Below are 115,343 nucleotides of genomic sequence, written 5' to 3' on the forward strand. Positions count from 1 at the left end.
CTGCACTAACTGTACCCTCAACTTTACCTGATCCGCTAATTCTCGCATCGCTACTTTTCAAATCACCAGTAACAATTCCGTAACCATTACATTCAAATTGGTCGCACTCAACGTTTCCATTAACAGTTCCTTTTCCATTTAGTTGCACTTTATGAAACTCTCCACCGTTTGATGAACCATATCCGTTTATAATTAAATTTTCTGTACGCATTATTTCTCCTCCACTACAACAGTTTAGTTTTTAATGCTTCGGTATATTTCATAATTGCTACACGTAAAACAATCTTTGTTCCCTTTTCAAAAATTAAATCCTCAACGCTTGATACTAAGAAGCATGTAGAAATCCCTAACTTCCGAATAATAAGTAAGTCACAATTTTTATGTTTAATCGCTTCATAATTTTCACGTAAAACTTGTAAAACCATTTTCCCTTCTTCTAAGCTAACGTCTCCTGATTGAAGAAGTTCTTCTAACACGTATACATAAAGAATATCTGCAAATTGAAAATCTGCCGTTTTGTTCGTTTGTTCTATAAAGAATTGTAAAACTGTTTCTGATGCAATACCCTTACGTAACAAATCATCTTTTGTTAAATGAATTTCTGTCACGCTCGGTGAGAACATATTTGCTAATTCATCAAGTGATAAATCCTCTTTCATCGTTTGGATTTTATCAATACGTTCTAATATCTTTTCTTTCGGAAAAAATGTTTCCTGGCCTGTGAACGTTGACTTCCGTACAAACCAATCTTCCGGTATTAAATTTTTTCTCTTCCACCTATATAACTGTCCGTATGAAATACCAGCTAGTTCTAATAAATCTTTTTTCGAAATTAAATCTGTACTCAACTGTATGTCACTCCTTCCTGATAACAATGTAACATAACACTGTTACGTTGTAAACGGACTTTTATAACAAGTAGCGTAACAATGTGTGAAACAAACCTGTCTTACATACAAAAAAGGTTCTTACACATATCTTTAAATGCGTAAGAACCTATATATATCAAGCTTTAAACCATATATCATAAAAATCAATCCAGCCTTGTGAATTAATCATTATATTTTGTATTTTTTCGTGTGAACTTACTCGCTGTTTATTGCGATATAAAGGAATGATATGCATTTCACGTAACAGTGTGTCCTCCATATCGCGTAACAGTGTCACCCGTTTCTCTAATTGATTTTCTGTAAAATAAGGCTGTAATACTTCGTTAAATTTTATATTGCTATGCTGATGAATAAAGCTGTTTTTTGTAAGAAACATATATAGTAAACTTTCTTCAATACGTTCACTAATTGTCGCACTATCATGTATTATATCAGCCTTTTGTATCGTACTTGCTTGCAATAACTCTTTTGTTTCAAGAAAAACGACTTCAATAGTGACGCCATACTTCGCACACTCTTTTTGTATCCAATATGAATCTTCAACATGATCTTGTTCTGTAAATGTATATAGTCGCAGTGTTTCATTACGGTAAGAGCTCTCTTTAATAAGAGTATATATGTCCTCATTTATATGTATAGTGCCACCCTTTGTTAGAACCAATTCTTCTGCTATTTCTCCGCGCGCTCCTTGCAATTCCTCGATAAGTGCATTGCTATGAATGATTTTATATAGAGCTTTCCGAAACATCGTGTTTTGCATAGGTCCTTCTTTTGCGGTATTTAATGTAATGTATGTTACATTCGACTCAAGTCTAGTTAGTTCTTTATGATGCTTTTCTATATTGTTATAGTGTGCTTTCGCTAAAATATCGCACGTATTTACGCTGTTCTCTACATTCCATAATTCAATTCGATCGAGAAATGGTCGCTCGCGAAAATATAAATCATTTGCTTCTAATACGAATACATCCTCATTCTTTTCACATAATCGAAACGGTCCAGTACCGATTAACCTTCCATCTCCATCTTCATTTACAATAGAACACTGTTCTGTACTTAAAGCATGTAAAAACAGCTTATTATCTGTAGATAAACGAATCTGCACAATGTAGTCATCAAGAATATGTAAACTTTCAACGTGCTGTAACATCCACGCATGCGGATTATTTTTCGCTTTCAAGAATCGTTTAAATGTATGTACAACGTCATAAGCAGTAAATTCTTTCCTGTTATGAAACTGAACACCTTTTCGTAAGTAGAAGGTCCATATATATTTCTGGTCATCATATTCCCAATAAAACGCAAGTCTTGGCTCTACACTGTTTGTATTTCCGTCTATATACACTAACGTGTCGTATATATGTTTTACCATATGACATTCCGAACGCATCGTAGCGTATACAGGATCTAATGCAATATCTAGATTCATTTGGACTTGCAAACGTAGCACATCTCTTCTCCCTTTAGATGTCCTTTCGACTTGATAACCGAATATCGAATCAATCCACGTTTGAAATTGCGTTTGAAGTGATGGAAAATACGAGCTATATCTTTCAATAAATGCACTTCCACTTTTTACGTCCCCTTGTTTCGTTATTTCTTTTCCTCTTTCTAAAATTAAAGAAAGTGGATGTTTTTGAAATAACAACTTTGAACGATTTCCTCTCCCTCGGCCTGGAAACCACATAATCCAATTAAATTCTTCTAATTTTTTTATGATTAATTTACTATTTCGCTCTGTACAAAATAAAGTTTCAGATATATTTTGTATTGTTATTTCTAATTGTTCTCCCTCTGCTCTCCCATTTCCATACTGGAGCCACAGGTGCATATATTGCTCCAAAATAATCATAAAACGCCCCCTAAAAGATGAAAAATCTTCCTCTTTCATTCTACCCTTTTTCATTTCTGGCTTCCATCTTATCATTTCAATATAGAAAGGAGGAAATAAAAATGAAGTATCTTTTAAAACGTTATAATAAGCCTATTCTCATTCGATTGTTCGGTGAATTGTTAGTCCGAACGACTGAATCGATGTTAGCTATCATTTTTATTGTTCACGTTAATAAAGCGTTAAATGGTAATGTCATCGTTACAATGCTTCTTTTCGGATTACAGCCTCTCGCTGATATTGTGTTTACATTAATCGCTGGGGGTGTAACAGATAAATACGGCCGAAAGAAAATAATGTTACTCGGATTACTTTTACAAGCTTTTGCCGTAAGCGGATTCGTTTTTGCTGAATCGGTCGCCTTTTTCGCCTTATTGTATGTAGTAAATGGTATTGGACGCTCTTTATATATTCCGGCACAGCGAGCACAAATCGCTGACTTAACGAAGGAAGAACAACAGGCAGAAATATTTGCTGTTCTGCATACTACGGGAGCAATCGGCTCTGTAATTGGCCCATTAATCGGCGCCTTTTTCTATACTAGTCACCCTGAGTATTTATTTATTTTGCAAGGTGTAGCCCTTACGCTATATGCTATTCTCGTTTGGACGCAACTTCCTGAAACAGCTCCACTCATGAAAAACGTTAATAAAACTAAAGAAGTATATTCGCCAAAACAATTTATTTCAAAGCATTACGCTGTGTTTGGACTTATGATTTCTACGCTACCGATTAGTTTTTTCTACGCCCAAACCGAATCAAATTATCGTATATTCGCCGAAAGTGTATTTCCAAATTTTCTATTTGTACTCGTGTTTATCTCAACTTGTAAAGCTGTCATGGAAGTGATTCTCCAAATTTCCCTTGTGAAATGGTCTGAACAGTTTTCTATGCCTAAAATCATTGTTATTTCCTATACTTGCTATACGTTAGCTGCGATTGGCTACGGTTATTCCACAACAATATGGTCATTATTCTTCACATTGCTCTTTTTAGTAATTGGGCAAAGTATAGCTTTGAATCACTTACTACGATTCGTTTCACAAATCGCTCCAAGTCATAGACGCGGATTATATTTTTCTATATACGGTATACATTGGGATATTTCAAGAACTTGCGGGCCTTTTGTAGGTGCATTGTTATTAAGTAAATTAAGTGGTAGTACTCTATTTTATATTTGTGCCTTCTTATTAATAATCGGTGGTATCATTCAAGCTTTTTTTGTTCAATCGTTAGAAAGAAACAAAACAAAAGAGCTGTCCCTATAGGAACAGCTCTTCATTTAACCTGCCATTTTATTAATACTATCCTCCGGTGAGAACACAGAAATATGATGTACTTTACCAGTCGATTTTGGAATTGCGAATTTCAATTCAAACTGGTCATTTACTTTATAAACATAAATTTTATCATTACCATTTTCTTTAACAGACGCTGGTTTTCCTAAAGCCTTTTCGATTTCTTGTAACGTAATCGATTTGAGCTCTGAATGGTAAGAGCGTACGTCAAAGACTTGTGATCCTTTATTAAAGCCAAATGCTACATTTTTACTTGTAAAAGTTGCATACATCCCGTTGCCTGCTTGATCAGTTTTATCTGCTTTTCCCCACTCTTTTTCTATTTCCTCGATGTCACCTGTATGTGCTGCATATGGTACGTTAGGTACTTTACCTTCTTTCGCTTGCTCAAATAAATCTTTTACATGGTTAATTGATTTTTGATTAAGCACTGTATTTTTCGTATTAGACTCCGTTGAAGGTTTTACCGAATCATGACCTTTTGGTTTTTCCACAGACTCTTTCTCTGTTTTTTGAGCGGTGTCCTCATTCTTTTTACCCGTTTCTGACGTTTCGCTCTTTTTTTCCGTACTATTTTCTGATGTTGAATTAGTTTGTTTCTTTTCCTCAGCGTTAGTACATGCGGTTAAAGCCGCTACACACGTTAAAGTTAGGAAAAATATAAGTACTTTCATATATACTTTCATCATTTTCAGCCTCCCTCTTCAACATATTCACTTTTGTAACCATTCCATTACACTACTCTTCAAATTATTTTTGGTCCAAAAAGTAAGTGCTTCGCTTTCCCCGAAAGTATTCACAATATACTCCATATACGATGTTCCTAAAAAATAACCGAGTCGATTGTATCCGAAATAGTTCCCTCCGGATAGACGGAACCATTCTTTCTCTTTTTCAACTGTCCATCCTTCAACATAATCCTGTAAAAAACGTTTCTTAATGCGCTCTTCAATTTCTTTATAATATTGTAACGATGAATCACCATTACTACTATATGAATAGTAAACGGACTCACTTAAACCTTTAACTATTAGTTGTGATCAATAGGTCGCGACCCCTTCACGATATAAACTTACCGGGGCATCATTCCATTCTGCTTTAGTCCAATCCATTCCACTCTCTTGTAATGCTACATTATGATATATATGTCCGATTTCATGAGCAACGATAACACGGAGGTGCTCCCTTACAGGAGATAATTTCTCAGCCGCAAAAAATATATCCCCAATAATCTCCCTTTCCACAAATGCATTAGAACCAAATCCACCTACAAATAGATGAAAAGTCAAATCTATATTACTACCAAATTGAATGCGATAGTCCTTACTAACTTCTTGAATAATTGATGGTAAAATTTCTGAAATAATACGAATGTCTTCTAGTTTTGCAGGATACTTTTCAATCGCACTAGAGAGACGTTCTTCTGTCTTAGGACAGTGAAACTTAAAATACTCTTCGAATGCCTCTGGGTGCATATCATAATATTTGTTCAAGTCATGTAATCCTATATCATTGCTTTCCAAAAGCTTTAAAAAGCTTGGAATTGTATTGTTAATCATCTTATTCATCTCCTTATTTACACCTTCTCTCCTTACTCGTTATATCCTTTTTCTATAACTTAAAATACACTGTCACAAAGGCTCCTTTAAATGCAAAAAACCAGCAGGGAGTGAATAATCATTCCCTGCTGGTTTAATATTTTTGGGGTTTCTGAAATTTAATCAAACCATTTTTCGCCGTCAGAAATCCATTAAAATTGCCTATTTATATAATTAAAAAAGCTGCCCTATTAAAGGACAGCTTCAAATATGTATTTTTACACTTCGATAGATTTACCGTCTTCAACGATATGGTAAAGTAAGTGCGCTAAATGATGAATTGGACCATTTTCTTCCTCTTCTTCATTTGTCTCACCTTGGAATTCAAGATCATTTAAGTATAGTGCTAAAAATTGATAGAACAATTTCAAATCAAATCCGTAGCAAGCACTTGGTTCTTCATGATCTCCTTCATATTGTAACATTAAGTATTGCTCATTTCCTTCTGTATCTTCAGCATCAAAGAATACGAAGAAACCAACGTTTGTATCTAAATCAAATAGATGACGAGTACCTTTTTCTGTTGCTTTCTCGAAGTCCTCTTCACTTAATTTATGTACTGTTGTTGCCTTTGCATTATCCTCTTGATGAAAATTTACTGTAAATGATTTCAATGCTGACACCTCCTGTTTGTATAACAGTAGCATAACAGATTAGACAACATAATACAAAGGGACTGCTTACAAATGTAAACAGTCCCCTGTATTCATTTCCGCATTGCACGGAATATAAAGCTTACGATGAAAATCAAAACAATCGCGCCTATTAAAGCCGGAACAATCGCATATCCGCCTATAACAGGTCCGAATTTACCAAGTAACGCTGTACCAAGCCAAGAACCGACAATACCAGCAATAATATTACCGATTACACCGCCAGGTACATCCTTCCCAGTAATTAAACTTGCAAACCATCCTAATATACCACCAACGATTAAAGACCAAATCATATCATTACCTCCTTTATTTTTGAACGATAAAAATTATAATCAGAAACAATTGCTTACCATTAGTTATGTTTCATTTTTCGTAAGTTATTCGTCTTATGAAAATCATTCAAATCTGCTCAACCTTTTAAGGACAATCTGGCTTCAATATTGTTCTCATAAATTCGTCTTTAAACGCTTGATAATTGAATTCAACGGCAATTCTTTGTATAGGACGATCATCAAACCTCGTCGGCTCAGCTATTTTTCTAAAATCTGCAACACTTTGACCTCTCGTTACATCATTTGTCGTACTTATCCAAACTGCTGATTTTTTATATTCAAAAATATCATCATTTATAAATGAAATGAACGGAAGTAAATCGTGAATCGGACTCCCACCAATACCTGGATATTCTTTTTTGTAAAAGTTCTCGTAATAAAAATCAATCATTGGCTTAATAAGTTTCGCTTGCCCTGTTCCTTCTTTATCAATAATATCGACCATTTCAGGGGTAATAAGAGCACGCTGCGTTACATTTAACGGATATATAGTAGCATTCTGCGCATATTTCATAACGATATTCGCGGCAATTGGATCGCCGTAAAAATTAGCTTCTGATACAGGTGTAACGTTTCCCGGAAATAGAAAAGCACCGCCCATTATATAATAAGAACATACTCGATTCATTAAATTGGGGTACAATAAAAATAATGTTGCAAGTGTTGTTAATCGTCCCGTCGCGACTATAATAACATCTTCTGGACAAGGCTCAATTAATTTAATCAATTCACAAAAATTTTCTCTGTCACAAATTCTCATTTTCGGTGGAATAATTGGACCTAAACCGTGCTCCCCATGAATTTCAGGGAAAAACAAAGGTTCTTCAGCTGTCATTGGTCTACTGGCACCTTCAATAATCTTCACTTTTGTAGCATAGTATCTTTCTAAAAAATAAACATTTTCCGTAACAATTTCTCTTGATACATTTCCGTACTCTGCAACGATACCGATAATATCTAATTTGCATGTTTTATTCGCATAAATTAACGTTACTGCATCATCAATACCAAAATCTCCGAAAAAGATTATTTTTTTATTAACTTTCCTCACCCCTCTTCAGCATAATCTACTATCATTATTATGCGAAAAAGACAAGGCGGTGAAACAGAGACAATTAAAAAAGCCGCCTATTTATTGGCGACTTCAATCTTTTTATAAGATAAATATGCTAGTACACTTTTGCTTGAATCATATTTCGGATTATTCCCTTTTCTCGGTTCTCTCATATGTGTTTTTTCAAACCCAGGAATGTCAGGCATTTTCTCTAAAAATTCAAGCATCTCTTCCTCAGTTCCCTCAATACGTACACGAATCATTATTACTATTCCTCAATTCTCATTTTCTCTGTACTAAGTATATCGTACATTAGAAAGACTGCAAGAAATTTATCTTTTTAATGTTGAACTTTTTTTACATACGAACAGTGCCATTTCAGTATAAAATGATTCTATTTTATTGTTTCCAAATTGAATTTTGAAAAATCCTTGCATTTCATTTGATGTTTTCATCATACACTCTGTTAACTTTACACGTTTTTGCATAGGAACATCCATCATATCGCACCACCAATCAAAATCGAACTTCTTGTCAAAAGTATGACATGACTGCATTTGCAAACCATGTTTTTCTAATAAAGTAATCCATTCTGTTTTTTTCAAAGCTCGTTCATGGCTTGGATCTCTCTTCTTTTCGATAAAGTTATAAAATGTATCAAACTCATTATTTTCTGGTGAAACGTTATCAATTAATATAAATAACCCATTATCTTCTAACGTTCGATTTACTTCAAAAATAAATTGCAAAGGATCAACAAAGTGATGTGCTGCAATTCGGCATGTAATTGTATCAAAGGATTCATCAGCAAATGGTAACCTTTCTGCATGTCCTGCTACAAATGATACATTTTCATGTCCGTTCCCTTCTATAAAACCTTTTGCTTTTTCTAACATTTTTTCTGTTAAATCAAGAGCGACTACCTCTTTGAACATTGGGGCTAACAAATTAGCAACATGTCCGCCACCAGTAGCAATATCAAGAAGACGAGTATTATGACGAGTTTCAACTTGCTGAACTACATATTGTAAATCCAGTCCTTTTGCATGAATTTTACTTTTCACATACTTCTCTGCATTACTACCAAATTGTTGTTTCACAAGTTCTTCTTTACTCACTTTTATCATCTTCTTTCTATAAAGTATTATATTTAATTTATAAGTTCTCTTTATATAATTTCAAATCCTCTTTTAGCTTAGTCTCGTCTCTTGTATTAGAGACCTTCTATCAAAAAAATTTAACTCTTTTATTTTTAAGCACAAAACAAAAAAAGTTATGGGTAATTATCCCACAACCCTACAAAGTATCTCTTATATTTGAGGATCTTCTTACACGTCTAAATAACTTAATCCCCCTGTAACTTCACAATAACTTCTACTTCGCTATTAGTAGCCTCTCTTGCATGCAATCCATATTGGTCCATGCCAATCCATATCCACCCAGGACTATCATAAAGAATATCTATGTTGAAATGCTTCAACTTAGTAAGCTCTGACCTAATAAATTTATCCCTACTAGCGATTTCCTTATCAAGCAAGCCATATTCTTTCCCATTTTCAAATAGCGCTATCATCTTTCCTGCAAGTGGATGTATACGAACAATAAAGTGATATTCTTTTTCATTTATATTCGCTACAATCGTACTAGAATCAGGTACATCACATCTAGAATTCGGCATATTCATATCGGTCATCTCCTTTATTGATTTCATTAATATCATAACAGATTAATATTTAGATATTATTAATATAATGTAAAAAATATAAAAGCTGACTTCCCTTTAGAAATCAGCTTTTATACATTGTTTATCTTTAAACTTTTTACAAATTTTATAATGTTTCTTTCTCTTCATCATTTCCGGAAACTAAATCTCCTAAAACATCCACCGTAACTTCAACTACAAATTCACAAATCCCTGCTACAACTTCTCCAATTACTTCCTCCATCTTTCTACCCCCTTGTTTTATGGAACCTATTTGTAGTATAGAAGATACTGGTTAATTTTAACTATCGGCAAAGGTGACAAAAACATTACAGATTTGTAAGCTGTTTCAATATTTTTTTGAATTTATACTTCTCCCCTTTGAAACTTTAAGTATTATTAACAACCAGATAGGTCATCATAATATAAAGTATTTAAGAATCCTAATTTAAAGGGGGCGTGTAAAATATACTACGTAAAATTAATTAAAGGTCAATCTTTCTATGCTTTTGATCAACGATTCTTAGTGTCTCATGAAGAAGAGGTTTCAGAAAAAATTTTTAATTACTTACGCCGGAATGAATTCTTCGAAGTACGTAAAGAAGAATATTCCGCCTAAAGTATGAAAAGCATCAAAAAACGACTCTCATAATTGGGTTTTTCTTGATGCTTTTATATTATCTCCCTTTATTCAACATTACTCCTCAATTCTCTTAAAATCTTATAGTATATGTCCAAGCTAATTCATCGTTACCTTCATATTTTAGTATATGAGGAGGTGACGAATATGACTCATATCATTGATTACCAAGCTACTCAACCTTTAAATAAAACCGGTGAAACAACTTTTGCAATTCCCCATTCCCCAGAAAAAGCAATTCTAGCAAATATTAAATTAAAAATTTCAAGAAGAGATGCACTTAATAATCGAGTAGAATTAATTGCTACAGTTGGGGTTGAAGGTATAACTGAGATTTCACAAGTTTTATTCCGAATTTTCCGTGACAATACAGAAATTTTCAACGCTCAAGTAGGGATTGAATCTACAGATTCTGAGCAATTTTACGCGCAAACATTTCAAGCTATAGATCAAAATGTTAGCTGCGGGACTCACGAATATTCATTAACTGTAGAAAACCTTACTAGTGGTGCAAGTGCAGACATTGTTGGTCCTCTGTCTTTTAGCGGTTTAGCTATTGGACAAGATCATAAGTGTTGCTAATTTAATCTATTTTGGTTTTTTGAGAAAAGTAAGACGTATTATCTGCGTTCTTACTTTTTTTATTTTCCCCACACTTACCTTCCCTTTGAATTTACTTGTGAATTTTTTGTATTTTTAGTTACCCATTGTATCACTTAATTCATCATTTTTTACAAATCAAAAAGATTGAAATCCATTAATGAAACACGTAATATAGACTCTGACTCTAAAAAAGTTCGTTAAAAATAATACATAAAATAAGGAGGTTTTATATACGAGTTTTTCATTTTAAAAGACAGAGAGGTTTTACATTATGTGGCGTAATAAAAATGTTTGGATTGTGTTAATTGGGGAGTTTATTGCCGGTCTAGGGTTATGGCTTGGTATTCTTGGTAATCTTGAATTTATGCAAAAATACGTCCCTTCTGATTTTATGAAATCCGTTATATTATTTATCGGACTGTTAGCTGGTGTTCTAGTCGGTCCAATGGCTGGGCGTGTTATTGATCAATATGAAAAAAAGAAAGTTCTTCTTTACGCTGGCTTCGGTCGTGTTATTAGTGTTATTTTCATGTTTTTCGCTATTCAATATGAAAGTATCGCTTTCATGATTGCATTTATGATTGTACTTCAAATTTCCGCAGCATTTTATTTCCCTGCATTACAATCTGTAATTCCACTCATCGTTAATGAACATGAGCTATTACAAATGAACGGTGTACATATGAATATTGGTACAATCGCTCGTATTGCAGGCACTTCACTAGGTGGCATTCTTTTAGTTGTAATGAGTTTACAGTATATGTATGCCTTCTCAATGGCAGCATACGCTTTATTATTCCTCTCAACTTTCTTCCTACAATTTGAAGATAAAAAATCTGCTACATCAAGTAAACAATCAGCTAAAGATAATAGTTTTATGGAAGTATTTCGTATTTTAAAAGGAATCCCTATTGCTTTTAAAGCACTTATATTAAGTATTATCCCTCTTTTATTTATAGCTGGATTCAATTTAATGGTTATTAACATTAGCGAAATGCAACATGACCCAACAATTAAAGGATTCATATATACAATTGAAGGTGTAGCGTTTATGTTAGGTGCATTCGTTATTAAACGTTTATCTGATCATTTCAAACCTGAAAAGTTACTATATTTCTTCGCATTTTGTACCGCTTTTGCACACCTTTCGTTGTTCTTTAGCGATATTAAATGGATGGCACTTGCCTCATTTGGTTTGTTTGGATTTAGTGTCGGCTGCTTCTTCCCTATTATGTCGACAATTTTCCAAACGAAAGTCGAAAAAAGCTATCACGGACGTCTCTTCTCATTCCGTAATATGTTTGAAAGAATTATGTTCCAAATTGTCTTACTCGGCACAGGCTTCTTCTTAGATACGATTGGATTACAGTATATGGTTCTAATTTTCGGAGTCATTTCATTGTTAATTATATTTATTTCCCTATCTAAACAGAAACGATTTGAAAAACAAACGTCGCAATCTGCAAATTTATAAAACTAATACTTCTTAAGAATGGATCCCGTATTTTACTGGGTCCATTCTTTTTGAATTTCAAGGATTAAAATCTATTCTCTTTATGTAGTTCAAATATTTAAAGGATTATCCCCTACTACTTTCGAATAAAATAAATTATAGATTTTTCAAAAAGGAGCTGTGGAAATGTCTGATGGCATCCAATTATTAATTACCCTTCTGTTTTCATTCATTATGTTTGGCGCCCTTAATTTTTTAGCCATTTCCCTATCCCAAAATAACTTTAAAAGAAGAATTGTTGCAGGTTTCTTATTTTTACTGTTAACTCCCATTATCTTTTTGACTACTACAGCATTCACCTCTATATTCGATAAAGGTGGATTTGGCGCAGCTAACCTAGCCTTTATTATTGTAAATATGTATGTTGTAAATGGAATTGTCATTCTTCTTTCCGCTTCATTTATCCTCAAAAGACATAACATAAGATAGACCATTAGGCATGAATCTGGCATTACACTAGATTCATGCCTTTTTATTTTGAAATCCCACCCTTCTCCAAATTTTTATGTGAAATTTATTAATTCTTTATAAAAATTTAAACTTTATTCATTACAATATTCCTATCGTATTCGCACGTTTATAAAAACTAATAAGAAAGGAGTACACAATGAAAAAGCTTCTATTTATTTTCCCTATATTAATCGTTCTACTTAGTGGATGTAGCAATAATGATATATACGGTTCTTGGGAAGTCATTGATAATAAAAAAGGTGAATGCCCTGTGTATTATAAATTTGAAACAGTTGTAAAAGAAGAAAAGAAAGAAAAGGTTGTTCACAATTTAGTGGAAATGCAAACAACAACTAAAAAAGAGGATTTATTTAAAGGATCGTTTGTTAAAAATTCTAACGTGTATCGTATTGATTATGGTAACTCGTTTACATCAGATCAATCTTTAAAAGTTGTCGATAATGAATTAAATGTATACTTTTTTACAACTGAAAAAACATGTACATATAAAAAAACAAACAATTAATCTTCATTTATAACGTAGAAAATATTTTCTACGTTATTTTTATATTCCCCCTTATTATCCTCCCTCTAAATTTGTCAATCATTTTAATTTTCATAAAAAAATGATAAAATGTAAACATGTGTTTTCAGAATAATTAAAAATACAGAAAGAAAACACTGTTTTTAGGAGGGGTTTTGATGACTTACACTTTAGCAACTAGAATGAAAGCATTCCAATCTTCTATATTTAGTGAATTAGGCGCCTATAAAAAAGAGAAAATTACAGCAGGTCATAAAATGATCGATTTAAGTATCGGGAATCCTGATATGCCTCCTGCTGATTTTGTGAGAGAAGAAATGGTACATACAGCAAGTGCAAAAGAAAGTTACGGATATACATTATCTGGTATTCAAGAATTTCACGAAGCTGTAACTGAATATTACAACAACACTCATAACGTTATTTTAAATGCCGATAAAGAAGTTTTATTATTAATGGGTTCACAAGACGGACTCGTTCATTTACCGATGGTTTTTGCAAATCCGGGAGATATTATATTAGTTCCTGATCCAGGATATACGGCTTATGAAACAGGAATTCAAATGGCCGGCGCAACATCTTACTACATGCCATTAAAGAAAGAAAATGATTTCTTACCTAACTTAGAAGTTATCCCTGAAGAAATTGCCAATAAAGCGAAGATGATGATTTTGAACTTCCCAGGGAATCCAGTTCCAGCAATGGCTCATGAAGATTTCTTTAAAGAGGTAATCGCATTCGCGAAAAAACATAATATTATCGTTGTCCATGATTTTGCTTATGCTGAATTTTATTTTGATGGCCAAAAGCCAATTAGCTTCTTATCTGTACCTGGCGCAAAAGAAGTTGGCGTTGAAATTAATTCTTTATCTAAAAGTTATAGTTTAGCTGGTAGCCGTATTGGTTATATGATTGGTAACGAAGAAATCGTCGGTGCGCTTACGCAATTTAAGTCTAATACAGATTACGGCGTGTTTTTACCAATTCAAAAAGCTGCATCCGCTGCATTGCGACACGGCGCTTCGTTTTGTGAGAAAAACCGTGGAATTTACCAAGAACGTAGAGATACTTTAGTAGATGGATTCCGCCAATTTGGTTGGAATGTCGATAAACCAGCTGGAAGTATGTTCGTTTGGGCTGAAATTCCGAAAGGATGGACCTCTTTAGAGTTCGCTTATGCACTTATGGATCGTGCGAATGTCGTTGTCACACCAGGTCATGCATTTGGTCCTCATGGCGAAGGTTTTGTTCGTATTGCACTCGTTCAAGATAAAAAAGTGTTACAACAAGTTGTTGAAAACATTAGAAATAGTGGTATTTTTTCTCTTGAAAAAGTAAATGAATTAGTTAAAAATTAATGATAACTCCCCTGCTTAACTGTAGCAGGGGTATTATTATTCCTGGAGGTACGATATGAATATTAAAGATACTCTTCCCCATCGCTATCCATTTTTAATGATCGATAAAATTACAAACGTTACAGAATCTCAATCAGCTACAGGATACAAACTGATCACAAATAACGAGTGGTTTATTAATAAAAATCAAAACTATATGCCTCATATGCTAATTGTAGAAGCACTGGCTCAACTTAGTGCTTTTGTAAGTACAGGTGAATCTGAAGGTCTTGGTTTCCTCTCCTCTTTAGATGGGGTGGAATTTCATGAAAATGCGTATCCCGGTGATAAACTTGACTTACATTATGAATTAACACGTAACAGACGAGGTTTTGTTCTTGGGAAAGGAATTGCCTCTGTAAACGGTCAATCAATCGTTACCATTGAAAAGCTATTAATATATCAAGCTGATTAAACAGATCACATAGTAAGGGGTAGGAAAATGCGGAATGTTGTTGGTATTGATGCTGGGGGAACATTAACAAAAATTGCTTACTTTAACGAAATGAACAAATTAGTTTTTAAAAAATTTTATTCATATGAACAAGAAAAAATTAAAGAATGGCTTCATAATAATAATTCAATTACACAATTATGCATTACAGGTGGTAAAGCTACACAGTTAGAACAACTCCTTTCAAGTTCATATAAAATAGTAGAATTAAACGAGTTTGAAGCTACTTTAGCAGGAGTACGATACATACTAAAAGAAGAAAAACGTGCTATAAACAACTTTGTATTAACAAATATCGGTACAGGTACTTCCATTCACTATGTTCACGACAAGCAATATGTTCGCGCTGGTGGAACTGGAGTTGGCGGTGGTACTATTATGGGTCTTTCAAAACTATTAACAAATATAGATCATTTTGAAGACGTGATTCCGCTTACGAAAATTGGTTCAAGAAACAGTCTAGATATTACAGTTGGAGATATTTATGGCGGGATTCTCTCCCCTCTTGATAATAACTTAACTGCTAGCAATTTCGGAAAAGCGACCATTACAGACTCAAATTATAGTAGTTCAGATATACTAGCTACCGTTCAAGGACTTGTCGGTGAAGTCGTCACAGCACTAAGCCTTCAATTCGCCGAAGCAAAAAACATTGACCATATCATTTACATCGGTTCTACTCTATGTAATAACGTACATCTTCAAAATATTATAAGTAGCTATACAGAATATCAAAACAAAATACCTGTCTTTTTACAAGACGGCGGTTATAGTGGTGCGATTGGTGCTTTACTTCATAGTTCGAAATAAAAAAGCTGACTTTTGTCAGCTTTTTTGCAATGGTACTTCAAATTCAATAATTGATTCTCCATTCTCACCAATTCGTTCCACACTAATTCTATCAATTACACAATTTAACTTCTCATGAAAACTAGGAATATCCTTCGCTATTTCAGCCGCTAACTCCGCGCTATCTTTTCTCCCAACTGTTACATGTGGTATGTATGGAATGTCTCTTTTCAAAAATCGTAATAAGGGGCCTGTATACAATTTATCATGTAGTTTTTCTATTTGTTCTTTTCCTTGCTCAATTTCTAAAAATAAATAGCCTCCTATACTAGTTACACCACTTGCAAACTTAATCTCAATTGTACCTATCCCTTTTGCTAGATTCGAAATATGTGATTTCAATTCATCATTTGAAATATTACCTTCAAAAGGAAATACAATTGTTATGTGGGGAGGAATTAAACCAAATAAAGGATCGTGTATTTCTCTAATACTTTCTATCTCATCAGTAGACATGTTAGTTAGAAAAAGTAAAATTGTACGCATTTTTATATCCCCCACTCTCCTCAATTTTTTATATTTATCATATTGCATGGTAGTTTGCACTTCAACAAGTTATTTCACTTACATAGAAAAATAAAAAACTTCTCAAATGAGAAGTTTTCATATTGCATGATTATTATTTTCCCGCCAAACTTTCCTGAATTTTATATAACAAGCAATTCTCCACGGAATAATATAAGACACCGCAACGACGTAAAATAATAAACCAATTATTTGCGGATCTAAGCCAACGATATATTGTCTTGAACTATATCTTAAAATAACAATTCCGATAAAAGTAATTAAAAAGGCAGCACTTTTTTTCGTATAAATGTTTCCGTCTTCTCTTCGCTCATAGTTTGTTAGAAATATAAGTGGGATTGCGAAAATCACCCCACTGGATGCTGCTATAGTCACTTGTAATATAGCTGGATGTACTGGACCAAAAAACAATAAAATACCCGGTGTTAAAAATAGTAATGGCCACAAAATACGTTTTCCCGTTCCCTTTATCGGCTTATACATAGAACGATATCGTCGCCAAAAAATTAGCAGTGCCACGCATAAAAAGACGGTTATTAGTGAAGAAGTATCTCCCATACAGTCTTCCTTCTCTCTTAAAGTATTTGTGCTTAAATCGTATCCTCAAAAGAAACTTTACGAATAAATAGAGCGCTAATTATAAAGTATATTAAAATAAGCACTATCGAAATTGATATAAAATTGGGTATATCAAGTAACGATTTACTATCAATAAATACCAATTCTTTCAAACCTACCTTACCATAAATTGTACTCGTCAACCCCAAGAAAAAAATCACACTAAAAGCAAAGCCTATCCAATTAAATCTTTTCTGAAAAATAGTTGTTAATTGAAATAAGCTAGCTAATAATAGATAGAACACGAACTGTGCAAAGAATTGTTCAATTGTATGTGCTCCTAAATTTATATGTTTCGTTTCATAAAATGTACCTTGTAAAAGCAAAACTTGTAGAAATGAAAAAATTACTGATTGTAATATGATAAAACATACTGAACCAATAAAGAATTGTAATCTAGTAACGCCAAATGAGACAACTGTACGAAATATGTCATCTTGAACAAGAAAAACACTTGCCACAATAAATATTGCAATTGCAATAGATGAATTATTGAAGATATCATGTAAAAATGCTACCTTTAGTCCCTTTATATCAGTTGCAGTTGTTGTCCATTTTATAAGTAATGCCACACACCAAAAGATAAGAATAGCCTTATAATGAAATTTCATATGTAACTTTAATTGTTTTAAAAGCATTTTCATTTCACCTCATTATCTGTTAGATAAATAAATAGTTTTTGCAGTGTTACTCTGCCTATTTCTAACCCTTCAGTTTCTATTAGCTCATAATCTCTAGCAGAAAGATCTCCCCATATCGCAGAAATCTCTTTATTCCCATACAACTCTTGTTTTACAACATTTTTCCCCATTAAAAAATTTGTCACTTTATCTTTATGTCCTGATATTATGTGTCCTTTTTCTAAAAAATCTTCCACAGAGGATTGAACAGCTAATGATCCTTCTTTTAATATGATTACATTTTCTATAACATGGGACACTTCCTCAACTAAATGTGTTGATAAGATGATTGTTCGTGGATATTCACTATAATCTTCCAATAATAATTCGTAAAACAACTCTCGATGTGCTGCATCTAAACCGGTAGTCGGCTCATCAAAAATAGTAATTGGTGCTCTACTAGCTAAACCTTTAATAATACCAACAATTGTTTGCATACCATGGGATAAATCATAATATTTTTCTTTTGCATTCAATTGAAATTTTTTAATAAGTTCCTCAGCATATTCTTGATCCCAATTTTCATAAAACATGTTACACAAATAAAAAACATCTTTTACCTTACTACTTAAATTAATGTTTTCTTTCACCTTTACGAAACAAATATTTCGCATCGCTTTACTATTTTCAAATACATTTTCACCAAATACAGATACGCTTCCACTACTTGAAATAATCTGACCTGCGAGTATGTTTAATAAAGTTGTTTTCCCCGCTCCGTTTCTTCCAAGCAAACCATATATTTTATGCTCTTCCAATGAAATAGTTACTTCGTTAACAGCTAATTTCTTTTTATATTTTTTAGACAAGTTTTTCGTTTCAAGTGCAATCATCCCTCTTTCCCCTCCTTCGTAATTTTGTGTATCATGTCCATCAATTCGTCTTTTGATATTTCTAGTACTTTTGCTTCTTCCCACACTTTAGGTAAATACTCAGTCATAAAAGTATTTTGTCTTTTTTTTAGTACGACTTCTTTTGCTCCCTTTGTAACAAACATCCCGATCCCTCTCTTTTTATATAAGATCCCCTCATCTACTAGTAGATTTACTCCTTTTGCAGCTGTAGCCGGATTAATTTGTAACATCTTCGCAAATTGATTTGTCGACGGGACTTGTTCTTCTTCAAGTAATATGTCTTTTAAAATATCAGATTCAATTGTTTCTGCAATTTGTATGTATATTAACTTATTTTGTTCTAGAGTAGGTTTCACGATTTCACCACCTTAGGTTCATAGGTTCATTACTTATGTAATTAACCATAGCACAACGTTATATTTTTTTCCATAATTTTCATCAAAAAAAAAAAAAGAATCATTCGATACTGAATGACTCTCTTTAAAAAATGTCCGTATTTTCAATCGTTAAATAACCATATCTTCCTCCATATCACTTAGATTCCCGCACAGGATGTTCATTAAAAAATTGCTTTCGAAAATCTTTATTATTAACTAGCTTTTCTATTTTTTCTTGATTACCGTAAAAGAAATTCATTACGATTCCCTTATTCCATATAAGATTATCCTTTGGTAAATCATTAAATTCTTTATACAGTATGGGTAAAAGTTCTTCTCTTTTTAATGCAAAACTTTGATTTTCAACCCGAAACTCATACCCTTTCGCATTCGGTACTAAAACTGCAAGATAAATAGCATTAAAGAGAAAGTTCTTTTTCATCGTATCCTTTTCGTCAAACCAATACGTCTCAATGATATCTTCTGTTAAGTTACCGTTCTTTTTCTCACCGTATTTCACCGCGATCTTCTCATTTTTCAAATTTATACTTTGAACTGTTTCACCACCAGGTAAGTTTGTAACAATCGCAATAACGTCGGAATTATTTCCAACGTATGTCCCCGTATATTTTTTAAAAGCCCCAGGTTCAATATGTGATATTTCTTTTATTTGCTCCCCATTAGAACAAGCAGTAACAACTAATAAAATTGTTAGCATAACACCTGCTATTCTATTCATATACTTCATTAGACACCCCCACGTTCTATTTATTATCCAATCCATACAATGTATCCTTTAAAAAGCCCTTTTAAATATACGCATTTTAATCAAAATTAAAAATTTTCACTTTTTATGTTTACAATTATCCATTAATTGTATATAATTACTAACGTAAGAAAAATATTCTAAAAGGAGGTCGAAGGAAATGATGAAATTACAATTACATGCTTTAACTTTAGCGTTAACTGCATCTGTGTTTTTCGGACAATTAAATATGAATTCGACCACCCTAATGGAGAATTAAAAATCGTACTTTATTTCTTTTAATTCATAAATTCGCCACAGGAGGTCGTATACTTTCCTGTGGCTTTTTCACGCCCAGCCATAGGAAAAAGATATCTTCCTGTGGCTTTTTTGTGCGATTTTTTAGTCTCATACATTATTTTTTAAAGAAAGGAGCAACATTCGATGACTATTAGCGTATTGTTTTTAAGTATTACGATTCAAAGAAATACACTTTCCAAAGCTGAAATTCTTCATAATGAGCAAATTACAAAAGCTATGAATGATGTTAAGGAGCGCCAAGTGCTTTATTGCGATCACCTGTAATTCCTTTTCGAAAGGAGGAATTCGTCCATGACTTTTCATATTTTCTTTTTTACGACAGCACTTCAGAAAAAAACGTTATCTGAAGCTGAAATCTTTCGTAAACAACAATTAAAACAAACTATGGATAAAATAACGGACATTAAAAGTTCGTATTATACACAAATGTATTAAATTTTTTTTAAAGGGGCAATATCCTAATGAAATTCAAAGCTTTCTTTTTAACTATCACCATTCAAAAACGTAAATCTTCAAAAGCTGAAATCTTACGTGAACAACAAATTAAAATTATTATGGACGAAGTAAAAGAGCGTCAGTCCTCTTATTACAATCGCCTTTACTAAATAAATTATAAAGGGGTAATTTCCTAATGAAATTTAAAGCTTTCTTTTTAACGATTACCATTCAAAAACACAAACTTTCAAAAGATGAAATTTCTCGTGAACAACAAATAAAAAACATTATGGATGATGTGAAAGAGCGCCAGTCCTCTTATTACAATCGTCTTTACTAAATACATTATAAAGGGGTAATATCCTAATGAAATTTAAAGCTTTCTTTTTAACGATTACCATTCAAAAGCGTAAACTCTCAAGAGATGAAATTTCTCGTGAACAACAAATTAAAAATATTATGGATGATGTGAAAGAGCGTCAGTCCTCTTATTACAATCGTCTTTACTAAATAAATTATAAAGGGGTAATATCCAATGAAATTCAGAGTATTATTTTTAACAATTACCATTCAAAAAAACAAACTGTCTGAGTCTGATATGCTTCATGACCGACAAATTGAGCAGGCTATGTACAACGTAAAAGAACGACAAAGTCATTATTGTAGTCACCTGTAATTCCTATTCGAAAGGAGGAATTCATGTATGAAGTTTCACCTTTTCTTTTTAACCATTACGATTCAAAAAGAAACTATATCTGCAAATGAAGTAAAACAAGAGGAACAGTATAAAAAGATTATAGATGAAATTCGTGATCGTAGAAGCAAGTACTACACTCACCTATAATTGTTTGAACTTATATTAGAAATGAAAGGAGTCGATTATGATGTTAATAACGCGGTGTAAAGAAATGATTTGGATAGTTCAGAGGGATTCCACATAGTTCATTTAACAAAAATTCACCGCCTGATTTGATGTGTAAAAAATATACAATAATAAGTATTTCATACACTAAAAAATAAAAGATACACCCCTTTTTATTAAGCGGTGTATCTTTCTCAACATATTCTATTTCCGTTTACTTCGTTTCGTCTTAAACAATCTCACTAAGTTCGAAACAACTGTTTTTGTTACCGCATAAGCTGGTACTGCTAAAATCATTCCGATAATTCCCGCGAAATTACCTACCCCTAAAATAAGGATGATAATTGTCAACGGATGGATATTTAATTTTGAACTCATAATACGCGGTGAAATGATGTTACTTTCAAACTGTTGTACGATTGTTACTATAATAATTACGTACAGAGCTTGCATCGGAGATACGAACAGACCTATAATGACAGCTGGTGCTGCTCCGATAAATGGACCTAAGTTCGGAATTATATTTGTAAATGCTGCGATAATTCCTAAAACGAAAGCATACGGTAAACCGATGATTAAATAACCAGTAAATGTAAAGGCACCAATAAACATACAAACGAGCGCTTGACCTTGAATATATGCAGATAATGTTTCGTTCGTTTCCTTTATGATACGAAGTCCTTCTTCACGGTAAGACTCTGGTAATACACTAACAGCTTTTCCTGGAAATGCATGTCCATCTTTAAACATATAAAATAAAATGAACGGTACTGTAAAGATAACTAACGCCACGTTCGTGATAATACCAAATAAAGCCGTTGCACTCGACGTAAGTGTGTTTGGTATTTCCTTTAAGTATTCAATTGCATTTTTCTCAATTGTCTCAATGGAAACGTAGTTTTGTGTAGATAGCCATTCAAATAATCTATGATGGGATAGATCTTGTATGTATACTTTTCCCTCTTTTATGTAAGTCGGCATATTTTTTACTAAATCCATTAACTGTTGTGAGATGGTTGGAACAACTACTCCAATAGCAACTCCAGTTAATGTGATGATAAAAAGATACAGTAGTAAAATCGCTAAACCTCTAGGTACTTTTTTATTCTCCAAAAAGACTAACAATGGGTTAAATATGAAGTATAAAAATAACGCGATTAAAATTGGGAAAAATAATGTTGATATGAAGATACCAATCGGTTGAAATAGAAACGATATTTTTGTGCAAATAAATATAATTCCTACAACCATCAGCACTTCTAATGTCCAAAAGTGCACTTTCGATTTCAAAAAAACGTCCTCCTTTAAACTAGCACTTCTCTTCATTGTACCAAATTAAACTTAGATTTCACATAATATTTTCCTTTACAATATTCCAAAATCCCATTAAATACACTACAATGAGATTACAGACAAATTTGCAGGTAAAGGTGATAAATATGACACAATGCATCATTTGCAGAAAAGATACGAAAGAACTTAGTGAACAATATGTCATTCCAGAGATATTATGTGGATATTATTTCATAAATTCAATTTGTGATTCATGTCATGAACATATGACAACAAATATTGATCGTCCTTTAATTAGACATAAATTAAGTCAATATAAGATTGAGCAAATGAAAAAACAAATCGATTCCCCTCTCTATACGAATGAACATGGTGAGGAGCTAGCAGCCGCTGAGACAGATGTAGTCGAAGTAAGTGATGAGATACTTTATTCCAATGCATTAATTATGAAACTATGTAAAAAGCACGATATTTCATTACATAATGAAATTTGGAAAGAAGAGCGCGTAACAAAAGTAGCTAGTTCTATTCAACGTGAATTGCTTTTAGATAACCGTAAATATAAAATGAGTGTATTAAAAATGGCTTATACTTTTGCTGTACAAACAATTGATGGCTACTTTGACGATCCAGATGCGATTGATATTTCTACCATTCTATTAAATGCCGATTTCATGGAATTAAAGGAAAAGAGTATCGTTCGTGACTTAAGCAAAAGCTCTTTATGGAATACATTAAATACAACGAGCGAAAACCATTACTTTATTTTACTTAGTGATAAAGACGGTCTATTCTGCTTCATTCGCCTATTTGATATTTTTGATGTTGTTGTTCATTTATCAGAAAAAAGATACAATCTTCCATCACCAATTGTCGGCGTAAATAATGTAGACAAAAAAGGATTTTTTGTGGAAAGTTTAAAACAGTATATGGATGGGCTATTTAAAGAAACTACACGTTCTATTTAATCCATATAGGAACATACGGTCTCCTTTCTTCATGAAAAGACACTGTGTTATAATGAGTGTGAAAAGAACAATACAATCACATAAAACAATTAAAACCTGTATATAAATAAAAAAGACTAGTGTGCGGCTACACACTAGTCCACGTAACTTAGCAGATTGGATTGTTCATTTATCCTATTTGTTTCGTACAAACACAACAACCCACTTTCTATAGGCATAGGTGGGTTGTTATTTTTTGAGCTTGTCAATTAAGACGACAATAAACGTTAACAATGCAATGAGAAACAGTCCACCTTGCAATAACAACGCAATTTCACTCACTTATTATCACCCCCCTCCTACTCGGAGAAGTGATAATTGAACAACCAACCGTACCATAAGTTACCTCTTAATTTTATCATATTTATTAATTGTTTACGATGAAAACCCGCAAGCTTAAAAACTTGCGAGTTTTTTATTTCTCACTATTTTTTTAAAGCATATGCATCAGCTATCATTTCACCAACGATTTTATTTTCTTGTTGCTTCTCGTCTTTTAATAAAGGGAATAACAGTTCTGCCACTTCTTCCCCCTCCTTGAACTGATTCATATAAATGAATGGATTCGGTTTTTCCAATCAGCGATACGTTATAGAATTAACTACATATTATAAAAACATTTCCTATAAGTTAACTAGTCTTTATTTAAAGACACATATGATTCGTTTGAACATCGTTACTGTTTGTTTGAAATACAGTTCGATTTATATTCATAAAAATTGTATATTTCTTTATTTGAAAGGTATTTTTCACTTACTATTTTTTATGGTCCTTAATCCGCTGTAACCAATAAGAAAACTCACATGCTAAATGCATTTGATGTGATTTAATAAGACTATTAGGACAAAGTGCTGGGAACTCAACAACTAGACTTACTTCTATCCCAGTATCAATATCTTTAAATTGATGCCGAACTCCACCAATAATAGTACCATCTTTCATACGTGCAACACCTGTTGATTGGTATTGGTAAGACTTATCTCTAGGTGTTTTCAATCCCGTTTCGTCACCAAAAACAATGAAAAATTGAACTGGGAACGGAGAATTACCTGTAGTTTCGATAACCTCTAATTCATTTTCCCCAAAGGGGCTTAGTACATAGTGATCAGGACAAGCCGATAAATTCACTTGATTATTTTCACGTGATTGTTCAAGCATAAAACTATCAATTCCATTTATAGCTTCTTCTGCTGTAATCCCATCTAAATAGATGCTTGTTTTTGAAAATTTTCGTCTATCACCAGATAAAACAGTACAGATACGCATACCTATTCCACTTAATCTAAGTTTTGATTTCAGTTTATCATACATTTCATTATATGAATATTTCAACTTTACTTCCGTTAGCTTTTTTATCATGACGTCTGTATCATTTATTTCAGGCCCTTTATGTCCTAATGTATTTAATGCTTTTTTAATACGTTCTCTTTTCCATTTTGTAAGTTGCTCTTGCGAAATATTGTTTCCATCGATAATAATCTTCATATACATTCACCTTCTTTTTGATCGTATCGTAGTGTAGTTAATACTAAATTAACCATTTCTTGCTTCGTATCTAGATTCAACTTTACTTCTGAATGAGCAATACTGCTAAGACCGTATAAAATAAATCCAGAAGCTAATGAGGAGTTGTCAGTATAAAAAATCCCCGTTTTCACTCCTTCTTCAATTACTTGTCGAATTAATGGTTGAATTCGTGTGAATAATTTCTGTTCCAGTTGAAAATGTTGTTCCGTCTGAAACGAACTCACATTTTTATAGGGTGCTAATTTTTCAATAAATGTCCAAAATATATCTAGAGAATCTTTCATCTTCTGCATTACAGACCGTTCATTTGAAATAAGTATTTCTTCAATTAACTCCATATTTTTCACAATGAAGCTATTTAAAGTCTCATCAACAAAATCTTCTTTAGATTTAAAGTAATAGTAAAACAACCCTGTTGCTACACCAGCCCGACTAACAACATCTTTTATGCTAAATCCTCCATACCATTTTTCATATATAGTTCAAAACCAATATCCATTAACTCTTGGCGTCTTATATCGGGTTCTTTTGATATTCTTTTCATACGTCATCTCCTACTATGTTTTTTACCACGACTGAATCTGATTCAATCATAAACGACTGAACTTGATTCAGTCAATCTTATTTGATAAATTTAAAAATCAATTTAGAAACTAAGCAACAAAATTCCTACAAAAAAAGAGTAATCCCAAGAAATATGCTTCTAACCTTAGATTTATCAAAAAAGTTAGATCATATAAAGACTACTCATTTTCATTAAACACGTATTCTCTTTTCAAATCGATTAAACTTTATTTTAGCCGCACCATTTCTGTCTCTACAATCATTTGAGGAAGCGACTTTTGAATTATTTCCTTTAATACATAAAGAGCTTCATCCACATAGCCACCTTCAAAACTCTCTAAGGGCTCAGGTAACTCATCCTCATCTAAAATAAAACATTCTCCACTTGGCATTACCATAATATCAATAATTAAGTCTTCAAATGACACTAGTTCGTCTGTTATTTGCGTATTTTTTACAACATTAAAATAAGCGCCTAAATACATTCCGTTCTTATCTCTCCATATGTATAAATTGTACGGACGATTTTCCCAGTAGTATGCAATGGTGTAACTTCCTTTTGGGATTGTTAAACTCGAATCATTTGTATTCATCGTAAATGAATACTGAACCTCATAAAATAACACGATACTTTGCGATTTCTTTTCAAGTATTAAGCAATTGTGATCTACTATTGTCGAGTCATATCGGATTTTTCTTTCTATAATTTCACTTTTAGGTGTTCGTAATTTATTCATTTTTTTGTTTCCCCTTATGCTATTTCTAGTCTTAATTATATCCGTTTATATAGCGATAAAGAAGTGTACGGTCTACAATTACACAATAAAACTCCTTCTTATTTAGAAGGAGTTTTTCACTATCCACCATTCATATGTTTTAACCTTTCAGTAACCGCATCATAAAATTTTCGTTTCTCATCAACATTTAAGTGAACACGACTTACTGTTTTAGTAAATCCATACAACAACTGCACTTTCACTGGCTCTTTTAGCGTTATTTCAAAAGTAGGAGGTTCTTTTATGAACTCCATAACAGTTGCATCCAGCACCTCTTTTTCTTCTTTTGCTGTTAGGGATTCCCCCTTGTAGAATGCAATATTATCAATTTGTGTAAATGACAATACAACTTTCTTTCCTAATCCAATTTGAATGATAACTTGTTCTTCTGTTACGACAATTGGATTTTTACGCATCACTTGTATTTCAGCTAAAAAATAAATCATCGCATATACGTTTAGTATGAGTAAAATCCAAGCTATTACTGGATTCCATTGATGAAGTAAATAGTGAAAACCGATACTTTCAATTACTGTTGCGTGAATAATCATAATATAAACACCTATAGCGCCGGTCTTTTTGTGATAGGAATATGTGCATTCACCATCTGGTACTTTTTCACGCCACGATAAAAATGCATAATAGATTAATTTACACTCAGTAAGAATGATACTTACAGCCTTACTTCTTTTCATAGTAGCATCAAACGCTGCATCAATCGCATAAGAAAATGAAGAATACTCACTTCTATATTCTTTATATCGTTTTATTATTTTAGGAAGTACTCTTATAATTTTATATATAAGAAACAGTTCAAAACATACGAACACAATTTCTCCAGCAACTATTACATACGAAACAAATGAAAAAGCTTGTAAATAATCACTAGGAATTATAAATCTTGCGAATACATATCCAGCTATAACTACAGGAAACATATACGTTAACGAATATCTTTTCCGTATAATAAAGAAATATGTGATGACTGGAATTACAAACATAAAATCTAATAATGAACCGAGGACTACTTCTTTCGGGGCAGCTGGCACTATTGGCAGGGCATACAATAAATAGTTTGATAACATAATTAAAGATACGAGTCCAATCCAAATGCCTTTTTTCCTTCTTGAAATTGATGGATTCATTCCTTCTCTCCTCTATTCAAAAACCTCATTTAAATGGTCTTTATAAAATGAAATAGCACGTTCAAATTCTTTTATCTCATCTACTTTCACAACTGTCTCTAACAGTAATTTCATCGCTTCTTCATGTTCGTTTACGTTATATTTTGCTAATGATAAAAACACTTTCATCACGTCATTTTCCGGGAACTTCTTTATCCCTGCTTCTAATAAAGTAATCGCTTTATCATATTCCCCTATACAACGATACGTACTGCCAAGACCGATATACGCACCGCAAAGGGATTCACCATCAAGTCCGTTCGCAATTGCCTGTTCATAATACGGAACCGCCTCCGTTTCAAGACCCATTACATCATGTATCCAAGCACATTGATATAGTACTTCTGCATCCCTCGTAAAGTTTGTTAATCCTATAAGTATCTCTCTAGACTGCGCATATTTCTTTTCATTTCTAAGTTTAATAGCTTGCTTTAATAAATGTTCCATACAATCCACTCCTCAAAAAATGTTCATTATGCATATATCATGTATTACACATTTACGAGCAGCTAATGGCCTATTTCATTGATTTGATTCAATTTAATAATTAGTGAGGGATACGTTCCTCCACTAATTTAATATTAACTCCATTATATACTATGCGACTGCATCTCTTTCTAAAAGCTTAAATCTACATAGTAGTGATACGATTACATAAATGCTCTAACATATTGACAATTTCTTTTGCAGTTTCATCTTTCCCATTACATAACTTCACATTACCGTCTTGTCCAATAACGTGATGCACAGCACCGCGAGAATATAAAGAATGCGGTGAGTTCGCTATCATTACACTCGCTTTTGCACCCTCCATTCTTTTGCTTGCTCTTTCAATAAGTTCTGCTTCATTTACGTCACTTTCCAGTTTAAAGCCAACGAGTATCGTTTCTGGATCCCAACTCTTTATTTGTTTTAATACTTTTGGCGCTTTTTGAAAATGAATAATTGGAGCGATATCACTTGAAATCTTTCCGTTCATATTAAGAACATTTCCATCTTGATCACAAATCTTTTCGACAACCCAATCTGAGCCAGCAGCAGCCATAATAACTGCATCTACTTTTTCATGTGTAATAATACTTTTCATCTTATCTTGTAAATCAATAATCCCCTCAAATGGGTGCAATTCTAATTGGTTATTTACATCCATTGGCTTCTCAGCAAAATAGCCATGCAAATATATAACATTTGCTCCTTTTTTCATTAGCTCTTCTGCAATAATTCTTCCAATCGTACCTTTTGCTAAATTTGTATGCCCACGTACTTGATCCCATTTTTCTAGGCAGCCGCCGCTCGTAATTAATACTTTTTTCCCCTGCATAATAACCATCCCTTACTGATTTTTCGCACGAAACCACTCTGTTCCAAAGTCAACTGCATCACGCTGCCTCATAAAACGGCACGTCGCATTCCCTATCTTCCCACGCGTAACTGTTCCTTTAAGCTCATATTCAACTCCGATTTCTACAAACGTATCAGAATCGTAATCCATTTCAACGAATTCTTTCCATACTCTTACACCTTCTTCTATAATAGGTGCTCCTACCTTTATTAACTCGCGTGCACCTGTACGTACCTCAGATAAATGTATAGACGTATTAGAGTCATAACCGACACCAAGTAATAATATGTATCCATCTAAATCGTATATTTTTCGTAATGGCGATTCTTCACCAAAACTTATGGAAAGTGAATGATTCGCTGTAATTTCTTCTGCGTGTTGCCCCCATGCTGCAAAACTACTGAGTGGATGATTACTGCGCAATACATTCGGATATGTACGAAAACATTCAACTACTTCTCCCATTGCCCTTGTTGGTGTTATACGTGGATCAAATGCTGGGACGTTATCCCGAATAATTTGCCACCATTCTTCTGGTACAGGTGGTCTTGACCAATGTTTTGGATCGGATAAATCCGAAGATTGCGTCGGCATAATTATCGTTCCTTCTTCTGTAACAACTTTCATTAACGCTTCTACTACAGCAACTGCACCGCCTGATATCCAACCGATTGAACTTAATGAAGAATGTACAATAACTGTCATTCCCTTTTCTATCCCTAATGCTTTTAAATCATTTGTAATTGTTTCGATTGTATTTGGAAATTGTGTATTCGCCACTATGTCATTCATTTTCACGATTGTTCCCCCATTTTGCTTTAAACTAATACATACATATATTATCATATTTTTCTTAATTTTTAACATAATCATACAGATTACTATAGACCTATCGTTCTTATCATATCGGAAACAGTTAAATTATGGTGTATTTATTTAAAATTAATAAAGGAAGGTGCACACAATGAAGAAAATTATATTACCCCTTTTCATATTAGGGATTATTAGCTTAAGTGGCTGTACTTTTTCTAATAATGAATATGAAGATTTTTGGGTGTTAGAAAAATCTTCATATAACGAAGGTGGATATGGCCCTTCAAACTTATATGAAAAGGCACAGGAAGATCCAACTATGATTCATTACTCAAACGATAGCATTAGTGAAGGAAAAAGGATGGTATATTTAGCATTTGGAGAAAAGTATAAAAACGATAAAATTACAGTAAAAGAAGTTACAGACGAAAAAGATACATCAGTTATCGTCTTACGTATTGAAAAAAACAAAGGAAAAGATAAAAAACCCTGTTATGTATATCGGTGTGCCTAAACTTAGAGATTCTATTAAAATTGTAGATGAAGATGGTATGAAAATTTTTGAAATGAAACAAAATGAAAGCGTTACATCAAAGCAATGATCACTCTAGCACTCTTAATTCAAGCTTTATACTCATATGAAAGAGCCCATCACAAATGATGCGCTCTTTGTTAATTACCTTTTAATTCAAATGTTGCTACCCTTCAATCGTAACTCCAGTAAACATCGATAAATTCCCTGTTATTCTTTCACCTACTCGTAAAAACAGTCCAGCGGCTCTTCCGCTAATACAATGAGAACCGATAAGTAGTTTACCAGTATATGGTCCATCCCACGTATCAATTGTATAGTCAGGCATGTCTACATATTGCTGATATATTTTTCGTTGTTCAAAATAATACTCTGTTTGATCTTCAGCCAATAGTTGATCATTGTCATAAATAGATACTCCGCCGCCTTCGCGACCAAATAACGGTTTTGAAACATATGATTCTTTTCTTTCTAAGAATCGTTTATTTGTGAAATACGTTGGAAGGAAGTATTCCTTAATAATCTCTCGCTCTTCTTTTTCAAAGAAAACTTCATCTTCATAAAGTTGCCAAATTAATGCGAGCATACCTTTATTTTGCATAACAAAAGCAGCCGGTGGGTTAATAATTTGCACCTTTCCTTGTGCGATATGATTTAAAAATTGCAGACCGATTCTTTTACCATTTTTATCAGTATCTGAAACTAAATATTCAATTGGATATAAACGATATAAGTATTTAATTTTATCGCCTGCCGGGGTGTATATTCCATCATCTGCAACAACGATATCTTGTATTCCTACATAATCGGTTTGTTGCTGTAAACAATAACTTCTTAAAAACTGAACGGTTTGATGATCTTCATCATGCCAATCGTAGCTTGTAAAATAAATCGTTTCGTCAGGACTTATTTTGTAATCATGTTTAATTTGTTCCCAAGCTTGAACGACGTGTTCTTCAATATGATTCGGATGATTCACATCGTGATATCGACACAATACTTCATTAGCGACAGATGGTTCTAAATAACCTGTCGGAGTATCGCAATTTACTTCAATTAATTTAATATCATCATGATTTACGATGAAATCAAGCCTTGTAAAATATGAAAATAAACCAGTATGTTTCATTCTTGCAATTTCCCACGTCTCTGGTGGAAAACCAAGTTTTTGAAATTGTGCTGGTGTATTTGTAATGTATTGATATGTTTTATATAACACATACATAATTTCTTCTGTCGCTTTAGAAATTGCAGTATATGTACGTACTGGCATACGATACATACTAGTTGCCATATATTGATTCCATTCTTCACTCTCTAACAAACTCGGCCATGTAAATCCATTTCTACCAGCCTCTTCTGCAAGAGAAAACCAGATTTTCATATACTCTTCCTGTTCTTTTTCTGTATACATTTCTCCATTATCCTTTCAAATTAGGATCCAGCTGGTGCTTTTGCGTTTCCAATTCCATTTGAACCAGAATTCACTTTTGGCGTTTGTGTAGTAGATGCTTTTGACGTATTTGAATCTGGCGTCACTTTAGTTGAACTGTTCGGCTGTTGCTTATTCAAATCCACTTTCTTTGAAGAATCATTATTACTACTAGTGCCACCGTAATACCCACCGCTGCCACCACTTCTTCGCTCATCCTTTTCACGGTATGGGATAATATTATTTGCATATGGTTTCTTTGTAAGATTTGGTTTCGCAGTATTATACATATTCGACGTCTTACTTGCTAATAAATATCCAGCAACGAACGGAAGTATTGGCAAATGGGAACTCTCATTATTAAATGAAGCGGGTGAATTATTATCTCTACATAATTCTTCTTTTTCTATATTTCCTGTCGTTGGCGCTTTATCATCACAATTTAATTTTTCTTGTTCGCTTTCTTGCTTCGTACCATCTGTTTTTACCGCACTACTTTCTTTTTGTGCACTCTCTTCATCATTATCAGCACATCCTGTTAATAAAAAAGATGACACTCCTATTGAAGCTGCAATTTTCACAAATTTGCTTTTATCCATTCTCATGTGTTATGCACCTAATTTCTATTTATCTATATTTTTCCAATTATCTTTATTATATACTGTAAATATCATTTTTTTCAAACTAAACTAAATATGTAAAATTACATATTTCACATACTTTTCAGCTGTTCATTCTCGAGATAGCAATGAAATCTTTCCACCCCTGGATGTTTTTCTCCTAGACTTTTAATCTTAAACTTACACTTTTTATAAAATCCGACTGCCTCTGTATCTGTCTCAGCCTCAATATATGTTAACTCATATTCCCTAATTATTTCTTTAATCATTTGAAGTGCAATTCCTTGATTGCGATATTTTTCATCAACAGCTATGTGACACATTCTCGCTCTATTTGTATGAATTAGCACTATACCTATGCAACCCTTATTCCCATATTTATATAGCACTGCCTGATTATTTTTATACATTGAAACTGCTTTAAATAAGCTTGCTTCACTCGGACCGGTCGCATGCTTTAATACTTTTTTAATGGGATCTATTTCTAAATGCTCAACACGTTGTAACATCCTATCTCCATCCTTTCTCATGAAAAAAGATTAGCTCTTTATTGAAAAAGAGCTAATCTCATTACGCCGTTATTTTCTCTTCTTTTTTCACAACTACAGCTACATAACTATGAAGTATCATTCCGACAATTACAAGACTCATTCCAACCCACGATAAAGAAGACGGAATTGGAGCCGATAACCAGATCAGCTCTCCTACTAATGCAAATAAAACTTCACCAGACTGTGTCGCCTCGACTGTTGCTAATTTTTGCGGATCATCTTTTACAAGATCTGTCGCAAAGAAGAATAATACCGTTGCGATTAACCCTGAACTAACTGCTACAATAAAACATTGGAAAACTTGACTACTTGACGGTAGTCCGCCTGTTGATACTTCATAACCAGATAGTAAAAACCAAAATGGTAAACTTGCTAATGTCATACCGAGAACTCGTTGGAAGACATCTAATTCGCCCTTACATACTTGCATCATTTTTCTATTTCCAAGTGGATATGCAAACGCAGCAATGAGTACAGGAACCACACATAAAATGGTTTCACGAATCCCTAAAGAAGAAGCGTGTTCTACTTGCATAAGAACAACACCGAATAAAATAATGCCTGACATTACTAATTCTTTCATTGGAATTTTTTTATGTAATGGGTCTACCGCAAAAAATGGTGTTAACAAAATCCCTGCAACTATTGTAATTTGCCAAGTCGAAGCGACAAGCCACCCCGGTCCAAACGCACCCGCGAAACTAAGCGGTGCATAAAAGAGACCAAACCCTACAATACTCCATAACAACCACTCTTTCGGATTGTTTTTCATATATTGCAAGAGTTGTTTTAAATTCCCCCTATACATGACAATAAGTAATAGCATTGGAACCATAAAGTAATACCGTAGTGATGCACTCCAAATCCAACTCCCGCCCCCTAAGTCCATCGACCGGTTTAACACAAAGGTAAAGGCAAAGAAAAATGATGCCAATATCCCTATTACAATAGCTTTCATTTTAAAACCCCTTGTTTAGTTTCTTGTTATACGATACAACAAAATGAATATAATTAAAATTCGCAATTCTTATTATATATGTATTCTTTAAAGAAACAACACCATATTTTCATCATCACTATACACACCATTCATTTTTAAAGCTCTCTTTTCAATTCCATAAGTTTTAAAGCCCATTGATCCGTATAATTTTTTTGCTGGTTCGTTTGTGGATACAACACCTAAGTTCAATTGCTCTAGTTTTATATCTCGCGCTCTTTGAATGGCATTTGTTATTAACTCACGTGCCAATCCGTTCCGCCTGTTTTGTGCATCTACATACATCGCAACGATATGACCTTTATGTTTATACGCCTCTCTCTCTTCTGTTAGTAAAGTGACAACTCCAACTAAATGATTTTCTTCATTAAATGCACCAAATGTACAACTAGTAGTAGCTGTTAAATTACTTTCCACTCTCTTAATAGGATTTTCCTGGCGAATCGCCTCTTCATAAGTTGTTACAAATGCCTCTGGATTTACTTGTAAAGCTTGTAAACGTAAGTCCCAATATTTTTCCGCATCTTCTTTCGTAAGTAATCGAATCATATTTATCCTGCCCCTTTAAGTTAACATAATATTTTTATAAGCTACTATTTAAAGATTGGTATTCTTCTCTTAACATACTATAGCGATAACGATGAATGAACTTCCCTTTACGTAACCGATCATTTCTCATTATTCCTTCACAAACAAATCCTACTTTTTCATAACTCTTTCTAGCTTGTAAATTATCTTCGTCTACTCGTAGCCAAATTTTTTCTAATTTGAATTCAGAAAAACCGATTTGTAACATACTGTATAGGGCTGCTATTCCATATCCTTTACCCCAATATTCTTTATTTCCAATTGCAATCCCTAGTTCAGCATTTTTATTTGTATTATCAAAGTTTTTTAGGTCTACCCATCCAATGTGTATACCTTCCTTTGTAGCGATAGCTCGTTGTTCATAACCATTCGCTCGACTTATGCATGTTTCAATCCACCTTCTCGTATCGCCACGAGTGAACGGTGGATATTGATCTGGTACAACTAAATGTTTTGTTACTTCTGTATCTAATGACCATTGATATCGATCTTCTACATCGTCTTGTGTCAATTCTCTTAATTGAACGAATGGTACATTCATTTTGATATCCCCTTTTCATTTCCCGATAGAAAACCCTTCAAAAACTCTTCCTCCATACTGCTCTAACGTATTTTCTATAAAACTAATTAATTCATTTTTATCTCCTGTTTTATAAAAATGATCAAAAACTGCTACAAATTGGTCTGCATATTGTTCGTCATATCTTTTTAATACTCTAATAAACCATTTTGAATTTCCAAGCCATTGACCATTTACCCTTAAAACATATTCATGTACTAAATCAGCTAATAAATTTGCGATGAACAATTCTTCTTCTCTCTTTGTTGCACCAATGAAGTCATCCAAAGTATCCGTAATAAAATAGCGTTTCTGCTTCATCGTTTCTTCTGTCCATTTTTCTGGTCCTTTATTTAATAAATCATTCGCTTCTCTTTTGAGTATTTTTACAATTTCATCTTCTCCTTTTAACACAATACCTTCTGAAACTAATTGAGGTAATGAAGGTCGTCCGCGCTCACAATCACTTTTGAAAAAGGTTTTATACGTTTCAAAATTATGTACGAATACTTCAACAGGCCAACCATTACTATAGAAAGATTCTCTATAACAAGATGACAAACTTTGGTCAAATATTACAATATCAAGGTCAGATGTTTTCGTAGCCTCTCCTCTAGCAACACTTCCCCCTAGTAAAGCAACATCACAATTCGAAAATTGTGATGTAATAATACTTTGTGCCGCTTCAATTGGTTTCATAATCTTATCCCTTCTTATTTTACTTTCTTCTTTTCAGCTCTTTCTCGTGTCTTTTTAATATAGGATTCTGCATTTGGTGTTTTGCATGACGTTTCACCGTGATCAACTTCTACTTTTCCAATTTCACGTGAGATTTTAATTGCTTGTTGTTCCAAACTTTCATTTCGAACCCCTACCGCAATTAAAGCTCTATTCATCGCTTCTCTTTTACGATTTTTTTCATTATGTATATGAACTTTAATCTCTTCTAAATACGGTAAGAAAAAGTCATCGTCTAACGTTTTATTTTTTATTGCGATATTCGCTAATAATGACCAACCAGCTCTTCCAATCCATTCATCATCAGACTTCGTCCATTCTTCCATTCTTTCTATCACGATTGGCGACGTACATATAGCTGTCATAAGAACGTCCATTAAACAATAATAATCAACATCCTGAACCCATCTATTTAGTTGTTCTGACGTTAGTTTCTTCGGATCTAAAATCATCGTTGCTAAAGTCATTGCATCCATATTTTTCGTTTCCCATAATGAGATTGCTAAATCATGATCCTTTTTTATCTTCTTTTTCAACAATTTTAAATTTGCAGAACTAACTCCAAATAACGGCTCTTTTGCCCCATGATTTTTAAAGATTTTACGGTTTTGTTCCGTTCCACATTCTTCCAGTTTCTGCATTACTTCTTCAAGTAACATAGGTCCACCTCTTTTATATATTTTGTTGCCTTCACATATGTATGTACGATATATTCTACATTATTTTTTGGTTTTCCTATATTTATTTTTTAAATACGGTATGTGAAATTTTATTGATGTTCTTTAAAACAAAAAACATCCTCTTCCTTATTTTGCACACGGTTGTTCATTCACACTCTGTATACAATACTCCACAAGCGCATTCAACGGATTTATTATGTTCCTTCCTATTATATTTTCTACCCTTGTAGCAGCGTCTACCATCGATAATTGTGCAACTGAAAGCATTTCGTTTCTATCTTTCATAATTTCATATAAATACTTTTCTAATTTAACATCATGCTCTTCTTTACGACCTTGCATAATTAACTCAAATATCCCTTCTATCACTTCTACTTTTACTTGTATGGATTTATTATTCTGCCGAGCGTATTGTTTTAAACGTTCCATCGTTCCTGAAACCGTACGATTATTTGTAAAAAGTATTGTTTGTGGCTCTTCAACATGACAAATCATTTCAAAAAATGGCTCATCAATTTTCAATATAGGTATGTCTATTTTGAAATTCTCATCTAATAGCGTAATATAATCTGTACAAGTTAATAAAAGTGTATCTACATCACTTTTGGCTATATACTTTATAATATCTTTTAAATTATTCCGTGCTTGTTCTTTTTCAAAATCACAATCTTTTTTTAATATGCGTGATAAGATGGGATCTACAAAATGGAGTATTTCGATTCCAAAAGATTGCAACGCTCGGTCAATGTATTCAATATTTGAATGATGAGCATGTAAACAAGCTAATTTTTTCATACTTATCCTCCCTTTCTAAAACAAAAAACATGAATGAACCATTTTACATGCAGTTCCATACATTCAATTCTTGTTTCATTTTTTTAAACCTGCAAAACGTTGAAATCTTGCATATTTTTTTACAAACTTTCTTACGCTTGTAAAAAAGTTTTTTTGCATTTCCCCCTCTAAAATTGCTAATATAGTAGAGTAGAACTTTTATAGAGAGAAGGAAAATTATGCGCAATGGAATTCGGATGACAACTTTAATGAAAAGGGCTCTGTTGATATGCGTCGGGGTATTGTTTACATACGAAGCTGCTTATGGATCAACACATACTGCTCTAGCAAGTACAGAGGATGAAACTAAATCTGTTCAACTTGTAAGTGAAATTCAAACATCCCTAGCACCAAAAGAAGCTCCAAAACACTATAATGGGCAGGTTAGAAAAGTTGCTTACTTAACATTTGATGATGGTCCTGGAAAATACACAGCTGAGCTTTTAGATATGTTAAAAAGTGAAAATGCAAAAGCAACATTCTTCCTAATTGGTTCAAACGTGAAAGCTTTCCCTGATCTTGTAAAACGTGAAAATGCTGAAGGCCACTATGTTGGGATGCACAGTATGACTCATAACTACAAGAAGCTGTACACAGAAGGTCATTACGTTGATGAAATGAAAGAAGACCAAGGCTTAATCGCTGGCGTTCTAGGAAAATCACCAGTATTAACTCGTCCAGCTTACGGCTCAATGCCAGGATTAAATGAAGCCCTTCGCAACAAAGTTGTAGAAAATGGTTTAAAAGTTTGGGACTGGACAATTGATTCATTAGACTGGAAATACAACAAAATGCCAGTAGACGCTGCATCTGCTAAAATCGTAGAAAACGTTCTACATGGTGCTACAAACCCAACAGAAGTTATTCTAATGCACGATATTCATCCACAATCAGTTAAAGCAGTACCTGGAATTATTAAAGGGCTGAAAGAAAGAGGATATGAATTAGAAGCCTATAATGAGAACGAACACTTCCCATTAAACTTCTGGCATGATAATCGTATGTAATAAAAAGACTTGATTCCCTCTTGTAGGTTATCAAGTCTTTTTTTATCGTTTTGGGAATTTCCTTTGTTGCTCTTCAATAGAACGAATCATATTCTCTCTATCCTCTTGAGTTATACTGATAGAAAATTCGTACTCCTCTTCCTTACACCATTCGGGTTTAAGTTCCAGCGATAAGCGAATAACAAGGTGAAACTCCTCTTCTTTTTCTCCCATAAATTCAAACGCTAAATTTGGTTCTATGAAATCTAGTTCGTTATATGTAGGGTTTGGTAAAGATTCAAACCATTTTATCATGTACTGTAAGTCGAAAGTTTGTAAAAAAGGATCCACCGTTTCAAAAACTTTATTTTCTTCTGATAGTTTCGCTTTTACTCTTAACCAATTTCTATCACACTCGTCTTTTGCATCTTTATATTGGTAATTTACAACCTCTAAATGTAATGATATTTTTTCATTTTTAAAATTCATGCATATCCCCCTTCTATCTCTGGATCTTTTGTTTTATAAATTTTTATTAATCCCCATACTTTAAATTATACTAGGTTATTTTAATCTTTTTTTAATACGGATAAATTGTTTGCATTTATTATCCTTTATACATAAAATAAATTTGATTTGCAATATAATCTGAACTAAAGTGAAGTCCATTCCTTATCCACCATATGATAATACCTACCAATGAAGCTGTTTTAATATCCACCGCAACATAATCATCAGGCAGATCCTTTTTCGTATTCTCTCTTCTCGTTTCTATTAACTCTTTTAAAAATAAAAATAGTTGCTCCTCAAATTGATTCATTTTAAATAATATAAATAAATAATTTCGATGGATATATAAATAATCAAGTAATTGTGTTAGCTTTTGTTTTTCTGATAAATCTTTTGCATGTATTAAATCAGCTATTTTATTTGAAAGTTCATTTGAAATTTCATTCGTGATTTGGTCTAGTAAATCTTGAATATCTTGATAATGTAAGTAAAAGGTTGTTCGGTTTAATCCTGCTTTTGTTGCGACTTTCTGAACCGTTAAATTTGAAATACTCGGATTCTCACATAGGAGAGAAAAAACAGCATTTTGAAACATTTCTCTTGAACGAACTGTACGAGGATCTTCTTTTTTAGGTGTAGACATTTTGAAACTCCTTTATAGATTTTCTCTTTACTTACTCGACAGTGCATACCTTCTATGTCGAGTAGTGAACATTTTCAACAAAACTGTTCATGGTCAAAGAAAATTTATTTTGTTACCATTAATTTTATCGACACAATGTCGATAAATCAAGACAACAATGAAGGAGTTTACCAATGCAAAAGGAAATATCAGAAAGAAATAAAAAAATTATATTAATTGTGCTCATTTCCGGTTGTTTTTTATCAACATTAAATCAGACGCTATTAAATGTAGCGATGAGTAATTTAATGGAAGTATTTGATGTTACGGCCGCTACAGTTCAATGGCTATCAACAGGCTTTATGCTCATAAATGGTGTTCTCGTGCCAATTACGGCATTTTTAATGAAGCGATTTACAACAAGGCAGCTATTTATTAGCTCGATGCTCTCTTTGTTTATTGGGACTGTTCTCTGCGCATGCGCCATGAATTTTGGCATTTTGTTAACAGGAAGAATGATTCAAGCAGTTGGGGCAGGAATTATTATGCCACTAATGATGACAGTTATTTTATATTTATACCCTAGTGAAAAGCGTGGAAGTATTATGGGAACCATCGGTTTCGCCATAATTTTCGCGCCAGCCATCGCTCCAACATTATCTGGCTTTATTATTGAATATGTATCATGGAGATGGTTATTTATTGGATTAGCTCCATTTGTATTAATCGTTATTATTCTCGCGCTAAAATATTTAATGAATGTTGCTGAGACAACAAAAGCAAAATTAGATATCGTAAGTGTCATTTTATCAACGATTGGCTTTGGTTGTATTATATTTGGATTTAGTAGTGCAGGAAGTAAAGGATGGGATCATCCAGTTGTTATTACTACAATTATCATCGGAATAATTGTTACAACCCTATTCTGTTTACGTCAAATAAAGTCTAGCGATCCACTATTAAATTTATCCGTATTTAAATATAAAATTTTCACTCTTACATCAGTCATTAACGTACTCATTACGATGATTATGTATGCTGATTTAATTCTTTTACCGATTTACTTGCAAAATGGACGAGGTTTTACTGCTTTTGAATCAGGTTTACTTCTATTACCTGGAGCTGTGATTAATGCCTTCTTATCACCTATCACAGGTAAAATGTTTGATAAATATGGGGCGAAACCACTCTTTATTACAGGTTTAATATGTATCATTATATCTATGTGGGGTGTAATTGATTTGACCGAATCCACCACTTATATGTATTTAATGGTTCGTACCATTATTCTACGCATTGGACTAAGTTTCATTTCGATGCCTTTAAATACAGCAGGTTTAAACGCTTTACCAAGAGAACTGGGTTCACATGGTTCTGCAGTGAATAATACCGTACGTCAATTAGCAGGTGCTATTGGAACAGCAGTTATTATCACGGTATACACAATTCAATCAACTTCACATGCTTCGCAGTTATCTAGTGAAAATGGAAACATTTCAGTTATGCAAGTAAAGAAATTATCTTCTATCTTCAGCTCAAGTGATGCCTACGTATTTATGTTAGTCTTATCTTTTGTAGCTTTGATTATCGCATGTTTCATGCCTAAAAAAGTAGCACTCCAAAAATCCGAAAGTAAATCTTAAAACAAAAAATCCTACTCGTTTTCTATACGAGTAGGATTTTTTATTATTTATTTTGTTTCCCCGTCTTCAGTCGTCTTCACCTTCGTTTTATTTTTATCACGATGGTTATAGTTGTACTTAGAACGCTCTACTGGAGTGAAGCCTTCTGGTGTGTAGAATCGTAATAAGTCGCCGTTAACAACTTGGTCAGAGTATTTTAGTGATTTTTGAACCATTTGTTCATTTTGTTTTATTTCGTCTGTAAATTCTACTGGATTTCCAGTCGCTGTATCATAGTATTTGCCGTTCAGTGCAGTCACTGTTGGACTTACATAGTTACCGTTACGGAAAGGAACGACTTGTTTATGATCTGGCGATAATAAATCTGATCCGAATTGGACATAATTCTTTGTATCTGTACCTAGTAAGTGTAATAAAGTTGGAAGAACGTCAATTTCTCCGCCATATTGATGTTGTATGCCGCCTTTCATTCCTGGTACGCGAATGATTAATGGTACACGTTGTAATTGAGCATTTTCAAATGAGTTCATTTCTTTACCCATTATTTGAGACATTGCTGCGCCATGATTATCTGAAATACCGTAATGGTCACCGTACATAACGATAATTGAGTTATCGTATAAACCAGATTGTTTCAAGTAATCCATGAAGCCTTTTACAGATTCATCTAAATAACGTGCTGTTTGGAAATACGTATCTACAGATGAATCACCTGTTTTCGCTGGTTCAATTGTCGCTTCCGCTTTATCAATTGGATAAGGGAAATGGTTCGATAACGTAATAAATTTTGAATAGAACGGTTGTTTTAACGTTTGTAATAATGGAATTGATTCATTAAAGAACGGTTTATCTTTTAACCCATAGTTTACTACATCTTTTTCGTTCATATCATAGTATGACGCATCAAAGAATTTATTAAAACCAAACGATTTATAAATTTCATCACGGTTCCAGAACGTTTTGTAGTTACCGTGGAACACTGCTGATGTGTATCCTTGTTGACCTAAAATAGCTGGTGCTGATTGATACGTGTTATTAGCTTTATTTGTAAAAACAGATCCTTGCGGTAATCCAAACATTGAGTTCTCTAACATGAACTCCGCATCAGATGTTTTACCTTGTCCTGTTTGATGGAAGAAGTTATCAAAGTATAACGTATTCGCATCTTTTGTAAATGAGTTTAAGAATGGTGTAACCTCTTGACCATTTAGCTTGTAGTTTAGTAAAAAGTTTTGGAATGACTCTAAATGAATATAAATTACGTTCATTCCTTTTCCTTTACCGAAATACTCAGGATTTGGACTTGCATAAGTTGATGTAAGATAGTTTCTAACTTCTGTCATATTATCTCCATCCGCTAATGCTCGTTCTGTTGATGCTTTCGCACTTTGAATACCATCATAAATCGTAAAGTTGTACGCCCCTAAATATTTCACGATATAATTGCGGTCAAATGTTCTTGTTAACAATTCAGGACGGTCAGATTCTGCCAGACCTAAGTTAACGCTAAAGAATAAAATACCTGCTACAAATACTAGCGATAATTTATGCTTCGCAACACGGATTGGTTTAGGATTTACAAATTTCGTTGCGACTAAAACAATTAAAATGATTGTATCTAAGAAATATAGTGGGTCATATAAGTGTAGCAATGCAAAAATACTACCACCTAAATCTCCAAAGTTATTCGTTTGTGTTAATGTCGGGAACGTAATAAAGTCGCTGAAAAAGCGATAATATACTACGTTGGCATATAAAAGTATAGACATTAGCAAATTAATAATAATTAACCAAATGTAAGCTCGTTTCCCTTTCGCGAATAGTGCGAGCCCTAAAAATAGAACTGCTGAGCTTAACGGGTTGAAAAACAGTAAGAACTTTTGGATTGTGTTCGATATCCCTAAATTAAATTCTGTCACATATGCTGCATATGTTTTTAACCAAAGTAAAATAACGGCAAATACGAAAAATCCAAAATGATTACTTAATACTCGTTTACTCTTTAATAAAAATTGTTGCATCTCTCCACCTCTTTTGATCATCCAAGGCTTATTTTATATAAGTCTGTCTCTCTATTTAATTTTTCTTCTTCAAATAGATTTTATTTGTTTAACTATATGAAGAATATTAGTAATTATAATTTGTAGCTTTTATTTATTCAACTATTTCTTTTTAAACATTTTGACTTTGGTTTCTATTTTACAAAATACATTTGTAACATTTCCTGTTTTCTCCCAGGGGCTCATCCACTAATTATGACTCCACAAACTATAATCCTTTATTTCCTCATTTGCAAACTAATCTATCTCCAATTTTGGTACATTCATGTAAACTACCCAATTTCATAAAATAAAAAGTGTAGTTTGGGCAATTTGCTCAAACTACACTTTTTCGACTACCGTTTATCATCCTTTGTAGCTATTCCCTCTTCTTTTAAACAACTCTTTAAGTCCCACATTACATTCCAACCATGTTCAGAGTCATCATGACACCCCTTTAAAGCTTTTTCAACATCATATTTTGTCCAATCTTCTTCATGAGCAACGATTATATTTTGTGAAAATATCATTTTAAATCCTTGTTGTTTCTCTTTTATTTCAACTGTGTTTTTATCTAATAATTCACTAAACTGCGGCGTTTTTAATGTAAATACTAATTTTTTTTAGGACGATTCATTTCGATATATTCCCCAATTGCTCGATAATCTTTTCCGCCACGATGATCAATAATTTCCCAACTCCCTCCTACTTCAGGAGTATTTCCCGTTACTTTATCCGTCCCTTCCAATGTAAAAAACCATTTCTTGATCATTTCAGGGTTTATCCACGCTTCAAAAATTTCTTACCTTCGCTAATGTTATTTTTGAATAATTATTCATTTTAATCCTTCCCCCACTTTATATTAAAACGAATATTTGTTTACTTAAAAAACCCCCGCTCTCATAAAAGAGAGCGGGGGTTTTAATCATTCATTATTGACCTTTGTACATTGCATCAACTTGTTTTTGAAGTTCTTCATTTTCTAAGAACTCATCATACGTCGCTACCTTATCAACTACACCGTTTGGCGTTACTTCGATAATACGGTTTGCAATTGTTTGTACGAACTGATGGTCATGAGAAGTGAATAGTAATGTTCCTTTAAATGTGATTAAACCGTTGTTTAATGCTGTAATAGACTCAAGGTCTAAATGGTTCGTTGGATCATCTAATGTTAATACGTTTGCACCGCTTAACATCATTTTAGATAACATACAACGAACTTTTTCTCCTCCAGATAAAACAGAAACGTTTTTCTTTACTTCTTCACCAGAGAATAGCATACGGCCTAAGAAACCACGTAAGAAACTTTCTGATTCATCTTGTGGAGAGAACTGACGTAACCAATCAATTAAAGTGTAATCACTGTTCTCGAAGTACTCAGAGTTATCTCTTGGGAAATGAGCTTGAGATGTTGTTACACCCCATTTGAATGAACCGCTATCTGGCTCCATTTCACCCATAAGAATTTTAAATAATGTTGTCATTGCAATATCGTTACGGCCGATAAATGCAACTTTATCACCTTTATTTAAAGTGAAGTTCACATTATCTAATACTTTTTCTCCGTCGATTGTTTTAGAAATACCTTCAACCGTTAATAAGTCATTTCCTACTTCACGCTCTGGTGTGAAACCAACGAACGGATAACGACGTGATGACGGTCTAATATCATCTAATGTAATTTTATCTAATAATTTTTTACGAGAAGTTGCTTGCTTCGCTTTAGATGCGTTTGAGCTAAAGCGCGCAATAAAGTTTTGTAACTCTTTTACTTTCTCTTCTTTTTTCTTGTTAGAATCTTGCGTTAGTTTTAATGCTAATTGGCTTGACTCATACCAGAAGTCATAGTTACCAACGTATAATTGAATTTTACCGAAATCAAGATCAGCCATGTGCGTACATACTTTATTTAAGAAGTGACGGTCATGGGATACAACGATAACTGTATTATCAAAGTTCATTAAGAAGTTTTCTAACCATTGAATCGCTTTTAAGTCCAAATGGTTGGTAGGCTCATCTAGTAATAGAATGTCAGGTTGACCGAATAAAGCTTGAGCAAGTAATACTTTTACTTTCTCTGCCCCTGTTAATTCAGACATCTTTTTATCATGAATATCTTCGCCGATACCTAATCCTTTTAGAAGGATTGCAGCTTCTGACTCAGCTTCCCAACCGTTTAGCTCAGCGAACTCACCTTCAAGTTCTGCAGCACGCATGCCATCTTCATCACTAAAGTCTTCTTTCATGTAAATTGCATTTTTCTCTTGCATTACTTTATAAAGACGTGTGTGACCCATCATTACTGTTTCTAGTGCAGGGAACTCTTCATATTCGAAGTGATTCTGTTTTAATACTGCTAGACGCTCACCTGGCGTAATATGTATGTCACCTGTTGATTGGTCAATTTCTCCAGATAAAATCTTTAGAAATGTTGATTTACCAGCACCGTTTGCTCCAATTAAACCATAGCAATTACCTGGCGTGAATTTTATGTTAACATCTTCAAATAATTTGCGATCTGCGAAACGCAAACTAACGTTACTTACTGTAATCATTTGTGTCCTCCTACTAATACCGCTTATTTCAGCGTTTTCTCACCGATTGTCTTAAAAAATCGCATATTACGACTCAATTATTGTAGACTATAGCTATTATATAGTAGAAGCTGGATGAATAGCAACGGTTGATTAGCTTTCTACAATGAAATCGAATAGTTTTTATCCATTCCCCTAGTTATTTTTTGTATATCATCGACCTCTTTCTAATATCCCCATTCGCTTCTCATTCTGTAATACATTAGATCATTTTTTCATTTCATATTTTATATACAAAAAACCTGTAGAGAAACATTCCCTACAGGTTTTTCTTATTTCGTATTTATTATTTTCTCTTTATAACTCTTCAATTTACTCGCCAATCCTATTAAAGCTGGTAACAATATCGGCATTACAATTAAAGCTAATAGTATAAGGGCAATGCCAACAACTAATGCCACTTGTATTAGCGTCAATACTCCTGAAGGGATTAATGCAGCAAATGTTCCGCCTAAAATAAGTGCCGCTGATAATACGACTCCCCCTATGTGACGAGATGCATTTACAATTTTCGTTACTGAATCCCCTTCTAGCTCATTGTATCGCATCATTACGAAAATGCTATAATCCACACCTAGAGCGACAATCATTATAAAGCTAAAGAATGGAACATTCCAGCTTAATGACTCTACGTTTAATAAGTGTGAACTAATTTGTTCACTTATACCAAGTGAAGCAAAGTAAGCTAATATTAATGATCCAATAATAAAGATTGAATTTAAGAATGAGCGTGTAATCACGATTAATACAAGCGAAATCCCTAATAACATAATCGTAGCAGTACGTAAGAAATCTTGCCCGGTTACTTCTTTTAAATCAACGTTTCTAGCTGTTGTCCCGCCAATGGCTTTTTTCGCATCATTTAGTTCTGTTCCCTTTAACGTACCATCTATCGTTTTATTAATTTCTTGAATGATAGGCATCGCTTCTTTTGAATACGGGTTTACGTCTAAAATAATTGTCATTTTAGCAATTTTTCTATCATGTGACATGTACGTATTCAATGCTTTTTGGAAATCTTCTCCCGCTAAAACTTCTTTTGGAATATAAAATTTCTCAGAGTTTTTTGATTCATTAAGCTCGCCTAAATATTTCTGAGCATCCCCTAGGCCGTTACTTACCTTTCCAAGCCCTTCTGTACTTTTAGATAAGCCTGATTGTAATTGCCCCATCTTTTCTTGCAAATCTTTAAGCCCTGTTAAAAGTTGCCCTTGCCCATCGTTTATTTTCGTTAATCCAGATTGTAAGTCAGCCGATTTGTTCGCAATTTGTTTTGAACCTGTAGCCCCTTCGCTCAATCCTTTGTTCAGCTCAGCAGCCCCTTTTTGTAACTTGGTAACTCCATTGTTCATTTCTTTTAAACCGTTATCTACTTTCAGTAACGATTGATTCGCTTCTTTAAATGAATTCATCGCTGCTTTATGCTGCACCGCCAATTGATTTAATTCTTTTGAAAGTCCAGTTAATTGTTTTTGAGCTTCTTTAGCAATTCCTAATGTTTGCTGTATGTTCGGGTCATTTGCTAATTCTGGTTTCGTTTGAATGAAATTAGTCATTAACACTTCAATTTGTTCATATCCTTTTTTCGCACCATCAATTGCTTGAGAAATGCTTCCGAAATATTGATCGTAAGAACTTAAACCTTTTTCTAACTGTTCATAACCAGCCTGAAGCTGTGAAGTTGCATTTGACAGGGCATTGATATTTCCGTTTAATGATGCTAGCCCATCCTCTATTTGTTTCGCTCCTTGTGCTCCATTGTTTATTCCATTCGATAATTGATTTAAAGCTGTCCCTAATGCTGATACGCCATTTTTCGCTTCATTTGTTCCATCAATTAACTTTTGAACATTTGCAAGACTATTTGAGTCATTACTACCCATTTTATCTTTCGCATCAGTTAATCCTTCATTAATTTCTTTTATGCCACCATTTGCATCTCCTAAGCCTGTATTCAATTCTCCGGCTTGTTTATTTATATATAATTCTTTAATCTTATCTCCAGTTGGACGCGTCGGTGAATATACTTCTGAGACTCCTTTAACTTTCGAGATTTTATCAGTAAGTTCATCTAAAGTTTGTAAAGAAGTCGCCTCATCTAACTTTTTATCCGATTGAATAACTAACGTACTTGGTGAAGAAAAACCAGGCGGAAAATGCTCTTCTATTACGTTAATCCCCATTTTTGATTCATATTTATTATCCACTTCAAATAAATCATTGTAATTAAGCGTGTTAGAATATTTTAATACGAACGGAATCGATATCACGAATACGATAATTAAAGCGATAAATGGTCTTGCTACTGAATTTTTCGCAAAGAATCCCCATAAGCGACTATCCTCATGTCCTTTAAATGTTTTAACTGGATAAAACATTCCTTTTCCTAATAGCACCATGAAAAATGGATTTAAAGTAGTTAATACGAGTAGTAATACTGCAACACCAATTGCTACTGCTGAAGTAGATTGATATAATTTAAAACTCGCTAAAGCAAGAGATGCAAAGCCAATTAGTACTGCTATCCCGCTATATAAAACGGTTTTACCTGCCGATTTAAACGTTTCTTTCGTAGCCAAAAATGCATTTTCTTGTTTACTTAATTCTTCTTTAAATCTTGTATATAATAAAATGTTATAGTCTGTTCCCACTCCAAACAGGACGACTACTACAAACACTTGCGTAAAGTTTGAAAACGGAAAATTAAATTGATCTACAAGATGGGCAATAATCCCCATTGAAATTAAATACGAAACACCAACTGTAAGAAGAGAAATAATCGGAACAACTGGTGAACGGAATACAATGATTAATACTACAAGAATGAAAATGATCGAAATAACTTCTGTCTTTTTCACGCCCTCTTGAGAGGATGTAAGAAAATCACCCGCTATTAAATCACTTCCTGTTAAGTACGTTGTAACTCCTTTCGTTTGTACTTTTTTATGAAGATTATTTGCAATTTTTGATATTTTACCATGTTTTTTATCTACCGATATTTGCGTTAAAATAGTCGTATTATCTTTAGAAACTAATTGTTTCTCCAGTTCTTTATTATCTAAATGTGAAACGACTTCCTTAATTCCTAATTGCTCTTTTTCATTTTGCAGGGCGTTGATCGTTTTCGTTATTTCCTCTTTTTGCTCATTTGTTAAAGCCTTCTTACTTCCACTATTAAAGACAGCTATAATTTCATACTTTTCAGCCCCTTCTTTATCCATCTCCTTTATCATCTTGTCAGCAATACTGCTTTGTTCTGTATTAGGAATCGTGATTTGCCCTTTTTCCTTCACTAACTGATCCATATTAGGCATCGTTACGATCATTGCAATAGTAATAATTATCCATAATAGAAAAGATAAACTTCTCCAACTTTTTAGCTTGCTCATTTGAATCATCTCCTGTTATTAGAGTTTCATGGTGCATAGAGAATGAATATTCATTCCCTGTTTTTGAAAATATCATTTCGGAATGAACGTTCATTCCTATTATCCTATTAAATTATTTTTCAATTCTATCAAATCACTACCCACGGAATGAATATTCATTCCTTGAATTGTGCAGTTATACCAACTCCTGTAATCGTTTTTTATATTTATTTAGGAATGAATGTTCATTCCTGTCCTTATAAAGCTATAGAATCAAATGATTCTAATAGCATTCCAAGAGCTCTCTTCCAATTCTTTTACTAATTCTTTTGAGTATTCTAATTGCCCTGTCGCCATTACTTTTATTAATTTTTCAAGCGGTTGATATACAATAATAATTAAAGCAATTATAGGCAATGGACGAAGAAAACCTTTTTCGATTCCATCTTCAATAATATTCATAAAGAAGCCTATAAAATCGTCAAATATTTTCTTACTCTGTTCATCAAGAAAATAACTATCACAGTGAGAATTTGTAAAAAGAAAAGCATCCACATTGTTTCTCGCAAATTCAAATAAACGGTTATACGTATGACTAAACTGTTCTCGAATATTTGCTTCAACAGGAAAATCAGTCTTTATTGTTTCAGATAGCTGTAGCATGCTTTTTGAAAATAATGAGTTAACGAGTGCCTCTTTATTTTCAAAATAGCGATAAATAGTACCAGCGCCGACATTTGCTTTTTCAGCGATCATCGGAATTGTCGTACCATCGTAACCACGCTCTGCGAAAAGTTTTATAGCAGCATCAAAAATATCCTCTTGCTTATTTTTAGCCATTTTTCTCACCTCAATTTTCAGGAATGAAAATTCATTCCGTTTTTAATTATAAATTACATGGATTAAAAGTCAAGTGGTTAACATTCATAATGCTTCGTTAAAAGCAGCAATGTACTATAACTAATTATGTTTAGTTATAGTACATTGCTATTTAAACATTAGTATGCCGCACAAAGCTTTACAAAATTAAAAGAAATCATAAATAAACGGCTTACGCACCGGCACTACATTCTCAAATGCACGTATCTCCTCTTCGCTACCGCTTATTAAGTCTATTTCATTTAATTCTAGCGGTCGCTTGTAACCAAACATAATAGTAGATAACGCATTAATATCGATTTGAATTCCATTTTCTTTTGCTGTTTCTTCTTTAACGATTGTTATTTCATTATTTTTAAGTTGAACCGTTACGTTATTCCACGGAGCAAATGAATCTGTAATATGTAAAATTACTTCTTGCTCTTCGTTGTTCCAGTTCCATTCATATTGTTTGAAAAACTGTTCTACATCTACAATTCTTCCCATGAAATATGGAGTTACTTCTGCTTTTACTCGTGGTTCTTGTAATGTGTAAAGAAGTGGTTCTGTCTCACTTAGTATCATTTCTAGATCTTTAATCATAGAATCATGTTGGCAAATGAAATTCCAAAGGCCATTTCTCGCTTCATTATGTAATGGGACAAATTCTTTTACTGTCATTTTAGAATTCTCTATTTTGTATAAAATGTAACCAGCCGCCGTTTTATTTTCATCATAGTAAACTGCCAATGTTAAATCATGATACACCGCTTGTAGCCACCATTTACGTCCACGAACTAACATACCAGAAAATCGTTCTGCAAATGTTTCATATAGATTCTCTACTTCTTCTGGATGATTATCTTTACTAAAACGTTTCACTGTACCATTCACTTGTTTTTTAATTATTAAATCGCTCTTTGTCATCTGACATACGATTCGATTCGCACAAAGTTCCCAGCCGTATTTACGATAAAATGAAACGGCAAATGGATGTAACATCGATACACTATATCCATCTCTTTTCATAGTTTGCAGTGAATGCTGAAGTAACTCTTTTACATATCCACTTCTTCTATATTCCGGATACGTCGCTACCCCCGCAACGCCGCCCATTTTAAACTTTTCTTTTCCTATGTAAATATGAAAAGGAATTAAGTGCAACTTTGCAGCTAACTCTTCTCCTTCCATAATACCGTATATTTGATGGCTTTCCTTCATTCTTGCAATTTTCTGCTCTATCCATTCTTCATTTTCTTTATATTGAAAAGCATATTCTGATAAACGTAATGCTTCTCTAAACTTATCTTCTTTTAATTGTATAACGTTCATATATTTCTCCTCCATTCCTCGTTTGAATTATATCATAATTCAAACTATTATAGTTCGGTAAGTGAAATTACGAGGATGTTTCAACAAAAGGTATCGATTTAGAAACAATCTAACATAAAAGCTCTTTTCAACTGCTTTCTATTGGCGGCATAAGAATATTAAACACCTTGCGTTCTCTTGGGTTTGCGAAGCTAGGAGGTACCATTGAAAGTGATGAAACTTATGACAACGGCAACATTACGGGCATAAAAAAAACCAGTTGATTGTGAGAAACTGGTTCAATAAAGGTTTTATATTGGATATTCATTCAACCAAATTAATGCTTGTTCATAATCGTCGAAAAATTTTACGGATTCTTTCGTATTGGATTGTTGTAAATAATTCATTATCTCCCCTTCTTCAAGGAGAAACGCAATTGCCTTACTGTGATTCAAAATGGTTTCATTGAAGAACTTATCTTTCCATGCTTTTTGAACAGAAAAATGATCTGGCGTGTATCCCTTTCTATCCACCAACAATTTGTATTTCCGCCCCTCGGAAATGAATTGCTGACAAACCTGCTCGAAGCCATTAAACCATTCATAAACATCAGCTGTATTAATCTTGCCAATTAGATGGGTAACAATTAAATCCCCTGAAACTGTTGTGCTGATATTCTGTTTACTCAACTTGGAATCCTCTCCCTTAGTTACAATTATGCGTAAAAATCTCATAAAATCAATAAGGATAAAATTCTTACGCAATAAAGCAACATTATTTACGAAAAAAGCCAACATAAAAAAGCAGATACATTGCATATCTGCTTCTCATCACTTTATTTAGCTAACATTTGCAGTTCTTCAAAAAATGTAGGATACGATACACCTACTGCTTCTGCATCTTCAATCGTTGTTTCTCCTTCAGCTATACAGCCGGCAATCGCAAGCATCATTCCAATGCGGTGATCACCGTGACTATGTACTGTATTTCCTTTTAGCTTACATTTACCGTAAATAATCATTCCGTCGTCGGTCGCTTCAATACGAGCTCCTAGTTTCGTTAGTTCAGCAACGACTGTATCGATACGATTCGTTTCTTTCACTTTTAGCTCGTGTGCATCTTTAATGACTGTAATTCCATCTGCTTGTGTTGCCGCTAAAGCGATAATTGGGATTTCATCAATCAGTCGTGGAATGATATTTCCACCGATTTCGATTCCTTTCAGCGGCGATGTTTCAATTGTAATATTTGCAGCAGGCTCTGATGCTCCTTCGTTAATCTGCTCTACAGTAAACGTAGCGCCCATTTTCTCAAGAACATCAATAATACCTGTACGAGTCGGATTCATTCCCACATTTTGTAATAGTAGTTTACTATTTGGAATAATTGCACCTGCTACTAAGAAAAATGCCGCTGATGATACATCACCTGGCACTTGAACATCTGTTGCGGTTAACTTCTGTCCTCCTGCTAGTTTCACTGTTTTCCCCACGCGAGTTACTGTAACGCCAAACGCCTCAAGCATTCTTTCTGTATGATCGCGGGAAATATGAGGTTCTGTAACAGTTGTTACACCTTCTGCGCGAAGGCCTGCAAGTAAAATAGCTGATTTCACTTGCGCACTTGCTACCGGTGAAGTATATTCAATCGCCTTTAAATTCCCGCCTCGTATTGTGAGCGGCGTAAACGTTCCTTCTTTTCGGCCATCAATTTTTGCACCCATTTGCTTTAGTGGATTTGTTACACGTTGCATCGGTCTCTTCGCAATTGAAGCATCACCTTGCACGCAAGAAAAGAATGGTGTGTTTGCAAGTATTCCTGACATTAATCGAATCGTTGTACCAGAATTACCAACATCTAATACAGCTTTTGGCTCTTGTAAACCTTCTAATCCTGTTCCAATTACCGTAACTTCGTCTCTATTTTGTGTAATCTCTACTCCCATTTCTTTAAAACAAGAAATAGTACTTAAACAATCCGCACCAGGAAGAAATCCTTTAATTGTTGTTTTACCTTCCGCGATTGCGCCAAACATGACAGCGCGATGGGAAATTGATTTATCTCCAGGGATTGTAATTGTGCCATTCAATCCGTTATTTACAGTTTGTACTCTTTTTTCTTTCACGTTGTCACCCTCCTCATTAAATTGTTTCATACGTTTGGTATTCTTCTTTTCCGAGCGCAATTTTTGCCTGCGTTCGATCCTCTTCTCTTTGGAAACTAATTCGTAAAACTCCGAGCAATCCTTCTCGCGCTTCTAATATTTGCAAGTTCGTAATACTAATTTCTTCTTCTGCTAGAATGCTTGTGATATGGGCTAATGCCCCTACTTTATCTAAAACGTCGACGTATAAGTCGTGATAGGCAGGAATCGCCCCTCTTTTTCGAATTGGTAAAGAGTCACGATATTCTTTCGCATCTGCAAAATAACTTTGTATTTCTCCTGCATCTCCTTTAGAAACCGTCTTATATAGCTCTTCCATTTCTGAAATCCATTCTTCTAATAGTTCCAATAAATGCCCGCGATTTTGCTTTACGATATCACTCCACATTTTCGGACTACTTGATGCAATACGTGTTATATCTTTAAATCCGCCTGCCGCTAGTTGATGAATAAGCGGATTATCACCAGCATGTTTCTCAACTTGTTTTACTAATCCTGCTGCAATTAGGTGCGGAAAATGACTAACTATTCCTGTTATATAATCATGTTCTTTTGTATTTAATACAAGAAAATGAGAGCCTGTTCCTTTTAACCATTCTTTTAGCTCGTCTACTTGATCCGCCTGTACGTGATTCATTGGCGTTAAAATGTAAAATGCGTTTTCAAAAAGGTGTGCTTTTGCACTTTCAACTCCAGTTTTATGAGAACCTGCCATTGGATGTCCACCAATAAAAGAAACTTCCTTTGAAAATAAAGCTTCCGCTTCGTTCATAATCGTTCCTTTTGTACTACCAACATCGGTCACTATAACATCTTCTCGTAAATGAAATGATGCAAGTTTGTGTAACAACTTTTTCGTTTCTTCAACTGGAGAGGCAAATACAATTAAATTTGCCTCCTCACATGCACGCTGCAAATCTACTGCTACTTCATCAACTACATGTAATTCTTTTGCGCGCTCTACTTGCTCTTTAAATATGTCATAACCGATAATCGTTACATCGTGCTCTTTTTTAATCGCTAATGCAAGTGAGCCTCCTATTAATCCAGTACCGATTAATACTACCTTTTTACACATTTGCCTCATCTCGAGACTTACCTTTTTTATTTTCAAAGTGTTGTTTTAACACTGAAATCACTCCTTCATTTTGTTCCCTAGTTCCGATTGTAATACGGACACCATTTGGGAACGGACGAATAATAAACCCTGCATGCGCACAAGCTTCATAAATTTCCCCAGCATCATCTACCGGCAAGAAGATAAAGTTCGTTTGCGAAGGATAAAATGGAATTTCATTTTCCGTACAAAAACTCTCGTATTGTTGTAATCCTTCTGTATTAACACGAACTATTTCTTCAATAAACGCTTCATCGTTAAAAGCAATCGTCGCTGCTTTTTGCGCTAATGAAGATACGTTAAATGGCAAACGTACGACATTTAATTTCTCGATTAACTCTTCCTGTCCAATCGCATAACCAACGCGGAAAGAAGCTAATCCGTACGCTTTAGAAAACGTTCTAAGTACAAGAATGTTGTTATGTTTTTCTAGAAGCGGCAATGTCTCAGGGAAATCTTTTGCTGTTACGTATTCATAGTACGCTTCATCAATGACAATTAACGTATTTTCACTAATGCTTTCAATGAATTGAGTCAATTTTCGCTCATTCACATATGTGCCTGTCGGGTTGTTCGGATTACAAATCCATACGATTTTTGTATGTTCATCAACTGCTGAAGAAATTTCATCTAGATCATATACACCGTTCTTTAAAGCAATTTCTTTCACTTCACAGCCTTCAATAATTGCATGATGACGGTACTGAGGGAATGTCGCGCCGGCAGTTACGATATTATCTCCTTTACAGAGCACTGCACGACTTATAATCTGAATGACTTCATCAAGTCCACTACCACAAAGCACTTGTTCCATTTGCACTTGTAATTTCTCTGCAATTGTTTGACGGAGTACTTCAGCACCTCCGTCAGGATATAAAGCATGTTCCTGCCACGATTTTTGTAATTCTCCTAAAACACGAGGTGAACAGCCAAATGGATTTTCATTTGATGCTAACTTAACAAATGAATGATTCCCGTATACTTCTTTCATTTGCTCTGGTGATTTACCTGGTTTATACGGTTGTAATGATGATAGTTGATCTTTTACTCGCATGTTAAATCCACCTTTTCATTAAAATTCTTTTGCGTATTTGTTATGTTGCGAAATATTTTGTTTTAGTAATTCCATGCGATCTTTTCCGAATTGCTCGACTAGTGCACCGGCAAGTTCCCATGCAACGACAGCTTCAGCTACAACACCTGCTGCTGGTACTGCACAGCTATCAGATCTCTCAATACTCGCTTGGAACGCTTCTTTCGTATCAATATCTACGCTTGCTAACGGTTTATATAATGTAGGAATTGGCTTCATTACGCCTCTTACGACAATTGGCATACCTGTTGTCATACCGCCTTCTAAACCGCCGGCATTATTCGTATTTCTCGTGTATCCTTTTTCTTCATCCCATAAAATTTCATCGTGCACTTTACTTCCCGGCTGTCTTGCCGCTTCAAAACCAATTCCGATCTCAGCACCTTTAAACGCATTCACGCTCATAATAGCACCGGCAAGTTTTGCATCTAATTTGCGGTCGTAATGAACGTAGCTACCAACTCCAATTGGCATTCCTTCTGCAATGACTTCGACAATACCGCCTATAGAATCTCCGCTACTTTTCGCATCATCAATCGCATTCATCATCTCTTGTTCTACTTCTTTATCTAAACATCGAACTGGTGAATTTTCAGTTATCGTTTGAATTTCTTCAATTGGTAAGTTTGAAATACGCTTCGCTTGTACCCCACCAATTTCAAGAACATGCCCTGCAATTTCCACGCCTAATTCTTTCAAAATTTGTTTCGCAACTGCACCAGCAGCTACACGAACTGTCGTTTCTCTTGCAGATGAGCGCTCTAATACGTTTCTTATATCACGATGGCCGTATTTAATTGCCCCGTTTAAATCCGCATGTCCTGGACGTGGTTTCGTTATAGTACGTTTCATTTCTTTACTTTCTTGCTCCGAAATTGGTTCAGCACCCATTACTTTCGTCCAATGTTTGAAATCATCATTTTTTACGATTAACGTAATCGGTGATCCAAGTGTCATTCCGTGACGTACACCACTTGCAATTTCAACTGTATCTGTTTCAATTTGCATGCGTCTTCCGCGTCCATGCCCTTTTTGTCTTCTTAATAATTCTTTATTAATATGTTCCGCTGTTAATGTTAAACCTGCTGGTACACCTTCTAAAATAACTGTTAACTGCGGCCCATGTGATTCTCCAGCTGTAATATATCTCATTTCTCTTGCCCCTTTACTATTTTTTTGTACAAAAAAGTCCCTACTGAGCGCTCAGTAGGGACGATGTTTATCGCGGTACCACCCTAGTTGTAGACTTCTTTCGTCTACCTCTCTTCTTCTTTAACGATCGTTTGACCGTCTTTCTCTCCAAAAGTTGGCGGGAAAGATGCTCCAAGGCTGTAATTCATGCTTACCTTTGTACTGATTCACACCGGCCATCAGCTCTCTTTAACAGTGAGATAAGCACTACTGTTTCCTCTTCAGTGCATTTATGATATGGAATTAAGATAATTTATTTTTGAAACCTTTTAACTCATCCATGAATCTATGGAATTCTGGAATATCCATTTGTTGCGCAGAATCTGATAACGCAACTGCTGGGTCTGGATGAACTTCAGCCATTACTGCATCTGCTCCAATAGCAAGTGCTGCTTTCGCTGTTGGTAATAGTAAATCTCTACGTCCAGTTGAATGTGTTACGTCAACGATAACTGGTAAATGTGTTTCTTTCTTTAAAATCGGTACTGCTGAAATATCTAATGTGTTACGTGTCGCTCTCTCGTATGTGCGAATACCGCGCTCACAAAGAATAATTTGGTCATTACCTTGTGCAATAATGTATTCCGCTGCATTAATGAACTCATCAATTGTTGCTGCTAATCCACGTTTTAGTAATACTGGCTTATTAACCTTACCTACAGCTCGTAGTAAATCGAAGTTTTGCATGTTACGTGCACCAACTTGAATTACATCAACGTATTCTAGCGCCATTTCCACATCGTTCGGATTTAAAATTTCACTAATAATCGCTAAGTCGAACTCATCTGCTACTTGGCGTAAAATTTGTAAACCTTCTACTCCTAAACCTTGGAAATCGTATGGAGATGTTCTCGGTTTGAAAGCACCACCGCGCATTAATTTTAAGCCTTGGTCTTTCATAGCTTGCCCTACTTGGCGAACTTGCTCTAAACTTTCTACCGCACAAGGTCCCATGATGAACGTTTGTGTTCCGTTTCCAATCAATTCACCTTTAACATTAACAATTGTATTTTCTTTTTTCTTTTTACGTGAAACTAGTAATGCTTTACGGTTATCATCTTCTTGCAATTCTAAGCTAGCTTTGAAAATCGTTTTGAAAATATGTTGAATCGTTGACGTTTCGAATGGTCCTTCGTTATGCTCTGCAAGCATATCAAGCACTTCACGCTCACGTACTGGATCAAAGCGTTTCGTACCTTGTACTTGTTTTTGCTCTCCAATTTTTTGAACGATTTCACCGCGTTTGTTTAATAGGTGTAATAGTTGTAAGTTAATTTCATCTACCTGTTTACGTAATTGATCTAATTCGTGATTTGCCATTTGGAAATCCTCCTCTAATGTTTTAAAAGTATAGTAAGAGAATAAAAAATTCTCTATTTTCTGAACTGGTTAATTATACAAATTTAAAGTGGAATCGATACCTCTTCTTATTTTAAACTAATAATTACCATAAAGACACTAACTACTAGTTAATAAGCCACTTTTTTGTACAAAAAAGCCCTACTGATTCAATCAGTAGGGACGATATTTATCGCGGTACCACCCTAGTTGTAGACTTATTTCGTCTACCTCTCTTCATTGTTAACGATCATCTGACCGTCTTTCCCTTCATAAAGACAATAACTATCTTTACTACGAAAAAGATGCTCCAGGAATGTAATTCGCTCTTGTTTTTGTACTGGTTCACACCAACCACCAGCTCTCTGTTACAGGGAAACAACAACTACTGCTTTTCCTTTCAATGCATGACTATTTTATTTTCAAGTCGGACCACTAAAATACAAAAAGTCCCTACTGAATAAATCAGTAGGGACGATATTTATCGCGGTACCACCCTAGTTGTAGACTAACTTTCCGTCTACCTCTCTTCACTGTTAACGATCATTTGACCGCTTTCCCTTCATAAAGACAATACTATCTTTACTACGAAAAAGATGCTCCAAGACTGTAATTCATGATTATCCCTGTACTGGTTCACACCAACCACCAGCTCTCTGTTACAGTAAGACTAACCACTACTGTGATCTCTTCATTGCACTTTGTTTATTCAAATGTTTTTGAAATTGAATAAGTATGATTCGTATTATAGAACGCTTTTCAAAACACTGTCAATAGCTTTTTATATATTTTTTTAAAATTCCACTTCTGCCCTATGATTCCTCTTGTAAATTCTCCGTTACGATTCCGATGCGAATTATTTCATTTTCTATTAAATTTAATACATGTCTTTCTACTTCATACCTGGTTAATAGTTCTTTTATTTGTATGATCTCACTTTCAAGTAAATCAGCTTCTTGACACGTCTGAAGTAAAGTGAAAAACACATTTGCATACAATTCTTTATACGCTTTCATACGCTCTTTCTTTTCAAGTATCTCTATAAACAACTGTTTCATTTCTTCTTGATTAGATTGTCCTTCCACACCTTGAACTTTACTAGAAATAATATTTAATCCTTTTTCTAAAACCTCATCCATGCATAAAACAATACGTAAAAGCATCATATATTCTCTCGTTGTTATTACGCCCATTTTCGGACGTTCTCTTAAAAACACACTAAGCCACGCTGTCCAAAATTTTTGTTGTTCCTTACCACTTAACGTTTTTACGTAGTAGCATAAATACTGAATAAATTTAATTTTATTCTCTTCGTTTTCTTGCATCAAAAGTGGATATAACCAATCTGTTTTTTGCTCCCAATATAATACGCATTTAATAAATACAAAGCTAAGCCATTTTAAAAATGCTTCTCTCGTATATGGATGTAGTGCATCTAAATGTTCTACCGCATACTTAATATATCGCCTTATTTCTGTAAACAAAGGTACATTAATTTGCGTATAACATAATCCTGCCCACGCATATTTCGTAAGCTCACTTTCTTTCTTTAAATCTAAGTAAGGTAGTACATTTTTCCGACACCATTGCTTCTCAATATGGTATAAAAACGTAATATCTGCTGTTAAACGCACAAACATGAAGTTCGTTCTTTCCGAAGTAACCCTTACCTGCTCCTCAAATAAAAATAAATATTCATACACGTTGCGATCGTATAAATGATCATATGCTAGCAGTTTTAGTAATACAGCAGTCATCTTCCCAACAGGATGCTGAATAGATTCATTGTAAAACTCTTGTTTTCCAATCTTAAAATCCGATTCCCCTCTCATAACTTGTGGAAGTACAGAAAAAGCAAAGCGTTTTACAATCCTTATACTATTTTCATCTAACTCTTCTAATCGATTACTAATTTCATATAGAAAACTACTAATTAACCAATGAAAAGCAGTATTTCTAATAAATTTCTGCAATAACGGAATGATTTTTTGAATTTGTTCATTCGCCAAATTCCGGTTATTTCGCCACTCTCTAATACATACAAACCATACTTCATTACTAATTTCGTGCACGCCTACTAGTTGATAAGCAAACGAAATACTCCACTCTACATTCAATTTACACGCTTTTGATAACATCTCTAAAAAATGGCGTTGTTCAAAAACACCGTCTCTTGAAAATTGCCGAACTTGCTCCATTATTTCATCGTCTTTCAGCTGCAGTAATCCATCAGCTGTTACATTGCATGTAATACGTTGTTCATTTGCCTCTTTCTTTGGAACACTGTATAGATCTGAAGAAAAATGGGGGTGTTTCTGTTTCATTAGCTCGTATCCTTCCGCCGTACACTTACTATTCGAATCACACGTGAATAGTAAGTCTAATACAAGACAAGCATCAAACGCCCTCTCTTCTGCAAGATACTCTAATACATGTTGAATTACTTCTTCTTTCGTTTCCTCTAAAGCATCTGCGTAATAATTCTTTAAAAGTTGAAACACTTCATGTTTACATGTGAAATCTAACAGAACATCTACATGTAACAACCACTTCAGTTTATCATCCGCTGTAACGAATACATTATTAATCATTGCTTCAATTGCAATTCGCTTTTGAAGTACACTATCAGTTTCTATCATTTCTGTAATATAATGATTTGCTTTTTTCTCATTGTTTTCACATAAATATGTAAGACACTCTTTTACAATTTGAATTAAAAATGTAAAATCATTTTGCTGTAACTCCTGCTCTGAAATTTCTCTATCTCTTCTTTTCAGTGCATTTTGTCTTAATGACAATAGTTGTATCTTTTCTAACCCCGTAACCATAATCGGATTTGCGTAGTAAGCGATATGTGGTCTCATTTTCTCTTTCCAAATTCGCTCCACATGAGAAAAAATAGGCATCGGTATACGACTCGATTCCTCGAGTTCAATCGACTCTTGCGTATCATTTCCCCATCTTCTTACACGCTTCAATTTAAGTTTCCCATCTAAAATAAACGTTAATAGCAACAAGCCAATTTCTTTATGCTCAGGGAAAGAACATTTTTGCAATAAATATGTGATCATTTCAATAGAGCTACTATCTTTCTCTGCTGTTTCTAATAAAAGCAATGTCCATCTTGCAAACAACAAAGGGTCCATCGTTTCTTTCGTTTCGTTTAAGTAAGTACAAATTGTTCGCCACCATAACGGGGATATTTTAGAATGATTTTTAAAAATCAATTGAAATAGTTCTTTTTGATGACTAAATAGAAATTGCTCCACCAACCATTCCGCAAGCAATTCATCTACTTCATCATAATTTGCTGTAAGCAGAAATAAATTTCTTAGTTTCCCTTCTGCTTCAAGCCATTCCACCCATTCATAATCACGAGCAAATTCAACGAAGTACCGAACGGTTTCAATTTTTTTTATTGACTGTTTTATATAGGATAATTGCTCCTGCTCTACTGATGGAGGAACGGTTACAATATCACGAATACGCATTCTTTTCGTAATATAATTATCCCCCATTAATTCCGCCCACCGCTTCACCGCTTTCACAAGCGCCTGATGATTATTTGCTTTATTCGGATACACAATCGGTCTTATCCCTAAATGCTCCCAATGATATGTATTATCACCTTGTGCGACGAAAGCATAACGCCTTGTACTCGGTGGTAAGCCTGTTGCTAAATATTTCATTACAGGATCATTATGACTATACCCAACGAATAAAACAGTGTAATTTGAGAATAAATCAACTAAAAATCGTCTCGCCCATCCTTCTGTTAAGTAAGCCCTTCCAAAATCACCATCCGTTAAAATTAAAGCTTCTTTCTCTTGTTCTACATTCCCATGTATGTAAGCCAACCCTTTAAACGCTCTCCCTGTCGGTAAAGCAGGTGCATAATAAATATTCAGCTCTCTATTCATTTCTGTAATTACAGACGTAAAATGTTGATCAAAGTTTGTCGTTACAATTCGAACATCCGTATCTAACGGAAACAGCCTTGGAATCGCATAGTGTAATGGATTTGGTTTTGATTTTTCTATATTAACGAGGTCTCTTGCAACTTGATGCACATCTTTCGTTTTCGCAATTTTACCGAGATAATAATCGTGGGGTTCTGTCATCTCACGCCTTTCGACATATAAAGCTTTCGAAATTTCATCAACTAAATCATCGAAATTCGGTAAGTTTGATTTTCCCTTCATAGAAACTCCTGCTCCAACGAATAATACTAACTTACCTTGTTCAAGGTGATCGATTAACTCATCTGGAATTTCTACTTCTGAAGTTATCCACATCCCGGATTCCCCCTTACCTAAAAATGTCATACGCTCTCATTTCACTATAACATTTTTTAATTGTTTTTTTAATATTTAGATAAAATTTCAGCATGATAAAGTTTTATCTAAATTAAACCGTTCCAATGTATGAACTCCTGAATTTATTGTAAAACTATGTATAAATGGGAGGTGTAAATATTGAGTGATATTACTGTAATACTTATCAAATTTATATCATGCATCATCGCTTTTAGTATCGGACTAGCTCTATTTTTCCCAGCAACGCTCGTCCAAATCATTTCTTTTAGTCTCTTCGTCACAATCGTTTCTTATATGTTTGTTGATAAAATTATTTTAAATCGAATTGGCAATTCCGCTGCCATTATGACGGATTTCTTACTTACGTATTTAAGTGTTTGGATTTTCGGTAATATTTTATTAGACAACTACATGCAAATTGCATGGGGCAGTATCCTTTCTGCCATCGTCTTTACATTATCTGAAGTAATCGTCCATCGCTTTTCTACTTCCCACACAAGGCACAGCAATGATAACATTCGAATTAATCGCCGGTTTGCATATGGCACGGAGTTTGCTGAAGAACAGAATGTGTTGGATAAAGATAAGAAGAAATAAAGCCATAATTACTGGTGCAAAAAAGTAGCTGTCTCATCAGTCGAATTTTTGACGATGTGGCGCTCCTTTTTGTTTTTTGTACTATCAATACGGTGAATGAAATTATATCAACGATTCGATAAGAAATATCGATTTATCGACAACGTTTGATAGCCTATCTTCAAATAAAAAAGCTGCCCCATTAAGAGACAGCAACTTCTGTAATTACGCTTTTACTTTTAAATCTTTTAACATAATAACATCTGCAAATAATCCAAATACAACATTATGATGTTTTACAATATCTTCAGCGCGTAATACATCTGTGTCAAATGTACTATGTGCATCACTTACTAATGTTACTTTATATCCTTCACTAAACGCTCTGCGCGTTGTCGTATCAACACAATACTCTGTTTGCATTCCTGAAATAATAACATGCTCAATGCCTTTTTCTTGTAACACTTCGTTTAAGTTCGTCTTATGGAATGAGTCTGGAGTCGTCTTTTCAACGACAAGCTCCCCTTCTCGCGGAGCAATCGCCGCATGCACTTTCCAGCCATCTGTACCTTTTTCTAACGGATGATCTTTTGGTCCGTTATGTTGTACATAAATAACCGGAATACCATTTGAACGACATTCCCCAATGAGCTCTTGCAACGTTTCTAAAAATTTTTCCCCATTATGTACTGGGATTCCTGCTGTATACATACCCGCTTGCACATCAATAACTATTAATGCTTTTTTCATTTCACACAGCTCCGATACGATAAACTTAACTAAATCTATACAATTCAATCAAATTTACACAAGTTAGTGCTTCATCGTGTTCTCGCAACCCCGAAGGGACGAGGGGTATAACACTCCACACGAGGCAGTATCGTTACCTCCTATTATCAAGCATTTATTTTACCCATCTTGATAAATTTATCGAAGCATTTAAATCCCTTTCGTGATGGCTATTGCACCCAACACAACACCACTCACGTATTTTTAAACTCCACTGTCCTTCTGGTTGAACTGAATGGTCGTATTTAACGCCACAACATGAGCAAATCTTGCTTGAGGCGAACCATTTATCAGCTTTTACATACGCAATGCCATACTTATCGCACTTGTATGATAAACATTGAAAGAAGAAGTTTAATTTTTGAAATGAAAATGCTTTCGATAGTTTTTTGTTTTTTAACAGGTTTGAGATAGGTAAGTCTTCCACAACAATCCTCATTGGTTTGGTTTTCACCAATTTAGCTGTCGCTTGATGGATATGGTTATTTCGGATATTCTTAATTTTCCTAGACAACCGCAGGTGTTCAGTTTTTGCTTTTTCATATCCCGCGGATTGAATTTTCACACCTTTTGTAAATCTCCTAGACATATCTCTTTGCGCTGACTTTTTCCTTTTCAAAAGTTTTTTAACCTTGGCATCTTTGTTTATATTTCGTTCTTTCGTACCATTAGAAGCTACAAACAACTCTTTTAAACCAACATCCACACCAATCGACTCATCGGTTAATTCTTGTGCTTCAAAGGATTCTCCGAACCCTACACTAATCCACCAGTGACGACCATCAAAGGTAACTCTTGGATTTGATGGTTTTTTGTTTCTTGGTAGTTGCTGGCTTGTTTTCACTTCTCCAATGGACTGAATATCAACTACTTTCTTTCCTATAATCAGTCTTTCATAATTGGCATAAAATCCTTGGATTAAATCTTTTTTGGATTTATAAGAAGTGTGATAACCATTTTTGTACTTTTCGAACGAATGTTTCCTCGCCTTGTCAAAATCTTTTGAAGCCTGTTTGGGAACTTGTGCATTGATATCTTTTAACCACTTATATCTCTTTCGCTGCTTGATCTTTGTAAATCGTTTCTGTAAAGCTAACTGTGAAACAGATTTTCCAAATAGCTTATAGTATCTATCACTCATTCTTTTACAATAGTTATAAGCGAATCTTGCAGCACCAGCATGGTTTCTAAGCACTTTTTCTTGTTCAGGCGTTGGAATCAGTCTGACTTTCTTCGCCAATATCATCAGAAGTCAACTCCTTGATTATCTGTTTGGTCTTTTTAGAGCGCTTGCCTTGAAGTTTACAACTAAATACTGTAATGATTTGAACAAGGTCTTCTACGACCTCCTGTTCTTCTGTTTTAGCAGTATTGTCAATTACTTCAATCGCTGTTCCATGTAGTTGACAGATCTTTTCAACCAACTCATAACCGAACCTCACAAGTCTATCTTTGTGCATGACAACAATTTTTTCAACCTCATTGTTCTCAATGCGTTCAATTAACTTGTTAAAGCCTTTTTCTTATAGTTGATTCCAGAACCAATATCTTCGATAATTTCAAATTGATAACCTCGCGCGATAAGATAATTGCTTCATTCTATCGACTTGTCTTTCTAGGTCGTTTTTTTGACTCGAAGAACTGACTCTACAATAGCCAATTACTGTGCGATTATTTGGGCGCTCCCCTTTTAGATAATGAAAGATTTGTTCTTCTGAATAGTAGCGTGTTCCACCAGCAGTCACCTTTTCAGGTACTAATTCACCGCTTTTGTGCATTCTCCTAAGACTACTAGGATGCAAACCTGTTAATTCCGATACTTGACTAACTCGTAAAAATTTCATTATTATTCTCACCTCATTGGATTTACATTAGCACATACGTTCGGTATATTCAACGAGATTTGATAGATTTAATTAAATTTATCTCGTTCAACTAAGGGCGCAAGTCCTTAGCCAGTTCTCTTATGAACTTCTCATGTTTTCACATGAGCGCAGACTATATGTTTATCTCTTTAGAGATAGAGGATTTTTCCATCACCATAGGCTTGTGATGTACTCTCGTCAGTTATACGAGATAGTCGTTGAACGTTCATCTTATCAATTTTAACTTAGATGATTCGATGCGGAAGACCCATTGTTCTAGTGTTTAGGATTTAACCTTGCACGATCTGATTGATTTTTTCTGCTTTCGCAACATTCACGCTCACCATTTCTAGCCACGTTGTAGTTCAATCAGCTTTAGGGATTGCCCGCAGTTAACCCTCACTACTAGCCAATCACTTGACTAGCAGGGCTTACTGCTATATTTAATTAACTTTAGTTATAATTGATTAAATAAATCGTAACAGTTAATTACCCTTTATTTTTATAAGCCCCTGCATATTTATTATAATTGTTTATATTCTACCATCCAACAATCTTCTAATTTCCCTTCATGCAGTTCATGTTTCTCTAGTACTTTCACCTTTTTAAACCCGCATTTTTCATAACAGCTTATCGCACGTTCATTATTTACTTTAGGATCCATCGCTATCGCTTCTGCTCCTAAGTTCTCCATTATGTATGTAATTGCTGCTTGAACAAGTTTTGTTCCAATTCCTTTTCCCCAAAAAATCGGTCCACCGATGAATTGGTCCATGCCCCATACATTTTGTGATTCTTCATATCCATATAACGCTTTCCATTCAGAATCAACTGGATACATTTGAATGTAACCGATTGGCATTTCATCAAATTCTACTAAGCATCTTTTTTCATTACTGTTTGGATTATGTATAAAATGGGCAAGCACCTTTTCTACAGATTGCGGATTATCTCGTCCTTCGTAATACTGTAGGACTTCTGGGTTTGTTAGCCATTTTGAAATGATAGATGCATCGTTTTTTATTACGTATCTAACTAATAATTGTCCCTTTTGGAATAACATAGGTCACCTCCTTATTAGTTACTCTTATAATAACTTTTCTATATGCGGATAGTAAATTTGTCAAACAGCTTTACTTGCATAATCCCACAATAAGAAATTATCCTGTTCAACCTATACTGAGTATCATAAACTATTATTTAACTAACTAAAAGAATGTTTCCCATAATGAAGTTCTTTTGTAACAGGACCTAAAAAACTAAAACAATTTGGAGATGATACTTTGAAATCAACATTAATTATTCTTCGAGGAAACTCCGCAAGCGGCAAGACAACTATCGCAAAAGAACTGCAAGAGCATTTCGGGCAAGGAACACTTCTAGTCTCACAAGACGTTGTGCGCAGAGATATGCTAAAAGTTCACGATACAATGGGTAACTTATCTCATGATTTACTATTTGAAATTACGAAGTACGGAAAAGGAAAATGTGAATTTGTTATTTTAGAAGGTATTCTAAACAGCGGTAGATATGGAGATATGTTAAAAGAATTAATACATTATTTTGACGACGCACATACATATTACTTCGATTTATCACTAGAGGAAACCATTAGACGACATAATACAAGAGAAAAACGACATGAGTTTGGTGAAGATTTATTAAGTAAATGGTATAACCCTCACGATACAATTGAAGTTGATAAAGAAACTATTTTTACAGATGATTTCATACAAAAAGACATCTTTCATGCAATTCTTAATGATGTGACACATCAAAAATAAGACTGACTTTTTATGTCAGTCTTATTCTTTTATGTTCCTTGAATTTCAGTTTTCATAACGGAACAATCTTTACATACATAATAATATATATTCATTTCCCCAAACTGGAAATCAACTACTGAAATAAGTTCCCGTTCTTCAAGATCTTGTGTAATTGTAGCAACATATTTCATCTCTTTCGAACAAGTTGGACATCCTAAATCTTCTGGAACATCACCATATAAAGGCGCTCCTAACAATCTACATATATATTCCGAACCGAATAAGTCAAAAGCTTCCCAGTAACTATCTTCATCAGTAGGTATATCTTCATTTTTCATATTCGTTAAAAATAAAAGCCAGTCTCAATAAAGAGAACTGACTTCTATTTGGATAACCATTATTATAAAACTTTTACTTTAACAGTTTGCCTTCCCCAGTTCATAGCTTTACTTTTTGAACCCATTAAAACATCAATACGATTTCCTTTAATAGCACTACCAGTATCACCAGCAATAGCTTCTCCATAACCTTCTACCCATACTTTAGATCCTAATGGGATTACCTTCGGATCTACTGCGATAATTCTCATATTAGGATTTGCCGTTAAATCATGACCCATCGCAGTTAAAACGCGTCCACCATATGTACCATTTTCACTTGGATCAGCAGTATATGCTGTCGCTACTACCGTTAATTCACGTTTAGCAGACTGTGTGTTATTTTTAGATACTTCTTGTGTCTTTGTTGCTTCTTTTGCTTTCGCTTCTTCTTTTGCTTTCGCTTCTTCTTTTGCTTTCGCTTCTTCTTTCGCTTTTTCTATTTCTCGTGCTTTCGCTTCTTCCTTAGCCTTTGCTATTTCCTGCGCTTTTGCTTTTGCTTCTTCTTTTGCTTTTTCTATTTCTCGTGCTTTCGCTTCTTCCTTAGCCTTTGCTATTTCCTGCGCTTTTGCTTTTGCTTCTTCTTTTGCTTTTTCTATTTCTCGTGCTTTCGCTTCTTCCTTAGCCTTTGCTATTTCTTGTGCTTTTTCTTCTTCCTTAGCCTTTGCTATTTCTTGTGCTTTTTCTTCTTCCTTAGCCTTTGCTATTTCTTGTGCTTTTTCTTCTTCCTTAGCCTTTGCTATTTCTTGCGCTTTTTCTTCTTCCTTAGCCTTTGCTATTTCTTGCGCTTTCGCTTCTTCTTTTACTTTTTCTATTTCGTTTACTTTTGCTTCTTCCTTGGTCTTTGCTATTTCTTCTGCTTTCGTTTCTTCCTTAACTTTTACTCTCTCTGTTACTTTCGCTTCTTCTTTAGGCTTTGCTATTTCTTCTGCTTTCGTTTCTTCCTTAACTTTTACTCTCTCTGTTACTTTCGCTTCTTCTTTAGGCTTTACTATTTCTTCTGCTTTCGTTTCTTCCTTAACTTTTACTCTCTCTGTTACTTTCGCTTCTTCTTTAGGCTTTACTATTTCTTCTGCTTTCGTTTCTTTCTGCTCTTTTGTTGTTTCTTTCGCTTTTGCTATTTCTTGTACTTTTGCTTCTTTCTGCGTTTTTACTTCTTCCTTTGCTTTAACTGCTTTTTGTACTTTCGCTACTCGCTTCGTTTTCTCTTCAGCTTTCTTTTCAATTGGTGCTGTACTTGATAGGAAAGAAACATTTGCATAAGCTGTTTTTCCTTTATACTCAAATTGCAGCCATCCATCTTTTACTTGATGTGTTGATTCAATTACATCATCTTGTTTCAGTCTGCCAAGAATTTCTGATTCTGTGTTTGCTTCAGTACGTACATTTAACAAATTTGCTGTTACATGGTAAATATCTTTTGTAAACTCCGAACTTACAAATACTTCTTTACCATTTAACTCAATTTTTGACCACCCATCTTCGGTATTTATGACTTTTAACTCTTGCCCATTTTTTACTTTTTCGACAACTTTTGATTCTGTAGTCGGTTTTTCACGTACATTGAGTACATCTGCTGTTACGATCGTTTCTGCGGTAACAGTTGTAGTAAATGCCCCCAATCCAAAAAACGTTGCTGTTGCTGCGCCAATTACTTTTTTCATAATAGCCTCCATTACATTTTTTTGAATTCTATGAAATCCTTCCATAAAATTAGGGAATTCCACAGAGTATCAAAACATTTGTAACAATATATTAATACCACTTAATATATTGTTTTTAAAACTTCCTACTCCAATATTATCAAATTTTCATTTCTAATTCTATACATTATAAATCTCCTTATCTTCTATAAACTCTTCATGACCTTCTACTTCACACTAGATAGTTGTCGCAATTCCTGCCAAAAATAAACTTACAATTGCTAAAAATGGCGTTCCAGCTATTGCACCTCTTAAGTGAAACTTATAGTCTTTATATCCTTTCATTCCCTCAGTACTAGGAATAACAACAAACCGCGGAGTAATCCAGCAAAATATAAGCCAATCGATTATTAATAAATCTACTAAATTGAAAATCATTACAATCCCAAAAGTATGTAAATAGGCTTCAATATACAATAATTCCCCATGGTGATGTAGTATATATGTAGAAACTAAAGGCGTTCCGAAGAGAATAATATTGTAAATAATTCCGAAATAAAATGTTTGTTTTTTCTCATTTATCGATTTTGGCAAAACTACTTTTTGAATATCTTTCGGATAATCATTTAACCAAAGGCGAGGATTATAATATGTAGACCCTAATATCATAATAGACAGTATAAAAGACATGGAAATACCGACAATCACCATTTGTTCAAATTGCCCCACAAATGTCCCTCCTTATTTGAAATTTTGACGTACGTAATTCACTTAATTAGACATTGTATGCATGTTATGACTTAAAAATCATCTAATACCATTAATAAAATTTTTTCATTACAATCCGCTTTTTCCTAACGTCCATTCTTATTTCTTGCAATATGCATGCAAATTTAATAAAGTGAACATCTAATTAGTGTTGTTGAATTTCGCTAATTATTACAGAGTACATATTTTCAAATTTACATAAAGATAGGATTAGTGAAACGAATGAAAATCGAACATATAGCACTTTGGGTAAATGATTTAGAATTAATGCGTACTTTCTATACAAAGTACTTTAATGGTAAAGCAAACTCTTTATATCATAACGAAGCAAAGCAATTTGAATCTTATTTTATTACGTTCGAATCTGGAGCAAGGCTTGAACTTATGCGTAAAAAAGGTATAGAAAATGAGCCTAACCTTAATATTACTGGTTATGCACATATGGCATTCTCAGTTGGAAGTGAAGAACGTGTAAATGAACTAACAAAAACGTTAAAAGAAGCTGGTTCTCCTTTATTAAATGGACCACGTTTCACTGGAGATGGCTATTACGAAAGTGTAATTAGTGATCCGGAAGGCAATCAAATAGAGATCACTATTTAACTATCGTTTATCTTTTCTGAAGAACAAATAAAAATTCGTTTGGAGGAACCCTATGCATAAACTGCATTTCAAAAAATTTGAAGCAACAGATTTTAGTCCATATTTCCAGCTCGTATCAAATGAAAGAGTGATGGCACAAATTACAGAGCGTGCTATTCCGCTAGAAGAGGCACAAAACGACTATGAAAAATTGTTAAGGCGCAATGAAAAGCATAAACTGTTTGGGTCTTATAAAGTTTATGACAGTGCAACAAATGAATTTATCGGCCTTGGACATGTAACAGTGAATGAAGATAATGTAAAAGAAGCTGAAATTGGGTATATGATTTTGCCAGAGCACTGGGGAAAAAGATATGGTAGTTATATTGCAAGAGAATTAATTGAAATAGCGAAGCAGACAGATGTAAACGTACTAAAGGCAATTATCGATCCAAATAATATCCCCTCTCGAAAAATATTAATAAACGTTGGTTTTACATCAGATGTAGTTTGTGAGATTGATGGATTACCTGGGGAAATTTTAAGTATATATATTTAACTTTATTAAGGCAATGCTGCATTTGAGATACATGTAGTGTTGCCTTTTATTTATTATCTCGATTCCCCGATAGGCCCGAAAATCCCATTCTAGGAATAATCCCCCTCACTCATTCATCTACTTATAACGTATAGTCAGTTCTATTTTTCTATTTGATTTTACACCTGACGACTAACATTTTAGCTATTTTATTATGTGACAAGGAGAGAAGACTTAAATGAGTAATCAAAATATTGAACTTACAGGACGTATCGTAACTCCCGGAAATCCAGAATATAATTCCGCTAGAGAGGAATTCAACACATTTTTCAACAAATTCCCATTAATCATTGTCTTTGCTCAAAATACACAGGATGTAGTAAATGCAGTTCGCTGGTCGAGACAGCATAACGTACCTATGCGCATGCGCTCTGGTCGTCATAATTACGAAGGGTTATCCGTTAACAATGCTGGAATTGTAATTGATGTAAGTGAAATGAAGCAATTAGAAATAGATCATAATGGTGGGACTGTTACAATCGGAACTGGATGGAGAAACCTTTCTTTAACTGAAACGCTCGCAGCTGAAGGGTTAGTTGTGCCAAGCGGCGTTTGTCCTACTCCTGGTATTGCAGGTGTGACATTAGGCGGTGGACATAGTATACTCTCCCGTCCATGGGGATTAACTCTTGATCATTTAATTGAGCTAGAGATGGTTGACGCGAACGGTTGTATTATACGAGCCAACGCTAATCATAATTCGGATCTCTACTGGGCATATCGAGGTGCGGGTGGTGGTAACTTTGGAATATGTACTTCCTTCAAGTTTCGAACACATAAAATTAATACAGTGGGATTTGCGGAAATAAGCTGGGACTTAAAAGATTTAAAATCTGTACTAAATTCTTGGCAAGAATACACTCTTCCTTGCGCTGATAAGCGATTTACAAGCACCCTCTTCATGTCTTCAGGGGTGGAACCATCGTTATTGATGCAAGGAGTATTCCTAGGTTCAGTTCAGGAATTGCAAGCACTTCTGCAGCCATTATTACAAGCTGGTTCACCGTTAACAGTAACTATAGAAGAAATACCTTGGGTAGAAGCTGCAACACGAATTGCTGCAACACAACCTATAGCGCCTTTACCATTTAAAAGTGTAGGTCCATATTTGTATGCACTATTGCCTGAAGAAGCACTCACGATCATCGAGCACTTTATAAACAATTCACCGCAGCATGCAACAACCTCTCTATTTTTCCATGGCTTAGGCGGAGCCGTAGCAGACGTATCGAACGATTCTACAGCATATTTTTACCGAAAAGCACTTTCGAACATGTCAATCTTCTCCACTTGGGATCAAGAAGAAGGTGCTGCCGCAAGCATTCGATGGACCGAAGATTTCCGATTAGCAATGTTACCATACACAAAAGGCGTTTACGTTAATACACCTGACCTTTCCATTAAAGATTGGCCAGATGCTTACTATAGCTGTAACTTTGACCGGTTAATGGAAGTAAAGGCTAAATATGACCCAAAAAACATTTTCAACTTCCCGCAAAGTATTCCGCCCTTTTAATAGTCGATACTGAAATTTATAGTTTATATTTCTAGCAAAAAAAGAACGATTTTCCCCATAAAAATTATGGGAAGAATCGTTCTTTTTCTATGCTGGATGTATTTCATTTCTTTTTTTAATGTTCTTTTCATCCTAATTTCATCTGAATCTCATTCTTATTAGTTACACTCAGTTTATACATAAATAACTAGTAAGGAGGAATCATATATGAAAAATTATGAGACGGACCAAAATAAGAATAGAGATAATATCCCTCTTCCTGATGAAGTCACTTCTGTTTCATCACGAGGTTGGCAAATGCTGAGCAAAGTTCCAGAAGTCACGATTTTCTTCTGGATTATCAAAATCATGGCAACTACAGTGGGCGAAACAGGCGCGGACTTCTTAAATACAAACTTGAACTTCGGCTTGACTAAAACGACCTTTGTTATGAGTGCTCTCTTGTTTATAACACTGTTCTTCCAGTTCAGGTTGAAGAAGTATGTTCCCTCGGTTTACTGGCTCACTGTTTTGCTAATTAGTGTTGTTGGTACGCTAGTCACCGACAATCTTACGGACAACTTCGGGGTCGCTTTAGAGACTACAACCATCGTTTTCACCCTTTTGCTACTGGCAACTTTTGCTGCTTGGTATGTGAGTGAGAAGACACTGTCCATTCACTCTATTTACACAACAAAACGTGAAGTATTCTACTGGTTGGCTATCCTATTCACCTTCGCATTAGGTACTGCAGCTGGTGATCTCGTAGCAGAAAGTCTCAACTTAGGTTACTGGATTTCAGCGCTCATATTTGCCGCATTAATTGGGGCTGTAACCGTCGCTTACTATCGCTTCAAATTAAATGCAGTGTTGGCCTTTTGGATCGCTTATATTTTAACTCGTCCTTTCGGCGCCTCTTTTGGAGATTATTTATCACAGCCTCACGATGCCGGTGGTCTTGGTCTTGGTACGGTAGGAACAAGCGTAATCTTCCTCGCAATAATATTGAGCTTAGTTATTTATTTGACTAAGACGAAAAAAGACGCGAGCCCGATCCTAAATTAATATATATTTTGTCTAAACCTTAAAATAGGTGACATGATTTCCTAATCGTTAGTACAAATTTAAAAAGGCAATACTACTGGTCGTATTGCCTTTTTATAAAACAAATCTACTCCATCCGGAAAAAATACTTCTAGAGCTTTTTATATGTTTGTGTTGGATGATTCTTCCCTAATACTGTCTGAAGTCTCTATGATTTTTTTGTGTTTACTTATATAATCCCTCCTGCGGACACCATACTTTTGTAACCATAGTAACAGTAAAAATATTTAACTAGGTGTACATTCGTAAATTTGTTTACATAATAATATTATGTAAACAAAACTAACCTTTTAACGAAATTGTACCTTTTTTCCTACTAACATACATACTAACTACATTACTAATGAGCGCTAAAGTAAAAATAACTGCACCCATTAAAAATGTTTTATTAAAACTATATACAATTCCTTGTTTATGTTGCTGCTTCATCTGTTCGTATAACTTGTTAGCCTCTTCAGACTTTAATATGCTGTATTTCTTTTTATCAATTCCTTTCATCGCTTGCAACACCTGTTCTCTTTCTATAGTTGTTACATTACTTTTTTCAATCACAGTCATTACTTCTTTATTTACTTTTTCTTTTTCAACTAACAATTGATGATTCAAAAACATGACCAGTATTGCTACCCCTACAATACTTCCGACCGTTCTAGAGATATTACATACGCTTGAAGCAACACCTGTTTTCTCCGCCGGCACACTTAAAACCGCAGTTGTTGTATATGGTGCTAATGTGCACCCTGTTCCAATTCCAACGATCACTAATCGCCATATATAATCCCATGTAGTAAAGTTTGAATCTATATGACTAAATAAATACGAGGCTATAATAAAAGCAATCATCCCTATACTACCTATTAATAAACTACCTCGTTTCGCCGCAATTGGTGTTACTAACCCTGTAACAATCATTGAAACAATTGCTAAAGTACTAATAATTAAGCCTGACTGTAGCTCAGACATACTTTCTACTTGAACGAAATAAAAAGCAAGTATAAATAGAAAGTTCATTAATCCCATACCAACGAAAAATAAGGAAAGATTTGAAATTGAAAACTCTTTATATGAAAACAACTTTAAAGGTAACATCGGATTATTACTTTTCTTTTCGATAATGAAAAATAATATAAAACTTATTAATGAGAGCATAAAAAGAAGAATTAAGCTTAACGTGCTTAATTGATTTGTATTTACTTGTATAAGTGCATATACAAGTAAGCATAGTGCAGATGCAGAAGTAATCATACCCGCCCAATCTATTTTAGAACTTGCAGTATGATCATACGATTCTTTAATACAAAGAATCACGAAGATTAAAGATAATATACCTACTGGGACATTTATAAAAAACACCCAGCTCCAATTCAATTTATCAGTTAAAACACCACCTAGTGAAGGCCCAATTGCCGCTGCTAACCCTCCGAAAGCCCCCATAATACCGCCTATCATACCTTGTTTCTCTTTCGGTACTAACTTTAGACCAAGAGGCATAGCAACTGGTACGATAACCGCTGCTGAGATTCCTTGTATTATCCTAAAGGCTATTAATGTATGAAAAGAAGTGGCAATACCACACATTAGTGAACTAATAGAAAACCCTAATAAACCGATAATATACAGCTTCTTGCGACCAAACTGGTCCGCAAGACGTGCTGCAATTAATAAACACGATACAAAGGCAACGTTATAACTATTAGCAATCCAAGAAATGGTGTCAATTGACGTATGAAATGTCTTTGTCATTTCTGGTAATGCGATATTCACAATGTTTGAATCTAAAATTGCCATAAAAAACCCTGCAATTAAAGCAATTAATGCAAATGTATTCCTCAATTCCCCTACCCCTATTCGTTTTCTTTATTTGAAATCCCATTCATAAATAAATTTACACATGTCCCTATATACTCTTCTAACTGAATTTCTTCTTCCGCTATACTAACATTCATAATGTATAAAAACAGTTGTCCATAAAACATATTCGCTATTAAACGATAGTTACATGAAGCAATATGCCCCTTCTCTCCAAGTTGTTTTAAATAGGTTTCTAAATGATCTACTAAATGTGAATTCAACTCATGCAGTAACGTTTTCATTTCACTATTTTGTCTTGATTCTATTAACGCAGCCCAAATATAATTTAGCTTCGGCAAATTGATTTGAATATATGTTTCTGCCACTTTCGTAAGGTCCTTTTGTAAATCACCAGTAAATTGCTCTTCTATTTCCTCTAACAAAGCCACTGGTGTCGTGCGTAAAATAATACTTTCTCTAAATAGGTTCTCCTTATTTTTAAAATTACGGAATATCGTTAATTCGCTTACCCCAGCTTTTTCTGCCACTTCACGAATTGTTGTCGCTGTATACCCCTTCTCACCGAATAATAAAGTAGCAGCCTCCATAACTTTCTCTCGCGCTGTTAATTTCCCCATTTTTATTCCTCCATCCAATATGTAAGTAAGTGATTACTAACATATTATCATAAAAGAAAAATGAAAGTAACTAGTTACTTTCATTTTTCTGAAATTTCATTATCTATTCAACAACCGAAAGTAAAATTTTCTCCAGTTCTTTTTTAGATAACATACTATCGTTTATATACACTTGATATGCATTTTCCCCTTCTTTTGCAGGTACAACCATTTTCATAGCCCGTACATGTGACACTTTATACTCTCCAAATGTAACATCATACCCATTTAGTTTATATTTCTTTATATCTCCAGAAAAATTAGGTCCTCTTTCAGAGGGTTTATCAAATGGCCTGTCAATAAAATAATCTTTATATTCTCCCTCAATGATTTCAAAAAGATGAATTGTAAAACCTAATTCTGCATCTGAAGTATGTGGCTGTTTTTTTACATTACGATTTTCATATCTCATCGTAATAAGCGGCATAGGTTTTCCTAATGTCGCTTCGGCTTTTACCTCTTCAAATACTAGTTGATGTCCAACTGGAATATATGTAGGATGCTTAATCGGAAAACCAGTTATTTTTTCAGCTTGTTCAAAAGTATAGGTAAAATGCTGATTTATTCTATCTTCATATGTATTTAATTGTTCCATTACCTCTTTATCTCTTTTTTCTTCATCAGCATTTAGACGATCGGTAGCTGTATATTGTCTTTTTCCATTCTCTACGACACTTACTTTCTTATAAAAATGGTACGATTCCTGTAATAAAGCAACATACTTTTCAAAGTCCTCTTCTGTAAATATACTTTTAGCAATTTCTATACGTTCCATTACCCCATTATAACCATCCTCAGTCATTCCCATATCTTGCCTTGCTTCTTCTGGTGTCCCAACAATTTTATCCATTAATGTTGTACCCGCAAAAGTACCGGTTGGTATAAGAACAGCCGCAGCTATAAAGCCAAATAATAACTTTTTCTTCATAGAAGTTTTTCCTTTATTTTTCATTTGTTGATATTTATGAAAAGAAGTTTGTACTTTATTTTCTAGATTAGCAGTTGGTTCGATTGATCCCGCTTTTCTTTTCAATTCATTCGTTATATATTTTTCAAAATCCATTTACTTCTCCCTCCCTTATGTCTGGCATATGCTCCATTTCTGTCCTTAATCGTTTTAACGCTGTATGTAATCGAGATTTCACTGTGCCAACAGGGATTTGAAGAAGCACTGCAATTTCATCTAAGCTATATTCATGGAAATAACGCATAATAACGACTTCACGATGCTTATACGATAATTTTTGTACAACTTCTGCTAATTCATTACGTGTTTCTTTATGTAAAATGCCCTCATCCATTATATAAGACCTGTCTTGCTCATACATTTTCTTCTTTTCAAAGATTCGAAATCGCCGCCACGATTTACGACGCCAATCTTGCACTTGTTTTACAACGATACCATGTAACCAAAAACGAAATGAACGGTTCATATCATAATTCGTTACTGACTTCCACATTTTGATGTACACTTCATTAACTATATCGTCTACATCTTGGTGTTGATTCCCTAATAAAAATACTACTGTTCTATAAATATCTTTACAGGTGTATTCATAAATAACTTGAAAGGCTTCTTGGTCTCCGGACTCCATTTTATATAGCCATTCTTTAAATTCTACTTCATCCAAAATTACGTTCCCCTCTCATGATCTTTCACACTATATTCGTCCGTTTCACACAAAAGGTTCATTTTACACAAAAATTTATTTATTACAATAAAAATATAATATATATTTTACAGAAAGGAGGATTCGTATAATGAACAAAGAAGACAAAATTTATGCTGAAAAGGTATTAAAACAACTCTTTATAGGAGCGAAAGTTGATGGGGTTCAATTTGGTATTTCTTCAGCAACTATAAAGATTCTTTTTACAGATTTTGAAGCCACCGTTGATTATGACGGGCAATTATATGTCAACATCGAATCAAAATGGTGTTTATTTCATACTCCACCTGAAAAATATCCATCTAATGAGGGTGAATTTGACGATTATACTGAGGAAGAAGAATATAAAAGAATATTTGAAATGAGAAGAAAAAAAGTTACAGACATACAACTAGGTAAGGCAACTCCGCATTTAATTATTACATTTGAAAATGGGCAAATCATGTTTGTAAATGGTTTTCATGACTATTATGAATGCTGGCAAGCTGGGGTCCAATTTGAGGATTGGCTTGTAGTTGCTGCACCTGGAAATGAAATCGCTACTTGGACTCCTGATGAGTTCAAAAATAAATAAAAAGTTGATTTTCGTGAAGAAGCATCGAAGATAGTTTACAAATTAGCATAACAATATACATTATCATCATTTAAATTAGCAGGTTAATTTCTAAGTTCTTTTAGTGAAAAAGAAAGGTTTTCGTCAATTCATGTTACCCTCTATATAAAGAATACAATGATTTAAACGTAAACGAATATCTCCTTATTAAAATTATATACCTGTGAAAGGATGATAAAGATGCCTTGTGTTCATGATTTTGGAATAATTGATGATTTCAATCATCAAAAAAATTACAATGAGTATACCCCAGAGAAATATCATTGTGTTTCTATTGATGATGATATTATCAGTAGTTTTAATCAACATTTATCAATCATGAAAACGTACTTTCATACATTCAAGAACCCAGAATATGGTTTAGCTTATTGGGGTATCACAATTATTCCACCTGAGTCGTTATCAATATTTTATGAAGCAGTTACCTCTTCAAGGTACTTTAAAGATTCTGTTGAACTTACTGAACTGGCTTCAAAAATTGTACAAGCAACAGCAGAGCAAAAATACATGATACATTATGGAGTATAAATGTATTTCTAAGTTTCGTTTACTGTATTTTTCTTGTACGAATATTTATTACAATGTGACTGTTAAACGAGTGATTAAATTTAAAAGAATTACATAATGATTCAAAAAATGCTTTGGATTTCTCCCAAGCATTTTTGTGTGCTACTTATATTTTTATTCCTGTAACCATTTATACCGTGATTTAGCTTTTTTCTCCATGTTGTTCGAACTACTCAAGATTCTTCCCTCATCTTATTGATTTGAAATATACATGATAAAGCCCATGACCAGTAGAGTTACCTTAGCATAATGTCTTATCCCCAAGCCCCCAACTAAACCATTTTCCATGCCCTTCCGTTTCCCCAACCGTTTCACAATATTCGTTTCCATTAATATAATAATCAATATGAAGGTCCCGGTCCCACATGTTGTTATATAGGTGGAATACATCACGTTTTGCACCAATTTCTTTAATTTGTTTTTCTAGCGTATGTTTTACATTTTCAGGTATTTGATTTGCGACGTGTGTATGGAAAATGCAGATTACAGCATCTTCCCTTATTTGATTCGCAATGGCTGGAAGAAGTGCTACACCGTCCCCTTCAATTAATTGTACTGATTTTTCTTTTACAAGCGTTGCTGCTTGATCGAATAGTTCAAGTCTTTCTTTATGTTCTGGCCAAATAAGCGCGCGTAACCATAAATAATCTTCTTCATCATTTAAATTATTCACATGTAAATCTAGTCCGATTCTTTCTACGACAGGTGGACTTTGTTTTAGCAGATTCGGCATATTCTCCCCTCTTATTTCAGAGGTTAAATGAACATTCGATTGTGTATTTCCATACACTTCTTCCGTTCCATATGAATAACGATATTGATCCCAAAATAGTTGTAATCCCGCACTTGTACCAATTTCTATTAACGCCAATGGTTTGTTCACTTTATTAAATATGTAACAGAAACTTGGATATAAATAGGCACATCGTCTTACTTCATTCGTTTGAACAAGTTTCGTTTGTAATAAAGAGATAATTTCTTCTCGATATACATGGCAAAAATCTTTAAATTGGTAAAAGGCATTTTCAAAATTTATATCAGCATTTTCAACTAAACTTTGATAATAGTTTTTTAAACTGTGCTCTTTTCCTTTTAACAATAAATAATGGACTGCACCTAATAATAAGTTTGGGACTGGTTGACCAGGTTGTGCGTAGGAAGCTAACGTAAGAACTTCCTCATCTTCAGAAATTTTTATTGATAAATATTCGTATAAGTCACTAGATCCTTTACATTCATTCACAGAAAAGTTTCGAAATAAGTTTGCGACTTGTTCTTTTGTAAGCATTGGTATCCCTCCTTAATTATTTTCAGAATAATCTTATCATTTATTTGTTATTTTTTTCAAATAAGATGTAATAAAAACATATTTTTACAAATTTCCAAAGATTAAAACTTAAAAATAAAAGTATTAGTAAGTTTTTTTGAGATAACATCAAACTGGAATTCTTCTCCAAATTCCGCTTTACTACAATGCTTTTTACCCTTATGGCAGAAGAATTCTACAAAATAAAGCGTTAAATAGTTTAAAATTATCAGATAACACTAGATATTTTAGTCTATTAATTATTATAATAGAGTATGAGATGGTTATATAATTGAGACAAAAAAGGTAAATACCTAGGTGGGGCCTAGGCGGTGTTTTCTTTTTACGGCTTAGATATAAAAACACCTACTCTTTTTTGCCAATATAGGGGATGGAGAGATTATCATGAGCAACATGCAGCAAAAAACAGACGTTATCTTAATTGGCGCTGGAATTATGAGCGCAACGTTAGGATCATTACTTAAAGAATTGGCACCTGAATGGGAAATTAAAGTATTTGAAAAACTCACAAATGCCGGAGAAGAAAGTTCTAACGAATGGAATAATGCTGGTACAGGACATTCTGCGCTATGTGAGCTTAACTATACATCCGAAAAATCTGACGGGTCTATAGATATTGGTAAAGCTGTAAAAGTAAATGAGCAATTTCAACTCTCAAGACAATTTTGGGCGTATCTTGTTAAGAAAAACTTAATTCGTAATCCACAAGATTTTATTATGCCACTACCTCATATGAGTTTGGTGCAAGGGGAAAAAAATGTAGAGTTTCTAAAAAACCGTTTTGAAGCGCTTTCAAAAAACGCTCTATTCCAAGGAATGGAATTTTCTGATGCTCCTGACACATTAAAAAAATGGCTTCCACTCATTATGGAAGGCCGTAACTCTAATGAACCAATGGCTGCAACGAAAATTGACTCTGGAACAGATGTTAACTTCGGTGCGTTAACGCGCATGTTATTTGATTACTTAAAAACTAAAAATGTTGAGCTAAACTACAAACATAGTGTTGAAAATATTAAACGCACGAAGAATGGTTTGTGGGAAGTAAAAGTTCACGATATGAATAGTGGCAAAATCGAACATCATACTGCGAAATTCGTCTTTATCGGAGGCGGTGGTGGTAGTCTACCTCTACTTCAAAAGACTGGTATTCCTGAGTCAAAACATATTGGAGGATTCCCAGTAAGTGGACTATTTATGGTATGTAAAAACCCAAAAGTTGTAGAGCAGCATCATGCAAAAGTATACGGAAAAGCTAAAGTTGGTGCTCCGCCAATGTCTGTACCTCACCTTGATACGAGATATATAGACAACAAAAAAGCTTTACTGTTTGGACCATTTGCAGGCTTCTCACCTAAATTCTTAAAAACTGGCTCAAACCTTGATTTAATTGGTTCTGTAAAACCGAATAACGTCTTAACGATGTTAGCAGCCGGTGTAAAAGAAATGGGATTAACAAAATACTTAATCCAACAAGTTATGTTATCACACGAAAAGCGTATGGAAGAATTACGTGAGTTTATTCCGAACGCTAAAAGTGAAGATTGGGATACTGTCGTGGCTGGACAACGTGTGCAAGTAATTAAAGATACTGATGCAGGTGGGAAAGGAACACTTCAATTTGGTACAGAAGTTGTTAGTGCAAATGACGGATCAATCGCTGCGTTACTTGGCGCTTCTCCAGGTGCTTCTACTGCGGTTCACGTTATGCTTGAAGTATTAGAAAAATGCTTCCCAGAACGTATACTAGAATGGGAGCCAAAGATAAAAGAAATGGTCCCTTCTTACGGCGTGTCACTTACGGAAAATCCAAGACTGTTCCAAGAGCTTCACGCTTCAACAGGACGCACACTTGGGTTAAATGAAAAAGAAGCTGTTCACAATTAATGAATAGATTAAAAAAACGACATAATAAAAACGTCCGATATATTCGGACGTTTTTATTTTCTACTAGAAATTATACTTATCGATATTATCTTTCGTAAATACAACTCGTTCAGGTAATACGATAATACCATTTCCTTCTGCCTCATAGTCATACCCTTGAATAGAGTTCGGCTCTACTTTCACTTTTCCGATTCCATTTACTTCAAAGCTATCCCCGACTTTTAACTTCTTCCCTTTTACAACAATTTCATTTGCAACATACGTCGCGAGGGCACCTTGTTGTTTTACATCCCATAATCCAAATTGTTGTACTGTTCCTCGTTTTACATAATCACGCATAACGTTCGGCGTTGAAAACCCAGTTACGACTACTTTTTTATCCATTTTTAAGTTCTCAGCCGCTTGCGCCATTGCTGGGAGTGCTGTTGCATCTGGACAAATAACTGCGTTAATATCTGGATACGTTTTTAATATATTCTCCCCTACTGACAAAGACTTTTGTGCATTATTTTCACCGTACTGCGTCGTTACAATTTCCCAGTTCGGATATTTCTTTTTAATAATTTCTTTCGCTTTCGTTACCCATTGGTTTTGATCTGTTACTGTTGGGCTAGAATAAAAGAATGCTACTTTCCCTTTATCTCCAATTTGCTTGGAAGTCATCTCAATTAATAAGTTTGCAAGTTGGTCTGGTGTACCTTGGCTAATATAAAACGAACGGTCTTTCGGATTCACATCAGAATCCCACGTTAATACGGTCATCCCCTTTTTCTTTGCACGTTGTAATGATTGCGAGAGACCATCAACTGACGTAGATGAAACCATAATTGCATCGTAGTTTTGATTAATAAAATTGTTTATATATTTTACTTGCCCTGATACGCTCGCTTCAGAAGGTCCATCATATTTCACTTGTACACCTAACTTATCTCCCATCTCTTTTGCACCTTCACCGCCTGATGTAAAGAAGCCAACTCCCGTTAATTTCGGAATGAATGCAAATTTCACATCATCTGCTTTTTTCTTATCCGCTGTTTGGCTAGAACAAGCAATTAAACCGATTAAACAAATACACATAATAATAACAATCCCCAGTTTTCTCTTCATGACATTTCCCCCTTATGCAAATTCCTTCTTTTCCCCGCAGTGAATCGTTGTAATTTGAAACGTCTCATAATAACAGAAACAATAAGGATAATACCTATTACTACATTAGATTGTTCATTCGTTAAGCCCGTCATTTGCAAACCGTACTGCATAAGTCCTATAAAAATACTCGCTAGTACTGTCCCAATAATACTCCCTTTTCCGCCTGTAATAAGTGTGCCGCCTAATACAACTGCCGTAATTACTGGCAAAATCGTTTCACTTCCAATATCTGCACGAGCTGAACCGAAATACGCTGTTAAGAAAGCTCCTCCTAATCCACCTCCTAACCCAGAAAGTACGTAAGCAATAATCACTACTTTCTTCGTTCGAATGCCAGAATATCTCGCCGTACTTTCATTTGCGCCAGTTAATTTTGCGTGGCGACCATATGTTGTACGGTGAAACAATATCGTAAATACTATCGTTAAAATGACAAGGAGCCATAATAGATTAGGTATACCGATAAAACTACCATTTGCCATTTGCACATACGAATCTGGTAAACCACTTATTCCTTCATAGCCCGCTGCACCCGAACCACCTGAAATAACAAGGGCGATTCCTGCATATAAAAACATCGTTCCAAGTGTAACAACAAGAGGTTCTACATCTGTCATTTTTATAATAAGTCCATTTAATCCGCCCGCTATGCAACTTATTACGAGCGCAATGATAACGGCCAACAGTATAGGCATGCCATTCATCCAAAGTGCTCCGATAAGAATCGAAGTAAGCCCCATAATAGATCCTACTGATACATCAATTCCACCAGTTACAATGACAAATGTCATCGGAATAGCCGCGATTGAAATAATGAGGAAATCGTTCATACTAAAAAGGAGGTTACTAATGTTTAAGAAATCACTATTTATGAAACTAAAGAGAATGAGTTCTACGAGAAGCAATATGAGAAGAACCCCTTCCCATCTATACAAGCTACGTATTCCCCTCATAGATTCACCCTTCTTTCTTCTAGTTGCCGGAGTTTCTTCCATTTTTTTAAGACACTATCTAATATGATGATGAGTAAAAGTAAAAATCCTGAAATAGCACTATTCCAAAATGCAGGTATTTTTAAAAAGACGAGTGAACTGCTTATCACTTCTAAAAAAAATGCACCTAATGCCGCTCCAAATATAGAACCTGTTCCTCCTTTTAAATGTATACCACCTAAAACAGCAGCGGCGATAACTTGCAATTCTATCCCTGTACCTGTTTGATTTGGAACGAATCCAATATTCATTACGAATATACATCCAGCGAGCCCAGCGCTTATGCCTGATATGATAAACGCGTATATTTTCACTTTATCTACATGTATTCCAATAAGCCTTGCACCATCTTCATTATCACCGACCGCATAAAAATATCTTCCAATTTGTACTTTCATTAAAAAGAAATATAGTAGTAGTAATATGATAAGAACGGTCCATACCGTTACCGGAATGCCTAACATCATAATAGAAGAAATTTGTTTATACTCATTCGGAATATCTTCAATCCACTTTCCGCCCGTGAATAGTAACATTGCACCTCTAATAATACCGAGCATTCCTAATGTCATAATGATAGCTGGCACTCGAAATTTCGTAACGCCAATTCCGTTTACCATACCAATAAGAGCACCAAGTATAATTGCCGCAAATATTGAAATAAAGGCACTGTATCCATCTGTTAACAACATCCCGCAAACCGCAGCGCTTAATCCCATAATAGATCCTACTGATACATCTATATTTTTCGTAAACAATACGAAAGATTGACCAATTGCCAAAACAACTAAAATAACGCTTGATTTCATAATTAAAGATAAAGAGCTAAACTGAACAAAACTAGGATTCATCACTCCAACGAAGGCTATGTAAAGAAGTAATAAAATAATAATAGACGTCTCATGCATTTTAAATAAACGGTTCACTCGGTTACACCTCCATTTCCTCCGTACGCAAGGCGTGTAACTTCATCAATACAAATTTCCTTCTTCTCCAAATGAGAGACGAATGCTCCGTTTCTCATCACATAAACACGATTCGCTAATTGAGCGATTTCTTCCATATCTGAAGAAATTAATATGAGCGCAAGTCCCTTTCTCTTCAAACTTTGTATCGTTTCGTATACTTCTAATCTTGCTTTCGCATCAATACCACGGGTCGGTTCATCAAGAATAATCACTTTCGGATTACATGCAAGATATTTCGCTAGCACGACCTTCTGTTGGTTCCCACCTGATAAAGACGTCATTTTCTCATTCATATGAGGGACAACAATTCTAAACTGTTTTATATACAATTCGGATAAAGCGCTTTCTTTTTTGTTATTTAAAAAGAAGCTACTCATACTGTTTAAAGATGCGGATGTTATATTTTCCTTAACAGACGCAATTGAAAAAATACCATTCCCTGCTCGATCCTCCGGTACATACACCATACCTTCCTTTATTCGCTTATGTACCGAATACTTTGTAATGGATTTCCCATCTAATAAAACAGAACCTGATTTCAAAGGCTTTAATCCACATAACGATTCAGCTAGTTCAGTCCTACCTGATCCAACGATCCCAGCAATCCCAACAACTTCTCCAGCGTGTACAGTAAATGATACATTTTGAAACGCATAGCTTGACGCATTCGTGACATCTAATATTATTTCCGAAGGCTCTATTTCTTTATGTGCAATTTCTTTCTCCTCCTCAAGTCTATAACCTTTCGGCAATAACCCCTCCATTAGCAAGTCATATGTATAACTCGATACATTTCCCTGACTAACAATCATACCATCACGCAAAATCGCTACTTTATTTGCAATTTCAAAGATTTCTGGAAAACGATGCGTAATATATATCATTCCAATTCCTTTTTCTCTTAAACTTTTTATCAATACAAAAAGACTCTTAATTTCGTGAGTTGTTAATGTCGATGTTGGCTCATCTAAAATAAGAATCTCAGCTTCCCTTATTAATCCTCTCAATATTTCTACTAATTGTTGCTGGGCAATGGATAACGATAACCCTAGCTCATGAAGTTGAATGTTCCACCCTAATTCCTCTAGCAACTTATTAATTTTATTTCGCAGTTCTTTCTTGTTCGCTTTCATTCCGATACAAATGTTCTCTTCAATTGTCATATGAGGAAAGATGAGCGGCTCTTGTGGTATTAAGTAAATACCATGTTGATGCGCCTCTGCTGTGTTTGAAAACTGTTTTACTTCCCCTTTCACAAACATCTCACCTGAATCGTATGAATGCAAACCCGTTAATATTTTCATTAATGTTGATTTCCCGGCACCATTTCCACCGACTAAAGCATATACGTCTCCACGCTCTAATTGTAGATTGACTTCTTTTAATACCAGTTGATTTGCAAATGATTTACTCATCCTTGTAACTTGTAATAAGGGCACGTTCTCCACATGATGTCACCTGCCTTTATGCAGAACATTTTTTGAGAAAATGATTTTTTGTTCTACTTGTTTTGTAGCATTGTATATTTCTTTTTTCATATCTAGAACACTTTTTTCACTGGACTATTTATCGCTTCAACTGGAATAAACAAAATAACGAGCACATATGTTTAAGCAGTGGTCAATTGTTGAAAGGGATGAAGAGCATGTCACAGCTGAACTTTGAAGACAATTTGTTAACAAAAGTAGCTTGGTACTATTATAAAGATCAATTAACCCAGCAAGAAATTGCTTCACTTCTTCACATTTCACGCAATAAAGTCGTTCGGTTGTTAGATAAAGCACGGACGGAAGGTGTCGTCACCTTTCACGTAAAAGGTACTGGTTTGCACTGTTTAAGTATTGAACGTGGCCTTATGAAAAAGTTCCATCTAAAAGATGCTTTCGTTATTCCAACGCCAACAGAAGATTATGCATCTTCACTCGGAAAAGCTGCCGCACAATATTTAGAAACTCACCTGCAACAAGGCAATTTACTCGGCATTGGCTGGGGAGAGACGATCAGTAACATGTTAGAAAACATCCACTTTGAAAGTTCTATGAATCTTTCAATCGTTACTCTTACAGGCGGTGTTAACCACTATATTCCGAGAAAACAAAACTATTTGAACTACATGCAAGGAGATCTTCACATTATCCCTACCCCTTTTCTAGCATCCACAACCCAAATGGCACAAAGTATTCTATCAGAACCGAGCGTGAAAGATATGCTTCACGTCGCTTCACTTGCTCATACAGCAGTAGTCGGCATTGGAGGTTTATCTCAAGATGCTACAATTGTAAAAGAAGAAAAATTAACGCTACATGAAATGACATATATACGTAGTCAGAACGGAGCCGGAGATATTTTAGGTCAATTTTATAATACTGATGGAAAACAATTAGAGCTTCCCCATCATAACCGTCTTATCGGCACACCACTCTCTGTTCTTCAAAGTATGAAACATGTCGTTGGTGTAGCTGGCAGCACTGAAAAGTTAGACGCAATTTTCGGCGCCTTAAAAGGAAAATTCATTCATACATTAATTACCGATGAAGAAACTGCTCTCTCCTTATTAAGAAAGGAAGGTGACTCTTAATGTCTACTCTATTAGCTTACGATGCTGGTACAGGAAGTATTCGAGCAGTCCTTTTTGATTTACAAGGAAATCAGCTTGCAGTCAGTCAAAAAGAATGGATTCATAAATCCGATAGTCGTTATCCCGGTTCTATGAATTTTGATGTAAAAGAAAATTGGCAGCTCGTCCAAGAATGTACAAAGGATATGCTGCAAAAAAGTAATACGTCCCCCTATTCTATTAAAGGCATAAGTGCAACGAGCATGCGCGAAGGCTTTGTTTTATACGATAAAAACGGGCAAGAAATATGGGCTTGTGCAAATGTTGATGGCCGCGCATCAGCGGAAGTTAGTGAACTAAAACAAATACGTTCCGAAATTGAAGAAGATTTATATAGAAAATCCGGTCAAACTTTTTCGTTAGGTGCTTTACCTCGCTTACTTTGGATTAAAAAACATGAACCAGACGTGTACAAAAACATTCATTCCTTTACGATGTTAAACGATTGGATTTTATATAAATTGTGCGGCGTACTGCAAATTGATTCTTCAAATGGATGTACGTCCGGTATATTCGATTTACAAAATAGAGCTTGGGATAACTCCATCGCTGAGCAATGCGGTCTTACTCTAGCCTTTTCTCCAAAAGTAAATGAAGCTGGTACAACTATTGGGAATGTCACAAAACGAAGTGCTGAATTAACAGGATTACATGAAGGAACTCCTGTCGTTGCTGGCGGCGGAGATGCACAAATGGCATCACTCGGAACTGGAGTTGTTAAGCAAAATCAAACATTAATATGCGGGGGTAGCTTTTGGCAGCAAGAAGTTAACATTACTGAACCAATAACGGATCCGCATGCTGCGATTCGCGTAAATTGCCATGTCGTTCCTAAACTTTGGCAATATGAAACGATCGCCTTTTTCCCAGGCCTCGTTATGCGCTGGTTTCGAGATGCTTTTTGCCAAGAAGAAAAGAAACTCGCTGAAAAACTCGGTGTAGATGCATATGAATTGTTAGAAGAACAAGCGAAAGACGTACCTGTCGGCTCACATGGCATTATCCCTACTTTCTCAAACGTCATGAACTATATCTCTTGGCGTCATGCCGCACCTTCTTTTTTAAATTTAAGCTTAGATGCTGACAAATGTGGGAAGAGAGAAATGTTCCGCGCTATTGAAGAAAATGCCGCCTTCGTTACACTTGGAAACTTAAAACGAATTGAAAATCTCACAGGTACATTCCCTTCTGAAGTTGTTTTTGCTGGCGGTGGTGCTAAAGGAAAACTATGGCCTCAAATTCTATCAGACGTACTCGGCATTCCTGTAAAAGTACCCGTTGTGAAAGAAGCAGCTGCTTTAGGAACTGCAATTGCTGCTGGTGTTGGCGCTGGAATATATTCATCTATGGAAGAGACTGCCAAACAGTTTGTACAGTGGGAAAACACATTCGAGCCAGTCACTGAAAATCATGAACTCTATAAGGAGTTCTATGAAACATGGAAAACCGTATATGACAGTCAGCTCGCTTTAGCCGATAAAGGGCTCACCTCACATATGTGGATTGCGCCAGGTGCGCTGTAACACATTACATAAAGGAGTGATTTCTATGCTTAAAGTGAATGAAAATGATTTCTCCTATCGCTTCGGTGATAACGGCCCGAAATATTTAATACAAGGTCCAAATATCGATTTTGGGCTTGTCGTTATTCAGCCTGGGCAAGAGTTTCAAAATCACTATCATACAACGTGCGAAGAAGTCTTCTATGCGTTAGAAGGCGAAATAGATTTCTATGTGAATAACGAGAGAGTTCCGATCAAACAAGGTGATGTCTTGCAAGTTCGCCCTCATGAATCTCACTATCTTATTAACCATTCCGATAAGCCTTTTAAAGCTGTTTTTATAAAATCACCACATTTACCAAATAAAGATACAGTGCAAACTGAAAATCCAACATTAACGAAGGAGTGATTTCGAATGACTTGGGGATTTAAAAATCGATTAAACACAATTTTACCTGACGGCAGAGCGGTTATGCTAGCGATAGATCACGGTTACTTTTTAGGACCAATTCACGGACTTGAACAACCGTTAGAAACAGTTAAAAACTTGCTTCCATATACTGATTCCCTCTTTTTAACACGAGGCGTATTAAGTTCCTGTATTCCTGAAAACTGCAACACACCGATGGTTATGCGTGTATCAGGCGGGGCAACTGTAGTAGGCAAAGATTTAGCGAATGAAACAATTGTTACACCTGTGAAAGAAGCAGTAAAACAAAACGCAATTGGCGTCGGCGTTTCTGTCTTTGTTGGATCAGACTATGAAACACAAACTGTTTCAAATCTCGCAAACGTAGTCTCTGAAGCTCACGATTACGGCCTGCCAGTACTCGGTATTACCGCCGTTGCGAAAGAACTACAAAAACGTGAAGCTCGCTTTTTGGCACTCGCCTCCCGCGTATGTGTTGAAATGGGAGCTGATATTATTAAAACGTACTACTGCGAAGGATTCGAAAAAATCACAAGCACATGCCCTGCTCCAGTCGTAATCGCGGGCGGCCCAAAACTAGATTCAATCGAAGACGCATTAAACATTACGTACAACGCGCTGCAAGAAGGTGCAATTGGAGTAGACATGGGCCGAAACATATGGCAGTCCGAACATCCGGCTGCGATGATTCAAGCGATACATGGCATTGTGAAAAATAGATTGAATGTGAAAGAGGCGCTGGAACTATATAATGATGTGAAAAATTAATGTAAAAAGATGGACTATTTATTATAACGGGTTCAGTTAAGAGGAGTAAAACTTGTTTTGACATTCAAACTACACGAGGAAAAGGATGGCTCTTGCCATCCTTTTTGACATACATTGAACTTTTACTGTTTTCAAGTTTCCTTCTTCGACTAACGAGCCAAAAATTTTAATCAGCCTTTAACTTTATAGCTTTTGTAGCAATAAAAGTTTTAATATGCTTATCTAATATCCTTGTTCCACCAAAATCATCCTCGTAAAAACCCGTTATAACAAAACCAGCTTCAACTTGACCTTGGATTTGATCTTCTAGAGTATGTGCGTATTCTATTGTTTGATTTAAATTAATATAATCTTGAACTTCATCCTCTGGTAAATAATCCAATGTTGATGAAGGTATTGAATGTTTAACATCCAAAATACCTTTTTGTTCTTGGTTGTCATCAAAAATCCATAGTAAAGGATTTGTAAATCCAGAAATAAGAATACCTTTATTCTTTAAAACCCTTGAAATCTCATTCCATACAAGATGAACATCTTTTACAAACAAATTAGAAACAGGATTTACGACAATATCAAAATATTCATCTTCAAAATCACTAAGGTCTGACATATCTCCTTGTACTGTTTTTAAAGTTAATCCATCCCGTTCCGCTACCATTTCATCTTGTTCCAATTGCTTCTTAGATATATCAGTAACTGTTACATCTGCTCCAGCAGCAGCCAGTACTGGTGCTTGTTGCCCTCCACCTGATGCTAAACAAAGTATCTTTAATCCCTCTAATGACTTTGGAAACCAATCTCTAGGAACTGATTTTTCTGTGGTGACTGTGATTTCCCATTCACCTGATTTACTTTTTTCAATAACCTCACTACTTACAGGTTGAGTGTATCTAGAACCTTCTTCAACCTTCTTATCCCATGCATTACTGTTTTGTTGTGTAGTATCCATTATAATGATTCCTCCTAACTATCTAGTTGCATTTTAATTGTGACATTATTAACTATTTACACCCTTTTTCTATTAACCTGCCGATAGTTAATAAATGGTTTTCTATATTTATTTTAACACATAAACATCCTATTTTTCGAAATATTTAAATTAATTGATTATATTGAAAAAAACGAAAATTGTTTCAGTTATAATAAAATATGAAAACAAAATAAAGGAAAAGAGGAATGATTATGCAACGAATGCCTTTTGAACGCCCTACTGATCATTATGATGAACACTTATCTTCTATTGATGAAAAAATTTGCTCTTTATTAAAAGAACGGAAAGAACTTTCGAATGGGAATCCAGGTTTCCCACCAGATGAAGCCATTTCTAATTGGGCAAAGCAGAACGGATTATATCCCGATTATTTAAATTCATTATTCTCATCTATGATGGACGAAGATGAGTTTAAACCTCGCGTCGAACCGACTAAGTTTAAAAAACATATACCCGTTTTAAAAACTTATGAACATAAAGAAAATGTGTATACTGTAACCTTTATTCGTCAATATTCTAACGCTAGTGTAATTAATTTATATAAGGAATGGGATCCAAAAAACAATACACTTAATGAGAATCATACACATAGCCTTGTTGAATTATCTATAAATACTACATACGATTGCTGGACAGAAGGCTGGACTGGAACAGATGGACATGTGAGCTACCAATTTGTAGTTTCCCCTACTCTTCCTGATAATTTGTCTGGAATAAGCTTACGATTTAAAGAGCAAAGTATGCCATTTATGAAAGATCAAGCTATGCTTGAGTTTGAAATTCGATTAGATTAATAAATAAATGAGCTGTCTCATAAGTCGGATTTCTGACTAAAAGATGCGTTATTTTATCCCTTTTAATCTATTTATCTAAAAGCGTGTATTTATAGTGAAAAATGAAAAGAAGATCGGAACTGAAAGGCTGATTAAGGAACTATTGGGTAGTAATAAAGTTACTCTACTACAGGGCCAGATTGTGTAATTGGAATATGATTAATAGAGAAGCAGAATGTTTTATACTAATGTAGAATGCTTATCTTGAATTTTTGCGAAAGGAATGTCTATATATGTCTAAAATGGTTAACATGCTTTCTATTTTATGGCTCCTCAAAACGAGAAAACAATTGACTGCTAAGGAATTAGCAGAGGAATTAGAAATCAGTATTCGTACGGTGTACCGCTATATTGATGCTCTGTGTGCAAGTGGAGTACCAATTATTTCAGATGCAGGGCATAATGGTGGGTACAGTTTACTGAATGAGTTTACAAAGGCACCCTTGTTTTTTAATTTGGATGAGCAGAAAGCGCTTGTCCATGCTGCAAAATTTGCAATAGATGCAGGGTATCCCTTTAGTGAAGCACTAGATACATCAATTTTTAAATTGAAAATGTATACAAATGAGGAACAATTGAATCATATCAATCGTCATTTAAGAGGGTTTGAAGTCATCCATCCTACTGTCGAACCCTCTTTGAAATCTATTCTTCAAGATTTAGAAATTTCTGTTGCCGAAAGTTATAGGTTATTTATTGTTTATCGTAAGGGTGGAGAAATCGAACCTCAATCACGTCATATTGATCCTTATGGTCTTGTTTATTGGAAAGGCAAGTGGTACACAGTAGCTTATTGCCATCTGCGTAAAGAAATTCGAAGTTTTCGAATCGATCGTATTCAATCATTATCCAGAACAGATAAAAAATTTGATCGGCCCTTGGAATTTTCAGCGCGTTCTTTCTTTCTAAAAGACATTTTACCTGATTCAAACCAACTTAAAGAACTCATTTCTGTCCGTATCCAAGGCATGTCACATGCGCTTGATGATTTATGTCAGCATTGGTTATTTAACCATGCTTTAATAGAACGAAAAAACAATCAAGCCCTTTTTAAGGTTGATATAGAGTCTATTCATACTTTTGTACCTTACCTCCTTCTCCCTTATGGTAAATCTATTAGCATTCTGGAACCAACTTTATTACAAGAAAGATTGGCAACTATCAGCTTTGAATTATTCAATCATTATAAAAACCCTTCACTTCACTGACCGTAATTGTCAGTGAAGTTTTTTTATAATGTACATGTAGCGAATTAAATTTTTAGGAGGCATAAAAATCATGAAGAATTTGATGTATGAATTTTATATTGCAGGCTCACCAGAGGCAGTTTGGAAGGCATTGATTTCTCCTGAGGGTACAAAACAAATTTATTATGGGTCCATCATTCGATCTACATTTCAAGTGGGCGATCTCTTGGAATATGTAGGTCCTGGATTAGATGGAAATGAAACGGTGCATGTATACGGAAACGTATTGGAATATGAACCAAATCAGTTACTTCGATTTACTCACTATCCTGGAAAGTCTTATATGAAAGATAATCGTGCATTTGAGTCAAGAATTTCTTATATTCTAAAGCCTATTGGATCATGCACGAAATTAATACTCATTCATGACCAATGGAAAGAAGATGATCCTTATTATGAGAACAGCAACAAGGCCTGGTGGATGATATTAAATAATACAAAGACTTTAGTAGAAACAGGAAGTACACTAGACTTTGGTGAAATCTCATAGGTCCATCATAAATGATTTAACAGAAAGAAAATATTGGATTTCATCTCCTGAACGAATTTGTATTTTAAGAATTATGTTTTTTGGCCTAGCTCACTGATTGTGAAGTAAACAACTTAAATGTGACTTAAAAAACTTAACCGTGACCTAGAATTTTTCTATATAACTGATTTCTTTGAGAAAATGATTAAACTTTTTTATAACACCATAACTGAAAACTGCTAGAGAATAATCCATTTTAATTAATCTCTTTTCAAAATGGATTATTCTTATTTACCATATAATATGGGTTTGTGGAGTGTTTTTGATTAAACTTTATTTCAAGCCAACACATTGATAACTCCATATTTCCCCTATTATTTACCTTAACTAAAAAAACAGCTAGTTAACCTGTTAAATGAGAGTAGTTCAAATGATTAAATTTAGCTTTTTGAATAACGAGCATTATGATAACAAGCCCCTTTCCAAACTGGATAAGGGGCTATATATACACCTTCAAAGAATTATTCTTGATGAGTGCCATTCAGTTTTGAGACTTTCTTACCATCTCTATAGTCAAGGCAAGATACTTCAATTAACAATCCATTAAACATTGTAAAATAAAAACCATAACTACTACCTCTCATTGAATACGGTTCCTTGTCTATTTCAATGCCACCAGCTACTAAACGATTATATGATTGATCAACTTCACTTGAAGTTTCCACTAAAAAACCAATATGAAAAGCTTCAGGATACATAACTTCCTTATTCCCCTTAAATGCTTTTGGATCACTTAGCACAAGTATAAATCCACTCTCATCACTCATTACTACAAGTGCCTTTCCCTTTTGCTCCAAAAATTGAAAATCAAAAAATGTTTCAAAGAAATGTCTAGCTTCTGATAAATCATCAACACATAGATTCATATGATTTAACCTCATTTACTCATCTCCTTTTAAGCAGAGGGTATATATACTCATATTGATAACACTTACATATGTAAAGAAAGATATACCGTCTAAGACTTTTTTATAGTCTTATGCTTTTTCCTATAGCTTAGAACGTTTTTCGAAATGAATGCAATCATATGAAAAATTCGACATGGAGTATCGATTTACCTATATAAGTTGACAAGTGTTATAGCCATATTATTTATTCTCCAAATTAAGTAAAATCCACTCAATCAAGAAAACTGCTGAAGAGATACGCTCTGTCGTATCACCTAAAAACAATTTATTTATAAAACCTGCAAAATTCGTCGGTACTTTAGATAATGTTTCAATATATTTCAAAGCAGATCCAGCTGGAGGTGTTGGCCTGTTATTAATAGCCCATATTCCCTCTAGCAATGTCCACATTGATGTGTGAACTATGTATGAAGCTTTTAACTCATCGTTTGCTTTCAAAGCAGCCTGAATTTTAATAAGCGAACTATGTAACCAATGAGAAATGCCTTTTACTTTATCACTAGAAACAGCATAATTTTCATATTTATGTTGAGCTATTTCCTTTAACCTTTTCAACTCACCGTTACTATCAAATAAAATTTCTCCTTCTAGAAAAGAGTATAATTCCATTGGATTATTTTTAAAGTTTAATTGAATTCTATTAAAATCTGCATACTTATATTCAATTAAAATACCTTCTCTCTTTTCAGAATGAAAATCTTTCTTTTGTCCATTCTCTAAAAGAACGTATAAATCTAAATCGGATTCGGGGTATGCGTCACCTCTTGCTATAGATCCGATGAGCATTAATCCACACTCTTCATTCCTAGCTATATATTCATTTAGAATTTTATGTACTAACTCTTTATGGTTTTCATATGTAATAAATGAAAGATTTTCTATCATTTTTACCCTCCAAAGTTATTGAGCACGTAATAGAATTCCTATAATAATATATCGATATTTCTCAGTTTCTAAAATACGCAAACACCTTTTAAACGATATTGAATTATATTTTTTCTCATACATTTCCATTATAAACACTGCTAATTTTTACATACTTGTGAAATGCTTAGTCGCATTGCTTACTATTAATTCTTTGTGCAATTGGGTGATCATCTTTTAGTTGCAGTAGATCCCATAAATTCCCGTATAAGTCCTTAAATACTGCAACAATTCCGTATGATTGCTCTTTCGGTTCTCTCACAAATTCTATTCCTCTTGAAATCATTTCATTATAATCTCTCCAAAAATCGTCAGTATTTAAGAAAAGAAATACTCTACCGCCTGATTGGTTACCAATAAAGGGCTCTTGCTCAGGTTTAGATGCCCTAGCTAGTAATATTGTTGTGCCGACTGAACCTGGAGGAGATACCACTACCCACCGTTTGTTTTCTTCTGGCTGATAAATATCTTCAACTAATGTGAAACTTAGTTTCTTTGTATAAAACTCTATTGCCTCGTCATAGTCTTTTACTACTAATGCAATATGAACTATCGATTGAACCATTATTGTCCCTCCTAATCTTACTCACTAATCGAGTTTATATTATAACATTTCTAGTTTTAACCTGTCCGTTAATTCTTCTTACATCACATGCGAATCATTCTCTTTATTCAATATAAATAACCATCTATCAGTAAGCAGATAGATGGTTATTTATTCGAAAGAATATAATTAAACAAATGTATTTTTACGACTGTTGATAAGCCGATTTCGATGATTTCACATAATAAACCCCGTGCTCAACCTTAATGATATGATCTGGTTTTGGCTTACCGCGGCCCGCTCTATGTCCAGCTAAATGCTCTTCACTCGTTTCCCAGTTTTTCCATGCTTCTTCCGATTCCCAGCGAATCATAACTACTACTTCTTCATCTCCGCGTCTCACTTTTTTCACGAGAACACTTAAGTCGATGAAGCCTTCAAATTTTTCAATAATGCCTTCTCCTGTAAAACGCTCTACAACTATATCTGATGTACCTTCTTTTACTGTAAATGTTTTCGTTTCGATAAACATATATTCCACTCCCTCTTTGTAATACGAATACTAGTATTCTTCTATTATAATTGATTATGATAATTATTTTCAATTATAAAGTTTCAAATCTTTAGAATTATGCTGACTTCTCCTCAATCGCCTCATCTAAAAATTTGAAATACGGAAGCAATATTCCTATTAAAGAAGTGACACATATAATCGAGCCAATGATAAAGTATAGTACTCTCACTCCCCACATTTCACTCAGTATTCCCCCTAATAACACACCTAATGGCATTGCCGATCGTATGAAAAATAATCGCACTGAAAATACTTTTCCTATCATATTATTTGGGACAGTTTGTTGGCATATCGTCGTATTATGAACATTGAAAAATGAAATACAAATACCAGCAATTACCTCGATTACAATCGCAATAATAATACTATTATTTAAACCTAGTGAAATGTAAGTAAGGCCCCCTACGAATAATCCTCCAAGCATAAGTAATCTACGGCTTCTATACTTCACTTTCCCAACTAACATGGAACCAACTACATAGCCAAGTGGGAATCCTGCCATAAAATAACCGTATTCAGCATACCCTGCCGATAGTTCGTCTTTAATATAAGGAAGATTCGTAACCATCGTTACTCCTACTCCAAATTGAACGAATGTTAGAAAGATACCAAGCCAAACGATAACTGGTTTTGTGAAAAAGTATGTAAAGCCGTGAAGAAACTGCTCTAGCCACGTTTTTCGAAGTTCTTGCTGTACCCTCTTTTCTTTTATGAAAATCAATAATCCTCCGCTTATAAATAAACACATACATACGAAAGATAGCGTAAGTTCGATTCCAATAAATTTAATGACGATACCACCTATTACTGGCGCGAGAAACATCATAAGACGAGTCATTCCATCAATATACGCATTCGCGTCTTGAAGCTGCTCTTTATTCACAACAGTTGGTGTAATCGCTTGGCTCGCAGGGGTATAAAGAGGCGTAATGAGACCAACTATAATTTGGACAACGTAAATGTGCCAAACTTCTATACTGCTAGTAACTAGCATCGCCAAAGGCAGTAAGAAAACAGATGCCCGCATCCATTGCGAAAAAATCATAATCCACTTTCGGCTCCATTTATCAATAAATGGCCCACTTATAAGTTGCAGTATGAGAGAAGGAATTAGATATAGTAACCACATACTGCTTAATGCTGTTTTCGACCCTGTTAACTCATATACAAGAATTGAATTACATAACGTCCCGAAAGCCCCGCCTAATTCTGAAATTGCACTACCAATCCACATATAAAAGAATGAACGGTTTTTCAATACACTTTTCACTATAGCTCACCAACTTTTCTATTAAATTCCTCCCTTTATGTACATTCTCGTTGTATATTATCTATTCAAAAATGCATCTAATTCTTTCGCTAAAGACTGCACTGCTTTCTTTCTCAATACATATTTTCCGTCTTGAATATCAACTAACTTTGCTGAACGTAAAAGTTTCAAATGATGGTGTACTGTCGATTTTCCTAGTTGTAATCTTTCCGTTATTTCTTGCAGCGTACGCTCTTGTTCAAAGAGTAGTTTTACAATACGAAGCCTTGCCTCGTCCCCGAGCGCCTTATGTTTATGAACTAAAAAATAACTCGGCTCATACGGATCTTCTGGATGTATACTTTCATTTGCGACTGGATAATGAAACACTTTCGTATCTTCAATATCAGCTTCTATGTTCCACGGTCTGTATGTAATTTGCGGGATAAGAAGTACGTGATGAACACTTGGCTCTGGCATATATGTAACGCCACCTGTTGCCCACTCTACAAACTCTTCCGGTTGCATCTTTTTATTCATTTCATTTTTCGCTTCATAATCTCGCTCTAGTATAGAAACAATTTCTTCTGCCTCTTTTTTAACAACACTGTCATACCACCCTGTCATAACGGCAATTAAATGCGTTTTTAGTTCATGCACATCGGCATGACATACAAACTCTATATACGTAGAGAAAAGCTGATGATCATGTGTCAGCTCCTTTAGTTCGTGTATTACAGATGCTTCTCCGCTTGCTGCTAAACGTCTTTTTCCTTGATGCATTTCTCCTAAAAACGGTAAGCACACATATTTAAAATCTACTGCCGATAACGAATTGATATTGTGAACAAACTGAGATAAATCCGTAAAATCTCCATCATACAGTAACTGTAGCAACGCTTTCCACGTATTATGCTTCTCAACAAATTGTAAATGCTCTATCATTTCATGTGATAAAGATTGTCTTATTTCTTCCCATTCACTTTGAGTCTTTTCAAGAGTATCGATTAACCTCTTATGAGTAATTGCCGCAATGCCAAGTGCGCATTCGAAAAGTATCGAATACTTCATTTCAACGTTGTACGTTTCCCTCTTTCTACTCGTCACGTGAAAGACTTCCATTTTATCCCCTCCTTATTTGCTATGTATTTAATTCTATTTTTATCGAATTATACCTTCTAATTTTTTAGAATTTTAAAACTTTCTGAAATTTTATATTGCTACAAGTTTTTAAATTTAAGCTACAGTTGATTTTCTTGTTCAACTATGAGGCAGGTTTATTGAAGAGAAAGGAGAATTTATTGCAGTAAGAAAAATGATTTAGAAAGCATAAGTTTATTTCTGCAATTACTACAACGGCGCCGTATTGTTCTTTTAGAGACTTCCAAATATCAATTAGATGATAAGTAGGTACGTTTCTACTTAATTTCTCTAACACTTATTGCCGGTCTATCTCATAGTTAAGGAGGCTATACGAATGAGTAAAAAAGAAATATTACAAAATGGGGTCAAGCAAGTTTTTTACGAAGAAGAATGGTATCCACCGATATCAGAAGCGTTAAAGAATCTTACTGCTGCACAAGCATGTTGGCATCCAGAAGGAAAGGCCAGTAATACGATTTGGGAAAATACAAACCATTTACTAACCTTTAAAGAGCGCTTACTTTCCCGCTTACATCAAGATGACACATTTGTTGCTCCACAAAATAATGATGACACGTTTTTCCAAGGTGGACCTAATGATGATGATGCTTGGCAACAAACAGTGAAGCGAACACTCCAAGTACATGATGCCTTACACTCTTCATTAACATCCCTTCAAGAAGCAGAACTGGATCAACCAAGTCCGTCTCTACCAGTTTGGCAACAATATATGAATATCCTATTGCACGATGCATATCATACAGGTCAAATTATACAACTTCGTAAACTCCAAGGTTCATGGCCATCTCATCGTTCATATTTATAAAGTGAAACTTTAATCAGTGGGGGGTTTTTTCATCCCCACTGATTATTAGCCCTCACCAATCGGGCGTTTACAGACAGTTGATCTCCCACCTAACTTCTTTGCTCCACCTGAATTTTGAGGTGGGAGTTTTACTGCCCACAAATAGCGGGATAAGCAATGATTAAAGATGATAGATAAGCATATGATTCTACATTTAGCAGAATAAGTACAAAAAAAAGCAAATGAGATTCTAACTCTCATTTGCCTTTTTGCGTGCTGGAGAAACATCCTACAATGAATTATTAAGCTTAATTAATATTCAACAAAGAATGTTCAATGGATAAAGTAAAACTTTAATCAATGGGATTTTTTCCCTCCCCCACTAATTATTAACCCAAACCAATCAGGCATTTCCGGGCCATTAATATGGGATAAAAAGTTCATTCATACTTATCGATTCATCTGCGCATCGTTCAATATCCAAATTATTTCACTTAACATTTCTTCTGTAAAAGCACCTGCGCTAAAGTTCACTAATGCTCGTAATGGCATATAGTTCAACATAGCATCCATCATTTCAGAGGCATCACTATCCCCTTCAGCCATACTACCAAACGGACTATCTTTTAATGCTTTTTCCATAAGCCCTTTTGCGATTGGTGCTAAGATTGGGTCCGTAAATATGTCCCCTAGTAACGTATTACGATGCACTGGTTTTTGAGTTATAGTCGTTGATTGAACATACATGCTATCATGTAAAACGATCTCTTTTGAAGACTTTCCTACTAAAATCTCGAATTCACCTGTTTCAACATGCCAGTCCTTTAATTCAACATTATAATAAGCAAATGATCTTTTATTTAAAGTAAAGCTAACCGTTTTTTCTTCTCCCGGCTGCAATTCTACTTTTTCAAATCCTTTTAGCTCTTTTTCAGGACGAGTCATACTACTTTCAACATCTTTTATATAAAGCTGAACAATTTCTTTCCCTGCTATACTGCCAGTATTTTTCACGTTCACACTGATAGAAACAGTGTCCGTATCCGTTATCTCTTTCTTATTTATTGAAAGATTACTATACTCAAAATTTGTATAGCTTAATCCAAAACCAAATGGGAACAACGGTTCAATATTTTTCGCATCGTAGTAACGGTATCCGACGAACACACCTTCTTTGTATTCCACTTTGTCCCCTTCACCAGGGAAGTTTAAGTAAGAAGGATTATCGCTTAACACTTTCGGGAATGTTTCCGCTAATTTCCCGCTTGGATTCGCATCACCAAATAATATATCGGCAATCGCCCCGCCTAATGCTTGGCCACCTAAATAGCCTTCAAGTATTCCTTTTACTTTACCTATCCATGGCATTTCAATTGGAGCACCATTACTTAAAACTACAGCGATATTACTTTGAACTTCAGCGATAGCCTCAATTAATTGCACATGATTTTCTGGCATCTGTAAATGCTTTCGATCAAAGCCTTCAGATTCATAACGATCTGGAAGTCCAACGAAAAGGACCGCTGTATCTGCTCGCTCTGCTATTTTTTTTGCTTCATTAACCATGCTTTCATTTACATCATCACTTGCAATGTCATAGCCTTGGGCAAATAATATGTTCGTTTTTTCACCTGATACCGTTTCAATTTCTTCGAGAATACTTTCAAGATTTGTTGGATTAATATGAGAGCTTCCGCCACCTTGAAAACGTGGTTGCTTTGCAAATCCTCCAATTACTGCTACCGTTCCCTCTTTTTTCAGCGGAAGAATGGAAGCTTCATTTTGTAACATAACCATACTTTCACTTGCAACTTCTCTTGCAAGCTGATGATGCGCGTTCTTACTATACACAGCGTTTTCTAATTGGTTATCATAAGCTTTAAAAATAATGTAAAGAAGACGCTCTGCCGCTTGATCAAGCTTTTCTACAGATAGCTCACCACAGTTAACTGCGTCGACAATTTTCTTCTCACCAATTCCAAAGCTTGAAGGCATTTCTAACTCCAAACCGTTAGCTAAACTTGCAACACGCTCATTTACTGCACCCCAATCAGAAACGACAAAACCTTCAAATCCCCATTCATCTTTTAAAATATCATTTAATAAATAGTTATTTTCCGAAGCGTATTCACCATTCACTTTGTTGTAAGCGCTCATTACTGTCCAAGGCTGTGCTTCCTTAATAACATCTTCAAAGCTAGCAAGATAGATTTCACGCAATGTTCTTTCATCAACAATTGCATCTACTGACATTCTGCGACGCTCCTGATTATTAGCAGCGAAATGTTTTAATGACGTTCCAACCCCTTGACTTTGTACGCCTTTAACATGGTTTGCAGCCATTTGTGATGATAAATACGGGTCCTCTGAAAAATATTCAAAGTTTCTTCCGCATAGCGGCGAACGTTTTATATTTGCACCTGGTCCAAGGAGAACTCCTACATTTTCAGCCTGACATTCTTCTCCTAATGCAACTCCTACTTGTTTTATTAATTCTTTATTCCATGTACTTGCTAATCCTACTGCTGAAGGGAAACAAGTCGCTGGAATACTGTTATAAATCCCTAAGTGATCTGCTCCCTCTGCCTGTTTTCTAAGTCCGTGTGGTCCATCAGTTACCATAATTGAAGGAATTCCTAATCGCTCAATCCCTTTTGTATTCCAAAAGTCTAATCCAGAACATAGACTTGCCTTTTCTTCTAATGTCATTTGTGAAATGATTTTCTTAATATCCCTTTTCATGATAGCCCTCCTAAAAAATAATTAAGTAAACGTTTTCTTAATGTCATTATAGTTATTATTTTTTAGATGTTATGGTATATTTTTTAGAATACTGGTAAAAAATTTAGCTGATTTTTAAAGAATAGAGGTTAAAATAATGAGTTTCTCCAAACTAGAGGATTTATATTATATTTGTAAACTAGTCTTTGACGTACATAAAACACCTGTCTATTTTCTTAATAACAATGGAGATTTAGTATTTGAAATCTCGTCCAATATTCAGCATAACCCTATGTATTCTTCAAAAGAGGCGATACTTAATGAAATATTTAAAGAACAGCCTCCCTTTACTTTTCCGTCATTAGAAGAGACAGCCTTTCTTGAAAATTTTTTCGCAATTAATCTGCGTTTGAACGACCAAATTAGTGGGAACATCATTGTTGGACCCGTCCTTTATTCCAGGCTATCAGAAACATCAATTAAAGGTATCGTTAATGATCTTCAACTAAAAATAGACAAAGAAGAAATGATTCGATATTATCGTTCTCTACCCGTATTAAATAATTTGAGTTTTTTAAATATAAGTTTAGTGCTTTATTACATGCTGTATCAGAAACAATTGAACATAGCAGATGTTCTGCAAAAAAACATGCTTGTAAAAAAGATGGAATTTAAAATTGAACAGCCTGAAATACATATATCGGAGCAACGACAAAGTACATTAACTCATATCGATCCACTAGCCGAGAGGAAAATATTTGAGTGTATTAAGCAAGGGAAAAAGGATGATTTAATTAAAAATCTAAGGAGATTACCTGAATCAGGAGAGCTTGGGGTGTTATCAAAGACGAGTCACCTGCGAAGCCAAAAAAATTCTGCCATTGCAGCTATTACACTTGCAACTAGATCTGCGATAGAAGGAGGACTTTTCCCTGAAATCGCATATACTCTTAGCGATTTATTTATACAAAAACTCGAAGAAATACATAAAAATGAAGCAATTGCCCCTTTTTTGGAGAATGCTTTACTTGAGTTTGCAGAACGTGTCAAAAATGGTACAATGCAGCAACATTCCAAACCTATAAACGAATGCCAAAATTATATATTTACTCATCTTTATGGTGATATTACACTAACTATCCTTGCAGAAATAGTCACATTAAACCCTAGTTATCTATCTTCCCTTTTCAAAAAAGAAGTTGGAATTTCTCTAAATGAATATATTCAGCGTGCCAAAGTAGATGAGTCAAAAAAGTTAATGACTTATACGAGACATTCTATATCCGAAATTTCTACATTATTAAATTTTCACGACCAAAGTCATTTTACAAAGATTTTTAAAAAACATACTGGTATTTCACCTAAACAATTTAAAAATGGATGCAGCTATTAATTCTCCTTCGTTCTACCAATAGATTTATTTTGTTGCTTTACATTATTAATACATATCCTTTATAAAGCGAAAAAACATTAATTTTTAGTACATAAATTGAAATAGACTAATCCCAAACATAATTTACATTCTTCATAACTTCTGATCATAATCCAAATTTGGAAGAATAGAGGCTTTTTTATATACAAATAATAAAGCGAAACTTTAATCAGTGGGAGTTTTGTCCATCCCCACTGATTATTAGCCTTCACCAATCGGGCATTTATGGGCAGTTAACTCCCACCAACTCCCTCGCATTCGCGAATTTTGAGGTGGAAGTCTTACTGCCTGTTAATGCGGGATAAGCCTCAAGGAGTTGTTGACATGCATTTCATATTAAATATGTTAGGGATTTTCGTTGTAATATTAATCGTTTTCCTATGTTCGCCTAATAAAAGAAAAATAAAATGGAGACCAATTGTTATTCTAATAATATTGGAGCTTTTTATTACGTGGTTTATGTTAGGCACGAAATTGGGCAGTATTATCATTAATAAAATTGCGTCATTTTTCAGTTGGCTACTATCATGTGCGAATGAAGGAATTCGATTTGTATTTCCTTCAGCTATGGAAAATCAAACAGTTGATTTCTTCTTTAGCGCCTTACTTCCTATCATTTTTGTTATCACTTTCTTTGATATTCTTTCGTATTTTGGAATCTTAACTTGGATTATTGATAAAGTTGGTGCAATCATTTCAAAGATTTCTCGTTTACCAAAGTTAGAAAGCTTCTTTTCCATTCAAATGATGTTTTTAGGAAATACGGAAGCACTTGCAGTTGTTCGTGATCAATTATCTGTGTTAAAAGAAAATCGTTTGTTGACTTTTGGAATTATGAGTATGAGTAGCGTCAGCGGATCCATTCTTGGTGCTTATCTATCAATGGTTCCAGCAACATATATTTTCAGCGCTATTCCTTTAAACTGTATTAACGCATTAATCTTGGCTAATGTTTTAAATCCTGTAGAAGTTACTAAAGAAGAGGATGTTATTTATTCACCTTCAAAAAATGAAAAAAAAGATTTCTTTTCTACTATTTCAAACAGTATGTTAGTTGGGATGAATATGGTTATTGTTATTTTAGCGATGGTAATTGGGTATGTAGCATTAACAGCATGTTTAAATGGTATTTTGAGCTTTTTTGTAACAGGTTTAACAATTCAAAAAATCTTCTCTATTATCTTTAGCCCCTTTGCTTTTTTACTCGGTTTATCAGGAAAAGATGCTATGTATGTAGCTGAATTAATGGGGATAAAAATAACAACGAATGAATTTGTTGCAATGATGGATTTAAAATCAAACCTAAAGTCTTTACAACCACATACAATTGCAGTTGCCACAACATTTCTAGCTTCTTTTGCAAACTTTAGTACAGTAGGTATGATTTATGGAACATACAATTCTTTATTTGGCGGGGAAAAATCATCAATAATCGGTAAAAATGTTTGGAAGCTTCTTGTTAGCGGAATGGCTGTTTCCTTATTAAGTGCTATGCTTGTGGGGCTTTTTGTATGGTAAATGAATAATTGTAATAAGATGAAGACACTTAAACTGAATTGGGTGTCTTCATCTTATTACTTGTTCTTTTATAATTCTTATCCCCGAATCTGTCCATTCCCACGAATCACATATTTTGTGGAAGTTAATGCAGGTAACCCCATTGGTCCCCTTACATGTAGCTTTTGTGTACTGATGCCAATTTCTGCGCCGAATCCGAATTCAGATCCATCAGTAAAACGAGTTGATGCATTATGATACAGTGCAGCCGCATCAACAGATGTGAAAAACTTACTGACGCTTTCCTCGTTTTCTGTAATAATCGCTTCGGAATGCATAGATCCATACGTATTTATGTGATGAATCGCTTCTTCCGTAGTGGAAACCACTTTAACTGCCAGTGTGAGAGATAAAAACTCTGTTTCCCAGTCTTCTTCTGAAGCTAATGCAATAGAAGAATCAATTGCCAATGCTTTATTATCACCACGTAGCTCCACGCCTCTTTCCTTCAAGGAAGAAAATAGCTCGCTACCAAATTGCTGCGCCCAATTCTCATGAAGTATAATCGTTTCAATTGCATTACATACAGATGGACGCTGCGTTTTTGCGTTTATAATAATATCAATTGCCATTTGTTTATTTGCTGTTTCATCAATAAAAATATGACAATTTCCCGCACCTGTTTCAAGTACTGGAACAGATGCTTCTCTCACTACAGTATCTATTAACTGCTTGCCGCCTCTTGGAATAAGAACATCCAAGTACTCATTCAATGTAAACAACTGCTTTGCACTATCGCGCGTTGTATCTTCTATGAGCTGCACACTTTCTGAAGGCAAGCTTGTTTGTTTGAGCGCCCGGTGAATAACGCTAACGATGGCTTTGTTAGAATGAATAGCAGAAGAACTACCACGTAGTATTACTGCGTTTCCTGTTTTTAAGCAAATTGTAGCAGCATCCACTGTCACATTCGGCCTTGCCTCGTAAATCATTCCGACAACACCAAGTGGTACGCGCATCTCCTGAATAGACAGTCCATTTGGTCGTTCCCATGCACTAACACATTCTCCAACAGGATCACGTAAATCAATTAGTTGCTTAATACCTTCAGTCATATCAATGATACGCTGTTCATTCAGCATAAGACGATCAAGAAGAGAATCAGAAAATCCTTTTGCCTTCCCTTCTTCAATATCCCGTTTGTTTTCCTCTAAAATATAAGCTGTTTCTACTATCATCTGATCAGCAATCGCAGCAAGTGCTTCGTTTTTTTGATTTGTAGATTTAAGTACAAGTTCTCTAGCAATTTCTTTCGCCTTTTTCCCCTTTGCCAACACTTCATTCATTTTTATTTCCTCCTTTTAAAAAGTTAATAAGTAAAAATTAAAGACCCGTTTATCTCCACCAACTAAGTGTTTCCCGCCTATGGAATTAAAGAATTTGAGCAGTGGACTCTGCCCTCGCTATTCTTAAAATGAAACCCAATGATCCCTATGGATAACTTCATAATTATGCCTTTCCCCTCTTGCTTGAATATCTTGGCTCTGCATACCTTTTAGATCCTTTAGTTCCTCTGCGCTATATGTGCATTGTCCTTTTCCTATTACGCGCCCTTGTTGCGTGATTACTTCCACGACTTCGCCCACTTGGAAAAATCCTGACACATTTGTAACACCAGCAGGAAGAAGACTCTTACCATGCTGAATGATTGCAGAAGCTGCCCCCGCATCTACTTCAATTTGTCCGCTAACAAGCGAATGCAAGGCGATCCATTGCTTGTTCATCTTAATCATTTTTTGAGGAGCATTCCCGATATATGTTCCATCACCTTTGCCCTTCATAACATCTAAAAACTTCTCCTGTCCACATCCCGTTCCGATAAATACACTCACTCCAAGAGATAGTGCCGTCTTTGCAGCATCGATTTTTGATTTCATACCGCCAGTCCCAAGTTTTGAGCCCGCATCTCCAGCAAGAGAAGCAATTTCTTCCGTTACCTCAGGAAGGAAATGATATTTTTTCGCACCCGCATTTTTCTGAGGATTTTGGTCATATAAACCGTTCACATCTGTAAAAATCATGAGCATATCTGCCGAAACAAGTCCGCTTACTAAAGCTGACAGCATATCATTATCACCGAACGTCAGCTCTTCTAAAGAAATGGAATCATTTTCATTGATTATAGGAAGAGCGGAACGATTTAGTAGCTCTCCTAAAGTAGCGTAAGCGTTACTGTATTGTTCTTTTCTAGAAAAGTCACTTCTCGTTAGTAAAAGTTGTGCAGTAACGATACCATATTTACGGAATTCCTCCGTGTACGCCTGCATTAATAAACTTTGCCCGACAGCGGCAGCAGCCTGTTTCCCTTTAATTGTCACAGGTCTGCTAGGATACCCTAGAGCAGAAAAACCTGCAGCGACTGCCCCAGATGTAATCAACAAAACTTCATGCCCTTCCTCTTTCAATCGTGCCAATGCAGCAACGTGATCTGAAAGTTGTTCTTTACAGATGCCTCCATGACTTGCTGCCAAGGAACTGCTCCCAATCTTTACAACAATTCTTTGCTTTCTCACTTTTTTATCCCCCAAGTCTAAAATCAAAGTTTTTATAAATTTCACTTCTATTCATACAGCTTACAGCGGCTTCTATTCTTATCAGTGCTGCACCTAGCCTATTAAAGAGCAAAATAAAAATGACCACTTCGCCCTTAATAAAATAAAAAGGACGAAACGGTCATTGTTCCGCGGTACCACCTTAATTGATATACATAGATATCCACTTGGCGCCTATAACGCAGGCGAACGCCTAAACTTTCATTTAAGACTCAGGGATAGGTTCGATATATTCTATACGAGGAATCTTTCAGCCGGTGAATTCCACTCTCTTTCGCAAGAAGACATATGTACTATTTCCCTTCAACGATTTTCGGTTTAATTTTTTATATTATGCGATATAATTTGATTTGGTGTCAAGAAGTATTTTTAAAAATAAATAGAGCGGCAAGTTACCTGTATGAATTTATTACCCTACTGAATGAAAATACAAATCGATATAAGTTTAACTCATATTCATCAACATAAAACCTAAAATTAAAGTGTATATATTTACATATTGTCGAATATAATTGATTTTCAACTTTTGGTGTTGCAAAAAGGAATATATTCTCTTAGAATGTTTCTTTATATTGCATGGAGATGTTATTGTTATTTTAAGATAACAATTTCAAAATGATATAATTTATTATAAAAGGAGCAAGATTGAGTTATTATGGATAAACAAATTGGATTCATCGGTTGCGGAAATATGGGAATGGCTATGATTGGTGGGATGCTAAACAAAAAGATAGTGTCTGCAAATAATATTCTTTGTTCGGATTTAAACACTACGAATTTAAAAAATGCTAGTGAAAAATATGGGCTAACTACAACTACTGACAACAATGAAGTAGCTAAAAATGCTGATATTTTAATTTTATCAATTAAACCAGACCTATACGCATCAATCATTAACGAAATAAAAGAAATAATCAAAAACGATGTTATCGTCGTAACGATCGCTGCCGGGAAAAGCATTAAAAGTACTGAAGAGGCTTTTGCTAAAAAATTAAAGGTTGTAAGAGTAATGCCTAACACCCCTGCTCTTGTTGGAGAAGGAATGTCTGCGTTATGCCCTAATGAAATGGTGACAGAAAAAGATTTAGAAGATGTGCTAAACATTTTCAATAGCTTTGGTCAAACAGAGATCGTAAGCGAAAAATTAATGGACGTTGTAACATCTGTAAGTGGTTCGTCGCCAGCATACGTATATATGATTATAGAAGCGATGGCAGATGCAGCTGTATTAAATGGTATGCCTAGAAATCAAGCATATAAATTCGCTGCTCAAGCTGTGTTAGGCTCTGCAAAAATGGTACTAGAAACAGGCATACATCCAGGTGAATTGAAAGATATGGTTTGTTCCCCTGGCGGAACAACGATAGAAGCTGTAGCAACATTAGAGGAAAAAGGCTTACGAACAGCCATCATTTCAGCTATGCAGCGTTGTACGCAAAAGTCTGTTGAACTATCTAGGCAAACTAAAAAGTAATAAATAAGTGTAAAGAAACCCACTTTAAATACATTCACATATCTTTAAACAGTTTTAGACTATATGTACATTACATTTACATACTCCTCCTTTTTCACCAGTAACTGAACGGACAAATTCAAGGATAATTGAGTTTGTCCGTTTTGTATTTTGTTATCTTAAAATAATTTCACTGTTCTTATTATCATTTATTTTATAGCGTAATACCCTTTTATCATTAAGGTAACATCATTTTTATATGTATTTTCTGCAGATTGTATTAAGTTTTAAATCATACGTTTCTTGTAAAAGACATGATACATACCAGATGAAATATACTCAGAGACTAAGCATAATATCTATTGAAAAAAGTAATATCAATCGCCTCAAATTGTTAACATAATATTTTTATCGTCCTCTAATATTAATACCTACTATTCCTAATCCACCTCCATTACAATTTAAATCATTTAAGTTTTCTACATATCGTGCATCTACTAGTTAAACAAAAACTCCCCTTAAATCGAAAATGATTAAGGGGAGTCAGTCATATTTGATGAAGTTATAGTTCTGATTTTACTGGAATAGAAACATTGTTTTTCACTAATTTTTTGGCGTCTTTAAAGCTAACAAAATTGTTGTTTTGCTCATCCCAAAGACGGAAACGGAGTGACCGCAAACTTGTAGCAAGAGTAATCGTTGGTACATTCTTTAAAGGAAGCGTATTATTGTGTGCCTCTTCTAGTTTATAGTTAGGTACTCTTGGACTTAAATGGTGAACATGATGAAATCCAATATTACCAGTTAAAAATTGCAAGATTTTAGGTAGTTTATAAAAAGAACTTCCTTCCACTGCCGCTTTCACATATTCCCACTCTTTATCTTCTTCAAAATAAGAATCCTCGAATGTGTGCTGTACGTAAAACAGCCAAATACCTATTGAACCTGCTATTAAGAATATGGAACCATGTACTAAAAGAAACGATTGCCATCCGATTGCCCAGCAAAGTAACCCTACTAAAGCAACAATTAAAACATTCGTCAAATAGGTGTTCATGCGTTCCTTCTTTCTAGCACCTTTTCTGTTAAATCTATTTTTAAGTAGAAAAACATAAATCGGACCTAACACAAACATAACGAATGGGTTGCGATATAAACGATATGCTAAACGGAGTCTAAATGGCGCTGCCAAATATTCATTCAATGTAAGCGTCCAAATATCTCCTGTACCTCGCTTATCCAAATTACCACTTGTAGCGTGATGAACGGAATGCTCATGCCCCCATTGATCAAACGGGAATAAAGTTAAAACACCCATACATGTCCCTACTATTCTATTTACACGACGGCTTTTAAAGAAAGAATGATGGGTACAATCATGAAAAATAATGAAAACCCGTGTCATAAATCCAGCGGCTAACACAGCTGGAACTAATGCTAACCAATAAGAAACGGACAAACTTTTATAAGCAAGGTACCATAAGATAATAAATGGCACTACCGTATTGATGATTTGCCAAACACTTTTTTTTGCCGTTGATTTTTCAAAAGGAGCAACTTGTTTTTTTAAATTTTTAGTATTTTGTAAGGTCATTTTTTCTAATTCCTTTCCTTTATGTTGCTAATTCGTATTATAACACATTATTAGTAGCAGGTGTTATACGTAGGTATAATAAATATTTTATACTATGAAAATCTCTTTTTTCTTACTCATTCCTTACAAATTACTTACGTCCAGAATAGCTTCTATTATAGGATAGAAGGAGCATTTGTGCCGGAAATTTCGAAGTTTTTCCAAATAAATATATTAATTAAAAAGAAACACAGAATTTTTCCACTTCTGTACTGCCCCGTTTCCACAATCAGAAGTGAACTGTCCCATAAGTCGGTGTCACCGACTTTGATATGCTCCTCTTAGTCTCGTAATGTTTACTTGTTGCAATTGATTTTACCGGAACTGGATCTATTTCATGAAACTAATCAAATTACATTTCAAATAAAAAACTAGTCTATTTTGAAAACTTCCCTCACTTTTATTTAACTGTTATTCTATATAAAATATAAAAATTCAACGTCCGTTTATTTAATTTTAAATCTATGATATATTCAAAATATTAATCACACAAAGTTAATAAAATGAAAACAAGGGAAATTTATGAAAAAATATATTTTATATTCATACTAAAATCACATAGTTTTTAATATAGAAAGGAGATTCAAAATTTGAATAAGAATTTAACCAAAATTACATTAATAAGCGGTCTCGCTCTTATACTTTATCATTTTTTCAAATGGTATTTAGTTGAATTCCTTACCCCATTTGTTATGCCATTTCTTTCAATAATAGTTCATGGATTGTTTTTCTTGATATTAATTTTCACAATCATACATCTTATCAAATACAAAAATTGGAAACCGTTAATTATTCAATTAATCATAATAATTACTTGGATATGTATACCATTTAATGAGATTTATATAAATTTAGATTTTATTATCTATAAAGAAGACCGTGAAAAAGTTATAGCACGTATAGAACATAAAGAGTTAACTCCTAATGTTCATTATGATAGTAGACAAATTCATTTACCTAAACAGTTTGCATCCACTTCCAAAAACGGTGGGGATGTAATTATTCAACAAAATAAAAATGGTATTTCTGTTTTCTTTTTTACTTATCGTGGTATATTAGATAATTTTTCAGGATTTATTTATACACCAAATGATACTAAACCAAACAAATACGACTTTAATAATGAATATAAAGAAATCACAAAAATAGAAAAAAACTGGTATTATGTCACATCATATTAAAGAACACAAAAATTTTCTTTTAATTATATTAAAAACATACCGTATTTATAGAAAGGGAATGCTTGTATACTATATACTGATCTGTACTGCATTCCCTAATTAGGCCCGAAACGGATTCTTGTCGTATTAGCTCATTCAAGGTGATGCAATTTTTTTACAAGCGATACATCTTTTTTATCATATACGTCGCTTTAACACCACTCAATATAGAGGTTGCTGTTTCAAATGACTCGAACCTTAACATAGGAGTAGCATCACACATCCATCAACTTAAGAATTTTCTCGTTTTGGATTATTTGTTTTTCTCAGCTTGATTGTGACAGGGCACTGCCAACAAAAAGCGATTTTCGTACGCTAAGCAATCTTTTATATAAAAAAGCCGATTTCTTGTAATCTAAAGGATAATCGGCTTTTTACTGTTCATTTATTTGTAGTAGTTGAAGAAATTCTAAAGATATAATCATATTAATTATTATCTATAAAGTGAAACTTTAATCAGAGGGTTTTTTTTCAATCCCCACTGATTATTAGCCTTCACCAATCGGGCTTTTACGGGCAGCCCGACTCCCACAAATAGCGGGATAAGAACGACTTAATCGTTACTTTTAACATAACATCATTTACAGAAAGAAGGAATGATTATCTTTATTAAAATACAAAATTGGTTTAACAATAAAAACAAGATTATAATAAATAAAAATTTATTGTTAAACGATAAATTTCATGTTAGATTAAATAGATAATTAATAAATGAGGTGCTTTATATGAAACAAGGATCAACACTCTTTTTAAAGACAGCTATTATTCTGATTGGAATCCCTGTTCTTGCTTTATGTATATTTTTAGTTCCTAACATAGGGAAATATGCAGCAGAATTGTTCCCGGATATTGCATTTATAAAATATCTTGTTTTAATCAATCTATATGCAACCGTGATACCTTTTTATTTTGCTCTATATCAAGCCTTTAAACTTGTAAGCTTCATTGACAAGGGTAACGCTTTCTCGAAATTATCTGTTAGGGCTTTAAAAAAGATAAAAAACTGCGCAGTAACAATCAGTATTTTATATGTGGTAGGTATGCCACTCTTCTATCTTGTAGCAGAGAGAGATGATGCACCAGGTATTATTATACTTGGTATGCTCCTAATCTTTGCTTCAATGGTTATCGCAGTCTTTGCTGCCGTTCTCCAAAGACTTTTAAAAGATGCGATAGATATAAAATCAGAAAATGATTTAACGGTCTGAGGTGAATAACATGGCAATAATAATTAATATTGATGTAATGTTAGCTAAAAGAAAAATGAGTGTAACAGAGCTTTCGGAGAAGGTTGGAATTACAATGGCTAACCTTTCTATATTAAAAAATGGAAAAGCAAAAGCAATTAGAATTACAACTTTAGATGCTATTTGTAAAGCATTAGAATGCCAGCCTGGGGATATTTTAGAATATCAACCTGAAGATAGCGAATAAAAAAGAGTCCTTCTCGTAATGAAGGACTCTTTTTATCGCTCATTAAGGCGCAAAACTTATTTGCCCAGTAAACAATAAGATAATCGCGATAATCCAAAAAATAAAAAATGATGAGGAAAGTATTAATGAGATAATTGCAATTGCCTTCTTCTCTGTTTGTTTCGTCATTGTAATTATTGAAAGTATAATACCTACACCTGTAAGAGCAATCGTTACATAATCTCCAACTATATTTCCCGCATTCGCTATTCTCGTCGGAGTTATAAAAACGAATAAAAAACACATAATTCCGATGAGTAAAGATATATAGCTTATTATACTGTACTTCTTTTTGGGAACTATTTCGATTTTCATAATACCCACCCCTTTTATATAGCTATGTGTTCATATTAGCATGAATAACCATAATTTGGTTAAAACAAAAAAACAGATAAAGTGGACACAACCACCTTATCTGCCATTACATTTCTACCTAATTACTAACCCAGCTATTTCTTCTTTATCGTTATAAGTTACGATAAAGGTACGTTGTTCTTTACTATACTTTGCTACAAGAATAACAGTATATAAACCATCTTTTTCTTCAATCGATTTT

At 34.4% G+C, this 115,343-nt stretch carries 118 protein-coding genes, 6 pseudogenes and 4 other annotated features (2 of these 128 cut by a window edge); of the genes and pseudogenes, 43 read left to right on the plus strand and 81 right to left on the minus strand.

Annotated features, from left to right (window positions below; all coding sequences use genetic code 11):
- From DET63_RS18995 to DET63_RS19005, 3 genes are all read right to left on the minus strand, one after another.
- Nucleotides 1–211, minus strand: partial view of a bactofilin family protein gene (locus DET63_RS18995; RefSeq protein WP_002189907.1) — the start only. Its footprint begins 500 nt before the window's first position; 211 of the gene's 711 nt are visible here — the first part of the coding sequence; its start codon is at nucleotides 209–211; the stop codon falls past the left edge of the window.
- Nucleotides 212–224: 13 nt separating this feature from the next.
- Nucleotides 225–848, minus strand: a complete 624-nt coding sequence (locus DET63_RS19000; RefSeq protein WP_113937507.1) for a YhbD family protein — start codon at nucleotides 846–848, stop codon at nucleotides 225–227.
- 157 nt (nucleotides 849–1,005) lie between these two features.
- A complete protein-coding gene (locus DET63_RS19005; RefSeq protein WP_113937624.1) occupies nucleotides 1,006–2,781 on the minus strand; it encodes an SgrR family transcriptional regulator in 1,776 nt (591 codons plus the stop codon).
- Between the two features lie 62 nt (nucleotides 2,782–2,843).
- Here DET63_RS19005 and DET63_RS19010 point away from each other — a divergent pair, with 62 nt between their 5' ends.
- Nucleotides 2,844–4,049: an MDR family MFS transporter gene (locus DET63_RS19010; protein WP_113937508.1), complete on the plus strand. Its 1,206-nt coding sequence runs from the start codon at nucleotides 2,844–2,846 to the stop codon at nucleotides 4,047–4,049.
- A gap of 14 nt (nucleotides 4,050–4,063) precedes the next feature.
- On the opposite strand, the gene DET63_RS19015 is transcribed toward DET63_RS19010, so the two are convergent.
- The 8 genes and pseudogenes from DET63_RS19015 to DET63_RS19050 form a co-directional block, all read right to left on the minus strand.
- Nucleotides 4,064–4,768, minus strand: coding sequence for a YjgB family protein (locus DET63_RS19015; protein WP_113937509.1), 705 nt, complete (start codon nucleotides 4,766–4,768; stop codon nucleotides 4,064–4,066).
- Nucleotides 4,769–4,792: 24 nt separating this feature from the next.
- Nucleotides 4,793–5,638: pseudogene (locus DET63_RS19020) on the minus strand (aminopeptidase).
- Nucleotides 5,639–5,895: 257 nt separating this feature from the next.
- Nucleotides 5,896–6,291 carry a hypothetical protein gene (locus tag DET63_RS19025; protein ID WP_002084959.1) on the minus strand — a complete coding sequence of 132 codons (396 nt, stop codon included), beginning with the start codon at nucleotides 6,289–6,291 and terminating at the stop codon, nucleotides 5,896–5,898.
- A gap of 92 nt (nucleotides 6,292–6,383) precedes the next feature.
- A complete protein-coding gene (locus DET63_RS19030; RefSeq protein WP_002013368.1) occupies nucleotides 6,384–6,626 on the minus strand; it encodes a GlsB/YeaQ/YmgE family stress response membrane protein in 243 nt (80 codons plus the stop codon).
- A gap of 124 nt (nucleotides 6,627–6,750) precedes the next feature.
- The gene (locus tag DET63_RS19035) at nucleotides 6,751–7,716 is read right to left on the minus strand and encodes a nucleoside hydrolase (protein WP_113937510.1); all 966 of its coding nucleotides are present in this window, start codon (nucleotides 7,714–7,716) and stop codon (nucleotides 6,751–6,753) included.
- Nucleotides 7,717–7,793: 77 nt separating this feature from the next.
- On the minus strand, nucleotides 7,794–7,982 hold the full coding sequence (locus tag DET63_RS19040) for a DUF3970 family protein (RefSeq protein ID WP_002013371.1): 189 nt from the start codon (nucleotides 7,980–7,982) through the stop codon (nucleotides 7,794–7,796).
- A gap of 69 nt (nucleotides 7,983–8,051) precedes the next feature.
- The gene (locus tag DET63_RS19045; RefSeq protein ID WP_113937511.1) at nucleotides 8,052–8,837 is read right to left on the minus strand and encodes a class I SAM-dependent methyltransferase; all 786 of its coding nucleotides are present in this window, start codon (nucleotides 8,835–8,837) and stop codon (nucleotides 8,052–8,054) included.
- 227 nt (nucleotides 8,838–9,064) lie between these two features.
- Entirely contained in the window at nucleotides 9,065–9,403 is a 339-nt protein-coding gene (locus DET63_RS19050) for a hypothetical protein (RefSeq protein ID WP_016101211.1), read from the minus strand.
- 484 nt (nucleotides 9,404–9,887) lie between these two features.
- On the opposite strand from DET63_RS19050, the gene DET63_RS19055 reads away from it, so the two are divergent.
- The 8 genes from DET63_RS19055 (at nucleotide 9,888) to coaW (ending at nucleotide 15,832) form a co-directional block, all read left to right on the plus strand.
- On the plus strand, nucleotides 9,888–10,040 hold the full coding sequence (locus DET63_RS19055; protein WP_078179002.1) for a YqbF domain-containing protein: 153 nt from the start codon (nucleotides 9,888–9,890) through the stop codon (nucleotides 10,038–10,040).
- Between the two features lie 168 nt (nucleotides 10,041–10,208).
- A complete protein-coding gene (exsC, locus tag DET63_RS19060; RefSeq protein ID WP_113937512.1) occupies nucleotides 10,209–10,643 on the plus strand; it encodes an exosporium protein ExsC in 435 nt (144 codons plus the stop codon).
- Between the two features lie 292 nt (nucleotides 10,644–10,935).
- Nucleotides 10,936–12,138 (plus strand): MFS transporter, encoded by a 1,203-nt coding sequence (locus DET63_RS19065; RefSeq protein ID WP_113937513.1) that lies wholly within the window; start codon nucleotides 10,936–10,938, stop codon nucleotides 12,136–12,138.
- 165 nt (nucleotides 12,139–12,303) lie between these two features.
- A complete protein-coding gene (locus DET63_RS19070; protein WP_113937514.1) occupies nucleotides 12,304–12,606 on the plus strand; it encodes a hypothetical protein in 303 nt (100 codons plus the stop codon).
- 178 nt (nucleotides 12,607–12,784) lie between these two features.
- Entirely contained in the window at nucleotides 12,785–13,153 is a 369-nt protein-coding gene (locus tag DET63_RS19075) for a hypothetical protein (RefSeq protein WP_113937515.1), read from the plus strand.
- Between the two features lie 176 nt (nucleotides 13,154–13,329).
- Nucleotides 13,330–14,529 carry an LL-diaminopimelate aminotransferase gene (locus tag DET63_RS19080; RefSeq protein WP_113937516.1) on the plus strand — a complete coding sequence of 400 codons (1,200 nt, stop codon included), beginning with the start codon at nucleotides 13,330–13,332 and terminating at the stop codon, nucleotides 14,527–14,529.
- Between the two features lie 55 nt (nucleotides 14,530–14,584).
- Entirely contained in the window at nucleotides 14,585–14,983 is a 399-nt protein-coding gene (locus DET63_RS19085) for a 3-hydroxyacyl-ACP dehydratase FabZ family protein (protein ID WP_113937517.1), read from the plus strand.
- A 27-nt stretch (nucleotides 14,984–15,010) separates the two neighbouring features.
- Entirely contained in the window at nucleotides 15,011–15,832 is an 822-nt protein-coding gene (gene coaW, locus DET63_RS19090; protein WP_113937518.1) for a type II pantothenate kinase, read from the plus strand.
- Nucleotides 15,833–15,847: 15 nt separating this feature from the next.
- Here coaW and DET63_RS19095 read toward each other — a convergent pair whose 3' ends face one another.
- The 6 genes from DET63_RS19095 to DET63_RS19120 form a co-directional block, all read right to left on the minus strand.
- Nucleotides 15,848–16,357 (minus strand): 2'-5' RNA ligase family protein, encoded by a 510-nt coding sequence (locus DET63_RS19095; RefSeq protein WP_113937519.1) that lies wholly within the window; start codon nucleotides 16,355–16,357, stop codon nucleotides 15,848–15,850.
- A gap of 117 nt (nucleotides 16,358–16,474) precedes the next feature.
- Complete coding sequence (locus DET63_RS19100) at nucleotides 16,475–16,954, minus strand: CcdC family protein (RefSeq protein WP_113937520.1); 480 nt, start codon at nucleotides 16,952–16,954, stop codon at nucleotides 16,475–16,477.
- A 32-nt stretch (nucleotides 16,955–16,986) separates the two neighbouring features.
- Nucleotides 16,987–17,658: a DUF4052 family protein gene (locus DET63_RS19105; RefSeq protein ID WP_000783094.1), complete on the minus strand. Its 672-nt coding sequence runs from the start codon at nucleotides 17,656–17,658 to the stop codon at nucleotides 16,987–16,989.
- Nucleotides 17,655–18,527 carry an ATP-binding cassette domain-containing protein gene (locus DET63_RS19110; RefSeq protein ID WP_012261132.1) on the minus strand — a complete coding sequence of 291 codons (873 nt, stop codon included), beginning with the start codon at nucleotides 18,525–18,527 and terminating at the stop codon, nucleotides 17,655–17,657. The genes DET63_RS19105 and DET63_RS19110 overlap by 4 nt, the downstream gene beginning before the upstream one ends.
- Nucleotides 18,524–18,904 carry a GntR family transcriptional regulator gene (locus DET63_RS19115; protein WP_000805182.1) on the minus strand — a complete coding sequence of 127 codons (381 nt, stop codon included), beginning with the start codon at nucleotides 18,902–18,904 and terminating at the stop codon, nucleotides 18,524–18,526. Before DET63_RS19115 ends, DET63_RS19110 begins: the two co-directional genes overlap by 4 nt.
- Nucleotides 18,905–19,079: 175 nt before the next feature.
- Nucleotides 19,080–19,673: a DUF4825 domain-containing protein gene (locus DET63_RS19120; RefSeq protein WP_113937521.1), complete on the minus strand. Its 594-nt coding sequence runs from the start codon at nucleotides 19,671–19,673 to the stop codon at nucleotides 19,080–19,082.
- A 441-nt stretch (nucleotides 19,674–20,114) separates the two neighbouring features.
- Here DET63_RS19120 and DET63_RS19125 point away from each other — a divergent pair, with 441 nt between their 5' ends.
- Genes DET63_RS19125 through DET63_RS19155 form a run of 7 tightly spaced genes read left to right on the plus strand, consistent with a single transcriptional unit; the run spans nucleotide 20,115 to nucleotide 21,270 of the window.
- The gene (locus DET63_RS19125) at nucleotides 20,115–20,255 is read left to right on the plus strand and encodes a YrzI family small protein (RefSeq protein WP_000156202.1); all 141 of its coding nucleotides are present in this window, start codon (nucleotides 20,115–20,117) and stop codon (nucleotides 20,253–20,255) included.
- A gap of 27 nt (nucleotides 20,256–20,282) precedes the next feature.
- Nucleotides 20,283–20,426, plus strand: a complete 144-nt coding sequence (locus DET63_RS19130; RefSeq protein ID WP_000142704.1) for a YrzI family small protein — start codon at nucleotides 20,283–20,285, stop codon at nucleotides 20,424–20,426.
- Nucleotides 20,427–20,452: 26 nt separating this feature from the next.
- Entirely contained in the window at nucleotides 20,453–20,596 is a 144-nt protein-coding gene (locus DET63_RS19135) for a YrzI family small protein (protein WP_000668987.1), read from the plus strand.
- A gap of 26 nt (nucleotides 20,597–20,622) precedes the next feature.
- Complete coding sequence (locus tag DET63_RS19140) at nucleotides 20,623–20,766, plus strand: YrzI family small protein (RefSeq protein WP_000668953.1); 144 nt, start codon at nucleotides 20,623–20,625, stop codon at nucleotides 20,764–20,766.
- Nucleotides 20,767–20,792: 26 nt separating this feature from the next.
- Entirely contained in the window at nucleotides 20,793–20,936 is a 144-nt protein-coding gene (locus tag DET63_RS19145) for a YrzI family small protein (RefSeq protein ID WP_002120145.1), read from the plus strand.
- 25 nt (nucleotides 20,937–20,961) lie between these two features.
- A complete protein-coding gene (locus tag DET63_RS19150) occupies nucleotides 20,962–21,102 on the plus strand; it encodes a YrzI family small protein (RefSeq protein ID WP_000672237.1) in 141 nt (46 codons plus the stop codon).
- 27 nt (nucleotides 21,103–21,129) lie between these two features.
- The gene (locus DET63_RS19155; protein WP_002065956.1) at nucleotides 21,130–21,270 is read left to right on the plus strand and encodes a YrzI family small protein; all 141 of its coding nucleotides are present in this window, start codon (nucleotides 21,130–21,132) and stop codon (nucleotides 21,268–21,270) included.
- A 222-nt stretch (nucleotides 21,271–21,492) separates the two neighbouring features.
- On the opposite strand, the gene DET63_RS19160 is transcribed toward DET63_RS19155, so the two are convergent.
- A complete protein-coding gene (locus tag DET63_RS19160) occupies nucleotides 21,493–22,578 on the minus strand; it encodes an AI-2E family transporter (RefSeq protein ID WP_000837889.1) in 1,086 nt (361 codons plus the stop codon).
- A 149-nt stretch (nucleotides 22,579–22,727) separates the two neighbouring features.
- Here DET63_RS19160 and DET63_RS19165 point away from each other — a divergent pair, with 149 nt between their 5' ends.
- Complete coding sequence (locus tag DET63_RS19165; protein WP_000189680.1) at nucleotides 22,728–23,549, plus strand: HNH endonuclease; 822 nt, start codon at nucleotides 22,728–22,730, stop codon at nucleotides 23,547–23,549.
- Between the two features lie 228 nt (nucleotides 23,550–23,777).
- On the opposite strand, the gene DET63_RS30465 is transcribed toward DET63_RS19165, so the two are convergent.
- The 9 genes and pseudogenes from DET63_RS30465 to DET63_RS19205 form a co-directional block, all read right to left on the minus strand.
- A complete protein-coding gene (locus tag DET63_RS30465) occupies nucleotides 23,778–23,870 on the minus strand; it encodes a putative holin-like toxin (protein ID WP_001289318.1) in 93 nt (30 codons plus the stop codon).
- 143 nt (nucleotides 23,871–24,013) lie between these two features.
- A pseudogene (locus DET63_RS19170) lies at nucleotides 24,014–24,127 on the minus strand (alkanesulfonate monooxygenase); the annotation flags it as partial.
- A gap of 217 nt (nucleotides 24,128–24,344) precedes the next feature.
- A complete protein-coding gene (locus tag DET63_RS19175) occupies nucleotides 24,345–25,073 on the minus strand; it encodes a hypothetical protein (RefSeq protein ID WP_002127829.1) in 729 nt (242 codons plus the stop codon).
- Nucleotides 25,070–25,659: pseudogene (locus DET63_RS19180) on the minus strand (TetR/AcrR family transcriptional regulator). Before DET63_RS19180 ends, DET63_RS19175 begins: the two are co-directional and overlap by 4 nt.
- A gap of 247 nt (nucleotides 25,660–25,906) precedes the next feature.
- The gene (locus tag DET63_RS19185) at nucleotides 25,907–26,416 is read right to left on the minus strand and encodes a ribonuclease FAU-1 family protein (protein ID WP_001038143.1); all 510 of its coding nucleotides are present in this window, start codon (nucleotides 26,414–26,416) and stop codon (nucleotides 25,907–25,909) included.
- A 119-nt stretch (nucleotides 26,417–26,535) separates the two neighbouring features.
- Entirely contained in the window at nucleotides 26,536–27,600 is a 1,065-nt protein-coding gene (locus DET63_RS19190; RefSeq protein WP_113937523.1) for a hypothetical protein, read from the minus strand.
- Nucleotides 27,601–27,612: 12 nt separating this feature from the next.
- Complete coding sequence (locus DET63_RS19195; protein ID WP_002013416.1) at nucleotides 27,613–28,086, minus strand: tetratricopeptide repeat protein; 474 nt, start codon at nucleotides 28,084–28,086, stop codon at nucleotides 27,613–27,615.
- A gap of 184 nt (nucleotides 28,087–28,270) precedes the next feature.
- The gene (locus DET63_RS19200; protein WP_002084931.1) at nucleotides 28,271–28,960 is read right to left on the minus strand and encodes a phosphopantothenoylcysteine decarboxylase domain-containing protein; all 690 of its coding nucleotides are present in this window, start codon (nucleotides 28,958–28,960) and stop codon (nucleotides 28,271–28,273) included.
- A 12-nt stretch (nucleotides 28,961–28,972) separates the two neighbouring features.
- Nucleotides 28,973–29,773: an AAC(3) family N-acetyltransferase gene (locus tag DET63_RS19205; protein WP_125930143.1), complete on the minus strand. Its 801-nt coding sequence runs from the start codon at nucleotides 29,771–29,773 to the stop codon at nucleotides 28,973–28,975.
- A gap of 172 nt (nucleotides 29,774–29,945) precedes the next feature.
- Between DET63_RS19205 and DET63_RS19210 the strand changes: the two are divergent.
- Nucleotides 29,946–30,396, plus strand: a pseudogene (locus tag DET63_RS19210) (hypothetical protein).
- Nucleotides 30,397–30,492: 96 nt separating this feature from the next.
- Here DET63_RS19210 and DET63_RS19215 read toward each other — a convergent pair.
- From DET63_RS19215 to DET63_RS19255, 9 genes are all read right to left on the minus strand, one after another.
- Nucleotides 30,493–31,740: a glutathionylspermidine synthase family protein gene (locus tag DET63_RS19215; protein WP_113937524.1), complete on the minus strand. Its 1,248-nt coding sequence runs from the start codon at nucleotides 31,738–31,740 to the stop codon at nucleotides 30,493–30,495.
- 20 nt (nucleotides 31,741–31,760) lie between these two features.
- Complete coding sequence (locus DET63_RS19220) at nucleotides 31,761–32,363, minus strand: hypothetical protein (protein WP_113937525.1); 603 nt, start codon at nucleotides 32,361–32,363, stop codon at nucleotides 31,761–31,763.
- Between the two features lie 107 nt (nucleotides 32,364–32,470).
- Nucleotides 32,471–32,887, minus strand: a complete 417-nt coding sequence (locus tag DET63_RS19225; RefSeq protein WP_113937526.1) for a GNAT family N-acetyltransferase — start codon at nucleotides 32,885–32,887, stop codon at nucleotides 32,471–32,473.
- A gap of 61 nt (nucleotides 32,888–32,948) precedes the next feature.
- Complete coding sequence (locus tag DET63_RS19230; RefSeq protein WP_113937527.1) at nucleotides 32,949–33,887, minus strand: DMT family transporter; 939 nt, start codon at nucleotides 33,885–33,887, stop codon at nucleotides 32,949–32,951.
- Between the two features lie 87 nt (nucleotides 33,888–33,974).
- Nucleotides 33,975–34,475 (minus strand): GNAT family N-acetyltransferase, encoded by a 501-nt coding sequence (locus DET63_RS19235; protein ID WP_113937528.1) that lies wholly within the window; start codon nucleotides 34,473–34,475, stop codon nucleotides 33,975–33,977.
- A 34-nt stretch (nucleotides 34,476–34,509) separates the two neighbouring features.
- Entirely contained in the window at nucleotides 34,510–35,055 is a 546-nt protein-coding gene (locus tag DET63_RS19240) for a GNAT family N-acetyltransferase (protein ID WP_113937529.1), read from the minus strand.
- A 15-nt stretch (nucleotides 35,056–35,070) separates the two neighbouring features.
- The gene (locus DET63_RS19245; RefSeq protein ID WP_113937530.1) at nucleotides 35,071–35,772 is read right to left on the minus strand and encodes a nucleotidyltransferase domain-containing protein; all 702 of its coding nucleotides are present in this window, start codon (nucleotides 35,770–35,772) and stop codon (nucleotides 35,071–35,073) included.
- A gap of 14 nt (nucleotides 35,773–35,786) precedes the next feature.
- A complete protein-coding gene (locus tag DET63_RS19250; protein ID WP_113937531.1) occupies nucleotides 35,787–36,470 on the minus strand; it encodes a DNA alkylation repair protein in 684 nt (227 codons plus the stop codon).
- A 147-nt stretch (nucleotides 36,471–36,617) separates the two neighbouring features.
- Nucleotides 36,618–37,286, minus strand: coding sequence for a hypothetical protein (locus DET63_RS19255; protein WP_113937532.1), 669 nt, complete (start codon nucleotides 37,284–37,286; stop codon nucleotides 36,618–36,620).
- 218 nt (nucleotides 37,287–37,504) lie between these two features.
- Between DET63_RS19255 and DET63_RS19260 the strand changes: the two genes are divergently transcribed.
- Nucleotides 37,505–38,332, plus strand: coding sequence for a peptidoglycan-N-acetylglucosamine deacetylase (locus DET63_RS19260; protein ID WP_113937533.1), 828 nt, complete (start codon nucleotides 37,505–37,507; stop codon nucleotides 38,330–38,332).
- A gap of 42 nt (nucleotides 38,333–38,374) precedes the next feature.
- Here DET63_RS19260 and DET63_RS19265 read toward each other — a convergent pair whose 3' ends face one another.
- Nucleotides 38,375–38,800, minus strand: coding sequence for a WapI family immunity protein (locus DET63_RS19265; protein ID WP_113937534.1), 426 nt, complete (start codon nucleotides 38,798–38,800; stop codon nucleotides 38,375–38,377).
- A gap of 118 nt (nucleotides 38,801–38,918) precedes the next feature.
- Nucleotides 38,919–39,464: a TetR/AcrR family transcriptional regulator gene (locus DET63_RS19270; RefSeq protein WP_113937535.1), complete on the minus strand. Its 546-nt coding sequence runs from the start codon at nucleotides 39,462–39,464 to the stop codon at nucleotides 38,919–38,921.
- Nucleotides 39,465–39,637: 173 nt separating this feature from the next.
- Between DET63_RS19270 and DET63_RS19275 the strand changes: the two genes are divergently transcribed.
- Nucleotides 39,638–41,086 (plus strand): DHA2 family efflux MFS transporter permease subunit, encoded by a 1,449-nt coding sequence (locus DET63_RS19275; RefSeq protein WP_113937536.1) that lies wholly within the window; start codon nucleotides 39,638–39,640, stop codon nucleotides 41,084–41,086.
- A 47-nt stretch (nucleotides 41,087–41,133) separates the two neighbouring features.
- On the opposite strand, the gene ltaS is transcribed toward DET63_RS19275, so the two are convergent.
- The 14 genes from ltaS to DET63_RS19345 all read right to left on the minus strand — a co-directional run bounded on the left by ltaS (nucleotide 41,134) and on the right by DET63_RS19345 (nucleotide 62,487).
- Nucleotides 41,134–43,107, minus strand: a complete 1,974-nt coding sequence (gene ltaS / locus DET63_RS19280; protein ID WP_113937537.1) for a lipoteichoic acid synthase — start codon at nucleotides 43,105–43,107, stop codon at nucleotides 41,134–41,136.
- Between the two features lie 374 nt (nucleotides 43,108–43,481).
- A complete protein-coding gene (locus tag DET63_RS30730; protein WP_235661807.1) occupies nucleotides 43,482–43,655 on the minus strand; it encodes an ATPase in 174 nt (57 codons plus the stop codon).
- Nucleotides 43,656–43,738: 83 nt separating this feature from the next.
- Nucleotides 43,739–43,897: an SRPBCC family protein gene (locus DET63_RS30735; RefSeq protein ID WP_235661806.1), complete on the minus strand. Its 159-nt coding sequence runs from the start codon at nucleotides 43,895–43,897 to the stop codon at nucleotides 43,739–43,741.
- A 160-nt stretch (nucleotides 43,898–44,057) separates the two neighbouring features.
- Nucleotides 44,058–45,683 (minus strand): ABC-F family ATP-binding cassette domain-containing protein, encoded by a 1,626-nt coding sequence (locus DET63_RS19290; protein ID WP_002013447.1) that lies wholly within the window; start codon nucleotides 45,681–45,683, stop codon nucleotides 44,058–44,060.
- 311 nt (nucleotides 45,684–45,994) lie between these two features.
- Nucleotides 45,995–49,111 carry an MMPL family transporter gene (locus DET63_RS19295; RefSeq protein ID WP_113937538.1) on the minus strand — a complete coding sequence of 1,039 codons (3,117 nt, stop codon included), beginning with the start codon at nucleotides 49,109–49,111 and terminating at the stop codon, nucleotides 45,995–45,997.
- A gap of 252 nt (nucleotides 49,112–49,363) precedes the next feature.
- Entirely contained in the window at nucleotides 49,364–49,930 is a 567-nt protein-coding gene (locus DET63_RS19305; protein ID WP_002013443.1) for a TetR/AcrR family transcriptional regulator, read from the minus strand.
- 186 nt (nucleotides 49,931–50,116) lie between these two features.
- The gene (locus tag DET63_RS19310) at nucleotides 50,117–51,280 is read right to left on the minus strand and encodes a GNAT family N-acetyltransferase (protein WP_113937540.1); all 1,164 of its coding nucleotides are present in this window, start codon (nucleotides 51,278–51,280) and stop codon (nucleotides 50,117–50,119) included.
- Nucleotides 51,281–51,570: 290 nt separating this feature from the next.
- Nucleotides 51,571–52,077, minus strand: a complete 507-nt coding sequence (locus DET63_RS19315) for a SpoIIAA family protein (RefSeq protein WP_113937541.1) — start codon at nucleotides 52,075–52,077, stop codon at nucleotides 51,571–51,573.
- Nucleotides 52,078–52,094: 17 nt separating this feature from the next.
- Nucleotides 52,095–53,384, minus strand: a complete 1,290-nt coding sequence (aroA, locus tag DET63_RS19320; RefSeq protein WP_113937542.1) for a 3-phosphoshikimate 1-carboxyvinyltransferase — start codon at nucleotides 53,382–53,384, stop codon at nucleotides 52,095–52,097.
- Nucleotides 53,385–53,400: 16 nt separating this feature from the next.
- Entirely contained in the window at nucleotides 53,401–54,501 is a 1,101-nt protein-coding gene (tyrA, locus tag DET63_RS19325; protein ID WP_113937543.1) for a prephenate dehydrogenase, read from the minus strand.
- Nucleotides 54,494–55,594 carry a histidinol-phosphate transaminase gene (gene hisC, locus DET63_RS19330; RefSeq protein ID WP_002066031.1) on the minus strand — a complete coding sequence of 367 codons (1,101 nt, stop codon included), beginning with the start codon at nucleotides 55,592–55,594 and terminating at the stop codon, nucleotides 54,494–54,496. Before hisC ends, tyrA begins: the two co-directional genes overlap by 8 nt.
- 18 nt (nucleotides 55,595–55,612) lie before the next feature.
- Nucleotides 55,613–56,785 (minus strand): chorismate synthase, encoded by a 1,173-nt coding sequence (gene aroC / locus DET63_RS19335; RefSeq protein ID WP_002013434.1) that lies wholly within the window; start codon nucleotides 56,783–56,785, stop codon nucleotides 55,613–55,615.
- Between the two features lie 53 nt (nucleotides 56,786–56,838).
- Nucleotides 56,839–57,058 (minus strand) — a binding site (T-box leader).
- Between the two features lie 9 nt (nucleotides 57,059–57,067).
- The gene (locus tag DET63_RS19340) at nucleotides 57,068–58,144 is read right to left on the minus strand and encodes a bifunctional 3-deoxy-7-phosphoheptulonate synthase/chorismate mutase (RefSeq protein ID WP_002013433.1); all 1,077 of its coding nucleotides are present in this window, start codon (nucleotides 58,142–58,144) and stop codon (nucleotides 57,068–57,070) included.
- A gap of 194 nt (nucleotides 58,145–58,338) precedes the next feature.
- Nucleotides 58,339–58,575: a binding site (T-box leader), on the minus strand.
- 54 nt (nucleotides 58,576–58,629) lie between these two features.
- Nucleotides 58,630–58,866, minus strand: a binding site (T-box leader).
- Nucleotides 58,867–58,974: 108 nt separating this feature from the next.
- A complete protein-coding gene (locus DET63_RS19345; protein ID WP_113937544.1) occupies nucleotides 58,975–62,487 on the minus strand; it encodes a DUF4020 domain-containing protein in 3,513 nt (1,170 codons plus the stop codon).
- Nucleotides 62,488–62,637: 150 nt separating this feature from the next.
- Between DET63_RS19345 and DET63_RS19350 the strand changes: the two genes are divergently transcribed.
- Entirely contained in the window at nucleotides 62,638–63,075 is a 438-nt protein-coding gene (locus DET63_RS19350) for a YndM family protein (protein ID WP_002084892.1), read from the plus strand.
- 204 nt (nucleotides 63,076–63,279) lie between these two features.
- On the opposite strand, the gene DET63_RS19360 is transcribed toward DET63_RS19350, so the two are convergent.
- From DET63_RS19360 to DET63_RS19375, 4 genes and pseudogenes are all read right to left on the minus strand, one after another.
- Complete coding sequence (locus tag DET63_RS19360; RefSeq protein WP_113937545.1) at nucleotides 63,280–63,804, minus strand: cysteine hydrolase family protein; 525 nt, start codon at nucleotides 63,802–63,804, stop codon at nucleotides 63,280–63,282.
- A 154-nt stretch (nucleotides 63,805–63,958) separates the two neighbouring features.
- Entirely contained in the window at nucleotides 63,959–65,089 is a 1,131-nt protein-coding gene (locus tag DET63_RS19365) for an RNA-guided endonuclease InsQ/TnpB family protein (RefSeq protein WP_113937546.1), read from the minus strand.
- Nucleotides 65,049–65,687 (minus strand): annotated as a pseudogene (locus DET63_RS19370) (IS607 family transposase). Before DET63_RS19370 ends, DET63_RS19365 begins: the two are co-directional and overlap by 41 nt.
- A gap of 544 nt (nucleotides 65,688–66,231) precedes the next feature.
- The gene (locus tag DET63_RS19375; RefSeq protein WP_113937547.1) at nucleotides 66,232–66,771 is read right to left on the minus strand and encodes a GNAT family N-acetyltransferase; all 540 of its coding nucleotides are present in this window, start codon (nucleotides 66,769–66,771) and stop codon (nucleotides 66,232–66,234) included.
- Between the two features lie 220 nt (nucleotides 66,772–66,991).
- Between DET63_RS19375 and DET63_RS19380 the strand changes: the two genes are divergently transcribed.
- Entirely contained in the window at nucleotides 66,992–67,492 is a 501-nt protein-coding gene (locus DET63_RS19380) for a kinase (RefSeq protein WP_002142252.1), read from the plus strand.
- Nucleotides 67,493–67,521: 29 nt separating this feature from the next.
- Here DET63_RS19380 and DET63_RS19385 read toward each other — a convergent pair.
- From DET63_RS19385 to DET63_RS19395, 3 genes and pseudogenes are all read right to left on the minus strand, one after another.
- Nucleotides 67,522–67,821 (minus strand): annotated as a pseudogene (locus DET63_RS19385) (hypothetical protein); the annotation flags it as partial.
- A gap of 53 nt (nucleotides 67,822–67,874) precedes the next feature.
- Entirely contained in the window at nucleotides 67,875–69,515 is a 1,641-nt protein-coding gene (gene entB, locus DET63_RS19390) for a cell wall-binding protein EntB (protein ID WP_258550638.1), read from the minus strand.
- 216 nt (nucleotides 69,516–69,731) lie between these two features.
- Complete coding sequence (locus DET63_RS19395; protein ID WP_113937548.1) at nucleotides 69,732–70,223, minus strand: nitroreductase; 492 nt, start codon at nucleotides 70,221–70,223, stop codon at nucleotides 69,732–69,734.
- 261 nt (nucleotides 70,224–70,484) lie between these two features.
- On the opposite strand from DET63_RS19395, the gene DET63_RS19400 reads away from it, so the two are divergent.
- From DET63_RS19400 to DET63_RS19415, 4 genes are all read left to right on the plus strand, one after another.
- On the plus strand, nucleotides 70,485–70,865 hold the full coding sequence (locus tag DET63_RS19400) for a VOC family protein (RefSeq protein ID WP_002142261.1): 381 nt from the start codon (nucleotides 70,485–70,487) through the stop codon (nucleotides 70,863–70,865).
- 52 nt (nucleotides 70,866–70,917) lie between these two features.
- Nucleotides 70,918–71,403, plus strand: a complete 486-nt coding sequence (locus DET63_RS19405) for a GNAT family N-acetyltransferase (RefSeq protein ID WP_113937549.1) — start codon at nucleotides 70,918–70,920, stop codon at nucleotides 71,401–71,403.
- Between the two features lie 217 nt (nucleotides 71,404–71,620).
- Nucleotides 71,621–72,958, plus strand: a complete 1,338-nt coding sequence (locus DET63_RS19410) for an FAD-binding oxidoreductase (protein WP_113937550.1) — start codon at nucleotides 71,621–71,623, stop codon at nucleotides 72,956–72,958.
- A 207-nt stretch (nucleotides 72,959–73,165) separates the two neighbouring features.
- On the plus strand, nucleotides 73,166–74,002 hold the full coding sequence (locus DET63_RS19415; protein WP_113937551.1) for a COG4705 family protein: 837 nt from the start codon (nucleotides 73,166–73,168) through the stop codon (nucleotides 74,000–74,002).
- A gap of 321 nt (nucleotides 74,003–74,323) precedes the next feature.
- On the opposite strand, the gene DET63_RS19425 is transcribed toward DET63_RS19415, so the two are convergent.
- The 4 genes from DET63_RS19425 to DET63_RS19440 form a co-directional block, all read right to left on the minus strand.
- Nucleotides 74,324–75,874, minus strand: a complete 1,551-nt coding sequence (locus tag DET63_RS19425; protein ID WP_113937552.1) for an MFS transporter — start codon at nucleotides 75,872–75,874, stop codon at nucleotides 74,324–74,326.
- 11 nt (nucleotides 75,875–75,885) lie between these two features.
- Nucleotides 75,886–76,470, minus strand: coding sequence for a TetR/AcrR family transcriptional regulator (locus tag DET63_RS19430; RefSeq protein ID WP_113937553.1), 585 nt, complete (start codon nucleotides 76,468–76,470; stop codon nucleotides 75,886–75,888).
- 103 nt (nucleotides 76,471–76,573) lie between these two features.
- On the minus strand, nucleotides 76,574–77,572 hold the full coding sequence (locus tag DET63_RS19435; RefSeq protein ID WP_088039612.1) for a hypothetical protein: 999 nt from the start codon (nucleotides 77,570–77,572) through the stop codon (nucleotides 76,574–76,576).
- The gene (locus tag DET63_RS19440) at nucleotides 77,562–78,140 is read right to left on the minus strand and encodes a sigma-70 family RNA polymerase sigma factor (protein WP_088039613.1); all 579 of its coding nucleotides are present in this window, start codon (nucleotides 78,138–78,140) and stop codon (nucleotides 77,562–77,564) included. Before DET63_RS19440 ends, DET63_RS19435 begins: the two co-directional genes overlap by 11 nt.
- Before the next feature lie 130 nt (nucleotides 78,141–78,270).
- Between DET63_RS19440 and DET63_RS19445 the strand changes: the two genes are divergently transcribed.
- Both DET63_RS19445 and DET63_RS19450 read left to right on the plus strand, forming a co-directional pair.
- Entirely contained in the window at nucleotides 78,271–78,753 is a 483-nt protein-coding gene (locus DET63_RS19445) for a hypothetical protein (protein ID WP_113937554.1), read from the plus strand.
- A gap of 219 nt (nucleotides 78,754–78,972) precedes the next feature.
- A complete protein-coding gene (locus DET63_RS19450) occupies nucleotides 78,973–79,320 on the plus strand; it encodes a short-chain dehydrogenase (protein ID WP_113937555.1) in 348 nt (115 codons plus the stop codon).
- A gap of 280 nt (nucleotides 79,321–79,600) precedes the next feature.
- On the opposite strand, the gene DET63_RS19455 is transcribed toward DET63_RS19450, so the two are convergent.
- Nucleotides 79,601–80,647 carry a DUF2332 domain-containing protein gene (locus DET63_RS19455; RefSeq protein WP_113937556.1) on the minus strand — a complete coding sequence of 349 codons (1,047 nt, stop codon included), beginning with the start codon at nucleotides 80,645–80,647 and terminating at the stop codon, nucleotides 79,601–79,603.
- 423 nt (nucleotides 80,648–81,070) lie between these two features.
- Between DET63_RS19455 and DET63_RS19460 the strand changes: the two genes are divergently transcribed.
- Entirely contained in the window at nucleotides 81,071–82,573 is a 1,503-nt protein-coding gene (locus tag DET63_RS19460; protein WP_113937557.1) for a malate:quinone oxidoreductase, read from the plus strand.
- Between the two features lie 63 nt (nucleotides 82,574–82,636).
- Here DET63_RS19460 and lsrB read toward each other — a convergent pair whose 3' ends face one another.
- From lsrB to DET63_RS19480, 4 genes are read right to left on the minus strand one after another with little or no spacing between them, the layout of a single operon-like run.
- Entirely contained in the window at nucleotides 82,637–83,680 is a 1,044-nt protein-coding gene (gene lsrB / locus DET63_RS19465) for an autoinducer 2 ABC transporter substrate-binding protein LsrB (protein ID WP_113937558.1), read from the minus strand.
- Nucleotides 83,677–84,675, minus strand: a complete 999-nt coding sequence (locus tag DET63_RS19470; RefSeq protein ID WP_113937559.1) for an ABC transporter permease — start codon at nucleotides 84,673–84,675, stop codon at nucleotides 83,677–83,679. Before DET63_RS19470 ends, lsrB begins: the two co-directional genes overlap by 4 nt.
- Nucleotides 84,672–85,640, minus strand: a complete 969-nt coding sequence (locus DET63_RS19475) for an ABC transporter permease subunit (RefSeq protein ID WP_113937560.1) — start codon at nucleotides 85,638–85,640, stop codon at nucleotides 84,672–84,674. The genes DET63_RS19470 and DET63_RS19475 overlap by 4 nt, the downstream gene beginning before the upstream one ends.
- Nucleotides 85,637–87,130 carry a sugar ABC transporter ATP-binding protein gene (locus DET63_RS19480; protein WP_113937561.1) on the minus strand — a complete coding sequence of 498 codons (1,494 nt, stop codon included), beginning with the start codon at nucleotides 87,128–87,130 and terminating at the stop codon, nucleotides 85,637–85,639. Before DET63_RS19480 ends, DET63_RS19475 begins: the two co-directional genes overlap by 4 nt.
- Nucleotides 87,131–87,327: 197 nt before the next feature.
- Here DET63_RS19480 and DET63_RS19485 point away from each other — a divergent pair, with 197 nt between their 5' ends.
- The 4 genes from DET63_RS19485 to lsrF are packed head-to-tail and all read left to right on the plus strand — an operon-like array spanning nucleotide 87,328 to nucleotide 90,999.
- Entirely contained in the window at nucleotides 87,328–88,260 is a 933-nt protein-coding gene (locus DET63_RS19485; RefSeq protein WP_113937562.1) for a sugar-binding transcriptional regulator, read from the plus strand.
- Nucleotides 88,260–89,822, plus strand: coding sequence for an autoinducer-2 kinase (gene lsrK, locus DET63_RS19490; protein WP_113937563.1), 1,563 nt, complete (start codon nucleotides 88,260–88,262; stop codon nucleotides 89,820–89,822). The genes DET63_RS19485 and lsrK overlap by 1 nt, the downstream gene beginning before the upstream one ends.
- A 25-nt stretch (nucleotides 89,823–89,847) precedes the next feature.
- Nucleotides 89,848–90,210 carry a cupin domain-containing protein gene (locus tag DET63_RS19495; protein ID WP_113937564.1) on the plus strand — a complete coding sequence of 121 codons (363 nt, stop codon included), beginning with the start codon at nucleotides 89,848–89,850 and terminating at the stop codon, nucleotides 90,208–90,210.
- A 6-nt stretch (nucleotides 90,211–90,216) separates the two neighbouring features.
- Entirely contained in the window at nucleotides 90,217–90,999 is a 783-nt protein-coding gene (lsrF, locus tag DET63_RS19500) for a 3-hydroxy-5-phosphonooxypentane-2,4-dione thiolase (protein ID WP_003190261.1), read from the plus strand.
- 166 nt (nucleotides 91,000–91,165) lie between these two features.
- Here the strand turns inward: lsrF and DET63_RS19505 are convergent, their stop codons facing one another.
- Nucleotides 91,166–91,948, minus strand: a complete 783-nt coding sequence (locus DET63_RS19505) for a class I SAM-dependent methyltransferase (protein WP_113937565.1) — start codon at nucleotides 91,946–91,948, stop codon at nucleotides 91,166–91,168.
- 233 nt (nucleotides 91,949–92,181) lie between these two features.
- Between DET63_RS19505 and DET63_RS19510 the strand changes: the two genes are divergently transcribed.
- From DET63_RS19510 to DET63_RS19520, 3 genes are all read left to right on the plus strand, one after another.
- Nucleotides 92,182–92,784, plus strand: a complete 603-nt coding sequence (locus DET63_RS19510) for a chorismate mutase (RefSeq protein ID WP_181777939.1) — start codon at nucleotides 92,182–92,184, stop codon at nucleotides 92,782–92,784.
- A 272-nt stretch (nucleotides 92,785–93,056) separates the two neighbouring features.
- The gene (locus DET63_RS19515; RefSeq protein WP_113937567.1) at nucleotides 93,057–94,031 is read left to right on the plus strand and encodes a helix-turn-helix transcriptional regulator; all 975 of its coding nucleotides are present in this window, start codon (nucleotides 93,057–93,059) and stop codon (nucleotides 94,029–94,031) included.
- Nucleotides 94,032–94,101: 70 nt separating this feature from the next.
- Nucleotides 94,102–94,560 carry an SRPBCC domain-containing protein gene (locus DET63_RS19520; RefSeq protein ID WP_113937568.1) on the plus strand — a complete coding sequence of 153 codons (459 nt, stop codon included), beginning with the start codon at nucleotides 94,102–94,104 and terminating at the stop codon, nucleotides 94,558–94,560.
- A gap of 500 nt (nucleotides 94,561–95,060) precedes the next feature.
- Here DET63_RS19520 and DET63_RS19530 read toward each other — a convergent pair whose 3' ends face one another.
- The 6 genes from DET63_RS19530 to DET63_RS19555 all read right to left on the minus strand — a co-directional run bounded on the left by DET63_RS19530 (nucleotide 95,061) and on the right by DET63_RS19555 (nucleotide 99,920).
- Complete coding sequence (locus DET63_RS19530; RefSeq protein WP_088039628.1) at nucleotides 95,061–95,480, minus strand: VOC family protein; 420 nt, start codon at nucleotides 95,478–95,480, stop codon at nucleotides 95,061–95,063.
- A 207-nt stretch (nucleotides 95,481–95,687) separates the two neighbouring features.
- Nucleotides 95,688–96,392, minus strand: coding sequence for a nucleotidyltransferase domain-containing protein (locus DET63_RS19535; protein WP_113937569.1), 705 nt, complete (start codon nucleotides 96,390–96,392; stop codon nucleotides 95,688–95,690).
- Between the two features lie 166 nt (nucleotides 96,393–96,558).
- The gene (locus DET63_RS19540; protein ID WP_113937570.1) at nucleotides 96,559–96,996 is read right to left on the minus strand and encodes a VOC family protein; all 438 of its coding nucleotides are present in this window, start codon (nucleotides 96,994–96,996) and stop codon (nucleotides 96,559–96,561) included.
- Between the two features lie 184 nt (nucleotides 96,997–97,180).
- Complete coding sequence (hmoA, locus tag DET63_RS19545) at nucleotides 97,181–97,507, minus strand: heme-degrading monooxygenase HmoA (protein ID WP_002084853.1); 327 nt, start codon at nucleotides 97,505–97,507, stop codon at nucleotides 97,181–97,183.
- A 97-nt stretch (nucleotides 97,508–97,604) separates the two neighbouring features.
- Entirely contained in the window at nucleotides 97,605–98,819 is a 1,215-nt protein-coding gene (locus tag DET63_RS19550) for an MFS transporter (protein ID WP_113937571.1), read from the minus strand.
- 57 nt (nucleotides 98,820–98,876) lie between these two features.
- The gene (locus DET63_RS19555) at nucleotides 98,877–99,920 is read right to left on the minus strand and encodes an ArsR/SmtB family transcription factor (protein ID WP_113937572.1); all 1,044 of its coding nucleotides are present in this window, start codon (nucleotides 99,918–99,920) and stop codon (nucleotides 98,877–98,879) included.
- Nucleotides 99,921–100,275: 355 nt separating this feature from the next.
- On the opposite strand from DET63_RS19555, the gene DET63_RS19560 reads away from it, so the two are divergent.
- Nucleotides 100,276–100,767: a DinB family protein gene (locus tag DET63_RS19560; protein WP_113937573.1), complete on the plus strand. Its 492-nt coding sequence runs from the start codon at nucleotides 100,276–100,278 to the stop codon at nucleotides 100,765–100,767.
- Nucleotides 100,768–101,196: 429 nt separating this feature from the next.
- Here DET63_RS19560 and DET63_RS19570 read toward each other — a convergent pair whose 3' ends face one another.
- Complete coding sequence (locus DET63_RS19570) at nucleotides 101,197–103,488, minus strand: glycoside hydrolase family 3 C-terminal domain-containing protein (protein WP_113937575.1); 2,292 nt, start codon at nucleotides 103,486–103,488, stop codon at nucleotides 101,197–101,199.
- 136 nt (nucleotides 103,489–103,624) lie between these two features.
- On the opposite strand from DET63_RS19570, the gene DET63_RS19575 reads away from it, so the two are divergent.
- Both DET63_RS19575 and DET63_RS19585 read left to right on the plus strand, forming a co-directional pair.
- The gene (locus tag DET63_RS19575) at nucleotides 103,625–104,860 is read left to right on the plus strand and encodes a helix-turn-helix domain-containing protein (protein ID WP_113937576.1); all 1,236 of its coding nucleotides are present in this window, start codon (nucleotides 103,625–103,627) and stop codon (nucleotides 104,858–104,860) included.
- Between the two features lie 363 nt (nucleotides 104,861–105,223).
- The gene (locus tag DET63_RS19585) at nucleotides 105,224–106,417 is read left to right on the plus strand and encodes a NupC/NupG family nucleoside CNT transporter (protein WP_002084844.1); all 1,194 of its coding nucleotides are present in this window, start codon (nucleotides 105,224–105,226) and stop codon (nucleotides 106,415–106,417) included.
- Nucleotides 106,418–106,494: 77 nt separating this feature from the next.
- Here DET63_RS19585 and DET63_RS19590 read toward each other — a convergent pair whose 3' ends face one another.
- Entirely contained in the window at nucleotides 106,495–107,742 is a 1,248-nt protein-coding gene (locus DET63_RS19590) for a glutamate-5-semialdehyde dehydrogenase (protein WP_113937577.1), read from the minus strand.
- Nucleotides 107,743–107,865: 123 nt separating this feature from the next.
- Nucleotides 107,866–108,969 carry a glutamate 5-kinase gene (proB, locus tag DET63_RS19595; protein WP_113937578.1) on the minus strand — a complete coding sequence of 368 codons (1,104 nt, stop codon included), beginning with the start codon at nucleotides 108,967–108,969 and terminating at the stop codon, nucleotides 107,866–107,868.
- A 144-nt stretch (nucleotides 108,970–109,113) separates the two neighbouring features.
- Nucleotides 109,114–109,324: a binding site (T-box leader), on the minus strand.
- A 339-nt stretch (nucleotides 109,325–109,663) separates the two neighbouring features.
- On the opposite strand from proB, the gene proC reads away from it, so the two are divergent.
- Nucleotides 109,664–110,482 carry a pyrroline-5-carboxylate reductase gene (gene proC / locus DET63_RS19600; protein ID WP_113937579.1) on the plus strand — a complete coding sequence of 273 codons (819 nt, stop codon included), beginning with the start codon at nucleotides 109,664–109,666 and terminating at the stop codon, nucleotides 110,480–110,482.
- Nucleotides 110,483–111,023: 541 nt separating this feature from the next.
- Here proC and desA read toward each other — a convergent pair.
- Nucleotides 111,024–112,055: a Delta(5) desaturase DesA gene (desA, locus tag DET63_RS19605; RefSeq protein WP_113937580.1), complete on the minus strand. Its 1,032-nt coding sequence runs from the start codon at nucleotides 112,053–112,055 to the stop codon at nucleotides 111,024–111,026.
- 629 nt (nucleotides 112,056–112,684) lie between these two features.
- Here desA and DET63_RS19615 point away from each other — a divergent pair.
- The 3 genes from DET63_RS19615 to DET63_RS19630 all read left to right on the plus strand — a co-directional run bounded on the left by DET63_RS19615 (nucleotide 112,685) and on the right by DET63_RS19630 (nucleotide 114,748).
- Nucleotides 112,685–113,275 (plus strand): hypothetical protein, encoded by a 591-nt coding sequence (locus DET63_RS19615; protein ID WP_113937582.1) that lies wholly within the window; start codon nucleotides 112,685–112,687, stop codon nucleotides 113,273–113,275.
- Between the two features lie 764 nt (nucleotides 113,276–114,039).
- Nucleotides 114,040–114,522, plus strand: a complete 483-nt coding sequence (locus tag DET63_RS19625) for a DUF2975 domain-containing protein (protein WP_002032872.1) — start codon at nucleotides 114,040–114,042, stop codon at nucleotides 114,520–114,522.
- A gap of 10 nt (nucleotides 114,523–114,532) precedes the next feature.
- On the plus strand, nucleotides 114,533–114,748 hold the full coding sequence (locus DET63_RS19630; RefSeq protein ID WP_002084833.1) for a helix-turn-helix domain-containing protein: 216 nt from the start codon (nucleotides 114,533–114,535) through the stop codon (nucleotides 114,746–114,748).
- Between the two features lie 42 nt (nucleotides 114,749–114,790).
- Here the strand turns inward: DET63_RS19630 and DET63_RS19635 are convergent, their stop codons facing one another.
- Both DET63_RS19635 and DET63_RS19640 read right to left on the minus strand, forming a co-directional pair.
- On the minus strand, nucleotides 114,791–115,102 hold the full coding sequence (locus DET63_RS19635) for a hypothetical protein (protein ID WP_113937583.1): 312 nt from the start codon (nucleotides 115,100–115,102) through the stop codon (nucleotides 114,791–114,793).
- Between the two features lie 114 nt (nucleotides 115,103–115,216).
- A protein-coding gene (locus tag DET63_RS19640) for a DUF3887 domain-containing protein (protein WP_113937584.1) crosses the window boundary here: on the minus strand, nucleotides 115,217–115,343 show its final stretch. The gene runs 260 nt beyond the window's last position; the window shows 127 of its 387 coding nt (coding positions 261–387); the start codon falls outside the window, past its right edge — the gene reads right to left on this strand; its stop codon occupies nucleotides 115,217–115,219.

This window comes from Bacillus sp. DB-2 (assembly GCF_003315125.1).
Taxonomy (GTDB): domain Bacteria; phylum Bacillota; class Bacilli; order Bacillales; family Bacillaceae_G; genus Bacillus_A; species Bacillus_A mycoides.

Bases quoted from the DNA above. Each gene is read 5' to 3' on its own strand.
- DET63_RS19005 (WP_113937624.1), bottom strand. From the start codon at position 2,781: ATGAAAGAGGAAGATTTTTCATCTTTTAGGGGGCGTTTTATGATTATT.
- DET63_RS19010 (WP_113937508.1), top strand. From the start codon at position 2,844: ATGAAGTATCTTTTAAAACGTTATAATAAGCCTATTCTCATTCGATTG.
- DET63_RS19015 (WP_113937509.1), bottom strand. From the start codon at position 4,768: ATGATGAAAGTATATATGAAAGTACTTATATTTTTCCTAACTTTAACG.
- DET63_RS19030 (WP_002013368.1), bottom strand. From the start codon at position 6,626: ATGATTTGGTCTTTAATCGTTGGTGGTATATTAGGATGGTTTGCAAGT.
- DET63_RS19040 (WP_002013371.1), bottom strand. From the start codon at position 7,982: ATGATTCGTGTACGTATTGAGGGAACTGAGGAAGAGATGCTTGAATTT.
- DET63_RS19050 (WP_016101211.1), bottom strand. From the start codon at position 9,403: ATGAATATGCCGAATTCTAGATGTGATGTACCTGATTCTAGTACGATT.
- exsC (WP_113937512.1), top strand. From the start codon at position 10,209: ATGACTCATATCATTGATTACCAAGCTACTCAACCTTTAAATAAAACC.
- DET63_RS19065 (WP_113937513.1), top strand. From the start codon at position 10,936: ATGTGGCGTAATAAAAATGTTTGGATTGTGTTAATTGGGGAGTTTATT.
- DET63_RS19070 (WP_113937514.1), top strand. From the start codon at position 12,304: ATGTCTGATGGCATCCAATTATTAATTACCCTTCTGTTTTCATTCATT.
- DET63_RS19075 (WP_113937515.1), top strand. From the start codon at position 12,785: ATGAAAAAGCTTCTATTTATTTTCCCTATATTAATCGTTCTACTTAGT.
- DET63_RS19080 (WP_113937516.1), top strand. From the start codon at position 13,330: ATGACTTACACTTTAGCAACTAGAATGAAAGCATTCCAATCTTCTATA.
- DET63_RS19085 (WP_113937517.1), top strand. From the start codon at position 14,585: ATGAATATTAAAGATACTCTTCCCCATCGCTATCCATTTTTAATGATC.
- coaW (WP_113937518.1), top strand. From the start codon at position 15,011: ATGCGGAATGTTGTTGGTATTGATGCTGGGGGAACATTAACAAAAATT.
- DET63_RS19095 (WP_113937519.1), bottom strand. From the start codon at position 16,357: ATGCGTACAATTTTACTTTTTCTAACTAACATGTCTACTGATGAGATA.
- DET63_RS19100 (WP_113937520.1), bottom strand. From the start codon at position 16,954: ATGGGAGATACTTCTTCACTAATAACCGTCTTTTTATGCGTGGCACTG.
- DET63_RS19105 (WP_000783094.1), bottom strand. From the start codon at position 17,658: ATGAAAATGCTTTTAAAACAATTAAAGTTACATATGAAATTTCATTAT.
- DET63_RS19110 (WP_012261132.1), bottom strand. From the start codon at position 18,527: ATGATTGCACTTGAAACGAAAAACTTGTCTAAAAAATATAAAAAGAAA.
- DET63_RS19120 (WP_113937521.1), bottom strand. From the start codon at position 19,673: ATGAAGTATATGAATAGAATAGCAGGTGTTATGCTAACAATTTTATTA.
- DET63_RS19125 (WP_000156202.1), top strand. From the start codon at position 20,115: ATGACTATTAGCGTATTGTTTTTAAGTATTACGATTCAAAGAAATACA.
- DET63_RS19130 (WP_000142704.1), top strand. From the start codon at position 20,283: ATGACTTTTCATATTTTCTTTTTTACGACAGCACTTCAGAAAAAAACG.
- DET63_RS19135 (WP_000668987.1), top strand. From the start codon at position 20,453: ATGAAATTCAAAGCTTTCTTTTTAACTATCACCATTCAAAAACGTAAA.
- DET63_RS19140 (WP_000668953.1), top strand. From the start codon at position 20,623: ATGAAATTTAAAGCTTTCTTTTTAACGATTACCATTCAAAAACACAAA.
- DET63_RS19145 (WP_002120145.1), top strand. From the start codon at position 20,793: ATGAAATTTAAAGCTTTCTTTTTAACGATTACCATTCAAAAGCGTAAA.
- DET63_RS19150 (WP_000672237.1), top strand. From the start codon at position 20,962: ATGAAATTCAGAGTATTATTTTTAACAATTACCATTCAAAAAAACAAA.
- DET63_RS19155 (WP_002065956.1), top strand. From the start codon at position 21,130: ATGAAGTTTCACCTTTTCTTTTTAACCATTACGATTCAAAAAGAAACT.
- DET63_RS19165 (WP_000189680.1), top strand. From the start codon at position 22,728: ATGACACAATGCATCATTTGCAGAAAAGATACGAAAGAACTTAGTGAA.
- DET63_RS19175 (WP_002127829.1), bottom strand. From the start codon at position 25,073: ATGAAGATTATTATCGATGGAAACAATATTTCGCAAGAGCAACTTACA.
- DET63_RS19185 (WP_001038143.1), bottom strand. From the start codon at position 26,416: ATGAATAAATTACGAACACCTAAAAGTGAAATTATAGAAAGAAAAATC.
- DET63_RS19190 (WP_113937523.1), bottom strand. From the start codon at position 27,600: ATGAATCCATCAATTTCAAGAAGGAAAAAAGGCATTTGGATTGGACTC.
- DET63_RS19195 (WP_002013416.1), bottom strand. From the start codon at position 28,086: ATGGAACATTTATTAAAGCAAGCTATTAAACTTAGAAATGAAAAGAAA.
- DET63_RS19200 (WP_002084931.1), bottom strand. From the start codon at position 28,960: ATGCAGGGGAAAAAAGTATTAATTACGAGCGGCGGCTGCCTAGAAAAA.
- DET63_RS19205 (WP_125930143.1), bottom strand. From the start codon at position 29,773: ATGAATGACATAGTGGCGAATACACAATTTCCAAATACAATCGAAACA.
- DET63_RS19215 (WP_113937524.1), bottom strand. From the start codon at position 31,740: ATGTATACAGAAAAAGAACAGGAAGAGTATATGAAAATCTGGTTTTCT.
- DET63_RS19220 (WP_113937525.1), bottom strand. From the start codon at position 32,363: ATGAGAATGGATAAAAGCAAATTTGTGAAAATTGCAGCTTCAATAGGA.
- DET63_RS19225 (WP_113937526.1), bottom strand. From the start codon at position 32,887: ATGTTACAACGTGTTGAGCATTTAGAAATAGATCCCATTAAAAAAGTA.
- DET63_RS19230 (WP_113937527.1), bottom strand. From the start codon at position 33,887: ATGAAAGCTATTGTAATAGGGATATTGGCATCATTTTTCTTTGCCTTT.
- DET63_RS19235 (WP_113937528.1), bottom strand. From the start codon at position 34,475: ATGATTCGATTACTTACGAAAGAAGATGCGGAAAAATATTGGGACTTA.
- DET63_RS19240 (WP_113937529.1), bottom strand. From the start codon at position 35,055: ATGAATGTACCATTCGTTCAATTAAGAGAATTGACACAAGACGATGTA.
- DET63_RS19245 (WP_113937530.1), bottom strand. From the start codon at position 35,772: ATGAAACCAATTGAAGCGGCACAAAGTATTATTACATCACAATTTTCG.
- DET63_RS19250 (WP_113937531.1), bottom strand. From the start codon at position 36,470: ATGTTACTTGAAGAAGTAATGCAGAAACTGGAAGAATGTGGAACGGAA.
- DET63_RS19255 (WP_113937532.1), bottom strand. From the start codon at position 37,286: ATGAAAAAATTAGCTTGTTTACATGCTCATCATTCAAATATTGAATAC.
- DET63_RS19260 (WP_113937533.1), top strand. From the start codon at position 37,505: ATGCGCAATGGAATTCGGATGACAACTTTAATGAAAAGGGCTCTGTTG.
- DET63_RS19265 (WP_113937534.1), bottom strand. From the start codon at position 38,800: ATGAATTTTAAAAATGAAAAAATATCATTACATTTAGAGGTTGTAAAT.
- DET63_RS19270 (WP_113937535.1), bottom strand. From the start codon at position 39,464: ATGTCTACACCTAAAAAAGAAGATCCTCGTACAGTTCGTTCAAGAGAA.
- DET63_RS19275 (WP_113937536.1), top strand. From the start codon at position 39,638: ATGCAAAAGGAAATATCAGAAAGAAATAAAAAAATTATATTAATTGTG.
- ltaS (WP_113937537.1), bottom strand. From the start codon at position 43,107: ATGCAACAATTTTTATTAAAGAGTAAACGAGTATTAAGTAATCATTTT.
- DET63_RS30730 (WP_235661807.1), bottom strand. From the start codon at position 43,655: ATGATATTTTCACAAAATATAATCGTTGCTCATGAAGAAGATTGGACA.
- DET63_RS30735 (WP_235661806.1), bottom strand. From the start codon at position 43,897: ATGATCAAGAAATGGTTTTTTACATTGGAAGGGACGGATAAAGTAACG.
- DET63_RS19290 (WP_002013447.1), bottom strand. From the start codon at position 45,683: ATGATTACAGTAAGTAACGTTAGTTTGCGTTTCGCAGATCGCAAATTA.
- DET63_RS19295 (WP_113937538.1), bottom strand. From the start codon at position 49,111: ATGAGCAAGCTAAAAAGTTGGAGAAGTTTATCTTTTCTATTATGGATA.
- DET63_RS19305 (WP_002013443.1), bottom strand. From the start codon at position 49,930: ATGGCTAAAAATAAGCAAGAGGATATTTTTGATGCTGCTATAAAACTT.
- DET63_RS19310 (WP_113937540.1), bottom strand. From the start codon at position 51,280: ATGAACGTTATACAATTAAAAGAAGATAAGTTTAGAGAAGCATTACGT.
- DET63_RS19315 (WP_113937541.1), bottom strand. From the start codon at position 52,077: ATGCAATGTATCTGCTTTTTTATGTTGGCTTTTTTCGTAAATAATGTT.
- tyrA (WP_113937543.1), bottom strand. From the start codon at position 54,501: ATGTGTAAAAAGGTAGTATTAATCGGTACTGGATTAATAGGAGGCTCA.
- hisC (WP_002066031.1), bottom strand. From the start codon at position 55,594: ATGCGAGTAAAAGATCAACTATCATCATTACAACCGTATAAACCAGGT.
- aroC (WP_002013434.1), bottom strand. From the start codon at position 56,785: ATGAGATATATTACAGCTGGAGAATCACATGGGCCGCAGTTAACAGTT.
- DET63_RS19340 (WP_002013433.1), bottom strand. From the start codon at position 58,144: ATGGCAAATCACGAATTAGATCAATTACGTAAACAGGTAGATGAAATT.
- DET63_RS19345 (WP_113937544.1), bottom strand. From the start codon at position 62,487: ATGACATTTTTAGGTAAGGGGGAATCCGGGATGTGGATAACTTCAGAA.
- DET63_RS19360 (WP_113937545.1), bottom strand. From the start codon at position 63,804: ATGAAAAAAGCATTAATAGTTATTGATGTGCAAGCGGGTATGTATACA.
- DET63_RS19365 (WP_113937546.1), bottom strand. From the start codon at position 65,089: ATGATATTGGCGAAGAAAGTCAGACTGATTCCAACGCCTGAACAAGAA.
- DET63_RS19375 (WP_113937547.1), bottom strand. From the start codon at position 66,771: ATGTTATTCCAAAAGGGACAATTATTAGTTAGATACGTAATAAAAAAC.
- entB (WP_258550638.1), bottom strand. From the start codon at position 69,515: ATGAAAAAAGTAATTGGCGCAGCAACAGCAACGTTTTTTGGATTGGGG.
- DET63_RS19400 (WP_002142261.1), top strand. From the start codon at position 70,485: ATGAAAATCGAACATATAGCACTTTGGGTAAATGATTTAGAATTAATG.
- DET63_RS19405 (WP_113937549.1), top strand. From the start codon at position 70,918: ATGCATAAACTGCATTTCAAAAAATTTGAAGCAACAGATTTTAGTCCA.
- DET63_RS19410 (WP_113937550.1), top strand. From the start codon at position 71,621: ATGAGTAATCAAAATATTGAACTTACAGGACGTATCGTAACTCCCGGA.
- DET63_RS19415 (WP_113937551.1), top strand. From the start codon at position 73,166: ATGAAAAATTATGAGACGGACCAAAATAAGAATAGAGATAATATCCCT.
- DET63_RS19430 (WP_113937553.1), bottom strand. From the start codon at position 76,470: ATGGGGAAATTAACAGCGCGAGAGAAAGTTATGGAGGCTGCTACTTTA.
- DET63_RS19435 (WP_088039612.1), bottom strand. From the start codon at position 77,572: ATGGATTTTGAAAAATATATAACGAATGAATTGAAAAGAAAAGCGGGA.
- DET63_RS19445 (WP_113937554.1), top strand. From the start codon at position 78,271: ATGAACAAAGAAGACAAAATTTATGCTGAAAAGGTATTAAAACAACTC.
- DET63_RS19450 (WP_113937555.1), top strand. From the start codon at position 78,973: ATGCCTTGTGTTCATGATTTTGGAATAATTGATGATTTCAATCATCAA.
- DET63_RS19455 (WP_113937556.1), bottom strand. From the start codon at position 80,647: ATGCTTACAAAAGAACAAGTCGCAAACTTATTTCGAAACTTTTCTGTG.
- DET63_RS19460 (WP_113937557.1), top strand. From the start codon at position 81,071: ATGAGCAACATGCAGCAAAAAACAGACGTTATCTTAATTGGCGCTGGA.
- lsrB (WP_113937558.1), bottom strand. From the start codon at position 83,680: ATGAAGAGAAAACTGGGGATTGTTATTATTATGTGTATTTGTTTAATC.
- DET63_RS19470 (WP_113937559.1), bottom strand. From the start codon at position 84,675: ATGAGGGGAATACGTAGCTTGTATAGATGGGAAGGGGTTCTTCTCATA.
- DET63_RS19485 (WP_113937562.1), top strand. From the start codon at position 87,328: ATGTCACAGCTGAACTTTGAAGACAATTTGTTAACAAAAGTAGCTTGG.
- lsrK (WP_113937563.1), top strand. From the start codon at position 88,260: ATGTCTACTCTATTAGCTTACGATGCTGGTACAGGAAGTATTCGAGCA.
- DET63_RS19495 (WP_113937564.1), top strand. From the start codon at position 89,848: ATGCTTAAAGTGAATGAAAATGATTTCTCCTATCGCTTCGGTGATAAC.
- lsrF (WP_003190261.1), top strand. From the start codon at position 90,217: ATGACTTGGGGATTTAAAAATCGATTAAACACAATTTTACCTGACGGC.
- DET63_RS19505 (WP_113937565.1), bottom strand. From the start codon at position 91,948: ATGGATACTACACAACAAAACAGTAATGCATGGGATAAGAAGGTTGAA.
- DET63_RS19510 (WP_181777939.1), top strand. From the start codon at position 92,182: ATGCAACGAATGCCTTTTGAACGCCCTACTGATCATTATGATGAACAC.
- DET63_RS19515 (WP_113937567.1), top strand. From the start codon at position 93,057: ATGTCTAAAATGGTTAACATGCTTTCTATTTTATGGCTCCTCAAAACG.
- DET63_RS19520 (WP_113937568.1), top strand. From the start codon at position 94,102: ATGAAGAATTTGATGTATGAATTTTATATTGCAGGCTCACCAGAGGCA.
- DET63_RS19530 (WP_088039628.1), bottom strand. From the start codon at position 95,480: ATGAGGTTAAATCATATGAATCTATGTGTTGATGATTTATCAGAAGCT.
- DET63_RS19535 (WP_113937569.1), bottom strand. From the start codon at position 96,392: ATGATAGAAAATCTTTCATTTATTACATATGAAAACCATAAAGAGTTA.
- DET63_RS19540 (WP_113937570.1), bottom strand. From the start codon at position 96,996: ATGGTTCAATCGATAGTTCATATTGCATTAGTAGTAAAAGACTATGAC.
- hmoA (WP_002084853.1), bottom strand. From the start codon at position 97,507: ATGTTTATCGAAACGAAAACATTTACAGTAAAAGAAGGTACATCAGAT.
- DET63_RS19555 (WP_113937572.1), bottom strand. From the start codon at position 99,920: ATGGAAGTCTTTCACGTGACGAGTAGAAAGAGGGAAACGTACAACGTT.
- DET63_RS19560 (WP_113937573.1), top strand. From the start codon at position 100,276: ATGAGTAAAAAAGAAATATTACAAAATGGGGTCAAGCAAGTTTTTTAC.
- DET63_RS19570 (WP_113937575.1), bottom strand. From the start codon at position 103,488: ATGAAAAGGGATATTAAGAAAATCATTTCACAAATGACATTAGAAGAA.
- DET63_RS19575 (WP_113937576.1), top strand. From the start codon at position 103,625: ATGAGTTTCTCCAAACTAGAGGATTTATATTATATTTGTAAACTAGTC.
- DET63_RS19585 (WP_002084844.1), top strand. From the start codon at position 105,224: ATGCATTTCATATTAAATATGTTAGGGATTTTCGTTGTAATATTAATC.
- DET63_RS19590 (WP_113937577.1), bottom strand. From the start codon at position 107,742: ATGAATGAAGTGTTGGCAAAGGGGAAAAAGGCGAAAGAAATTGCTAGA.
- proC (WP_113937579.1), top strand. From the start codon at position 109,664: ATGGATAAACAAATTGGATTCATCGGTTGCGGAAATATGGGAATGGCT.
- desA (WP_113937580.1), bottom strand. From the start codon at position 112,055: ATGACCTTACAAAATACTAAAAATTTAAAAAAACAAGTTGCTCCTTTT.
- DET63_RS19625 (WP_002032872.1), top strand. From the start codon at position 114,040: ATGAAACAAGGATCAACACTCTTTTTAAAGACAGCTATTATTCTGATT.
- DET63_RS19630 (WP_002084833.1), top strand. From the start codon at position 114,533: ATGGCAATAATAATTAATATTGATGTAATGTTAGCTAAAAGAAAAATG.
- DET63_RS19635 (WP_113937583.1), bottom strand. From the start codon at position 115,102: ATGAAAATCGAAATAGTTCCCAAAAAGAAGTACAGTATAATAAGCTAT.